Genomic DNA, 115,343 nt, shown 5'->3' with positions numbered 1-115,343 from the left:
CATTAAATATAGTTAGGTATTCTGGGCCACTCAATATAGAACCTTTATCAGTTCTGTAATCAGCATTTTTATCGCCAATAACATTACCAGTTCCATCTATAGTACCATCAGCAGTTCTAAGAACAACTTCAGCCTTTCCATCCCCATCGAAATCATATACTAGAAATGGAGAGTAATGTGCACCAGATGCTATGTTTTTACCAAGGTGTATGCGCCATAATAAAGTTCCATCAAATTTATATGCATCTAGTATAGTTTCACCTGTAAATCCAGGTACATTATCTCTAGAATTTGAAGGCATCCATTTTACTATATACTCATATTTTCCATCACCATCCAGATCTCCAACACTACCATCATTTGCACTGTATGTATATTTGATTCCATCTGGAGTTGTTCCACCTTCAGGGACTTGAAGAGGTATAGATAAATATGAATTTGATGAAGGTGTTATTGATTCACTAGCATTAAGTTCTATACCATTAACAATAGGTTTAACATAGTAGCTTGAATTAAGAGTTCCATAATTATCTAAATAGTTTGTGCTATTTGTGATAGGTTCTGAATTGATTTTAGTGCCTTCTCTGTATATATTGAATGATATATTAGGAGCATCTGTCCCTAGAAGACGCCATCCAATATATACGCCATCATTAACTTTTGTAGCAATAAGACCACGATCTAAGTATTCCATTTGTCTTGCAGTTTTGGATACATTTGAAGAAATTGTAGTAGCGTTTGCTTTTGTTTCATTCGGAATGAATGAAGTAAGAGAAGCAGAGATAACAAAAGCAGAAATAAATAAAGAAGTAATTTTCAATTTTTTCATTGTAAAAACACACCCCTTAATAGTATTTTTTAGTAATGGTTTATCAAGAAAATATATACCCCAGTTTCTTGAATATTTTCTATATGTAAAATTTTGATTACAAAGACATTATAACACAAATAAAGATTAATGCTAGATATTATGGTGAAGTTTTATTTGTTTTCCACAAAAAAGTGAAAAAACAAAGAATCAATGTTGGTTGAAGTTGCTTTTTAATGTTTGTAAAATATACTAAAAAATATATATTTGTATTGACAGGATATATTTAATGGAATATACTAGAAAACGAATAATAAATAAAAATATAGATTATAGAAATTCGAAAGGAGGTAGGATTATGTTTTTAATGGACAAACAAATAATGAGATTTATGAATCAATTTACAGTTTCAAGATTAGTACAATTTTTCAATAGCCCTACCTCTATAGTGAAGTTAAGAGAAAAATAGCTTTGCTATAATTATGCTTTGTATTTACAAGGTTATGGGCTATTGCCTATGACCTTTTTTATTATGTTAATTTCAATTTTAGATAGATTTTAATTGTAATTTTTAAGGTCATGGGATATCCATGGCCTTTTTTCTATGGGCTATGGAAATAAACAATTAGGAGGGGCGAGATGAAGAGAATATTAAGGTATATTTCAAAGTACAAAACATGGGTAGTAATAGGTAGTTTTGCAATGTTAGGAGTTATAGGTTTAGATTTATGTGTGCCTTTTCTTCAAAAAGAATTTTTAGACAGGGGGATTACTGGAGGAGATACTTCTGTAGTCATACCTATCATCTTAATGCTGCTTGGAATAACAATATTTAAGGCGATTCTTGGATATATTAAAGAATATCTTTATGATATTACAAGTAGTGAAGTACATGAGGAAGTAAAAGACGATCTATTTAATCATATACAATCATTAGAATTTAAGTATTTTGATGATATGAATACTGGAGAGTTAATGTCAAGGATTGGTGAGGATGCAGAAACAATATGGGAAACTATAGGGTTTGGACTAAGATTATTTGTAGAAAATATATTATATTTTGTACTTTCAACAGCAATTTTATTCTATCTTAATTGGAAGCTTGCATTGGCTTGTGTCGTAATTATGATTCCAATTGGTTTTATAGGTATGAAACTTGAAAATAAGTTTGGTAAAAGTTATGAAAAGATAAGTGATAAAACAGCAGAGATAAATACATCAGCTCAAGAGAATATTTCTGGAGTTAGATTAGTAAAGGCATTTACAAGAGAAAAGTATGAAATCAAAAAGTTTATGAAATTGAATAATGACTATTATGATTTAAATATGGAACAAGCTGATATTATAGGAAGATACTTTCCACCAATTGAATTTTTAACGAATATTTCTTTAGTGGTAATGATAGTTTTAGGTGGATATTTTGTATTAGACGAGGAAGTTACATTAGGTGTGTTAATGGCATTTAGTAGTTATATATGGAATTTAATATGGCCTATGAGAATGCTTGGAGATTTAATCAATCTTATTTCAAGGACAGCGGCTTCAGCTAAAAAGATTTTTAACATTATGGATAGAGAAACTGAAGTTAAAAGTAAGGAAGATGGATATTCTCCAGAAGAAGTTAATGGAGATATTGAATTTAGAAATGTTAATTTTAGGTATAAAGATGAAGAAGTGCTAAAGAATATAAACTTGAAAATACCAGCAGGTAGTACAGTGGCTGTTATGGGAGCTACAGGATCAGGGAAATCTTCTCTTCTTAGTTTGATAGGAAGACATTATGATGTTTCAAATGGTGAAGTGCTTGTAGATGGAGTTAATGTTAAGGATTATGATTTAAATAAACTAAGAAAAAATATGAGTATAGTACCTCAAGATACATTCTTGTTTTCAGATACTATCATGAGCAATATAAAATTTAGTAATGGAAGAGCAGATTACGATGAAGTAGTTAATGCTTGTAGAACAGCTTGTTGTCTTGAATTTATTGATTCATTAGATGAGGGATTTGATACAGAAATAGGAGAAAGAGGATTAGGGCTTTCAGGAGGGCAAAAACAGAGATTATCAATTGCTAGAGCTTTACTTAGACATGCACCAATATTAGTATTAGATGATGCGACTTCAGCGCTTGATATGGAAACGGAACATGAATTATTAGCGAATTTAAATAATAGAAAAAAATCTGCTACAACATTTATTATAGCTCATAGAATTTCAGCAGTTAAAAATGCAGATATAATTATCTACTTTGAAAATGGTGAAATAAAAGAACTAGGAAACCATGATGAGTTGCTTAAGAAAAGAGGAGCTTATTATGATATCTATTCTGAGCAATTTAAAGACTTTGATTCTCTAGAGAAAGAGGTGATATAATGGCTCGAAATACTATAAGAAAAGATGAGAATACAACTAGAAGAAGTAAAAAAGAACTTATATTAAGATTATCAGTTTATTTAAAACCATATAAGAAAGAATCTGCTATAGTAATAGGTCTTATGCTTTTTGTAATGCTTTGTAGTGTTTTAAACCCTTATCTTTTAGAAATAGCAATAGATGATAAGGTTGCAAACCATGATGTAATGGGGCTTTTGGAAATAGGTGGAGTTTTATTGGTTTTAAATTTAGTTGCATGGGCAGTATCTATTATTAGATGGAAAAAGATTTATTCAATCAACAATAATATACTTTTAAATATAAGGCGTGAACTATATACACATATTCAAGATCTTTCCTTTGATTTTTTTGATAGTAGACCTGTAGGAAAGATATTAGCGAGGGTGGTTGGAGATGTTAATGCATTAAAGAATTTATTTAACCAAAGTATTCAACTATTAATACCACAACTATTAAATTTAGCATTACTTTCAATCGCTATGTTAATGCTTAATGTTAAACTTGCATTAGTTTGTATTGCGCTTCTTCCTATACTTGCAATAGCTATGTTTTGCATTGAAATTTTTTCGAGAAGAAGATGGGAAATATACAGAAAGAAAAGATCAAATCTAAATGCTTTTACTCATGAGGAATTTTCAGGAGTTAAAGTTGTTCAATCTTTTGCTAAGGAAAAAGATACAAATGATGAATTTAAACATTTTGTTAAAAACCTAAAAAAATCTTGGAATTCTGCAGTAAGGTTAAATGATATGTTTTGGCCTTTAGTAGAATTGTCAGCTGGAATAGCAACTGTAATAGTATTTTCAGTTGGATATAAGTTAGTCATTAGTGGAGAGATAGCTATAGGTACTTTAATTGCATTTTCCATGTATGCAGGAATGTTCTGGAGACCTATAATGAACCTTTCAAGCTTTTATAATACTTTAGTAACAAATCTATCAGCGGCTGATAGAATCTTTGATATTTTAGATGTAAAACCTGATATAAAAGATGCTGAAGATGCAGAGAAAATGGACAAAATTAATGGGAAAGTTGAATTTAAAAATGTTGGTTTTGCCTATGAAGAAGGTGCTGATGTATTAAGAGATGTTAATTTTAATGTTGAACCAGGAGAAAGAGTAGCTTTAGTAGGAGCTACGGGAGCAGGAAAATCAACTATAGTTTCATTATTAAGTAGATTTTATGATGTTACTAGTGGAGAAATATTAGTGGATGGCAAGGATATTAGAAAAGTAAAACTAGAATCCTTTAGAAATCAAATGGGAATAATGCTTCAAGATACATTCTTATTTTCCACAACTATAATGGAGAATATAAGATATGGTAGATTAGATGCTACTGATGAAGAGGTAATTGCAGCTGCAAAGGCTGTTGATGCACATGAATTTATTATAAAACTTGAAAAAGGATATGATACAGAAGTTAATGAAAGAGGATCAAGATTATCTCTTGGTCAAAGACAATTAGTATCTTTTGCAAGGGCTCTTTTAGCTAATCCTAGGATACTTATATTAGATGAGGCAACGTCTAATATAGACACACAGACAGAAAGATTGGTTCAAAGAGGAATAGAAAAATTGCTTCAAGGCAGAACTTCTTTTGTTATAGCACATAGACTCTCTACTATAAGGGATTGTGATAAGATTATGGTGGTTGAAGGTGGAAGAATCATTGAATCAGGAAATCACGATGAGCTTATTACTAAGAGAAAAGCTTATTATGGATTATATTCAGCTCAGTATGAATTTTTAAATGAGGGAGCTTAATAAGTGGGTAAGGTATAACTTTGGCAGTTTGCTATGATTAATGAAATTCTCCATGGTGTAGAAATACATTGTGGAGATTTTTTGTTTATCTAACTCACAATTAATAGAGAAATGTAAAAGTAAATTGATTTGTAGTGTATTGGTAAATGGTGAGGTAATCAGTATATGGTGATTTGTATTTTCGTTGAATGTTAATTGTTAATAATATATAATTTAAATTAGACTTATATTATGATAATATAGGTGTCTATCAGAATTTGTAGAGGATGGTTAGATATGGAAAGGACTACTTTTAATCCAAGAGATATTATATTTTCATTAGATATAGGAACACGTTCTATTATTGGAACGGTAGGCGTTGTAAGAGATAAAAAATTCGAAGTAATATGTGAAAAATATCAAGAACACGAAGAAAGAGCAATGGTTGATGGTCAAATTCATGATATAAACCTAGTAGCTCAAGTTGTTGATAATATTAAGAAGAAACTAGAAAAAGAGTTAGAGATAAAATTAGAAGAAGTTTCAATAGCGGCTGCAGGTAGGTTTTTAAGGACTTGTGAAGCTAAAGCAAATCTTGAATTAAATGAAAATGAAGAAATAGATAAAGATATAGTTAGAACAATTGAACTTAGTGCAGTAAAAGAAGCTGAAAGTGAAGTGAATAAAAATACAGCTGGAAAACTTTATTGTGTGGGATATTCTATAAAGGAGTATTATTTAAACTCATATGTAATATCAAACCTTTTAGGACATAAGGGAGAAGAAGCAGGCGTAGACGTTATAGCTACATTTTTACCAAGATCAGTAATAGATTCATTATATACTGTAATGAATAAAGTTGGACTAAGAGTTATGAACCTAACGTTAGAACCAATTGCAGCTATAGAAGCAGCGGTACCTAAAAACTTAAGGTTATTAAATATAGCTTTAGTTGATATAGGTGCAGGAACTTCAGATATAGCTATAAGTTCAAAGGAAACTATAAGTTCATATGCTATGGTTCCAATGGCAGGTGATGAAGTTACAGAAGTAATAGCTCAAGAATATTTAGTTGATTTTAATACTGCTGAGGGAATAAAGAGAAAGATTGCTGTAGAAAAAGAAGTTTCATATATTGATGTATTAGGTCTAGAAAATACAATTCTTTCAGAAAGCGTTATGAAGCTTATTAACCCAGTTGTAAACAAGTTAGCAGAAGCTATATCAAGTAAAATATTAGAGACTAATGGAGAAAAGTCGCCATCTGCGGTATTTTTAGTTGGGGGAGGAGCTCATACTCCAGGTCTTTTAGAAGGAATTGCAGAGAAGTTAAATATTCCTACCCAAAGAATAGCTATAAAGGATAGGAATGCTGTGCCAGAATGCGTAGCTGATAATGGATTGGGATCAGCAGGTGTTACAGTTCTTGGGATAGCGTTAAGTGCTATAAGAAGTCTTGGAAATGATTTTATTGATGTAAGTTTAAATGGAGAACCAGTAAGTTTATTTAATTCTCATAAACATACAGTTATGGATGTACTTTTGCAAGCTGGTGTTAATCCTTCCTTATTAATAGGTAAAACTGGGAAAAATGTAAGATTTGTTGTCAATGGAAAGAAGAGATTAGCTTTCGGAGGTATGGGTGTAAATGCAGTTATTAAAATAAATAATAAGATTGCAGATATAGAAAGTGAAATCAATGCAGGTGATGATATTTGTGTAGTTTATGCTCAAAATGGAAAAGATGCAGAGGCTAAGGTAAGTGAATTTATTAGCAATATAAATTCTATATCTATTTTTATTGATGATAAAATAGTAAATTTAGAGCCTGTATGTCTAATAAACGGTGAAAGAAAAGATATCTCTGAAATTATAAAAAATGAAGATGAGGTTAAGGTGTTTTTGCCTAACAAATTAGAGGATTTTAAAAAGTATGTGTTAAAAAATAAAATTAAACTATATATAAATGATGAAGAATTAAATGAAGATTTTATACTAGAAGAAGGAAATAAACTATATACTAAGTATGAAGATAAAGAAGAGGAGGTTGCTACTGAATCGGAAGTTATTTATGAATTTAAAGTACCTAAAGAAACAAAGGAAAAGAATCCTATTAGCGTGATTGTTAATAAAGAAGAAGTAAAATTGAGTGGAAAAGAGTCATATATATTTGTAGATGTATTTACTCATATTAATTTTGACTTAACAATACCTAAAGGAAATATTAATTTACTTTTAAATGGAAAACAAGCAGGATACACAGATGTACTAGTTGAAGGTGACGAAGTAGAAATATTTTGGGAATAATTTATATAATTAGGAGGCAAGTTATTTGATTAATTTTTTAAATGAAGCAAATAATATCAAAGACGAACTTGTTACTATTAGAAGAGATATTCATATGCATCCTGAGTTAGGGTTTGAAGAAGAGAGAACTTCTAAGATGATAAAGAAGTTTTTATCTAATGAAAAGATTCCTTTTATATCGGTTGCAGGTACTGGAGTTTGTGCAGTTATAGAAGGTGAGAAGGTTGGAGATAATAATAAAACTATAGCACTTAGAGCTGATATGGATGCATTGCCAATTCAAGATAAAAAGGGAGTAGTCTATAGTTCTAAGGTTTCAGGAAAAATGCATGCTTGTGGACATGATGCACATACAACGATATTACTTGGGGCAGCAAAGATTTTAAATAAATACAAAAAGAAGTTCTCAGGAAATGTAAAACTTTTATTTGAACCTGCAGAGGAAACTACAGGAGGCGCACCTATTATGATTAAAGAAGGTGTTTTGGATAACCCTAATGTTGATTGTTTAGTAGGGCTGCATGTTACAGAGGATTTAGATTGTGGAAAAATAAGAGTGAAAAATGGAGTAGTTCATGCAGCATCTAATCCATTTATAGTAAATATAATTGGAAGTGGCGGACATGGAGCTTCGCCACATATTACAGTAGATCCAATAGTTATAGCATCGACAATAATATTAAATCTTCAAACTTTAGTAAGTAGAGAAATATCTCCATTAAACCCATCAGTAATAACTGTTGGAAGTATTCATGGAGGAAGTGCTCAAAATGTAATTCCAGAAGAGGTAGTTATGACTGGAATTATTAGAACTCTTACAAAAGAAGATAGAGAGTATATGGTTAAAAGATTTAAAGAGTTAATAGATAATGTATGCAAGGGTTTTAGAGCTCATGCAGAAATAATGATAGAAGAAAGCTATCCATGTTTATATAATGATGAAAAAGTATTAGATAGAGTAAGAAAGGCAGCTAAGGATATTTTAGGTGAAGACAATTTAGTAGAGCAAAAAAATCCAAGTATGGGAGTTGAAAGCTTTGCTTATTTTGCAAATGAAAGACCAGCAGCCTTTTATTTTTTAGGAACTAAAAATGTTGTTAAAAAGACAGACAAACCAGCTCATAGCAGTCTTTTTGACATAGATGAAGATGCATTATCCTTAGGTGTAGCACTTCAATGTGACATTGCGTACAAATATTTGACAACAATGTGATTTAATATTACTCTAATATAATGAGGATTTATAAACAGAAGGATAAGACTAGGAGTTGATTATACTTTGAAAATAGAAATAGGATCAAATGAAGCAGGACAAAGATTAGATAAATTTCTAAGAAAGCTTCTTAAGGATGTGCCATTAAGTGCAATATTTAAAGCCTTAAGAAAAGGTGATGTAAGAGTTAATGGTAAAAAAGAAAAAGAAAAATATTCACTACAAGAAAATGATGTAGTAGAAATACGATATATAAAAACAAAGAAGGAAACTAAGGAAAACTTTATTAAGGTTGACTCAAGTGGATTAAAGATTACATATGAAGACGATAATTTACTTATAGTAGAAAAGTGGCCAGGAGTATTAGTTCATCCAGATAGTAGTAAAAAAGAAGCAACACTAACAGATTATGTTCTTTCATATTTAAATGCTAAGGGAGATTATGTTCCTGAAAATGAGATAACTTTTACTCCAGCACCATGCAATAGGCTTGATAGAAATACGTCAGGTATAGTTATTTTTGGGAAAAATTTCGAAGCTTTAAGAGTTTTAAATGAAGCAATTAGAGAAGGAGAAGTTGAAAAATATTATAATACCTTGGTTAAAGGTAGAGTAAAAGATGGATTATATAAAGGATACATATTAAAAAATGAAGAATCAAATATTTCTAGAATATTTGAAAAGAAGGTTCCAAATTCAAAAGAAATTGCTATGGAAGTTAAGAATATTCAAAGTAATGGGCTTATATCTTTCTTAGAAATACATTTAATTACAGGAAGGAGCCACCAGATAAGAGCTCATTTGTCTCACTTAGGAAATCCACTTATTGGTGATACAAAATATGGAGATAATAAATTAAATTCATCTTTTAGAAATAAATTTGGATTAGATTATCAATACCTTTATGCGTATAAGCTTATATTTAGAGAAGTAGGCGGTAAATTAAACTACTTAAAGAATAAAACTATTGCGGAATCATTACCTCCTATATTTAAAAAGATAAAACAGGATGTTTTTAAATTTTAATTAGAGAGATAGGAGATTAGTATGAACGAAAAAGCTTCAGCGGCTAAAGGGATGTTTATTCTTTCTTTTGCTGGAATTATTGCAAAGGTAATGTCTGTATTTTATACACCGTTTTTAGTATCAATACTTGGACCTGTAGGATATGGAGCGTATGCAAAGACAACAGAAGTGTTTTTATTTGTATATGCATTAAGTTGTATGGGAGCACAACCAGCAGTAGCTAAGGTTGTAGCAGAATATACGGCTTTACAAAATCCTAAGGGCGCTGTAAAAGTACTTAAGGTTGCAAGTAGGTTCTATGCAGTACTTGGAGCTATACTTGGAGTGGCTATGATATTCTCAGCAGGGATGCTAAGTGTTGTGGCAAAATCCCCTCAGTCTAAAATTGGAATAATGGCACTAGGCCCTTGTATATTAATTACTTCTTTACTTGCTGTTTTTAGAGGGTTTATGCAAGGAAAGAATGATATGACTCCAATAGCTGTATCTCAAATTTTTGAACAATTTTTGAATGTGTTTATTAGCTTGTTATGTGCATTTATATTAGTTCAAAGCAGTATAGAATTGGGTAATGCAGGAGCACAAATAGGTACGTCAGTTGGAGCTTTATTTGCATGTTTTTATGTAATTTATTGTTATGATAAGAAAGGGTATAAGGAAGAAGCTTTAGAAAGTAGAATTCCAAATAGGAAAATTAGAAATAGAAGAATTTTATCTAAGGTAATAAAATATTCTATTCCAATTACACTTAGTGCAGGCCTTCAAAATTTTGGAGGAGTAGTGGATATGCTTAATGTATCTTCTAGATTAGGTGTTGCTGGTTTTACAGAAGAGGGAGCTAATATTTTATATGGACAGTTAAGTCAATATAAAACATTATATGGTGTTCCGTTAGTAATAATTACTGCAATAGGGACAACCGTATTGCCATCTATAGCAAAATCTATCGTGCTAAAAGAGCGGAAGGAAGCTAAAAGAAAGATAAGCTATGCTTTTAAAATGGCATTTATGATAGCTATTCCATCAGCAGTAGGATTATCTATGCTTAGTACAGAAGTATATACATCGTTATATGGTAATAGCAATGGATCAGATATTATGATGTATGGTTCTATAGTACTTGTACTTATGTCAATGACGCAGATACAAAGTACAGTGCTTCAGGGAATTAATAAGTTATACTATGTTTTAAAAACATTTTGTTTAGGAATTGTTGTGAAGATAATAGTTAACTTTCTATTAGTTGGAATTCCAGAAATAAATATATATGGAGTAATAATAGGTAACTGTTTGTGGCATCTAATACCTGCAGTATTAAATCATAAAAAGATATGTTCTACAATGATGATGAGGATGCCAATATTAAGATTAACTATCAAGCCAATAGTAGCATCAGCTGCTATGGCAATAGCTATATATATTCTTAAAATGCCACTTAGTTTTATATACAGGTTTGTGGATTTAACAAGAATTACGGCAATTCCAATAACAGTGATATTAGTATCTGTGGGAAGTTTTGTTTATATTTATTTAATTATTCTTATGGGAGGAATAACAAAGAGAGATATAGAAGGTGTTTCACCTAAAATACTTAAGGTCATTCCAAGGTTTATGAGAATAAAGTTAAGATAGAATTAGAAAAAGGGCTCATTTCGTATAGAGTAAGGCGAAATGTGCCCTTTAATATATAATAAATTAGATATTTTTTAAGAGTTTTCTTCTCCGAAGGTTCCAAGAAAAGAGAAAATACCAAAAGTTAAAATTATTATGATTATGGTTTTAAGTACACTTAATGGGCCTATTACACTTTTAATTAGAAAATTTAGTACTAAATAAAATAGTAGAGTTAATAAACAATAAATAACCGCATTTGTTATAGATAGATTTATTTCTATGGATTTTTTTACTTCATAAAGATTAATTATAAGACTAACTAAAGAAGTTAATAATAAAGTAATTGTGTAGCCGTATATGTTTATACTAGGGATAGATGTAAATATGAATAATCCTATTAATTCTAGTACAGCTACTATAAGTGAATTTCTAAGTATAATCATCTGTTTATTTATTCCATTTAATATTCCAAACATAGTTATTGAAGTGAAAAATGCAGGTGCAGATATACCTGCATATTTAATATAGTTACCTAAGTCATCTCTTTGATAAAGAATCTTTCCTAAGGAATCAGGGATTAATAAACATATTATAGTGGTAGCTAGTCCAAGTATAAAGGCTATCTTTATAACTTTTCTTATTCTTATTGAAGCGTCATAATAATTACCTTTGCTTAAGGTTTGAGAAAGATCAGGAATTAATAGAGTATTTATGGAACTAATTACCACTAAGGGTATTCCAACAATCATCATAGCCATCCCTGTAAATTTTCCAATCATAGAAAGTGCTTCAACATGAGTGAAACCAGCATGGGATAAACACCTTGGAATAATTAACGTAGATAATGTATTAAAAATATTGCTTAGAAAGCCGTTTAAAGTTAATGGCAAACAAATTATAAGTACATTAAATAGTAATTGAGATCTTCGTTCAGACTTTTCATAGGTTGGAACCATCTTCTTTACACAATGTCTATAATAAATATAGAGTAAAATTAAGCTTTGAAGTTCTCCAAGACAAAGGGCTATATAACAAAGTGTTACTAGTAAAGTCATGCTTTTAGCTTGAAATAGAAATATTAAAATGGCTACGGTAAGTATTCTTAAAGCTTTTTCTAAAATATCTATTGCTGCAGGGATAGTAATTTTGGAAGTACCCCAAAAATATCCCTTTAATATATTAGAAAGAGCGATAAATACCATAGCAGGACAAGTTACTCTAATAGCATCAATAGTTCTATTATCACTTATTCCGTATTCTCCAATTATGGGAGCGAAGGCAAAAACCATTATTCCAATAAATATTGCCCATATTATATTAAATACAGCTACAGTTTTCATTGTTCGTATTAAATTATTATTTTCATTTTTTTCAACATATACAGCAGAAATTTTTGATATAGAAGCTGATATTCCAGCAGACATCATACAAATAAATAAATTGTAAATTGGCATAACTAAATTATATAATCCCATACCTTCAGGACCTAATACATGTGAAAGATATATTGAGAAAATGAAACCTATAACTCCCGTTGTTATATTAGAAGCTGTCAGTAAAAATGAATTCTTAAAAAAATTGTCTTTATCCAAAGCTTGTTCACTCCTTTAAATTACAATAAATCATATTCAAGAAGAGGGATAAATAGACTAAAAATAATGGATTATATAATTATAGATATGTTAAAAAGGCTTAATTGAAATTTAAGTATTACCCTTAAATTTCAATTAAGCCAATATTTTATTGGAAAACTATATTAGATTCTCTGGGTTTAAACATTTTAATTCATCTAGAACAAATAGACCATCTTTTCTTATTAGTACGTCATCAAAATAAATTTCTCCACCGCCGTAGTCAGCTCTTTGAATTAGAACTAAATCCCAGTGAAGGGCTGATTTATTTCCATTAAATGCATCATCATAAGAACTGCCTGGTGTGAAATGGATCGAACCAGTTATCTTTTCGTCAAATAAAGTATCTTTCATAGGTTCTAATATAAATGGATTAACTCCTATAGCAAATTCACCTACATACCTAGCACCTTCATCTATATCAAATACATTATTAATTCTTTCAGTATCATTAGCAGTTGCTTCAATGATCTTACCATCTTTGAAAGTAAGTTTTATGTTTTCATAAGTAAATCCATCACGAAGAGATGGTGTATTGTAACTTATAGTACCATTTACAGAATCTTTAACTGGTGCAGAATATACTTCGCCATCAGGAATGTTCATTTCTCCAGCACATTTTATAGTTGGTATTCCTTTAATTGAGAAAGTAATATCTGTGTTTTCAGCAGTTAATCTAACTTTATCGGTTTTTTCCATTAATTCCACTAGATTATCCATAGCTGTAGACATCTTTGAATAATCAAGGTTACATACATTGAAATAATAATCTTCAAAAGATTCTGTACTCATATTAGCAGCTTGAGCTGTAGAGTAATTTGGATATCTTAATATAACCCATTTTGTATTTGGAACTCTAATTTTCATGTGAACAGGATTTGCAAAATATTTGCTATATAATGAAATCTTTTCTGCTGGAACATCAGCAGTTTCAGATGCGTTATTACCAGCTCTAATGCCTATGTAAGCATCCATATCTTTCATTCTTTCTACTTCATATTTAGCCATAAGTTCAAGTTGTTCTTGTGTTGCGTTCATAAGTAATTCGCGATCAATTTCTTTATCTTTTAAAGTAACTAGTGGAATTGCCTTTGCTTTGTAAGCTTCTTTAACTAGTTCCTTAATTAAAGGCTTACATTCTCCAATTCCTTCTATTAAAACTTTTTCTCCTTCTTTTAATTGACATGAATAATTTATTAGATTTTTAGCTAATGTAGCATATCTAGGGTCTTTCATATAATTTGTCCTCCTTGGATTTCTTAATTAGTTATAGTATAGCATTATGTCTAGAATTTTCAATAAGAGGGTAATAATTTAAGGCTAAATAAATATAAATTAGAGAAGGGATTAAATGGGGGAGTGCTATGAAGAGATTTTTTAAGTTTAGTATAATTATTATTTTGATAGTGACTACATCTTTTGCAGTAGTTAAGGTATCAAGAAAATATAGTTTAAATATATTAAAAGATGATATAGATTGTAAGGTAATAACTAAAAGTTGTGAAAAAGCAAAAGCTATAGCAACTGATGATAAAGGAAATATATATGTTGCATATAATGATTATATAAAGTCTATAGATAGTGAAGGGAAAGAAAAAGTTTTATATAAAAATAAGGATATGTCGATAGAGGATATAGTTTTTTATAATGATAAGATTATATTTATATCAAAGGATAGTATTCAAAGTTTTTCTTTAGATGATGGAAAAGTTAATACATTGTACAGTGGTATTCCTGAGAGTGGGAATAATATTAGTAGAAAGTTACTTTTAAGCAAAAATAATTTGCTATTATCAGTGGGGGCTGTAACTAATTCTGGAATATCAGAAGGAGATAAAGTTGACTTAAGTCCTATAGATATAACATTAACAGGTGTCAACTACGGTAACCTAAAGACAGGAGCTTTCAAAAGAGCTGGAGAAAAAAGTGAGGAAGGGGAAAAAATACAGAGGTCTTCATTTGGAAATGCTTGCTTATATTCCTTCGGGTTAAAAAAGAAAGGAAGTAGTTTATATGCAAGTGGTATTAGAGGAATAACAGGGATGGATTTAGATAGCAAGGGAAATATAATTGCAATATTTTCAGGATTTAAAAATGAAGGCTTAAGACCTGTAAATAGAGACAAAGATTACATCTACAAAATAGCAAGAGGTAAATGGTATGGGTGGCCTGATTTTAGTGGAGGGGATCCTATAACTTCACCACGGTTTAAAGGGAATGAATTAGTTAAAGCTTTACTTAAAGATCCTCCAAGTAAGGTAGTTGAATCTCCTCTATACCAGCATGAAACTGTTGATTCTTTAAGAGAATTATCTATAGATATTAATGGAAAGCTTTTAGATAAAGACAGTTATTTATTTTGGGATAGAGATGAAGAGGTTCTTTCGGCATTAAGTCCAAGTGGAGTATACTGTAAAATTTTAAAGCTAAATGAAAAAAGTAAAATTGAAGATATAATTTATAATAAGGATGGATTTTTAATACTTGATAGTGTAACAGGATGTATCTATAGTATCCATGAAAAGGAGGGTTTATTAGGGTTTAAGCTACCTTTAGAGATTTGGATATTTGTGTTTATGCTTTCATTTATTTTACTATGTATAATTGTTTTGAAGTGGATGAAAAAAGAAAATAAAAAGTATTTTTAGAAAAGTAAATTTATGAAGAAGTTAACTAATTGTAAGTTGAATATATAGAAAGTAAATATTATAGAAAAACTGCCTGCTTTATGTGATTGGGCAGTTTTTTTATGGTAGATAAATTTATTATATTTTCAGTAGTTGGTAAAATATGTTAATATAGAGGTGGAGGTGATATTATGGGAAAGAAAATATTAATCAATTTAAATAATGTTCATATTGAAGGGGATATATTAGATGTTTCAAGGGAGAACTCAGGAATAATATATAATATATCAAAGGATGCAGAAGAAGAAGTATCAGTTGATTATGTTGATCTTGATAGTAGAAAAATTTTAAATAGAAGAACATACGATGCATGTACATTCTTTTTTAATTTAAATAATATATTAGGTGGAAGAAAAAAGGAAAGCTTAATAAAGGAGATTTGTGGGTATTTAAAGGAGGAAGGGGTAATTTATATTTGGGATATTAATAAAGAGCGTGGAGGTTTTTGTGATTATAATGTAAATGCTGTTTTGCCAAATGGAAGTGTAAAGGAAGTGGTTCTTAAAAATTATAACCCTTTAATAACTTGTAAATTTGAGGAAATAAAAAAAATTCTTGAAAAATATTCTGAAATAGAAGAAACTAAACTTTGGGAAGATATTTTCTTTATTAAAGCAGTAAAGAAAAAGAAATTAACGTAGAGGAAGGATGAAAAGAGATGAAGGTATTACTTACAGCTATAAATTCTAAGTTTGTTCATAGTAACTTAGCAGTTAGATATTTAAATTCATTTACAAAAGATTTGGAATATGACTGTAAAATAAGAGAATTTTCTATAAATGACAGGGAAGAGCATATATTAAAAGAGATTATTGAAGAGGATGCTGATGTAGTAGCCATCTCTACATATATTTGGAATGTAGAGATGGCTACTCGTTTAGCAAATTTAATTAAGAGCGTAAATCCTAAAATAGAAATATTATATGGTGGACCAGAGGTATCCTATGACAGCAGAGTATTCCTAAAGGAACATATTGGGGATTATGTAATTGAAGGAGAGGGAGAGAGGACATATAGAGAGTTTATTGAATATAAATTAGCAAATAGGAAGGTAGAAGATATTAAGGGTCTTCATTACAAAAATAATGGAGAAGTTTTTTCTAATGGTACCAGACCCCTCATGACGTTCGATGAAGTAGTTTTTCCATATGAGGAAGATGAAGATCTAAATAATAAGATTGTATATTATGAAGGAAGTAGGGGATGTCCATTTAATTGCAAATATTGTTTATCTTCCACCAGTCATGGAGTTAGATTTCATTCTATAGATAGAGTACTTAAAGAACTTCAATACTTTATAGATAAGAAGGTAAGATTAGTTAAATTTGTTGATAGAACGTTTAACTGCAATCATAAATATTCTATGGCTATATGGGATTTTTTAATTAAAGCAGATACAAGTACCCAATTTCACTTTGAGATTTCTGCGGATATATTGAAACAAGAAGAAATTGATTTATTAAGAAATGCTCCAGATGGAAGATTTCAATTTGAGGTTGGAGTTCAAACAACAAATGATGAAGTTTTAAGAAATATAAATAGATTTGTAAATTTTAGTGACATTAAAGAAAAAGTAATTGAGTTATTATCTATTAGAAATATAAAACAGCATCTAGATTTAATTGCAGGACTTCCATGGGAAAACTTAGAATCTTTTATAAAATCATTCAATGATGTACATAGTATAAAACCAGAAGAAATACAATTGGGTTTTTTGAAGTTATTAAAAGGATCTTCCATGAGAGAAGAAAGTGACAAGTATGGAATGGTATACTCACCTTATCCACCTTATGAAATATTAAAAACAGATAAGATTTCATATAAAGAAATATTAATACTTAAGAAAGTAGAAGCTGTTGTAGATAAATATTATAATAGTCAGAAATTTAATAATATACTTAATTATTTCTACCCTAAGTTTGATACAGCATTTAAATTTTTCTATGAACTTGGAGAGCATTTTGAAAAGAAAGGTTACTTTAATAGAAATATAGGAAATTCAGAGTATTATAAAGTTTTTATAGATTTTAATAACGAAATTCTAAATTCCAGTGAAGAAGTATTAAAAGATATAATAAGATATGATTATCTTTCTTTTAACAAAAAGAGAGGAATTCCAGAGTTTTTAAAAGTTAAAATAGACAAGGGAGAAGAAGAAAAGATAAAAAATAAATATAGGGATAGGTATGCCTTTAGAGAATATAGCATAGAAAAGTTTTCTATCGATATAGAAGAATATATAAAAAAAGGAATAGTAATTAATAAAGATACTTATTATTTGGTAGGTAATAATGGTGAATTAATTAAAATATTATAAAAAATAAAAGTTGTTCTCATTTTCTAGGAACAACTTTTGTTTTTATATAATAATACTACTAACATATTTTTATCATGCTTAAATGTTCTTTTCTATTTTATGAGAAAATGCTAATTTAAGCAGAATAGGTGTTATAATTGTTGTTAATATTACAACTATTAAAGTAGGAAGAAATACTTCTTCAGAAATTAAACCTTTTTGAAGACCTATATTAGCTGTAATTATAGCAACTTCTCCTCTTGAAATCATTCCAATTCCAATTTGTATGGATTCGCTTCTTGGCATCTTTAGAAGTCTTGCAGCGCCACTACATCCTACTAATTTTCCTATTATTGCTACAATAAACATGACTAGAGTAATATAGATTACCTCGAGATTTATTCCTTTTAAGTTTGCTTCAATCCCAACACTTGCAAAGAATATGAGAGATAAAAATCCTGAAGAAATTGCTTTAACATTTCTTGTTAAATATTCTTTGTGTTCAAGGGATGAAAGCATAAGACCACATATATAAGCTCCAGTAATGGCTGCTATACCTAGACTTTCTGCAATATATGCTACTAGTATGGCAAAGGCTAGAGAAAATGTAAGAAGTTCTCTACCGGGTTTTATCTGTTTAGCAAATTTGTTAATAAGTTTTGGTAAATGAGCTATTCCAATTATAGAAAATAAACAGAATAGAATTATTTTTACAAAAACATATATAATCGGTAAAGAGGTTGAAGCCCCCCAATTTGAGCCAGAAGTTTGTGCAAATGCAAGAACTATAGATATAAGTATAAGGCCTAAAATATCGTCTATTACCGCTGCTCCCAGGATATTTATACCTGCTTTCGTATTAAGTTTACCAAGCTCTTTAAGAGTTTCTACTGTTATGCTTACACTTGTGGCAGTTAATATAACTCCTATAAATATATTTTCTAATAAGTTATCAAAAAATAAAGATGCACCTAAAGTTCCTAGAAAAAGAGGAAGTAGTATACCTGCTATTGCAATTATAAATGAAGATAAGCCAGCTTCTTTTAATTCTTTTACATTGGTCTCAAGTCCTGCAAGAAACATAAGGATGATAACTCCAAGGTTTGAAAGAAGTTTAATATTATTATCGTAATGTATAAGGTTTAATACAACAGGACCTAGTATTACGCCTGCAATTAAGGCACCCAAAACTTCAGGCATTTTTAATTTTTTACTTATTATACCTCCTAATTTTGTAAATATAAGAATTAAGACAATACTCAGTAAAGTTTTTTCCATAATACACCTCCATTAAAATAAAAAAAGGCAGAAAGTCCCTAAGGACTTCCCACCCTGAAAGTCAGATTATCTTGAATCAAAAAAATGTTCAACCGTAAAATAAAAATATAATGTTTTGCTACTAAAATCTTCTTTTGATATAATAACATATTTGTAGATGTTTTGCCAATATAGATGCATTTTAATATTTTTGTAATTGCTAAAAAAAGTCGATAATAGTATAATTCATATAGGACAATAAAAGAAAAAGGACAGATAAGTTTAAGGAGTAGATTTAATATGCAATATTTAATAACGCTGATAAGTACTTTCTTAATTGTTTTCTTAATTACTCCACCTATAATGAAGGTGGCTCATAAATTGGAATTTACAGATAAGCCAACTGAGCGAAAAAAGCATAGAGGACCAATACCACTTTGTGGTGGACTTGGGATTTATATAGGTTTTTTTATAGTATATTTTTTAACAATTAATGATGATAGACATGAAGAACTATGGATATTTATTTCAGCAACATTAATATTTTTAATTGGTGTAGTAGATGATTATTTTAAAACTAAAGGGAGAGAATTTCCTATATATCCAAGATTAATAATTCAGGTTTTAGCTGCAGTTTTAGTATTTAAAGCTGGTATAGTTTTTGAGGGATTTAGAAATCCATTTTCAGGGGAATATATATTGCTATCGAGAACTATACAATTTTTATTAACTATTACATGGATATTTGGCGTTACTACGGTAATAAATTGGTCAGATGGTATGGATGGATTAGCAGGAGGAATATCATTAATTTCTTCGGTTACATTCTTTTTTGCTGCAATAATACTTGGACAAGGAGTATCAGCTCAATTTTCAATTATACTGGCAGGAGCAATTTTAGGATTCTTAGTTTACAATAGGCATCCAGCAAGAATATTTATGGGGGATTCTGGTGCTAATCTTATAGGGTTTCTATTAAGTATTATAGCTATTGATGGTGCTTTTAAGCAAGCTACTGTTTTAAGTTTGTTTTTGCCAATATTGGCATTGGCAGTTCCTATATTTGACAATTTATTTGTCATATTTAAAAGATTCCGTGAAGGAAAACCTGTATATCAAGCTGATAGAAGTCAAATGCATTTTAGACTAGAGGAAAGAGGACTTAGTATAAATCAAATAGTTACACTTATACTAGCAATAAGTTTTATATGCAGTGGATTATCTATATTGCTACTGTTGATAAAAAAATAATTATATTTACAAAATTGTATAAATAGTATATTATAATAACTATAAATTAATATTTATCTTATCATGAGAGGTGGAGGGACTGGCCCAGTGAAACCCGGCAACCAATATATATGTAATATGTGTATGATGGTGCTAAATCCTGCAGCAAAGCTGAAAGATAAGGGTTATTATAGTGTAGAAATTTATTATACCTAAAGGATAACCTTTAGGTATTTTTTATTAAAGGGGGCATTTATATGAAGATAGGCGAAATATTTGAAAATAAAAAAACTGTTTTTTCTTTTGAAATATTTCCTCCTAAAACGACATCATCGGTTGAGACTATTTATAGAACATTAGAAGAGTTAAAGGGATTGAATCCAGACTATATTAGTGTTACATATGGTGCTGGAGGAAGTATAACTGATAATAAAACGATAGAATTATCTTCATTGGTAAAGAATAAATATGGTATAGAAGCTGTAGCGCATTTAACTTGTATTAATTCATCTAAAGAAGATATAGAGTACTATTTAAATTCCCTGAAGAATAATAATATCGAAAATGTACTTGCATTAAGAGGAGATATACCAGCTGATGGACAAATGAAGGGAGAATTTAAATATGCTTCAGAAATTATTAAAAACATTAACAAATACAATGATTTTAATATTGCAGCAGCTTGTTATCCAGAAGGGCATATTGAAAATAAAGGTATGCTAAAAGAAATTGAAAATATGAAGAGAAAAGAAGAAGCTGGGGCCGCTTATTTTATTTCTCAGTTATTTTTTGATAATAACTTATATTATGATTTTCTTAATAAAGTAAAAGCTGCAAATATAAAAATACCAATTGAAGCTGGAATTATGCCAGTTACAAATAAAAAGCAAATAGAGAGAATGGTTTCATTAAGTGGAGCATCACTCCCAAAGAAGTTCACTAAAATCATGGATAAATATGAATATAATCCAGAAGCTTTAAGAGAGGCTGGAATAGCATACGCAGTAGAGCAAATCGTAGATCTTATATCTACTGGAGTTGATGGAATACATCTATATGTTATGAATAATTCATATTTAGCCAAAAAGATTAGTGGAAGTATTGAAACTATTTTAGCTACAGAAAATAAAGTTTATTAAGATAGGAGAATGTAAAAATGGAAAAAGTAGAAAGTTTTGAATTAGATCACAGAAAGGTAAAAGCACCTTATATAAGAAAGTGTTGTTTATTAGATGGACCAAAAGGGGACAAAGTTACAAAATTTGATTTAAGATTCCTTCAACCTAATAAAGAAGCTTTTGGAACAGCAGCCATGCATGGACTTGAACATTTATTAGCACATGAACTTAGAGGAAGATTAGATGGAATAATTGATTTATCTCCAATGGGATGTAGAACAGGATTCTATTTAAGTATATGGGGAGATAGGGAGGCTGCTGAAATTAAAGAAGCATTAGAAAGTTCTTTAAAGGAAGTTTTAAAGGCTAAAGAGATTCCAGCAGCAAATGATATACAATGTGGAAATTACAGAGATTTATCACTATTTGGAGCTAAGGAATATGTAAAAGAAGCATTAGATAGAGGTTTTTCTTTAAACATATTTGGTGAATAAAAACTATTTAAAATTAAGAAACTATAAATACCTAAGGGCGAAGTCCTTAGGTATTTATGCTATAAAGAACAAAATATTGATAAGTTTTTTGAAAATTTAATTGATGAAACTATCGAAGAAAATAGAAAAAATTTATTTCCTGGGAAATCAGTACCTGTAATAATTAGGTTAATCATTAAAAGAAAGTATTGGTGTAAAATGGATAAGTTAAAGGTGTTTACATAAAGGGCAAGATAAAGTATACTGGTGTATATACATTAATGAGGTGATGAGTATATGAATAGTAGAACAAAAGAAATGATATATGCAGCTTTATTGACAGCGTTAGCTATAATAATTCCAGTGCAGTTTTCATTTTTAAGGGTAATAATTCCACCATTTAGCGCAACTGTGGCTTCTCATGTACCAATGTTTATTGCAATGTTAGTTTCACCTATGGTAGCAGTTGTAGTAGGTGTAGGATCAGTTGTTGGTTTTCTATTCACAGGATTACCAATGCCTATAGTTTTTAGAGCGGCGATACACATTTTGGTAGGGCTTGTTGGTGCAATAATAATAAAGAGAAGTAGAAGTTATGTTAAGGCATCAATATTTACAGCTCCGATTCATGGTATAGGGGAAGCTTTAGTAGTTATACCTTTTGTAGGGTTTAATGTTTATCAATTACTAGTAGTAGTGTGTGTAGGGACAATTATACATCATGCTGTTGATAGTACAATTGCTTATGCTATTGTAAAGGCAATTGCTAAGGCTAGAAGAAAAAGCATTTATAATACTTTTAATGAAGTTATAACAAAGCAATTAACTTAAAATATTTTTCAAGTAAAGTCATGAATAAGATTTTATACATGGCTTTATTTTTATATACAAAATATGGTATGATGACCTTGTTGTAAATTTTTTTATAGGATAGAAGCTATGATGAATGCAAAAGCAATTGCTTAGGAATATCGTAATATTCCAAATTGAATTTGCGATATTTTTATATTATAATTTTAAATTAGTTATGTTTAAAACAAATATAATAAGTATTTGTGTAAAAGTAAAAAAATTACAATATGAAACACAAAAAAATAAATATTGAGGTAAGTTATGAATAAAAATATGAAAGAGGAAAATGAAGTTCTTCTAAAAAAAAGAAAGTTAATTAAAGAAGAAATTGAAGAAAAAAAATCAAATATAAAAGATATAGAGAAGAGAGTTAAAGCTTTGAGTAAAGAAGCTAAGGGAAGTTATAGTGAGGAAAAAGAAACTACCGAAAAGATTTATGAAGTTTTAACAAGAGAAATAAACAGCTACGAAGATGCATTAGAAGAACCTTACTTTGGAAGAGTTGATTTTAGGGAATATAGAGGACTTGGGGAAAGCATATATATAGGTAAAAAAGGTATTAGTAATATAAAAAAAGGTGAAGAGGTAGTTGTAGACTGGAGAGCACCTGTTGCTGACCTTTATTATAGTGGAACAGGTGGAGAAGCTTTCTATAAAGCACCAGCTGGAATTATTGAAGGAGAGCTTAATCTAAAAAGAAAGTTTCTATTTGAAGATGGAAAAATAAAAGAACTTTTTGATGAAGGTTTAAACGAACTTATGATAAATGGGGAGGAGGGCACAGAACTTGTCGACGAGTTTCTTAAAGTTAACTTAGAAGAGAGTAGGGGGAAGAAGCTTAAGGAAGTAGTTGCAACTATACAAAAAGAACAAAATGACATTATAAGATGGCCTAAAAATCTGCCTATTATAGTTCAGGGATCAGCAGGTTCTGGTAAAACAACAATTGCACTTCATAGACTTGCATATTTAATTTATAGATATAGAGAAACTATGCAGGGAGAAGATATCTTAGTATTAGCTCCAAATAAACTTTTTTTGGATTATATTTCAGATATTTTACCAAGTTTAGGTGCTGATAAGGTTAAGCAAAATACTTTTGAAGACTTGGTACTATCTAAGCTTAAAATGAATGGGAAAATATATAACAAAGATGAAAAGTTGAAAAGTATATTAGAAGAAAAAAATGAAGAAAAACGTAAATTAATAGTTAATTCTAGTAAGGTTAAGGGAACTTTGGTTTACAAAACCATGATAGATAGATATATTGCACTTGTTGAAAGTAGAGCGCTAGATATACATGACATTACAATTGAAGGGGAAGTAATCTTTAGTAAAAAAGAGATAATTAGATTGTATCTTAAAGATTTAAAGTCATACCCAATAAATAAGAGAAAAGATGAAATAAAAAGATATCTTAATCTTAAAATAAGGGAAAGATTAGCTCAAATCTTAAATAAAATAGATACAGAATGGAATTTTAAAATTAAAGATGTAAAGGCTGAATTAGAAGATTCTGAGGAGAGAAGAAAAAAACTTATAGCAATATATGATGCAAGGGATGCTATAAAAGATAATATAAATAAAAATTTGAAAAAAGAATTTAATTTATATTTTAAAAATTGGAGAGGAATAAGTTCAAAAGATATTTATTATAATTTTTTCAATGATGAAGAATTATTTAGTATAGCAACGGATGATAAAATTCCTGAAATTTTGGCAGACTATATGAGAGGAGAGTTTAATTCAAATTATGAAAAGAATATAATTGATGAAGATGATTTAGCAGCCCTTTTATATATAAGAGTTTTATTAGAAGGTATAGAGGAAAAGGAGAAATTCAAGCATATTGTAGTTGATGAGGCACAAGACTATAGTCCGTTTCAAATTTTTCTTGTTAATAAACTTTCAAAGGGAAATTCTTTAACTTTAGTTGGAGATTTAGCTCAAGGAATATATTATTATAAGGGAGTAAAGACTTGGGAAGATATAACTAAAGGTTTATTTAATGGAGAAGCTACATATATACAATTAACACAAAGTTATAGATCTACTGTTGAAATAATTGATTTTGCTGAAAAAGCATTACTCGCGCAAAACTTAGGGCTCAAGAATGCAAAACCAGTTCTGAGACATGGAGAAAAACCTAAGACAATAAAAGTTGATTCTGAAGAAGAATATGCAAGTGTTCTAGATAGTATAATAGACGAAGTGAAAGAAAAAGGAAAAAATACAGTTGCGATTATAACTAAAAATAGCGAAGAGGCGTTAGAATTATCCCAATATCTTAAAAAGAAGAGCAAATATAAATTCCAATTAATTAAAGGTAAAGAGAAAGAAGTTTCTGAAGAATTAATAATATTACCTTCATATATAACTAAAGGGTTAGAATTTGATTGTACGATTATATTAAATCCAAGTGAAGAAAATTATGGAGAAAATCTATTAGATGAAAGATTATTGTACGTAGCTCTTACTAGAGCTCTACACTTAGAGTATATAATTGAAAATGAAAAAATTTCATATTTAATTAATAAAAGTTGTTAAAAAACAATTCAATTAGCTTGTAAGTAGAAACCAAAACTAGTATAATTTATTAAGAGAGAATTGTTATTAGGAGGTAATCATATGTCAGCAGAGAAATTGAATGATGATATTTATTGGATTGGAGTAAAAGATCCGGAATTGAAAATTTTTGATATTATAATGGAAACAAAAAGAGGAACTACTTATAATTCATATGTAATAAATGATGAAAAAGTAGTAATAATAGATAGTTGTAAAAATGGATTTTATGAAGATTATAAAAAAAGTTTAAAAGATATTATTGGAGAAAAAAAGGTAGATTATATAGTAGTGCAACATACTGAACTAGACCATAGCGGTACTGTAAAGATGTTACTTAAAGATTATCCAGAAGCTACAGTCATAGGGACTAAAATGGCTTTAAATTTCTTAAAAAATATAGTGAATGAACCCTTTAATGGGTTAGAAGCTGATGAAGATGTAAATATTGGGAATAATACATTGCAATTTATAAAAGCACCAAATCTACATTGGCCTGACACTATGTTTACTTATGTTAAAGAAAAGAAATTATTATTTACCTGTGATTTTACTGGGTGTCATTATTGTCCTGAAAAATCAATTAAAGATCTTGTAGCAGACGATTATTTAGATGAAATGAAATATTACTTTGATTGTATAATGGGACCTTTCAAGCCATATGTTTTGAAGGGACTTGAAAAGATAAAGGATTTAGAAATTGATATGATGGCTACAAGTCATGGACCAGTCCATCAAGGAGAGAATGTAGCTAAAGCGTTAGACTATTATAGAGAATGGGCTTCAGAAGAACCTATCGATCCTAAAAAAGTAGAGATATTTTATGTAACTGCTTATGGAAACACTGGAGATATAGCAATTTACATGAGGAATAAGCTAGAAGAAAAGGGATATAAGGCAGATGTTCATGAAATAACAGCTATGTCGATTGAAGAAGCTGTTAGATTAATTGAGAGAGCTAAAGGATTTATGATAGGATCACCAACAATAAATGCAGATGCGGTAAAACCTGCTTGGGATTTATTATCTCTCGTTAATGTTAATATAAATAGAAGTAAGGCTGCATTAGCCTTTGGATCCTATGGATGGAGCGGTGAAGGAGTTCCTATGCTAACAGCAAGATTAAAGTCGTTAAAGTTAAAGGTAGTGGAGGAAGGATTTAAGTTTTATTTTGTTCCATCAGAAGATGATTATAAAAAAGCAGATGAAATGGTTGAGAATTTTATTAGTTTAATGTAAAATGTATGTAATTAAAGACACTTATTTTTAAATAAGTGTCTTATTTAATTAGAATTATTATTAAGAAAGAAGTGAACTATAATTGGAAGATAAAGAAATAATGTCATTTAGAGATGAGAATGGTAATAAGGTAGATTTTGAAGCTGTAGCTAGAATATTTGTTGAAAAGAAAGAATATTTATTATTAGCACCACTTGAAGAAAAAGACAGTGAGGATGTTTTTGTCTTTAGGATAGATAATGTAGATGGAAAAGAAGAGTTAAATTTGGTGGAAGATGATAAAGAATTTTTAGCAGTTAAGAAGGAATATAAGAAACTTATTTATTAAGGAGCATAGATCAAATGGAAATCACAGAAATTATAGAATTTTTAGAAGATAATGATATATCAGAGATTAAGGAAATAAAATCCGAAGATAATTATGTTGTATTTAACTTCTTTTATGATTTTGACAAAGAAGAGATGTCTGCAGCAAGGTCATATGCTAATGAAGAAAGCGACGTAGAGGAAGAAAGTAATGAGTGGTATAGAGAGTGGTATTTTTCATATTTATATGATGTGGCTAAGGACAATATAGAGGAAATACTTGATGATATGAATGAAGAGTTTGGAACTTCAAGTCTTTCGAAAGTTATAACTAGCCATGCTAATAATATTGAATATGTTAAGTTTGCAGTTATAGTATGCAATAATACTTTTGAATGGGATATGGAAGATGCATTAAACGATTACTTATAGGCAAGAATTGCATATTGCATTGTATAAATTATATGTTATAATAGAAACATAAAGAGATCCTGAGATGTACGCCTAGCTTACTATGTTCAACCTACATATTATATACGGGATTTGCAACAGTTTTATGGATGTCGAGCTTCCGTTTTGTTAGAAGATGGCTGAAGTAAGATGAGCTTAACCCACCTGCGAGGCGCAGGTATGAATGTATAAGCAAACGGCATGTTGGGAATTGATTGTATTTAAAAACCTCAATAGTTAATATTGAGGTTTTTTTATATAGTTTTAGGCGGTGATATATAAATCTTATGCCGATAACCCTAGATAAAAAAATTGGCGCCTTTTGGAACAGTGGTTTATATATAATAATTTCTGGTATTTATAGATTAGCTTGTCCAAATTTTTAGACAAAATTATCATAAAGAAATTAGTAGGTGGAAGGAATCTAAGTAAAAAATTAATTAGCTTTTTTCTACGATTTATTTGTTTTATTAGTATTGTCCTATTCATAGTATCACCCCTTTATATAGTAAAAAAATAATTTATGGGATAATTATACCATAATGGTGAAAAATGTAAATTAAAACAGTTAGATAAGATTTTACATAAAAATACAAGTTAGTATAAAATTGGAGAGAAATATATAGGATAATGTATTATTAAAAATCTTCGTAGCATAAATGAAAAATAAATGTCAGCATTAAGGAAAGGTTGATAAAAGGAATGGTTGATAATATAGTGAATAATATGTAAAATAAGCTTAAGATATATTATAAGGAGTTGTATTAATGGATATTGATTCAATGAAGATAGAGGAAGTTATAGAGAATATAAATAGGTTATATAAGAAAAGTCAAGAAGAAGGATTGTCAGATCAAGAAAAGGAATTACAGCAGAAATTTAGACAAAGATATATTGATAATGTTAAACGTAATTTTAGAGGGCAATTAGAAGGAATTGAACCCAAAAAGAAAAAATAAGAGGTGATTAAAGTTGGCGGTAAGGGTAGAAAAGCTTATTAAGGATTTTGATTTAGAGGTTTTAGTAAAGGGGAATTTAGAACAAGAAATAAAGGTAAACGATATAAATAGACCAGGCCTTCAGTTAGCGGGGTTTTATAACTATTTCGCTCCAGAAAGAATTCAAGTTATAGGTAAAGCAGAATGGAGCTTTCTAGATGATATGCAATTTGAAGTTAGAAGGAAAAGGTTAAAAAAATATTTTACTTCAGAAATGAATTGTATAATTATATCTAGGGGATTAGAACCGCATGAAGAATTTATAGAATTGGCAGCAAAGAAAGAGATATGGATATTAAGAAGTGAGCTTGTAACAACAAAGCTTATGAGTAAGCTTACATTATATCTTGCAGACAAGCTTGCTCCAGAAACAAGATTACATGGAGTATTAGTAGACGTTTATGGTATAGGAATTCTAATTACAGGAGAAAGTGGGATTGGGAAAAGTGAAACTGCTTTAGAGCTTATTAAGAGGGGACATAGGCTTGTTACTGATGATGCTGTAGATATTAAAGAAATAGATGGTGATCTTATTGGTAGTTCACCAAATGTTACAATAGGGATGTTAGAGGTTAGAGGAATAGGAATAATAGATGTTTCAGCTCTTTATGGATTAAGTTCGGTTCAGCAGAAAAAGAAGATAACCCTTATTATGCATTTTGAACATTGGAAAGATGATAATGATTATGACAGGTTAGGAATAAATGATGAATATATGGACATACTAGGAGTTTACATAAAGAAATTGACAGTGCCAGTGAGACCAGGTAGAAACATAGCAGTTATAATTGAAGCAGCAGCAGTAAATTACCGTCAGCAGTTAATGTCAAACATTTCACCTGTTGATATAATCGAAAAGAGGATGGAGATTGAGGGGAGAAATATGAAGTAAGATAGTAAGAAAGGGATGTAGACAGATGAGTAATGAAGAAAAAAATGTTTGGGAAAAGTACGATGAAAAGGGTGTAAAGAAAGTCTTTGATTTTAGCGACGGATATAAAGAGTTCATATCAAAGTGCAAAACAGAAAGAGAATGTGTTAAGGAAACTATAAAGATAGCTGAAGCTAATGGATTTAGGAATATTGAAGATGTTATAAAAAACGGTGAAAAGCTCAAAGTTTATGATAAAATTTATGCTAATAATAAGGATAAATCAATAGCATTATTCATAATAGGAAAAAATAGATTTGAAGATGGTTTAAAGATATTAGGAGCACATATTGATTCGCCAAGATTAGATATAAAGCAAAATCCTTTATATGAAGATACGGAGCAAGTTCTTTTAGATACACATTATTATGGTGGAATAAAAAAGTATCAGTGGGTTACTTTACCTTTAGCCATTCATGGAGTAGTAGTAAAAAAAGATGGAACTATAATTGATGTTGTAATAGGAGAAGATGACAATGATCCAGTAGTAGGCGTAACTGATCTTTTAGTTCATTTAGCTCAAAATCAATTAGAGAAAAAAGCTAATAAGGTAATTGAAGGGGAAGAATTAAATGTATTAGTAGGAAGTATGCCACTAAAAGGAAAAGAGAAGAATAAAGTTAAGGCCAATATTCTTAAGATATTAAAAGAAAAGTACAATTTTGAAGAGGAAGATTTCATATCAGCAGAACTTGAAGTTGTCCCAGCTGGTAAAGCAAGAGATTATGGAATAGATAGAAGTATGGTTATGGGATATGGACATGATGACAGGGTTTGTTCTTATGCATCACTTATGTCAATAATTGATATAGAAAAGCCAGATAAAACATGTGTATGCATTTTAGTTGACAAAGAAGAAATTGGTAGTGTAGGAGCAACAGGAATGCACTCTAGATTCTTTGAGAATACAGTAGCGGAAGTAATGGATAAAGTTGAAGGTTATTCAGAAATTAAACTTAGAAGATGCTTAAATAATTCTAAGATGTTATCATCTGATGTAAGTGCAGCCTTTGATCCAAACTTTCCATCGGTAATGGAAAAGAAAAATGCTGCTTACTTGGGCAAAGGAATGGTATTTAATAAGTATACTGGAGCAAGAGGAAAATATAATTGTAATGATGCTAATGCTGAATATATGGCTGAAGTTAGAAATATAATGGATAAACATGATGTGACTATACAGACAGCTGAACTTGGAAAAGTAGATCAGGGTGGTGGAGGAACAATCGCATATATTTTAGCTCAATATAATATGGAAGTAATAGATTGCGGAGTGCCTGTTCTTAATATGCATGCGCCTTGGGAAATTGCAAGTAAAGTTGATATATACGAAACTATGAGAGGTTATTACGCATTTTTACTTGAAGCATAATTCAAAAAAATTAGAGTCTTTTATGATTAAAGGCTCTATTTTTTTGCTCAATTTTCATTATAGAATAAATTTTTGCATTAAAAAGTATAATAAAGTTAGTGAGTGATATAGTTTGTAATTACTTGGAGGAGAGATATGTATAAATTTAGAAAAATAATAGGAGTTTTTGCAATTATTATTTTTGCAACAGTGATTTTTCAAGGTAACGAAAAAAATGCTTTGTGTTTATCAAAGGTAAATGAGGAAAAAACTTTAAAGATAGGAGTTATGGAATACAAATCAAGCGATCAATATATTTTGGAAATCCATAAAAGTTTAGAACAGATTCAAAGAGATAATCTGGGCAAAGTTGAATTCCTTTTTTATGATGCAAAAGATAATCAAGAAGTTCAAAATGCAAGTATCAATAAGCTGCTTCAGGAAGGTATTGATCTTTTGGTAGTTAATATAGTAGATATTAATACAGCACAAAATGTAATCAATATGGTTAAACAAAAAAATATACCAATTATTTTCTATAATAGAGAACCACTTACAACAGATGCTATAAAATCATATAATCGAGCTGTATTTATAGGAACCGATGCGGCAGAAGCTGGAATTTTACAAGGAAAAATATTTTACAAACTATGGAGTATCAATAAGAAACTTATCGATAAAAATAGGGATAATAAACTTCAGTACGTTATGCTAAAAGGAGAACCTTATAACATTGAGACTCTTGAAAGAACAAGATACTCTGTATTAACTATTAATAGTGAAGGTATAGGTACAGAAGAATTAACATCGGTTTTTTGCTCATGGGATGGAAGTACAGCAGAAAGTGTCATGAATACTGTATATTTAAGTTATGGAAATAAAATTGAAGCCATTATTTCAAATAATGATGCAATGGCTATAGGGGCAATTAGAACTCTACAAAAATATGGATACAATACTGGAGATCCAAATAAAATGATTCCGATTGTTGGTGTGGATGCCATACCAATTGCAATTGAGTATATTGAAAAAGGATACATGACAGGTACTGTTGTTCAAGATGTTATGGAAACAGCAAAGGCTATCTATACTTGTGGTTTAAATTTAATTAATAGAAAAAGCGCTATTGATGGAACAGCATATAATTTTGATGATACAGGGGTTTCAATTCGTATACCATATAAGGAATATGTAAAATAATTTTTTAAGAAATAAATTATTAAATATAGTTATCTTTAAGGAGGAACTAAATGAAGTATTTTAATAGAATATTAGGAAGCCTTATTTTAATAATTTTAGTATCTTTAATATTTCAAAACTTTTGTAAAAGTGTCTCGAACGTATATAATACAAATGGAATAGTTCCTTTAAAAATTGGAGTTCTTGAATATAAATCTGATGACCAATATATTTTAGAAGTACATAAAAGTTTAGAACAAATTCAAAAAGAAAATGAAGGAAAGGTTGAATTTATTTTTGTAGATTGTAAAAACAGTCAAGAGATACAAAATCTTAGCATAAATAATTTTCTTCAAGGAGGCATTGATATTTTATTTGTAAATTTGGTAGATATAACAGAAGCAAAAACCGTTATAGATATGATTAAACAGAAAAATGTTCCTGTTATATTATATAATAGGGAACCTCCTATAAAAGATTCAATAAGATCCTATAATAGGGCTATATTTGTAGGAACAGACCCAAGTCAAGCAGGTATATTACAAGGTAATATAATAACTAGGCTATGGAAAAGTAACAAAGGAGATATAGATAAAAATGGGGATGGTAAAATTGGGTATATTATGTTAAAAGGAGAACCTAATAATATAGAGACAATAGAAAGGTCTAGATATTCTATTTTAACAATAAATAATGCAGGAATAGAAACAAATGAATTAGAAGCAGTATATTGTAATTGGAGTGAAGATACTGCTAAATATTTTATGCAAACTTTATATTTAAGTTACGGAAATAAAATTGAATTTATAATTTCAAATAATGATGCCATGGCTATAGGGGCTGTAAAAGCTTTACAGAAATATGGATTTAACACTGGAGATCCAAAGAAGATGATTCCAATCGTAGGTGTGGATGCTATACCAGAGGCAAGAGAATATATAGATAAAGGATATATGACAGGAACTGTTTTGCAAGATGCAAATGAAATGGCAAAGGTACTTTATATGAGTGGAGTTAATTTATTCAATGGTAGAAGTGCTATAGAAGGGATACCATATGGATTTGATGACACTGGAGTTTCAATTCGTATACCGTATAAAGAATATCCTCCTATAAATAAATAACTTAAAGATATTCTTTGTATTTGTAGTGAATATTGTGTTAATGTGGGATGAAAAATAAATTAATCTGGCCAAAATTAATTTTATTTTTTAATAAAGTTACAAATCTAATTATTTTAGTTGACAATGAACTTATATGATATATAAACTAAGGTATATGGTTTTATACTAAAAGGGAATAGGGTCGGAATCCCTAGCAGCCCTCGCTACTGTATTAAGCTACGAAATCTTAATAAACCACTGAAAAACAATTTTTGGGAAGGTAAGAAAGTAGGTATGATGCTTTAAGCCAGGAGACCTGCCATAAATCAATCATAAAATTTGCTTCGAGGAGGAAGGAAAATGAAAAAAATAATATCAAGATTTTTAGCAATTATATTTATTTTATCATTAGTTATTGCTATACCAACAAAAGAAACAGTACAAGCTGCTGTAGATAATAATACTTTGGAAAATATGATTAATACAACTGTAGATTATTTAGTTAAAAAGGATGCCTTATATGGAAATGAGTGGAGTGTTGTTGCAATAGCTCGTTCCAAGAAAAGTATACCATCTAGTTATTATGATAAATACTACAAGAGTGTAGAAGGTAAGATTATGGAGGAAGTAAAGAAAGCCGTGCCTTTTACTTCTGATGTAGCTAAGTCAGATTGGACATCAATTACTGATGCTGAAAAATTAGTGTTAGCATTAAATTCAATAGGAAAAGATCCTAAGAATGTGGTAGGATTAAATTTAGTGGATTTAATATGGAACAGAGAAGGTCTTGGAAATAATGGGGTTAGTGAACTTGCATATGCATTAATAGCTTTAGATTCTAAAAATTATGAAGCTCCAGCAAATTCAAAGAACACAAGAAGTTCTATAATTACAAAAATGTTATCACTTAGAACTGGAGATGGTGGATTTAGTTGGGATAATACAGCAGCTACTGCAGATATAGATACAACAGCTATGGTAGTTCAAGCTTTGGCAAAATATTATGATAGACCAGAAGTAAAAACTGCTGTTGATACATGTTTAAATATATTAAAAAATAATCAAACAGCAAAAGGTGACTACGTAAGTGTATATGGTTCTCAAACTTACGAAAGCCCATGTACAGCGGCACAGGTAGTTGTAGCTTTAGATAACCTAAAGAAAAATCCTACTTTAGTTCAAAGTGGATTTGTAAAAACAATGGATTTAATAGATGTTATGACTAGTTATTATGTGCAAGGTGGGGGATTTAAAAACTCTAGTACAGATGAAACTCCTGATAATATTGCATCTACACAATTATTATATGCTTTAGTATCATATGAAAGACTACTAGAAGGGAAAAATTCTTTATATGATCTTATAGATGTTAGTGTACAAGCAAAGCAACTGGAACCTCAAAAAGAAGAGCCTAAAGTTCAACAAATTGAAGTTCAAGATAGAAGTGTAGCTACTAATGTAACTGCTGGTGATACTGCAAAATCTAGTGAAGTAAATGAGATTAAAACTGGAGACAATGGAAGCTTTAATGTGTTATTAATTATTATGGCTGTTATGACAGGCGTAATGGTAGTAATTAGAAAGAAATCATTAAAAGAAGTTAGATAATTAGAGATCAATTCTTAATGGTATTATCCTTAAGAATTGATCTTATTTTGAATAGTTATAAGTATAGTTTAGAGTAATATTTGAGGTGATATTATAATGATAAGAAGATATTGGAAAGTAATAGCTATTTGTATATGTGTATTATTTGCTATAATTCTAGGAATAAGAGGTCTTAAAATACAAACACCTGAAGAGGTGGCGAGTAATAAAGTAGAAGTGATGCAAGATGAAAGTGGAAATACAGATGAGAAAAACGTAGATTCAAATTCACAAAATCAAGTAGTAAATAATGAAAGTGGTAATGATAAAGAAGAGGCTCAAAAGAGTGAATCTAATGAAACAGGGAAAGCGGTAACACCTGCTAGTAAAAATTCAAATGGATCAGAAAATACTGGTTCAGTAGAGTCAGCAAACAATAAACCTATGGATCAAGGGAATAATAATACAGGCACAAGTAATGGTACAAAGCAGGAAGCGCAACAAACTAAGTCATATGTTAACTTTTCTATTGATGCTAAAAATGTTTTGAATAATATGGAGAGTTTGACTGCGGGAAAAGAAAGTACTCTTGGAGACAATGGTAATATTTTTTTAGGAAAAATAGAAATTAATGATGGTGAAAGCGTGTTAGATGTTTTGATTAAGACAGGAATTCCTGTATCTCTGAACGGAAGTTACATTAAAGGAATAAATAATTTGTTTGAAAAAGACTGTGGTAGCAAAAGTGGATGGATGTACAAATATAATGGAAAAGTGCTGGGGAAATCAGCATCAGAGCAGAAAGTTTATAATGGAGATACTATAGCGTTTATATATACATGTGATTATGGAAATGATTTGAGGTAGTGAAGTTTATGTATAGAAAATCAATGGATAGTTTTTCAAGATTGCATCCTTTAATTAATTTTACATATTTTCTTTTTGTAATAATGTTTAGCATGTTTTTAATGGATCCTATCTTTTTAGGAATCTCATTAATAGGATCTATGCTATATTCAGTTTATTTAAAGGGAATAAAAGCCTTAAAGTTTAATGTCATATACATGATGCCAATGATTATATTTCTTACAATTTTGAACCCATTATTTAATCATGAAGGAGCTACAATAATTTTGTATATAAATAATAATCCAATAACTCTTGAAGCTATAATATATGGAGTTGCATCAGCTATTATGTTAGTTTCTGTATTGATATGGTTTAGTGCATATAATGTAGTTATGACATCTGATAAATTCATGTACTTATTCGGGAGGGTAATGCCAAAGAATTCTCTTATTGTAGCTATGGTATTAAGGTTTGTCCCAAGATTTAAGGCACAAATTAAAGTTATATCAAATGGACAGAAATCAATAGGGAAAGATATTACTAATGGAAATATCTTTGAAAGAATAAATCACGGAGTAAAGATTTTATCCATGTTAATCACATGGGCTTTAGAAAATGCTATAGAAACGGCAGATTCAATGAAGGCAAGGGGATATGGTTTAAAGGGAAGAACAAGCTTTTATTTATATAAGTTTAGCTTAAGAGATAAAATAATTTTAGGCGTATTATTGGTACTCATAGGGATAACATTATGTGGAATTAGCTTTGAGTTAGGAAGTGCAAATTATTTTCCAAAGATAAAAATAAATAATATTTCAAGTATTGGCTTGATAACATATTTAACATATTTCTTACTTAATATATTTCCTATAATTATTAATGTTTGGGAGGAGATTAAATGGAAATTATCAAAATAGAAGAGTTAACTTTTAAATATCTGCTTAAGGATAAACCAGCTTTAGTAGATATAAATTTAAGTATAAAAAGTGGAGATTTTGTATTGATTTGTGGAAAATCTGGATGTGGTAAAAGTACATTGTTAAAACATTTGAAGCCTACATTAATTCCACATGGAGATAGAAAAGGAGCTGTTTTTTATAAAGGAAAAAGAATTGAAGATATAAGTGAAAGAAAAGCAGCAGAAGAACTAGGATATGTATATCAAAATCCGGAAAATCAATTGGTTACTGATAAGGTATGGCATGAACTAGCTTTTGGGTTAGAAAATTTAGGGTATGATAATGATGCCATAAGAGTTAGAGTTTCGGAAATGGCAAGTTATTTTGGTATAGAAAAGTGGTTTTATAAGGATGTAACAGAGTTATCAGGAGGGGAAAAGCAAACATTGAATTTAGCTTCTGTTATGGCTATGAATCCAAGGGTTTTAATATTAGATGAACCGACATCACAGTTAGATCCTATAGCAGCAAATGAATTTTTAGATACTATTGAAAAGATAAATAAGGATCTTGGAGTAACTGTAATATTAACAGAGCATAGACTAGATAAAGTTTTTTCAATGGCAGATAAGGTTCTTGTTATGGAAAAAGGTAAAGTTATAACTTATGATAAACCAAAGAATATAGGTGCTTTTTTAAAGAAAAGTGAAAATGATATGTTTTTATCTCTTCCAACTGCTACAAAGATATATGCTGAGGTAGTTAATGATTTAGATTGTCCTATAACTCTTAGAGATGGTAGAAGGTGGCTTCAGAAGTTATTGAAGGATAATGAAAGAGTAATAACTGAAATAGAAGCAGAAGATAAAATTTTTGATGAAAAAATTATAGAAATTAGAGAAGTTTGGTTTAAATATGATAAACATTCAGAAAATGTAGTAAAGGATTTTTCATTAACTGTACATAAAGGTGAATTTTATTCTATATTAGGTGGAAATGGAACAGGAAAAACTACTAGTCTTAATTTAATTAGTGGGATAAATAAGCCTTATAGAGGAAAAGTTTATATTAAAGGAAAAGATGTTAAAAAATATTCATCTAATGAGCTATTTAATAAGAATTTAGGAGTGCTTCCGCAAAATCCGCAAACTATATTTGTAAAAAATACTGTTAGAGAAGATTTGATGGAGATATTATTTGATGTAAATATAAAGGAAGAGGAAAAGGAAAGAAAATTATCAAAGATTTCACAAGTAGTAGAAATAAATGATATTTTAGATATGCATCCATATGATTTAAGTGGGGGAGAAGCTCAAAAAGCAGCTTTAGCAAAGGTATTAATGCTTGAACCTGAAATACTACTTTTAGATGAGCCAACTAAAGCTTTAGATAATCACTATAAGGAAAAGTTTGGTGAAATATTAAAAAGACTTCAATGTCAGGGGAAAACTATAATTATGGTAACTCATGACTTAGAATTTGCTGCTGAGTATTCAGATACTTGTGGAATGTTTTTTGACGGAAATATTGTAACGAGCGGAGTGCCTAAGAAATTTTTTAGCGAAAATAATTTTTATACAACTTCAGCTAACAAGATAAGTAGATATGTATTTAAAGGTGCGGTGACTTGTAAGGATGTGATTAGCTTATGCAGAAAAAACTTGTAAACAAAAAAATAATTAGTCTAGTAGTAATTTTATTTTTTATCACTTTAACTATTTTTTGTGGCATATTTATTTTAGGAGATAGAAAATATTATTTTATTAGTTTGCTTATTATTATCCTCAGCATTATACCTTTTTTAATGTTATTTGAAAAAAAAAGATTACAGGCTAGAGAGATGGTATTGATAGCAGTACTTGTTGCTATAGCTGTAGTTGGAAGAATGGCTTTTTTCATGATTCCACAGTTTAAGCCAGTTATGGCAATAGTAATAGTTGCAGGTGTTTGTTTTGGAAGAGAAGCAGGATTTTTAACTGGAGCATTATCAGCTTTTGTATCTAATTTTTTCTTTGGACAAGGACCTTGGACTCCGTGGCAAATGTTCGCCTTTGGATTAGTTGGCTTTTTAGCTGGATTGATATTTAGTGAGAGTAAACTTAAGGAAAAGAGATGGCTCTTATGTTTATTTGGAGGAGTAACCACCTTAATTATTTATGGAGGATTAATTAATTTAAGCACTCTATTTATAACAATGCAGAAGGTTACTTTGGAAGCTGTTTTAGCTGTATATGTTTCAGGATTTTATTTTGATTTAGTTCATAGTGCTTCTACTGTTATATTTTTAGCCCTTATTTATAAACCCATGCTAGGAAAGATGGAACGTATTAAAATGAAGTATGGAATTTAGTAAGTCCATGAGGTTGAAATTTTTCTGTGATTATATAAAAGCCTCCAACTATTACTATTGTTGATAGTTGGAGGTTTGTTTTGTAAATTATTCACATATTAAAGCTTGTATATGTACGCCTTACTAATTGGAATTATTTAAACTCATTAATTTAAAGTAGTTGCAGTAACTGTTCCACTTTCAAAGCAAATTATACCTTCTTGATTACGAGCTTTAACACTTATATCATAAGATGTGTTTGTAGTTAATCCTTTAATAGTAAAGTTCTTGTTAGTAAGCAAAATCCATGTTGGAGTTGTTGTTAATGTACCATCTAGTGCAACGTACTGAGAGCCTACTTTTATTTGATATCTTAGTTTATTAATAGAATTAGGTTGCCAACTTATTGAAATTGAATCTTTGCCAATTTGGGTAACTTTAATATTAGTTGCACTTGGTAAGTTATCTATATAATTTTGAATAGCATCTAATCTACTTTGGAGTGTATCTCTATTACTATCTCCTTCTGGTAATAAATTGATTGCAGCTTGAGCTAAATCAACATTAGCTTGCACTTTAGTGTTTTCTGCATTTTCAACTTTAGTTGTAGCGTAATTAACATTATCAATGTAGAGTTGCACTGCTGTTAGCCTTGTTTGTAATGCAGTTTTAGGTGCTCCATCTATTAATGCTGTTACTAATGTTTGCGCTGAAGTTACATCTGCTTGTAATTTTGTTACTTCTGCTTTAGCTACTGCATTAGTTGCATTAGCTAATTGTGTTTGATAAGTAATAGAGGCTTGTACAGCATTCAATCTATTCTGTAGAGCAGTTCTAGTATTGTCACCAACTGGTAATAAGTTAATAGCAGATTGTGCTAAATCAATACTAGCTTGTGTTTTAGTAGTTTCTGCAGATGTTACCTTAGTTGTTGCAGCAGCTACATTATTAATATAATTTTGAACTGATGTTAATCTTGCTTGAAGCGCTGTTTTATCAGCTCCATTTTGTAATGCTGTTACTAGAGATTGGGCAGAAGTTACATCTGTTTGTAGTTTAGAGTTTTCTGCTTTAGCGACTGCATTTTTAGCATTTAATAATTGAGCTTGGTAAGTTAAATAAGTTTTAACTGCATCAAGTCTTTTTTGAAGAGCTATCCTATTAGAATCTCCATTTGGAAGGGAATTGATAGCAGCTTGAGCAGAAGAAATATTAGCTTGAGTTTTGGTGTTTTCAGCAGCAATTACAGCATTTGTCGCATTAGATAAATTATCTATATAATATTGTACTTTATATAGTCTATTAGTTAAATTACTATAATCATCTCCAGAATTTTCTGGTAAGTCATTTAGTAGAGTTTTAGCAGCATTTACATCAGATTGTAATTTAGAATTTTCTGCTTTTAATACAGCTTCTGTAGCACGATCTAAACTGAAAAATATATTTGATATTAATACTGGTGTGGTAGTATTATCTGATTTAAGAAGCTGGCGAAGTCCTGAAGTTTCTCCTGTAAACCAAATGGTACCATCATTTTTTACGAATATTGTATAACCATCGCCGGCAATTACTTGAGCCACATTGTCAATTGACATTTTAGCTAGCTGGCTTTGACTATTAGTATTTCCAATTCCTAGCTGACCTGACATGTTTGAGCCAACGCCCCAAACAGTACCATCATTTTTAAGAAATACAGTATGCCATTTTCCACAGCTAACTTGTTTTACACCACTTATAGGTATTTGCTTTAATGTAGTTTGGTTATAACTAAAAATGTCTCCCATACCATTATTGGATCCATATCCCCAAACAGTACCATCATTTTTAAGGTATAGTGTATTTTCATAACCACAAGAAATTTGTTTAAGATCAGAATATCTAAAGTTAGTTATAGTTGTTGGATCAGATGTTGTCTTACTTAAACCAATGGCATCAGCATTTCCTACGAACAGTAGAGTATTATCATTTCTTACTAAGATACAATTGTATCTTCCTGAAATCATTTTCTTGATGCCAGAGATTCCAGTATTAGCTGGAGTTGTAGATTTTCTATTTCCAAATGATCCAGAATACCAAAGGCTCCCATCATTCTTTAAGTAAAGTGCGTACTCAGCACCACAATTAATTTCCTTAACATCAGATATAGAGACCTTTACTGGTGAACTTTGATCTGTAGTAGAGCCTATTCCTAATTGGCCAGTAGCATTCCAACCAGATGAGTATAATGTACCATCATTTTTTAGAATAACAGAAAAGCCTCTGCCATGGGAAATTTGTTTAATATTATCTACAGACAATTTTGAAGGTTTATAATACTCAGTGCTTCCTGTACCAAGTGCTTGACCATTACCAAGACCTAAGGCAGTACCATTATTTTTAATAAATGTAACAGTATAATCCCCAGCTGAAATTTCCTTAATACCTACCTTACTAGCATTAGGCAAAGAGATGCTATCTAATGCACTAACTTTAAGAGCCTTAGAAAATAATAAGTTGCATCCGAATACAATTGCAAATAAGCTAATCGTAGGCACAATATTTGAGATCCACTTAAACTTTGATTTTTTGAGTAAAAACGACATTTTAAACATTCCTTTCTCATAATTGTATATTTATCATAATATTACAATAAAAGTATACTATAAATTCAAACTATATACAATACATGGGAGATTTTGTATTATATTGGGGTAAAATGTATGTTAGAACAAATAATTATGTGGAAAGTATTGGCGGCTAGGTTTATAATGGTAGATTCAATGAAAATGAAGTGTTGGAAGATGGAGAGTTAGTACAACGTTATTGTATTAATATATAAAATTATGCAATTAATTGCTTTATTAGAGAGAATGTAATTTATCAATTATTTCTATAGAAATAATTGTAATTATATACATTATAGTGTAAATTATTATTATATATGGAAGAAGAGGTAATGCAACGGTAAATTCTTATTTGATGTTATAGAGAGTTTTACAAGTATAGGTTGTATATCTTAATATGTAATTTATGGAGGATAGATTTATGAGAAAAAGGACAAAGATATTAGTCAGTATTTTAACAACCATAAGTACCTTAGCTATGATTGAAACTGTAGGATTTGCTGCAGATACTAAATCAGAATTAGCAATGTTAACAGATGAAGCATCAATTCCAAAAGTTATTTCTGAGATGACTCTTGATGAAAAGTGTCAGATGGTTTGTGGAATAGGGTTAATGACTCCATATGGTGGGGCTGGTGCTACTTTTGCTATTCCAAGACTAGGAATACCAAGTGTAGAACTTACAGACGGACCTCAGGGAGTTAGAATGGGAGGATTAGTAATTACACCTAACTATGCACCTACTAAATATGCTACTTGCTTTCCAAACCCTTTATTAAATGCTTCAACATGGTCACCAGAATTAATAAATAAAGTTGGAAAAGCTATGGCGGAAGAATGTAGAAGTTATGGTGCAGATGTTTTATTGGCACCTGCTATGAATATAATTAGAGATCCTTTAGGCGGAAGAACTTTTGAGTATTATTCAGAGGATCCATATGTAACAGGTGTATTAGGCACTGAAGCAGTTAAAGGGATTCAATCACAAGGGATAGGAGCATGCATTAAACATTTTGCTTGTAACAATCAAGAGAATAACAGGATAGATGGAGATGAAATAATATCAGATAGAGCTTTAAGAGAAATTTATCTTCCACAATATGAAAAAGCTACAAAGGAAGCAAATCCTTGGTCAGCTATGGCTTCATATAATAAGGTCAATGGTACAAGAATGACAGAAAATAAATATCTTATGGAAGATGTATTAAGAGGAGAATTTGGGTTTGATGGTATGATTATGTCAGATTGGGGGGCATATAATAGAGCAGAAGCTTTCAAGGCAGGATTAGACATGAATCAGCCAGGTGGATTTTATAATATGAGTGGAATTCTATTGCCAGCATGGTTAATGCAGATAAAACCTGCTGTTACATCATGGAATGCAATAAAAGAAAGTGATCTTGATAGAGCAATTACAAATATTTTGAAACTTATTATTAAGACACCTACATTTAAAGGGGAATACGGTGATAAAGAGAAGTTTAAAAATAAAACAACACTTAGTACAGAAATAGCTACTAGAAACCAGTCATTATCAAGAGAATTGGCAGCAGAAGGAATAGTGCTTCTTAAAAATCAAAATAATACTTTACCTATTAGAAATAACAAAATAATTTCTGTGGCAGGAAAAAATGCCTTTGATAATAGAGGAATTATTTATGAAGGAAATGGAAGTGCAACTGTAAATGCAGATCCAAAAGGAGTTGTTTCTCTTACTCAAGGATTGAAAAATGCAGGATTTAGTGTAATCAGTAAATTTAATAATAAAAATATAGTAGAGGGAATATCTACGGAAGGTGCTGCAAATTTAGCTGCTACTACAGATAGTTCTGTTATTTCAATAGGATTACCTGGGCATGAAGGTTCGGATTATGGTTCTATGAGTTTATCAAAAGATCAAATTAGTCTTATAAAGACTCTGGGGGATGAATATCATAAACTTCACAAAAAGGTAGTTGTAGTGTTAAATACTGGTGCACCTGTGGAAGTTTCAAGTTGGGAACAATATGCAGATTCTATCCTTTGGGTAGGGCTTCCAGGAAGTGAAGGAGCAAATGCAATAGGTGATATAATAAAAGGTGCAGTGAATCCTTCAGGAAAGCTTACTGTTACATGGCCTGTTAATTATTATGATGTGCCGGATTCTAGTTATTTTCCTAAAAACACCAACACGCCAGTTAACTATAAGGAAGGTATTTATGTTGGATACCGCTATTACGATACTAAAAATGTAGCTCCATTATATAGGTTTGGATATGGACTTTCATATACAACATTTAAGTATAGCAATATAAAATTAAGTTCAGATAAGTTCTATTTAAATGATGATAATTCAAGGTTTATTGTATCTGTTGATATAACTAATACAGGAAATGTAGCTGGTAAAGAAGTAGCTCAACTTTACATAAAAGATGTACAAGCATCTGTAGATAGGCCAGAGAAGGAATTAAAAGGCTTTGTAAAGACAAGAGTATTAAATCCAGGTGAAACACAGACAGCTGAATTTAGTATAAACAAAAGAGATCTTTCGTTTTATAGTGAAAATAATAAAGCTTGGGTTCAAGAAACAGGGGAATTTAATGTGATTGTTGGAGGAACTTCAGATGATAAAGTGCTTCAGAGTGAAGGAGAGAAAGCAAAATTTAATGCATTAAATTAGTTCAATATCTAATAAAAAGAACAGTACCCAATTTCTTTTCATATCATATAATATGAAGAAGGAGGCGGTTATGTGGTAGATAAGTCTCGTTTTAAGAATCATGGATTATGGGTTTCTATAGCAGCTTTAATTCCTGTATTATTAAAAGTTGCAGGAGTAGATATATTGCCAGATAACTATTCAAATATCACCAATCTAGTTCTTGGAATATTAGTAATGCTTGGAATACTAAACAATCCAACTACAGAGTGTAAGTGGTATTCAGATGATGATAAACAAGTACAAAGTAACACTAAAAATTAAAGATAAAGTTAGGCTGTCCAAATTAAATTTGACAGCCTATTTTTAGATTAATCATCATTATAAAGAGACAAGAACTTCTTAAGTAAGTCATCAGGCATTTTCATGCAGCCAATATCGCCATGTCGCAAATCATTTTCTATGTCTCCATGACAGTCAGAACCTGCACTTACAAGAAGATTATTTTCTCTTGCTAAAGTTAAAAGTATTTTTTCATCTTCAAAGGTGTTTTGAAAATATATGCCCTCTATTCCATCAAGACCTATATTTAAGAAATCATCTAAAGGAGAATTCTTAATTAATACAGGATGAGCTAAGAAAACCATAGCATTAAATTTTTTTAATAGTTTTACACCTTCTTTTGTAGACATTTTTGTTGTAGGGACAAAGGCAGGACAATCTTTACCTATAAAGTTGTTAAAGATATATTCATTATCATAAGGATAACCAGCACTTATTATTTCTTGCGCAATATGAGGTCTTGCTACAACATCTTTTCCTCTATGTAGTACATTTTCAAAGTTTATTTCTATATTAAATATTTCTTTAAGTTTCTCGACCATTTTTTTAGCTCGTATAAGCCTATGGTTTTGCATATTACTTAAAATCTCAATAAATTCAGGGTCTTTGTAATTGGCATCTTTAAAAAAGCCTAAAAGATGAATACTTTCATTATTATGAGTTGTTGATAATTCTATTCCAGGGATTATGGTTAAGCCTAATTTATCTGCTACAAAAGTTGCTTCTTCAATACCTCCCACTGTATCATGATCAGTTATAGCTAAAAAATTAACTCCATTAGCATAAGCTCTATTGGCCATTTGAGTTGGGGTTAAAATTCCATCAGAAAAGGTGGTATGAGTGTGAAAATCAACAGAAATCAAAAAAATCTACTCCTTCCCTATTATTAATTTTATAAAGATAAAACTGTGTTATAATTTACGTATTATTAGTATTTTACTATAGTTTATTACATCTCACAACATATATGCATGGAGGGAAAAATGTTACTTATGATAGATAACTATGATTCCTTTGTTTATAATCTTGTTAGGTATTTTAATGAGTTAAAACAGGAAATAGTAGTTTACAGAAATGACAAAATTGTATTAGATTTTATAGAAGAGCAAAATTATTCAGGAATAGTTCTTTCACCAGGGCCAAAGAATCCAAAGGAAGCTGGATTATGTTTAGATATTATAGATAGATTTAAAGGAAAAATCCCTATACTTGGTATATGTTTAGGGCATCAGTGTATAGGTCATTATTTTGGTGGAGAAATTATAAAAGGAAAGGAGCCAGTTCATGGTAAATTAAGCTATGTGGAGCATAATGGAAGAGGGATATTTACAGGCATTAAAAATCCATTAAAGGTTACTAGATACCATTCCTTAGTAGTTTTGGATAAAAACTTACCAGAGGAACTTTTAGTAACAGCCAGAACTAAAGATGGTGTTATCATGGGGCTAACTCATAAATTTTATCCTATATATGGAGTTCAATTTCATCCAGAAGCAGAACTTACGGAAGATGGGCATAAAATATTAAAAAATTTTATTATGGAATGTAAGAGGTTTAATAATGAGGATAAAGGAACTAGAAAACTATTATAATCCACTTGATGTATATAGAATTTTTAAAGATGAAAAGGATAGTGTGTTTCTTGACAGCTCTAAGGAAGGGAGCCCTTTTTCATTATTTTCCTTTATAGGAATTAATCCATTATGGAAATTTGAATCTATAGGGAAAAGTTCTTATTTAGATGGAGAAAAGTTAAAGGGAGAAGATCCTTTTAAAAATCTTGAAAAGCTATTGGGAGATAGAAAGATTAAAGAAAAATCTAATCTACCTTTTATAGGGGGAGTAATAGGTTATTTTTCCTATGATATAGGAAGAGATTTAGAAGATTTACCTAGTATAGCTATAGAAGATTTTTATGTGCCAGATAGCAAATTCTTGTTATACGAAAATATAATTATTTTTGATTTGATTGAGAAAAAAACATATATATCAGCATTAAGTGGGGATAAAAGCATAAGAGCTGTTGAAGAAAAACTCAAGTGTTATAAAGAGCAAGAAGAGATTGGTTTTAAAGAAAAGAATACTAGATTCTATTCTAATTTTACAAAAGAAGAGTATAAAAAGCGTATCACTAGGCTTAAAGAATATATAAGGAGCGGAGATGTATATATAGCTAATATGACAAGAAGAATATGGTGTGAGACTAGTGAACCAGCTTTTGAAATGTATGAAAAGCTTAGGAGTATAAATAAAGCTCCATTTTCTGCATTTATGAATTTTGAGGATTTTCAGGTAGTAAGTTCTTCACCAGAAAGATTTTTATCCATAAAAGATAGAAAAGTTACTACAAGACCAATTAAAGGGACAAGACCTCGTGGAAGAAATGAAGAAGAGGATAATTATTATAGAGAAGAATTAATTAATTCAGAGAAGGATAAATCAGAACTTCTTATGATAGTGGATTTAGAACGTAATGATTTAAGTAAGACATGTAAGCCTAATACAGTTAAAGTTACTGAATTATTTAAGATAGAAAAATATTCTACAGTATTTCATTTAGTATCAACGGTGGAAGGGATACTTAAGAATGGGATATCATCGATTGAATGTTTAAAAGAATGTTTTCCAGGTGGCTCTATAACAGGGGCTCCTAAAATTCGGGCTATGGAAATTATAGAAGAGCTTGAAGAATTAAAAAGAAATTTGTATACTGGGGCAATTGGTTACTTTGATTTAAGAGGAAATTGTGATTTTAACATAATTATACGAACAATAATCAAGAAAGGTGATAAGGCATACTTTGGAGTAGGTGGAGGCATAACATGGGATTCAATAGAAGAAGATGAATGGTGTGAAACTTGTGACAAAGCAAAAGCCTTAATGAAGGTACTTTAAAATGAGAAAGATAATTTATGAAGAAGAGAATATCTTACTTGATGAAGGAAGTGTTTTTGGAAAGGGTGTTTTTGAAACTATTTTGTGGCTTGATAAACCTGTATTCCTAAAAGAACATATAGAGAGGCTAAGGGCTTCAATGGAGGTAATTGGGCTAAATGAGTTAGAAGAAGATATGCTTATGGATTTTCTAAAAAAGTTAAAAATTCAAAATAAAGCATTAAAGGTTATGGTAACTCCTTTGAACATAGTTATAAGTAAGAGAGATATTTTGTATAAAAGTCAAGATTATAAAAGAGGTATGACTCTAGGTTTATCAACAGTTAGAAAAAATAGCTCATCTAGGTTAACATATATAAAATCTATATGTTATATAGAAAATATATTAGAAAAAGAAAAGGCGAAAAAGGATGGGTTTGATGATGCTTTATTTTTGAATGAAAGGGGCTATTTAACGGAAACTAGTTGCAGTAATATATTTTTGATAAAAAGTGGCAAAATTATTACTCCAAAGGTGGAGAATGGGCTATTAAGTGGTATAATAAGAAAATGGGTTATTGAGAATTATAAAGTTTATGAAAAAGATATTTTATTTGATGATCTAAAAGAGGCAGATGAAGTTTTTATAACCAATAGCCTAATGGGAATAATGAAGGTAAATAAAATAGATAGATTCATATATAATAAAGAAACATTTATAAGTGCGATTAAAGATAAGTATGATAAATGTATTTTTATATAAAAGTATCTAAGAAAAAGGAGAACTACCTTGGATAAAGTCAATGAAATATTAAATGATTTAAGATATAGGTCTTATTTAAAGAGATTAGAATTACTTGAAGAAGATAGGAAGTTCTGTAGGCATACAATGGAACATTTTCTTGATGTGGCTAGAATAGCATATATAAAAGTTCTTGAGAGTAAGTTAAACTATTCCAAGGAAGTTATATATGGGGTAGCTTTACTTCATGATATAGGAAGGGTTCTAGAATATGAAGAATGTGTGCCACATCATGAAGGTAGCGTTATAATTGCAGAAGAAATATTGGATGATACTAGTTTTTCACAAGAAGATAAAGATAGCATACTAAGGGCTATTGAAGCACATCGAAAAGATGATAGCAAAGATGAATTATCTAAAATTATATATGCCAGTGATAAAGTATCGAGAAATTGTTTTAATTGTAAAGCCATAGATGAGTGTTATTGGAGCGATAATAAGAAAAACTTTTATATAAGTTATTAGAAATAAAACGGGGGTAGGAAAAATGAAAATAGGTAATAAAGATTTTGTTATGGGAGAAAGAACTTATGTTATGGGAATTTTAAATGTAACTCCTGATTCTTTTTCTGATGGAGGAAAATATAATGAAATTGATTTAGCCTTAAGAAGAACAGAAGAATTAATAAAAAATGGAGCAGATATAATAGATATAGGTGGAGAGTCTACAAGGCCTAATTTTGAAGTTGTAAGTGTGGAAGAAGAGATACATAGAGTTGTACCTATAATTAAAGCAATAAAAGAAAAGTTTAATATAGCTGTTTCGGTAGATACTTATAAGGCAAGAACTGCAGAAGAAGCCATAAAGGCAGGTGCTGATATAATAAACGATATTTGGGGATTTAAAATGGATAAGGATATGGCGAAGGTTGCAGCAAAGTATGATGTTCCATGTATTCTTATGCATAATAGAGAAAGTATTCCTTATAAAAATTTAATGACTGATGTAATGATGGATTTAGTGGATAGTGTTAATATAGCGCTTGAGGCAGGTGTTAAAAGAGAAAATATTATTTTAGATCCAGGCATAGGATTTGCAAAGACTTACGAAGAAAATTTAATAGTAATGAACAATCTTGAAATGATTAGAAATTTAGGATTCCCAGTACTTTTAGGAACTTCAAGAAAATCTATGATAGGATTAACTCTTGATTTGCCTGTAAATGATAGAGTTGAAGGTACTTTAGCAACTACAGTTATAGGAATAATTAAGGGATGCGAATTTATAAGAGTTCATGATGTTCTTGAAAATAAAAGAGTTTGTCTTATGACGGATAAGATATTAAATGCTAGGTAGTGATATTTATGGATAAGATTTATATAAAGAACTTTGAGATATTTGCCAATCATGGCGTATTTAGTGAAGAAAAAAATTTAGGACAGAAATTCATTTTGGATATAGAATTAAGTTTGCCTTTGGAGGAAGCGGGAAAAACTGAAAATTTGAAAAAGTCAGTTCATTATGGAGAGCTTTGTTTAGGCATTGAAAGGGTATTTACTGAAAAGAGCTATGATCTTATTGAATCTGCAGCTGAAAAGATAGCAGAATTTACTTTGACTACCTATCCTATTATAAAGAGTGTTAAGGTAAAGTTAAAAAAACCATGGGCGCCAATAGGAAGACATGTAGACTATGCAGCTGTTGAAATAGAAAGAGGATGGCATGAAGCCTATCTTTCTGTTGGAAGTAATATTGGAAATAAAGAAGATAACTTAAATATAGCAATCAAGATGTTAAAAGAAACTAAAGAAGTAATGGTTGAAAAGGTATCCTCATTTATAGTAACAGAGCCATGGGGAAATGTTGATCAGGATGAGTTCCTAAATGGAGCTTTAATGATAAGAACAACTTTATCTCCGAAGTACCTTTTAGATAAACTTTTAGAAATTGAAGAGAAAATGCATAGAGTGCGTGAAGTTAAATGGGGACCAAGAATAATAGATTTAGATGTAATTTTTTATGATGATTTGGTTTTAGAGGACGACTACATAACAATCCCCCATCCAAGGATGGAGGAAAGGGAATTTGTATTAAAACCATTAAGTGAGATTGCACCAAATAAAGTACATCCTTTACTTAACAAAAGAATATTTAAAATGCTAGAAGAACTTAAGTAATGATAAAGTTGTTATTTCAAAGCCTTGGCGCGATTTTCTACATGTTTGCAGAAGTCATAAAGATTATAATGTTTAGGTATATCTTTCATAGAGAGAATATCTTCTTTGTAATTTCCATCCCAAGGGTATATAGCAACTAAATTTTCATTGTAAACTTTAATAATATATTTACTATCCTGAAATTTTATTCTTAATTGGTAGGGCTCCTTTTCTTTAGGGAGCTCTTCATCTTTATAATTTTCATCTGATAAAGAACCTATAAAATTTTCTATGATTTGATTTTCATCCTCGGGGACGGAAATATCTTTATATAAATTAGTGTCAAAAAATTCAATGGAGAAATGTTCATCTTTAAGAAGTTTGGTATAAATTTCTTTTGTGTATATGGCAATGTCACTTTTTTCTTTTAGATGTATGTATTTGGGATCATCAAAAGCACAACCTTGCAAAATGAATATTAATAAAAAAATACATAATAATCTTATCTTTTTCAAAATAATACCTCCTAGCATAGTAACTACCCTAATAATGTATTCATCTATATTATTTTTAGAACAAGTTATGGAAAGTACTTGTTTAAAAGCTTATGGAGTGGAGATAATCTTTAATAGAAAATATTTATTGGAGGTTAGGATGATTAGTATTGTAAAAAGAGGAGTTTCTTTTTTGTATGCATTTATAACTGTATATTTTATTTATTCTCTATCTATTGTGCTTTTAAAGGTAGGCTTTGATGGAGCTTCTAGGGAAATATTCTTTTCAACTTTAGCTATATATTTATCGATTCCAATAGTAAACTACAATAAAGCTAAGGGGAATATAGTAAGTGGTCTTATAGAAGAGAATTATAAGATCACTAAAGAAGTTGAAAAACTTAAGGAAAAAGCAAACATTATGGAAGGAGTAATTTTAAAAGATAGGAAAAGTGATTTTAAAATAGAAAATATAGTGGTGACTAATAGAGGTGTTTTTAACATAGTAAAATGCAATTATAAAGGTGACCTTGAGATTAAGAAAAATAATAGATGGTATAAGCATAGTAGGAATGGAATTAACGAAGTCATATCCCCTATAACAGAGGTTAGGAAAAATAGAAATTATCTCGCAAAGATATTGGATGAGGAATTTATTATAGATTTAATAGTAATAGTAAATGATAGAGCCTTTCTTATAGGTGAAGAAAATTCTGATGTTCCTGTAGTTAGATCTGATGAATTATATAACTATATTAGTGAATATCTAGTAGAAGAAGAGATTAATGAAGATAAAATTTATGATAAAATCTATGAAAAGGTGATAAAGGTAAATAATATTCAAGAGGAGAAAGAATTATATAATAAATTTGTGGATAATATATGGACATTTAGGGGCAGATTGATTTTTATTTCAGTTTTCTTTGTTCTTTATTTATTCAATGTAGCTTATATGCAAAAAGTGTGAGAGAATTATATTAAAATTTTTAAAGATTATACTAGGGGGAAAAATGAGAAATATATTTTATTGTGATACGAAAATAGGAAAGATAGGAATCGAAGAAAACGGTGAAGCAATTACAAAAGTGTATCTAGTGAATAAAGATTTGCAAGATGATATAGGTGAGAAAACAGAAACAATATTGCTAAAAAAAGCTGTAAAAGAGCTTAATGAATATTTTGAAGGAAAACGGAGTTCTTTTGATTTACCTTTAGAACCAGGAGGAACTGAATTTCAAAAAAAGGTATGGGAGGCTCTAATAGAAATTCCTTGTGGAGAAACAAGGAGTTATGGAGAAATTGCAAAAGTAATTGGAAATGAAAAAGCAGCAAGAGCTGTTGGAATGGCTAATAATAAAAACCCAATTATGATAATAATTCCTTGCCATAGGGTAATAGGAGCTAATGGGAGTTTAGTTGGATATGCTGGAGGGCTGAATATAAAGGAAAAACTTCTTGAATTAGAAAAGAATTGTATGAATAGATGAGACTAAATAAACACACAGAATTTTTTGTGTGTTTATTTTGGTCTCATTTGTCTAATAATAGATTTTGTTTCTTTATCTATACTTAAAGATTAGTTTTCATCTCCAAGTTCTTCCCAAGATTCATAAAGTTCTTCGATTAGAACTTCTGTTTGTTTGATAGATTTATTAACTCTTTCACTTTCTGTTGGGTTTGAGTAAACTTCTTCTAAACATAAAGATTCTTGAAGTTTAACAAGTTCAGATTCAGCAGAGCTTATATCTTCTTCTAATTTTTTGATTTTCAATTTTTTAGCCTTTTCTTCTTTTTCAGCTTCACGTTTTTTCTTTTTATCTTCTTTTATTTGGGTTTTTGTTTTTCCACCTGCTATCGCTTCCAAGGTATCAAACCTATGAGGATTTTTCTTTTTTTCAACATAGTAATTATAGTTACCTAGATATTCAGATAAGCCACCTTCTTTTAATTCAATAATTCTACTTATAACTTTATTTAAGAAATACCTATCATGAGATATAACAATTAATGTACCATCATAACTTAATATAGCATCTTCTAAAGCTTCTCTAGACATAATATCGAGGTGGTTAGTAGGTTCATCGAGGAGTAGAAGGTTTGCTTTAGAAAGCATTAATTTTAACAAATTAATTCTACATTTCTCTCCACCACTTAGTTTATCAATAGTTTTAAAAACATCATCTCCGGTAAACAAAAATGATCCTAAGACTCCACGCAATTTTGAAGTAGTTAATTCAGGAAAGTCATCCCATACCTCATCAATTATAGTTTTGGTTTGAGATAGGTTAGATTGTTCCTGATCATAGTAACCTACATTTACATTTACTCCTAAAGATTTTGTACCAGTATCAGGTTTTATTTTATTCATTATAATATTGAATAATGTAGTTTTACCTCTTCCGTTTTCTCCTATTAATGCTATTTTTTCTCCTCTTTTTAGATCCAAAGAAACATTAGAAAATAAGTGTTTATTTTCAAAACTTTTGCTAAGGTTTTCTAGGTGCAAAACATCAAATCCGCTTTTTACAGATGTTTCAAAGTTAATTTTTGACGCAGCTTTTTCTTTATCAGGAGTATCTACTTTTTCAATCTTTTCTAGTGCTTTTTCTCTGCTTTCAGCGGCTCTAATACTTTTTTCTCTATTGAAAGATCTGAATTTTTCAATTATAGCTTCTTGCCTTTTAATTTCAGCTTGTTGTAAGTTGTAAGCTTTTAATTGGCTTTCATAATCTTTTTTCCTTAGTTCAAGATATTTTGTATAAGGTGCATTATATGTATTAACATGACCATTTATAACTTGAAAGGTTCTATTAGTTACTGAGTCAAGAAAAAATCTATCATGAGATATGACTAGTACAGAACCTTTATAGGATTTTAAATACTCTTCAAGCCACTCTATGGCTTCAAGATCTAGGTGATTGGTAGGCTCGTCTAAAAGTAGTATATCTGGAGATAAAAGCAGTAATTTACATAATGCAACTCTGGTTTTTTGCCCACCACTTAAATTGATGATTTTTTTTTCAAAATCTTCTTCGAGAAAACCTAACCCTTTAAGCACTCGACTTATTTCACCTTTATAAGTGTAGCCACCTCTATTTGTATAAAGTTCTTGAGCTGTAGTATAATCTTTAATTAATTTATTATGATAATCTGCATTATCTTCATCATAAGGTTCATTCATTTTACTTTCTAGAGTTATAAGCTTATTTTCGATACCTGTGAGATCAGAGAATACTGTTAACATTTCGTTATATATTGTATTTTCGGTTTCAAGATCAAGGTGTTGAGCAAGATATCCTATTGTTTTATTTTTATCTATAAAGATTTCTCCGTTATCATAACTAATTTGTTTAGAAATTATTTTGAAAAGAGTAGATTTACCTTCTCCATTAGCTCCAATAATACCTACTTTATCATTTTCATTGATGGATATGGTTACATCTTTAAGAATTTCATCTATACCATAACTTTTACTAATATTTTTACAACTTAAAACAATCATTTACTTTTCCTCCGGCTAAATTTTGGGTAAACTATAGATAATAATAAAAAGATTACCCAAGTATCTTAGATAATTATACTATTTAACTGATTTCATAGCAATTTATAAGAATAAGATATATTTTGTGTCATTGACTAAATGATAAGTTGAGGTATAATTATAAATGACCATTAGTCATATAGGAGGAAGAAATGCCTAAAGAAAAAAAAATTATTAGCAAGATAATAGAGAATAAAAAAAAGAAGGAAGAGGAACTATATACAGCTGCTTATGAGCTATTTACAACAAAAGGAGCTAATAATACAGCAATAGATGAAATAGTAAAAAAGGCAGGGGTAGCAAAAGGGACCTTTTATCTATACTTTAAGGATAAATATGATATAGTTAATAAATTGATACTTAAGAAGAGTAGTCAAGTTATAAGAGAAGCTATGGATAAAACCGCAGAACAGGGAATCGAAGCATTTCAGGACAGAACATTATTTTTTATTGACTATGTAATTAACTATTTAAAAGATAATAAGTTGATTTTAAAACTTATTAATAAAAACTTATCTTCAGGGTTATTTAAGAGAGCATTAAGGAAGTCAGAAGAAAATACAGAAGTTGAGGAAATTGTTAGTTTCTTTATTGAAAACTTAATAAAAAAAGGGATGACTAGTTTAGAAGCTGAACTAACTTTATTTATGATATTTGAATTGGTAGGAAGTGTTTGTTATAGTTCTATAATTTTAGAAGAGCCAGAAGATATAGAGGTAATAAAACCTATTTTATTTGATAAAATTCTTTCTATGATTGAATAATATAAAAAGTAGTCCTAAATTAAGATAAAAACTTAGTTAAGGACTACTTTTAAGTTAGATGTAATAACATTTTATGTTATGAAAGATATAATCAAATATAAAAAAAGTTATTCATCTGTTCTTTTACCATGAATTAGTGAAAGTTTTATTATTCTTCTTATAACAAGCTTAATTATAGGAAATGGAATATTATAAGCTTTTAGCAAAGAAATAACTTCTGGATGTTTTTTTGATATATTTAAAAATATATTATCTATTCTTTTATCTGAATTAACCCTACTCAAATCTAAATCTTCATCTAAATCGAGATCAAAGTTTCTGAGAATTTCTGTTATATCATTATCTATTCTTGGAGAAGAATAACTAGTTGGTTGGATATTATAAGGAATAAGCCCATCAGTAAGATCTTCACTTGGGGGTACTATGGAATTTGAACCTGCATTTATAGGTTCATTTTCAAAACTTAGGTTTGTTGGAGCAGATGAATTTCCATTAAAGTTATTAAAAGATGGAATAGGAGGTTGATTTGTTTTAGCAGTACTACCCATAGTGCCAGTACCGCCAGTCATACCACCAGTGGTGCTACCCATAGTGCCAGTACCGCCAGTCATACTACCAGTGGTGCTACCCATAGTGCCAGTACCGCCAGTCATACCACCAGTGGTGCTACCCATAGTGCCAGTACCACCAGTCATACCACCAGTGGTACTACCCATAGTGCCAGTACCGCCAATCATACCACCAATGGTGCCACCCATAGTACCAGTACCGCTAGTCATACCACCGGTAGTACCAGTGTTGCCATGATGCATCCAACTAGGCATCCAGCTACTACCCATGGTGCTGGTGCCGCCAGTCATGCCACCGGTAGTGCCGCCCATAGTAAAAGGTTTATTAGGCATTCCTCCTATATTATCAGTCGTAGCTTTAATGGTATTTGGAGTATTCAAATTGGAAAGTGGATAATATGGATTGGTAAATTGTTCCGAAGGAGTAGGTGCTCCCATAGGAGAAGTTGTGTAATTAAAAGGTGGAGTGCCAAAGTTACTTCCACTTATGCTAGGAGTATTCGGTGTAATAAATTGTAATCCGAAAGGGCTTTGAAATCCCATAGGAGTACTAGGCATAGTAGTAGATAAATTAGTTGGAATATTATTAGGCCCTCCAACATTATCAAAAATAAAAACTGGTATCCAGCCAGTAGGTAGAACATTATATGGTAGTTGTGTTTTAAATGGAACTAGGTTAATATCATCATTCTCATTATTTTCATGATTATTGTCGAAGTCAATGATATTATCAATAGCATTATAGGTATCATCATCTTGTCTAACTTTACTTGGCATATATTTCTCATCTGGTTTCATGATATTCCTCCAAAAAATACTTTATTATAAATATATGAACTAAGCATATAGTTGTTACATTAAATAATATGTGAGAATGATGATTACTAGAACCTTAATAGACTACATGAATACTATATAAGTGGAGGAGATTGATATGGATAAAAAAATAGATTTAAATGATTTATTTTTAGGAACAAATTCCAAGGTGAATGTTGTTGAAGGAAAAAAGATAAGAGCTATTAATTTCGATAATGCAGCTACAGCTCCACTTTTAAAAAGTGTTGTTGAATCCGTTATAGGGTTGAGTGATTATTATGGTTCTATAGGGAGAGGGGTTGGACATAAAGCTGAGATAACGACAAGGTTATATTATGAATCAAAAAATTATATTATGGATTTTTTCAATATAAAGGATAAAGATAAATATACTGTAATATATGTTAACAATACAACGGATGGAATTAATAGATTATCTAGAACGTTTTGCAAAAAGAAAGATGATATTGTACTGTTAACAAGGATGGAACATCATTCAAATGATTTACCATGGAGAAGAAGATGGAACGTGGACTATATAGAAGTAGATGAACAAGGAAGATTAAAATTTGATGATATTGAGAATAAGTTAATTTCCCATAAAGGAAAAGTTAGATATATTACTGTAACAGGTGCTTCGAATGTAACTGGATATATAAATGATATTCATGGTATAGCTAGAATAGCTCATAAATATGGAGCGAAGATAGTTGTAGATGGTGCTCAACTAATCCCACATGCAAAAGTAGATATTATGGGGAAAAGTGATGAAGAGAGGATAGATTTTTTAATTTTTTCAGGACATAAAGTATATGCTCCATTAGGATGTGGAGTAATTATAGGTTTAAGAGAAGACTTTAATAAAAGTTTACCAGATAATGAAGGTGGTGGCACTGTAAAATTTGTAATGGATAACAATGTTGAATATTTGGATACACCTGAAAAAGATGAAGCTGGGACACCTAACTTTTTTGGAGCTATTGCAATATCTACGGCTCTAAGTGAATTAAATAAAATAGGCTTTGAAAACATTCGTAAAAATGAAATAAAATTGAGGGATAGGATGTTTGATGGATTAAAGTCAATACCTGAAGTAATTAATTATGGAGATATTGAAAATAGAGAAGATAGGTTAGGGATTGGAGTGTTTAATATTAAATCAATATATCATGAAGATGTTGCAGAAACCTTAGCAAAATATTATGGGATTTCGGTAAGACAAGGCTGGTTTTGTGCTCATCCATATTGTAGAAGGCTTATGCATATAAGTGAAAAGTCTGCAAGTGCATTTATTCATGATGATAACGAAAGAATGCCAGGAATGGTAAGGATAAGCTTTGGAATTTATAATGAAGAAAATGAAATTGATTATTTCCTAGAATGCATAGAGAGAATAATAAAAAAGAGCAAATAATCTTTGGGGGATGCTATAAATTTGGGAAAGATATGTGAAAGGTGTAAATATGAAATCAGTATAGCATATATATTACGACAGAAATCAATGGAAAAAGTTATTTGTCCTAATTGCGGCAGAACATTGATAGCTACCATGATAAGTAAAATATTAATGATATCAATTTTTCTTATGTTCTTCTTGTTATTTTTGCTTGTTCCGGTTGATATTATAAATAAGTTAATAATAGAAACAATTTGGGTTATGCTGTGTTATAGTGTTTTACCGGCTTTTATATATGAATATATAGAGGATAATAAAGATGAGACAGGATAAAGTACCTGTCTCATCTTTATTTGGTAATTATTATTTAGTAAACACTTTATACTGTGGAATATTGTTAAGTGTGTATAAAGTAGGAACACCTTGAAGTAATGGCTCAAAATATTTATAAGCTTCTTTTGTTATTTGATTTCCATTTTCGTTAATCCAATCTACAGGAAAATATTTAACATTGTTTGCTACTTTATCAGCAGCAACTAACTCATATGAAGTTTTATATGGAGAGTTTGATTCCCTTTTTATAGAGATCATATAGCCATTATTTTCTGGAGAAGCAAGTTTTAAGCTTTCGGCACCTGCATTAAAAGCTTCATTTATGTCAATTTGTGATGCTGAATGCATTGCACATCTTTGTAAGATACCAAGTTCAAGAGCCTTTACTCTTGTCGTTATTCCAGAATCTAAAATAACTTGTCTTAAAAAGTTACTTACCCCACCTAATTGTGTATGTCCAAAGGTATCTTGAGAAACACAGTCAAATTCTGCAACAAATTTTCCATCAGCAGTTCTTAAACCTTCTGATACAACTATGAAGACTTGATTTTGTTCTTCAAATTTTCTTCTTACATCTTCAATGAAATTTATTTTATCAAAAGGTTTTTCTGGTAAATATATAAAATCCGCAACAGGCTTGTCGTTATATTGCGCCATACATGCAGATGCAGCTAACCAGCCAGTATCTCTTCCCATAGTTTCAAGAATAAAAATTCCATTATTAATATAAACTGAAGAATCAAAATATGCTTCCAAAGTAGAGGTTGCAATAAACTTTGCCGCACTTCCGAAACCAGGAGTATGATCAGTATACATTAAGTCATTATCAATTGTTTTAGGAATTCCGATAAATGTTATGTCTAAGGAATTTTCTCTTGCATATCTTCCAAGCTTTGCTGTAGTATCCATTGAATCATTACCACCAATATAGAAGAAAGTTGTAATGTCTAATTTTTTTAATATATCCAAAAGCTTGTCATATTCTTCTGTAGATGTTTCAATGTTTTTCATCTTATATCTACAAGACCCAAGCCCTGAAGAAGGAGTATATTGGAATTTGTTAATATCTTCATCTGGTATTGCTGATAAATCAATGATATTTCCTTTTAAAATTCCTTCTATTCCGTTTAGACCACCGTAAACTTTTTCGAATTTATTTAATTTTTGATTTTCTCTAAGTAGTCCTACTACGCTTGAATTAATTACGGCAGTAGGGCCACCAGATTGTGCAATTATACAATTTGGCATAATAGACTCCTTTTATATGTAATATTTATATTATATGCGGCTAATGTGCTATACAATATAGTGTAAATAGCTACTCTATTTAATACTATACAATAAAAATGACTATTAATAAAGAGTTTTAAAAAAAAGCATAATAATTTTAAATTAAAACTATTATTAATAGAATATATATTTATGTTTAGGGGGTAAGTATGGAAGTAGTAGATGTAATTATTGTTAGTGTAGCGCTAGCTATGGATGCTTTTGGAGTTACTTTGGGAATTGGTGTAAATGATAAGGTGAAAAGGCTAGAGAAGTTGCTATATATTTTCTCTTTTGGATTTTTTCAATTTCTTCTATCTTTTATAGGAGGTATATCAGGTTATTTGTTTAATAATTATTTAATTCCTATATCCAGTACTATAGGAGGAATAGTAGTAGGTAGTGTCGGAATACTTATGATAGTAGATGGTTTGAAAAATAATGATGATTCTATACTAACGAAAAAAACTATGATTATAATATTAGGTATTTCTGTAAGTATAGATGCTCTAGTTATTGGTTTTACTATTTTTAATAATATAGAAAGAATTTCTGTTTTGTTTTTATATACCATATTAATTGGGTTGATAACTTTGCTAATTTGTACAATAGGGTTTTCTATTTGTAGGTTTATCAGGAAAATCAGTTTTGTAAAACAATATGCAAATTTATTTGGTGGTCTTGCACTTATACTATTTTCCATAAAAATAATATTTTTTTAGAAGTAGAAGTACTCAAAAATATTATGCTATAATAAAAACATAATTATACAATTTGAATTGTAGGTGGAATTGTGATGTTTAATGATCTTTTAAAAAGATACAATCTTAAAATAACTAAAGGTAGAGTGGCCATTTTACAAATACTAACTAAGGCTCATAAAAGTATGGGTGCAGATGCTATATTGGAAGAATGTAAGAAAACTGGAGTAGATATTAATTTGAGTACAGTTTATAGAGCATTAGAATTATTTGAGGAAAAGGGAATAATAGATAAGTTTCCATTAAAAGAGGGAATGTGTTCATATAAACTTAAAGGTGAAGAACATAAACATTTATTGAAATGCAACATTTGCCATAAGGAAGTTGAAGTCCCTTGTCCCATGAAGCAAATTGAAGAAATAGTTCAAAATGAAACAGGATTTACTTTAACTAAACATAATTTGGTCATGACAGGGGTATGTAAGGAATGCAGTAAACATTCGAAAAAGGAATAAAATCTAAATGCAATCATTTAGATTTTATTCCTTTTTCGAATGTTTTTAATAATTAAAATTAATATTAGAATAATTACTGATGCAACAGCTATAGTTCCTCCAGGAGCACTATCAGCATAGTAAGATAGAATTAACCCAAGCATTATATCAATAAAACCAAATAAAACTGAAAATAATAATGTTTTGCTAAAATTCTTTTTAAGTTGCATTGCAGTTGCCACTGGTACAATCATCATTGAAGATATAACGAGTATACCCATTATTTGAATTGATAAAGAAATTGTAGCTCCAACTAGGATTGTAAATAAATAATTGATAAGCTTGACACTTATTCCAGCTGTTTTGGCTCCTTCTTCATCAAATATTACATAAATTAATTTATTATAAATGATAGCTAGGACAATTAAGCAAATTATTCCTACAATAGATATAATTAATAAGTCTTGGGATGAAATAGTTAAAATGCTACCAAAGAGTATTGAATTTACTTTTGCAGTAGTTTTTCCAGAACTTATTAATATGATAGCTATGCCAAGACTTAGTGTAAGAACAATAGACATTACAAGTTCAGCATACTTTTTAAAATATCCTCTTAAGCTTTCAATAACAATAGCACATAATGACGTGAAAATGAAAGAAGATAAAATTGGATTTATTCCCATTACTAAACCAATAGCTACTCCTGCAAAGGAGGAGTGGGATAGTGTATCACCTAGCATGGAATTACGTCTAAGTACTATAAATAAGCCGATTATAGGGCAAAGAATTGAAACTATAGCCCCTGCAATAACAGCATTTGTCATAAAATCATATTGAAACATTCTAAGCACCTCTTAAAGGCATTTCATCCATGAATTCTTCGCATGTTTTAAGAGATACCTTTCCTTCTTTAATTTTTAATATATGAGAAGAGTATTTTGCTGCAATATCCATATTGTGCTCTATAGAGATAATAGTGGTACCCAATTCCTTATTTATATAGTTCAATATAGAATAAATTTCTTGTTGGCTTTTAAAATCAACTCCTGTTGAAGGTTCATCTAATATTATTAAATCTGGATTTCCCATTAGTGCTCTAGCTATAAATATTCTTTGTTGTTGTCCACCAGAAAGATTACCTATAAGGCTATCTTTAAATGATTCCATGTTAACTTTTGCTAGTACATCGTTTATAGCTCTATCTGAGTTAAGATGTAATGCTTTAGAGTGTGTTTTTAATATTTCAAATACTGAAATAGGAAAATCAGAGTTAAAACCATCCACTCTTTGAGGAACATAGGAAATCTTTGAAGCATTAACTTCTATAGATCCTGAATTAGGAGTAAGTAATCCTAAAATAAGTTTTATTAATGTGGTTTTACAGCTACCATTTTCGCCTACTATTGAAAGATATATACCTTTAGGTATATGTAAATTTATATTATTCAATAGCAATTGGGATTTATCATAGCTAAAATTCATGTTGGTAATTTTTATCACAAAATCAGCTCCCATAATAATCTAACTTATATTATATACTTATCTGCAAATAATTTGCAACTACTAAGTTTCATTTTGAATTATTTTTGATTCTTCTAAATTCCAAGAGTTTAATGCACCTCTTTTAAAGGTGCCTCTAATTTTAGTTGAAGCGTGAGGCTCATTTTTGCTAAGACCATAAACTTCTACTATTGCGTTTTTATTATCATTAAATATTAAAGATATATTTTGAACTCTTAGTAATTGATTTTTCGAATTACCAGAAGTTAATGAGTATTCAATGGCATATTGTAAGTTTTTACTTTTATTTTTTATATATAATTTTCGTAATAGGTAAATAGATAAAAGAGTAATAATAGTTAATAATATAAGTGATCGTATTCTTCTTATTTTTTTTCTCCTTCTTAAACGTATAATTCTGCTATTTGGATTTTTGTTACTTACTTTACTTCTTCTCTGCATTTTAATACCTCCTTATTCTTTTAAGAAAATATTACCATATTTTTACATAATCATAAACCCAAATGGGTGGAAATTAATTTATAAAATATTAATTAAAGCATCTATTGATTAAAATAGCCAATAAATTCTATAATAAGAGGAGACATTAATAAAGAGAGTACTGAAAGGATGAGAAAGATGGATTTTTCAAGTTTAGTTTTAATGGAGAAAGATAAAGAGACAGGATATATAACAAAGGAATTAGGAAGTTTTGAAGTTAATGAAGGGGCTTTATACGTTACAAAATTATTTGTGCTAGATAATGAAGTGAATTTATACTTTGATACAAATAAAGATGTGGAGGAATGGGAATACTCAGCTATATATGATTTATTTAATAAAACTTCTTTCGAAGAAGAGGGATTTAGAATAGAAGAAGATTTAGATGAATATAATCCAACATTTATTGTGAAATTTGAATATAGTGATAATCATGCAGAGATGAATGATTCTATAAATAAGGTTGTAGAAATTATAGAAAAGGAGATGAAGAATGCATTTACAGCAATAAGTGATAAAGAAGATGAGTATAAAGATTAGAAGGGAGGTAGCCATTTGGCGCCAAAATGAATGATAAAGTAATTAAAAAGAGAGAAGAAATATCTGAAGAGTTTAAATGGAAACTTAATAAGATTTATAAAGATCAAGAGGATTGGGAAAAGGATTTTGAAAGTTTAAAGAATGAGAGTACGAAAATTAAAGAGTTTGAAGGAAAGCTAGGAAATAAGGAAGAGATATTAAATTATCTTGAATTTAATGAGAAAATCTCAAGAAAAGCTGAAAAGCTTTATGTATATGCACATATGAAATGTGATGAAGATACTACAAATCAAAATGCACAAGGTGATATGAATAAAATTGATGCATATATGGCTGAACTTGGAAGTTATAGTGCGTTCTTCGTTCCAGAGATACTTGCATTAAATGATGGATTCGTAGAAGATTTAATTAAGAATGATGAAAGATTTAAGTTGTATGAATTCATGTTGAAAAATATTTTAAAAGAAAAGAAGCATGTCCTTACAAAGGATATGGAAGAACTTTTAGCATTAGCTTCAGATTGTTTAGATGCTCCATCAAGTATTCATAATATGTTAACAAATGCTGATATGACTTTCGAAAAGATTAAAGATGAAGATGGGGATGAAGTAGAGCTAACAGAAGGAAATTATTCAACATTTATAAAGAGCAAAAATAGAGAAGTTCGTTGTGAAGCTTTAAAAAAATTATTTAAGGAGTATAAAAAACTTGAAAATACTCTTGCAACATCCCTTACGGCTTCAGTAAAAACTTTTAATTTTGATGCAAAAGTTAGAAAATATAATTCACCACTTGAAGCATCACTTGAGCCAAACGACATTCCTTTATCTGTTTATGAAAAGGCTATAGAAACTATAAACAATAATATTTCATCTCTTCATAGATATGTAAAAATTAAAAAGAAGCTTCTTGGATTAGATGAGATGCATATGTATGATCTTTATGTGCCTATCATTGAGGTGAAAAAGGAACATGTAACGTTTGAAGAGGCAGTAAAAATAGCTCATGAAGGACTAAATCCATTAGGAGAAGAATATCTAGATATATTTAATAAAGGTATAAAAAGTGGATGGATAGATATATATCAGAACAAAGGGAAGAGAGGAGGAGCTTATTCTTGGGGCAGCTATGATACAATGCCATATGTTTTACTAAATTATAATTATGAATTAAATGATGTATCGACTTTAGTTCATGAGATGGGGCATTCTATACATTCGTATTATTCAAGAAAGACACAGCCATATTATTATGCAGGTTATACTTTGTTCTGTGCAGAAGTAGCATCTACTACTAATGAAGCATTATTAATTCATTATTTAATTGAAAAAGAACAAGATAAAAATAAAAAGTTGTTCCTAATAAATCAAGAGTTAGAACAAATAAGAACAACAGTATTTAGGCAATTAATGTTTGCTGAGTTTGAGTTGTTTAGTCATAATACCTTGAATGAAGGGACTTCACTTACGGCTGAAGATTATAATACTAAATGGCATGAGCTTAATGTAAAATATTTTGGAGAAGATATGATAGTAGATGAAGATATGGATATAGAATGGGCAAGAATTCCACATTTTTATTCAGATTTCTATGTGTATCAATATGCTACAGGTTATTCTGCAGCATCAGCTTTTGCAAAGTCTATAATTAATAAGGAGCCAGATGCAGTTAGAAAATATTTAGGATTTTTAAGCATGGGTGGAAGTAAGTATCCAATAGATATACTAAAGGATGCAGGAGTTGATATGACTACACCAAAACCAATAGAAGCCACTTTAGATAGATTTAATGAACTTTTGGATATGTTAGAAGAATTATAAAAAAATAAGTGTTAGTTATATTGGATTGATTGAACTTTCCATAGTAGTTTAATTAATCCAATATTTTAATTTTGTGAGGTCGGTGAGATAAATGAATAAAATGATGAAGAATATTTTTAGCTATCTAACTAAAAATGAAGGGTTTTATATGGACCAGTGCAAAAATCTTTATACTAAAAGAGAGATATGGATAGCTGTAAAAAAGTTTCCACAAGGAATATTTGCAATAGCTATTACAGATGATAAGAATGCTGATATAGATGAACGTGAGGTAAGAGAACATCTTTTAAAAAGCGGAATGAATTTCTCTTTAAATCTTATTGTTTTAACTAATAGTGAATATATAGGAGAGTTTCATGGTAGTTATCCTAGAGTAGTTATAAATATAAATAGTCATAGAATAATGTATTGCGATCAATCTTTGGAGGGTATTGGTAATGCTGCTGTAGAAATCATCAGAAGAAGTGAAAATCCGCATAAGAAAAATAAAAGTAATTATGTGATTACGATAGCGCTAATAAGTATTAATATAATTTTATATGTAATAAGTGGAATACTATCAGATAACTTTTTGGATATAGATGGCGCAGTATTATTGCTGTTAGGAGGAAAATTCGGGCCATTAATTAACAATGGAGAATGGTGGAGAATAATAACTTGTAATTTTTTACACGGAGGACTTATACATATAGTCACAAATATGTATTCATTGTATATTATAGGATCTCAGATAGAAATTATTTTTGGAAAATTAAAATATATAATTATTTATACTATTGCAGGTATAACTTCTAGTCTGTTTAGCTATTATTTAGCTCCGAATACATTATCAATTGGTGCATCGGGAGCAATTTTTGGGTTATTAGGAGCATTACTTTCGTTTGCAATAAAAGAAAAGGATAGGATAAATAAAGGGGTTATAACAAATATTCTTATTGTAGTAGCGCTTAATATATATATAGGAACAACTATACCTAATATAGATAATTATGCTCATTTTGGAGGACTTATAGGTGGAATGATAATTTCTGTTATATTTTTACTTACTAGTAAAAAAAGTTTTTACTAGTATTTTCTAATATACAGTGAGTTCTAATGAATATATAATAAAAATTATGTATATATTATAGTGAGATATTTTTGAAAAATATTTTACATAAAAAACTGAAATATGATTTAAATAGCTAGGTTGCCATAAACAAAATTAATATGAAAACCAATATTAGATAAACTAATATCAAAAGGAAAGTTTAATTTAAAATTAAGATTTAGCTACTTGATTTTTCAAAGTAATTGAACTATATTAATAAGGATGTACAATGACATAAATAGGATAAAATAATAAATGAGATTACAATCTTATTAGAGCATTAGGAGTGAAAAAAAATGGGAGATATTATATATACAATTACAGCGGTGTTCCAAATTTTTGTATTTGTAATTACATGTTACTACGCCATATTAGGCTTGTTTGGATTGCATAGAAAAAAAGAAGTGAAAGATTATACACCTAATAACAAATTTGCAATGATAGTGGCAGCTCACAATGAAGAAGTAGTAATAGGTCAGCTGATAGAAAGTATGCAAAAACAAGATTATCCGAAGGAATTATTTGATATTTATATTATTGCTGATAACTGCACAGACAAGACAGCTGAAATAGCAAGAAAATATGATGGCGTTACTGTATGTGAGAGAGTTAATAAGGATAATAGAGGTAAAGGTTATGCTTTAGAATGGATGTTCGATAAGTTATTTAAGATGGATAAAGAATATGATGCAATTTCCATATTTGATGCTGATAATTTAGTTCATACAGATTTTTTAAAAGAAATTAATTCGAAAATGAATCAGGGATATAAAGTTGTACAAGGCTATATAGATAGTAAGAATCCAGATGATTCATGGATTGCAACATCATATTCAATAGCATTTTGGTCTCAAAATAGAATGTTCCAACTTGCTAGAAATAATGTTGGATTATCAAATCAAATTGGAGGAACAGGATTTGCAATTGCAACTGAAACTCTTAAAGAGTTAGGGTGGGGTGCAACTTGTTTAACAGAAGATTTAGAGTTCACTTGTAAATTGGTATTAAATGGAGAAAAAGTGGGTTGGGCACATGATGCTAAAATCTATGATGAGAAGCCACTAGGGTTAAAGCAATCATGGGTTCAAAGAAGAAGATGGATGCAAGGATTTACAGATGTAGCATCAAGATATTGCGTTAAACTTTTTAAGAAATCAATAAAAGAGAGAAAGTGGTACATATTTGATGCTGGATTGTATGTATTACAACCTTTTGCAACATTACTTATAGGTGTAGCTGCTGTTCTAACTTTTATACAAAGTAATTTTGGAGCAAATATTTTCGTAATAAATGATTTATTTAATAATATAGGTTTTCAAGTGTTTGCATTAATACAGTTTATAATAACACCATTAGTGCTTATATTAGATAAGAAAATAACAAAAGGTTTTTTTGCTATGTTTGTGTTATTTTCATCAAATATTTTCATATTTCCATTAGTAGCTAAGGGTGGGGATGAATTATTTGTTTTAGGAGTAAATGTAGCCTTTTATGGAGGATTCCTTTTAGCAACATTTTTCCTTTTAGGAAAGAAAGCTTTATTCTTTTTCTTTAGATTTTTACTATATGGAATATATACATTGACATGGATACCTATTACAATACAAGGTATACTAAGAAAGAATAATAAAGAGTGGAATCCAACAAAACACGTAAGAAATGTAGAAATATATGATGTATAATTGTATATAATATTAAGGCGAGGCACTGATAATTCAGATTGCTTCGCCTTAATTGTTTTGACAGAATGTTTAAAAAAAAGTATATTTTAAGTTAGAGATTATACAAATAGACTATAAATAATTCACATTAGATAAATTGGAGGACAGTTATGGTGAAGGATATTAATACGACATATGATGTAACGGACTTAACTTCTTTAGAAAAACTAGAACCTGTTAGGGTTAGACCAGGTATGTATATTGGGTCTACAGGGACAAAGGGATTGCATCATTGTGTGTGGGAAATATTGGATAATTCCATTGATGAGATAACTAATGGTTATGGAGATACTGCAGAAGTTATTTTAAATAAAGATAAAAGTGTTACCATAGTAGATAATGGAAGAGGTATACCAACAGGAATACATCCAGTAAAGAAAAAAAGTGGTGTAGAGATGGTATTTACAGAACTTCATACAGGAGGAAAGTTTGATAATAAGAATTATAAGACTTCAGGAGGACTCCATGGAGTAGGAGCTGCTGTTGTAAATGCGCTTTCTAAATGGGTAGAGGTTGAAGTTCATCAAAATGGCAATATATATCGCCAAAGATTTGAATATGCATACGATAAAAGTTTAAAGAAAGATATGCCAGGGACTCCTGTGACAAAGTTGGAGGTCGTTGGTAAATCAAAAAAAACTGGTTCGAGAATAACATTTATGCCAGATCGAGATGTTTTTTCAACAACAGAATTTAAATTTGATGTAATTGATGAGAGATTACAAGAATTGGCGTTTCAAAATAAAGGGATTAAACTTAAATTAATAGATAGAAGAAAAGAAGAGGAAGTAAATAAAGAATATTATTCTGAAAGGGGACTTTTAGATTTTATAGATTATTTAAATGAGAGTAAGACACCCATTCACGAAACTCCAATACTTTTTGAAGGAGATAGAACCGTAAATAATCTTCAGATGTATGGAGAAGTGTGTATACAGTTTACAGATTCAACTACAGATAATATTGCAAGTTACGTAAATAATATACCTACAACAGAAGCAGGAACTCATGAAACTGGGTTTAAAACCGGAATGACTAGAGCTTTTAAGGAAGGTGCAAGAAAACTTGGCCTTGTAAAGGAGAAAGACAAGGAATTTGAAGGTGATGATTTAAGAGAAGGAATGACTGCAATTGTCAGAATTAAAATAACTAATCCAGTTTTTGAAGGGCAAACTAAAACAAAGCTTGGAAACAATGAAGCTTATACTATGATGAATGATTTAGCATATACAAAACTTTTAGAATGGATTGAAGATAATAAAGAGTTAGCTACTAGTATAATTAATAATGCTCTTCAAGCTGCTCAAAGAAGAGAAAAAATTAAAAAGATAAATGATGCTGAAAAGAAAAAGATAGGTAAAGGTACAGCACCTCTAGCTGGGAAGGTTGCAGTTTGTACATATAAGGACAATACTATTAATGAATTTATAGTAGTTGAGGGAGATTCAGCTGGAGGATCAGCAAAACAGGCTCGAGATAGAAGATTCCAAACTATAATGCCATCAAAGGGAAAAATAATGAACACTGAAAAACAAAAACTTGAAAATGTTCTTGCTTCAGAAGAACTAAGAATTTTTAATGCAGCGGTAGGCACAGGTACTTTAGATAACTATAAAGAAGAAGATTTAAAGTATGATAAGATAATAATAATGAGTGATGCTGATGTAGATGGATACCATATAAGGACCTTATGGATGACTTATATATATAGATATATGAGGCCATTAATTGCAAATGGTCATTTGTATTTAGCGCAGCCACCATTGTATAAAGTGTATAAAAAAGTCAAAGGTGAAGATATTCATGAGTATGCATATAGTGATGACGAACTTGAAAAAGTGAAGAAGAAGATAGGTAAGGGAGCATTAATACAAAGATATAAGGGTCTTGGAGAGATGAATCCTGATCAGTTATGGGATACTACTTTGAATCCAGAAAGTAGAACTTTATTTCAGGTAACTATAGAAGATGCAGCAAAAGCAGAAAGAATGGTATCACTGCTTATGGGTGATATTGTTGAACCTAGAAAAAATTATATGTACAAGTATGGTGAATTCTAGGAGGAAAGGAGTAAAATATGGCTAAAAAAGTTACGAAGATTCCTAAGGATAACAATATTATTAGGATACCACTTGAAGAGGCGATGCCGGACAATTATTTACCTTATGCAATAGAAGTTGCAAAAGAAAGGGCCTTGCCAGATGTTAGAGATGGACTTAAACCAGTTCATAGAAGAATATTATATGGAGCTTATTTGCTCAAAGCTTATCCGGATAGACCTTACTACAAGTCAGCAAGAATAGTTGGAGATATTTTAGGTAAATTTCATCCACATGGAGATTCCTCAGTTTATGATGCTATGGCAATATTAGCACAGGATTTTTCAACTAGGGAGCCTTTGATGGATGGACATGGAAACTGGGGATCTATCGATGGTGACAGTGCAGCTGCTATGAGATATACAGAAGCTAGACTTTCAAATATAGCTATGGAAATGATAAGAGATATAGACAAGGATACAGTAGATATGGTTCCAAACTATTCAGATAGTGAATTAGAACCTAAAGTATTACCTAGTAGATATCCTAACCTCTTAGTAAATGGAACCTTTGGTATTGCAGTAGGTCTTGCAACCAATATACCACCTCACAACCTAGGAGAAGTTACAGATGGTGTTTTGGCATATATAGATAATCAAGAAATAAGTACTAGAGAGTTAATGAAATATATAAAAGGACCAGATTTACCTACAGGAGGAATTTTGATAGGAAAGAATTCTTTACTATCAGCTTATGAAACAGGTGAGGGTAAGGTAACTTGTAGAGCAAAAACATCTATTGAGAGATTAGAAAATGGCAGAGTAGGAATCGTAATTACTGAATTTCCATACAAAAGAAATAAAGCTAAGTTACTTCAGACAATTTCAGAAATGACTGGTGATAAAAGACATGCAAAAGCTCTAGAATCAATAACAGATATTAGAGATGAATCAGATAGAAGTGGAATTCGTGCAGTTATTGAATTTAGAAAATCAGCTGATGAAGGCGTAGCAGATAAAGTATTAAAATATTTGTTTAAGAAGACAGATCTTCAATGTAATGTAAGTTTTAATATGGTAGCTTTAGCAGATGGAAAGCCAGAAACTATGGGACTTAAGACTATTATTACTCATTATGTCAATCATCAAAGAGAAATAATTAAAAGAAGAAGTGAGAGAGAACTTGAAATTGCAGAGAAAAGATTTCATATAGTTGAAGGTTTTATTAAAGCTATTAGTATTTTGGATGATGTTATTAAGACTATAAGAGAGTCTAAATCCAAAAAGGATGCTGGAGAAAATCTAATTAGTAAATTTGATTTTACAGAAGCACAGGCAACAGCAATTTTAGAGTTAATGCTTTATAGGTTAACAGGACTTGAAATAACTACATTTCAAAAAGAATACAAGGAATTGGAAAAGACCATTAAAAGACTTAAAAAGATATTATCAGATGACAGAGAGTTATTAAAAGTAATAAAACATGAGCTTAAGGAATTAGCTGAAAAATATGAAAATCCAAGAAGAACTGAGATAATAGAAGATGACAGTGAAGCTAAAATAAATGTTGAAGAGTTATTGGTCGTTGAAGATGTAATGATAACTTTATCAAAAGATGGATTCATTAAAAGAATACCTCAAAAGAATTATGTAAGATCTAATTCAAATCCAGAGGATATAGAGTATAGAGAAGGAGATGAATTAAAATATCTTATTAAATCAAATACAAAAGATAACTTGCTTCTGTTTACAGATAAAGGTAATATGTATAAGATTAGAGGAATAAATATTCCGGAATGTAAGTGGAAAGAAAAAGGAGAGAGAATAGATACCCTTATAAAATCATTCAATTCTGAAGAAGAATCAGTAGTAGGGATAGTTTCAGTAGATAATCTTGATCCAAATAAATTTGTTAAGGTTATTACAAATAAAGGAAGTATAAAAAAGAGTTCTCTAGATAAATTTGAAACTAGCTATTCAAAAATTCAAGCAAGTAAATTAAGAACTAATGAGAGGGTAATAAAGGCTGAGATAGAAGCAGAAGAGAAAGAATTCTTGAAAGTTAATACTAGATTGGGATTAGAATTTACATTGAAAGTTCCTACTCTAGAAGATTCTCCAAGGAATATTCTTGGACTTCAATTATTTAATCTTTCAGAAAAGGATGAAGTAATAAGTGCTGAATATGTTGATAGTATGAAATTTGTTGAATATACAGTTGGTATTACAGCGAAAGGTAATTTAAAAGGTTTTGCAAGAGCTAATAAAAATGATTTACTAAAAGTTAATACAGATTCAGAAAGTAATCTTATACTGTTTACAAATAAAGGACATGTAATAAACTTGAAAGCATTTTTGATACAAGAAGCTATTAAAGATGAAATTCCATTGAATAATTTGGTTGATGGACTTGAAGCAGGAGAAAAAGTAGTTGCTATATATTCTTTAAAAGAATTTAATGAGAATTTTGCAGTATACACTATTACTAAGAGAGGTCTTGTTAAAAAGACAAATTTAAAAGAATTAAGTGGAGATTATTTAATTCAACAAGTTTATAAATTTAAATATAAAGATGATGAAGTGGTATCTGTAGATATATCAAATCAAAACTTAGGGCATTTAGTTATAATAACTAAAAAGGGTATGGCTATTAGGTTCCCGGTTAATAATGTAAGTCTTATGGGAAAGGTTGCTTCTGGAGTTACTGGGATAAGCCTAAAAGAAGATGATGAAATAGTATATGCAAAATCATTTGTCAACATGGAGCAGATGAGTACAGGAGAAATTGCCGTAACATCAATAGATAAGTATAAATTACAGTTATTAACGAAAAATAAAGAAGTTAGAGAAGTATTGTTACAAGATATAAAACTTCAAAATCGAGCTGGAAGAGGAAGTAGTATAATGATTGTTCAGTTAGATGATGAAATAAAAAATGTAAGCTTGATATAATTTATAGGAGGTATGGAAATGGGAAAAGTTGCTGTGTTATTAGCAGAAGGCTTTGAAGAAATTGAAGCATTAACTGTGGTGGATATTATGAGAAGAGCGGAAGTTACTTGTCATATGGTATCCTTAGAAAAAATTAATGTTTTAGGTGCACATGGTATTGAAGTCAAAAGTGATAAAATATTAGATGAAGAAATAAAATCATATGATTTAATAGTTCTTCCGGGAGGAATGCCTGGAGCTAGAAATTTACAGGAAAATAGAAAAGTACTTGAAATAGTTAAATACTTTCATGAAAATAAAAAGTTAGTTTCAGCTATATGTGCAGCACCAATAGTTCTTGGATCTGCAAATATTATTAAGGGTAAAAGTATAACTTCATACCCAGGTTTCGAAGATGAATTACAAGGATGTAATTATAAAGAAGAGAAAGTTGTTGTGGATGGAAACATTATAACAAGTAGAGGGCCTGCTACAGCTATGGAATTTGCATATAAACTATTAGAAATTTTAGGAAATGATAAATACAAAGCGATAAGTGATGGAATGTTATATAGCTAATTTATAAAGTTGCGGGGATGAGTGAATTGAAAGAAAAATGGATGGTTATTAATAAGAAAAAAGAATTTGAAATGCTAAAAAGTGAGATAGAGTTGCATCCATTAATATTAAGATTACTTGCTAATAGAGGGATATATTCTAAGGAGGATGCATCCCTTTTCCTTTATGGCGATCTAAAAAAATTATTAGATGGAAATTCTATGAAAGGAATGGAAGAAGGAGTAAACTTAATAAAAGAAGCTATTCTAGCAGGAGAAAAAATTGTAATATATGGAGATTATGATTGTGATGGAGTATGTAGTACTACTATATTGAATAAAACTTTAGAAAGTCTTGGAGCAAATTTTGTGTATTATATTCCAAACAGAGAAGAAGAAGGATATGGAATAAATAGTGATAGGATTAGAATATTAAAAGAAGAAGGTGCTGAAGTAATTTTAACTTGTGATAATGGTATTTCGGCAATAGAGCAAGTTAAGGTAGCTAAGGAAATAGGGCTTAAAGTGGTAATAACTGATCATCATGATATTCCATATATTGAAGAGGGGGAGGAGCGGGTATTTAAAATACCAGATGCTGATGTGGTAATAAACCCAAAACAAGAAGATTGTCCCTATGAATTTAAAGAGCTTTGTGGAGCAGGAATAGCGTTGAAATTTTCACTATGTTTACTTTCAGCTATGGGTAAAAACTTAGATGAATTCAAGGAATTATTTCAATATGCTGCGATAGCTACAGTTTGTGATGTAGTAGAGATTCTTGGGGAAAATAGAATAATCCTTAAAGAAGGATTAAAACAGATAAACAATACAGAAAATAAAGGACTTAAAGCGTTGATAAAGGAAACTTCTCTTGAAAATAAAGAAATTACTGAATATCATTTTGGATTTGTTTTAGGACCAACAATCAATGCTACTGGAAGACTTGAAACAGCAGATTTATCAGTAGAATTACTAATTACAAATAATGAGGAAAGAGCAGCAGAGTTAGCAAAAAAACTTTATGAGTTAAATAAGATAAGGCAAGACTTAACATCAGAAAGTGTGGAAAGAGTAATAGAAGAAATAGACAAGAATTTTAATCCGGAAGAAAGAGTTATATTAGTTTATGATGAAAATATACATGAAAGTATAGCTGGGATAGTAGCAGGTAGGGTGAGAGAAAAATTTAATCTTCCTACAATAGTTATGACCAAAGGTAAAGATATGCCAAAAGGATCTGCTAGAAGTATAGAAGGATATAACATGTTTGAAGAATTAAATAAGTGTAAGGAGTATATAGAAAAATTTGGAGGACATCCAATGGCTGCTGGACTTTCAGTAAAAGAAGAAAATATACCTTTATTAAAAAAAGCTCTTATTGAAAAATGTCCTTTAAGTGAGGAAGATATAGTGCCTGTAACTAGAATAGATTCTCCTCTTGCATTAAGTAATATAGATGAAGAATTGATAAATAATATAGAGAAGTTAAAACCTTTTGGAAAAGGTAATAATAGCCCTCTGTTTGCTGTTAGAAATTTACAAGTAACTAGAGTGTTTTTTATGGGAAAAGAAAAGAATTTTATGAAGTTCAGGTTTCTCTTGCCTGGAGGAAATAGTTATATAGAAGGAGTAAATTTTGATAAATATGACTACTTTAAGGAAGAGTTCACGGATAAGTTTGGAGAAGATAAATTTTTAAAGCTTAAAGATGATGGATATTGTAGCTTTAAAATGGATATAGTTTATTTTCCAAATGTAAATGAGTATATGGGAAAGAGAAATATTCAACTAAATATAAAAAATATAAGAATATAATATTGGAAAAGAGATATTTTCATTAGTGAAAATATCTTTTTTGTTTTCTTTGTTAGAGTTTTGTCATTCAGCTGTATTCTGATAAAAAATAATTTGTTAGACAATTGTAGTATTTGGTTTCGTGATTAATATCACGGTGTTTGGTTTGCATTTTAATTATTCTATTATTGTATATAAATTATATAAAATGAAAATATAATACATAAACCTACAAGTGAAAAATTTGTCAAGAAGAAGAGGTGGTAAAAAGAGAATCATAATAAAACACTTTTTTAAGAAAGAGGGATACTATGAAAAAGGTTCAATCAACTTGTAATTATTGTGCATTAGCCTGTAACTTGGATTTTTATGTTGATGATGACAGAATAATAAAAGTGTTACCAACAAAAAATTATCCAGTTAATAATGGATTTGCATGTATTAAAGGATTGTCTCTAGACAAACAACAAACAATAGAAAAAGAATCAACATTGCCAAGAATTAAGCAAAAAGATGGTTCCTTTAAAAGAATTTCTTGGAATGATGCATACAAAGTAGTAGCAGACAAATTTTTAGAGTTACAAGAAAATTATGGAGAAGAAAGTGTTGCAGCTATTAGTACTGGTCAATTAACTCTAGAGGAATTTGCTTTGTTTGGACATGTAATGAGGAACTATTTAAAGACCAATGTTGATGGAAACACAAGGTTATGTATGGCTACATCAGTAGTTGCTCATAAACAAAGTTTTGGATTCGATGCACCTCCGTACACATTAGAAGATGCGGAATTATCTGATACCATAATATTAATTGGTGCTAATCCTGTTATAGCACATCCTGTGTTTTGGGATAGAATTAAAAATAATAAAAATAAAAAATTAATAGTTATCGATCCGAGAAAATCAGAGACAGCCCAAAATGCTGATTATTGGTACGGCATAAAAGGAAAAACAGATCTAATATTACTTTATTCTATAGCTAATAATCTTATAAGTAAAGGGTATATAGATAATGAATATATAAGTAATTATACAGAAAGATTTGATGAGTTTAAGGAATTTGTTAAACAATATACTATAGAAAGAGCAAGTAAAGAAACTGGAATTAGTGAAGAATCAATTCTAGAACTTGTAGAATTAATTCATAATGGAAAAAGAGTTTCTTTTTGGTGGACAATGGGGGTTAATCAAGGTTATGAAGCTGTTAGAACTGCACAAGCTATAATTAATTTAGCCTTAATGACAGGAAATATTGGGAAACCAGGGACAGGGGCTAATTCTCTTACAGGACAATGCAATGCAATGGGTTCAAGAGCATATAGTAATACAGCATCCCTTTATGGTGGAGGAGATTTTGATAATATAGCTAGACGTGAAAGAATTGCTGAGGTTCTTGGAGTTAATGAATCTTTACTTGCAACCAAGCCTACATTAACCTATAACGCGATTGTTGAGAAGATTATAGCAGGAGAGATAAAAGGTTTATGGGTTATCTGTACAAATCCACGCCATTCATGGACAAATAATAAAAAATTTAAAGAAGCTATGGATAAATTAGAATTTTTTGTCGTTCAAGATATCTATGGTAACACTGATAGTTCTAAAGATTGTGATATGTATCTTCCTGTAGTTCCAGGAACTAAGAAAGAAGGAACTTTAATAAATACAGAAAGACGTATATCTGCTTTGCGCCCAGCAATTGAAAAATCTTTAGATGAGAGAAGTGACTATGAAGTTATTTATGGCATTGGACAAGCACTAGGAATGGGAGAAATTCTTGATAATTGGAGAACTCCAAGAGATGCATTTAATTTAATGAAAGAATGTTCTAGAAATATGCCTTGTGATATGACAGGTGTTACCTATGAGGGGTTGGAAAATTCAAATGGAATTCAGTGGCCTTTTAGAGAAGGGGATATTCTCAAAGAAGATCAGAGAAGATTATATGAGGACAATAAATACTACACTCCTTCAAAAAAAGCTAAGTTTATGTTCGAAGAAGTACAAGAAAATCCATTGCCAACTACAAAGGAATTTCCTTATATATTAAATACGGGCAGGGGAAGTATTGGACAATGGCACACACAAACTCGTACAAGAGAAATAGCTGTTGTTGAAGATGTTAATATTAAGGATGCATATATTTATATAAATACTAAACTTGCAGAAGAAATTGATGTTAAAGAAAATGAAAATATTAGAGTTTATTCTATTAATGGAAATTTTTCTGATTTTAAGGTAAAGGTTACAGACGATGTTAAGTATGATGAACTTTATGCACCTATCCATTACTTGGAGTGCAATAATTTAACCCCATCTTTATATGATTCTTATTCTAAAGAACCTTCATATAAGACAACTCCAATTAATATTTGTAAAATTCAAGTTGGAGGAGATAAGTTATGAAAAGAATAAAAGCGGATAGAAGTAAATGTGTAGGATGTTTAACTTGTGTCTCAGCTTGTATGGTTAGTCATGAGAGTTGTGATTCAAGAAACCGTATAGTTAGAGATAGTAAAAACAATATTAAGCTTATTTTCTGTCACCAGTGTGATAAGCCAAAATGCGTTGAAGCGTGCAGTAATGGAGCTATGTCAAAAAACGAGGAAAATGGATTGGTTGAATACAACAAGGAACTTTGTATAAGCTGTAATAAATGCATAGAGGCCTGTCCTTTTGACGCGCTGAAAAGTGATTCGATTGAACACAAAGAAATTATGAAATGCAACATGTGTACTCATAGAACAGAAAATAATGAACCAAATCCTATGTGTGTAGAGAAATGCCCCATGGGAGCAATAAACTTTATATAAGCATAAATATAGGATTAGAAGACAAGGAGATATTATATGGAAAAAAGATCGCTTTTTCAAAGACTGGAAAATTTACCGGTTCCAATTCTTCCAACAATATTAGGTACTGCATCAATATCAAATGTATATTCTAATTTAGGATATACTTGGATAAGGCATATTTCAATGTGGGCAGCAACAATTGTTTTAATAACGTACATAATAAAAATTATATTTTATTTTGATACATGCAAAAAAGAATATTCTAATACTGTACCAGCTAGTTTGTATGCTGCTTTTAGTATGATTTTAATGATTTTAGGAAGTTACTATTTTGATTATAATCAAGCTATAGGAAAGATTATGTGGTTTAGCGGAATTGGTATTCATGCTATACATATTTTAGTGTTTACATATAAAAATGTTATTAAAGGTATAAATAAAGATACTTTCGTTCCTAGTTGGTTTGTCACTTATAATGGAATAATGGTGTCTACATCTATTGGAGTACCTATGAACGAGCCGATAATAGGAAAGATGATTGTATATTATGGAATTACTATTTTTGTACTGATAATTCCATTTATGATATACAGGTTAATAACTACAACTATTAAAGATATGTTTTATCATACCCAAGCAATTTTAGTTGCACCATCAAGTTTATGCGTAATTGGATATTTGAATTATTTTAAAGAACCTAATCCAATAATAGTATATTTGCTATATGCCTGTGTAATTTCAGCAGTAATATTTGTATTTATAAAAATACCAAAATTCTTTTCTTATGCATTTTATCCAGGGTTTGCAGGTATTACATTCTCAATGGCAATAGGAACAGTAGCTTCAACTAAGATGGCAGCCTTTTTAACTACTCAAGGTCAAACAATGATTGGTGATATGGTTAAAGAGATGTCTGGTATTCAACTTTATATAACTACAACATTTATTGCATTTGTACTTTATAATTTTTTGAAAATGCTTTTTAGTGGTTGTAAGGAGGCATAATAGAATAAAAAGGATGGTTTTATGAAAATTGCTGCTTTGGTTCTTGTTGGGGGAAAAAGTAGAAGAATGAATGGGAACAATAAAGCATTTCTTAAATTTAAGAATAAGAGCTTTATTGAAAAAATAACTGATGAGTTAAAGGTCTTTGACACAATTTATATATCAGTAGATGATAAAGAAAAGTACAAAGATTTGAATTACACCTTATTAGAAGATATTTATAAAGATATTGGACCAATAGGGGGGATATATTCAGCATTAAAAACAATTGACGAAAGATATATTTTTGTAACTGCTTGTGATATGCCTAAAATTACAAAAGATTTTATAGAATTTATTTGTAATTCAATTACGGAAGGTATTCAGTGTGTAGTAGTTCAAGATGAAAAAGGAAGAATCTATCCTTTAGGAGCAATTTATTCTAAAGATATGATTTATAACATTGAAAATATGATAGAAGAAAAAGATTATAAACTTTTAAATTTAATAAGCAGAGTTAAAACTAAAATTATACCTTTATCTGAGACTAAGTTTGATAAATGTATTTTAGAAAATATAAATAATTTGGAACAATATAATAAACTTGAAGATTAAAACAACAATTAAATAGTCTCCGTGCAAAAATATCTAAGGAATAATATCTATGATATTGCGCCAAAGTGAAAATAATCACTTTCAGGGTTATATGGGAAACTGTTTAGCCTTCCATGTTTGAAAAGGAGTATTATTTAATTTTTAAATAATGAATAATATTAATTGCATATTACTTTTGAATATACAGCTATATTGTTCATGCCTTGTTATTTAGGTAGGATGATATGGTTTTTTATAGATTATAATTTTTAAATTTTTACACTAACAGAAACTTAAAGATAAATTGAAGCTTATTAGGAGGCAGAATTATGAAGAAAATTGCTACAGTTGATGCAATAGGGCATGTAATATGTCATGATATTACGAGGATTATTAAAGATGTAGTAAAGGATGTTGCTTTTAAAAAAGGGCACGTAGTTAAGAAAGAGGATATCCCTGTATTATTATCAATAGGGAAAGAACATCTGTATGTTTGGGAAAAAAAAGAGGGGATGCTCCATGAAAATGAAGCAGCAGAAATATTATATGAAATTTGCAACAATGAAAATGTTAAACCTTCAGAAGTTAAGGAAGGAAAGATTGAAGTAATTGCTGATATAGATGGTTTATTTAGAGTTGATGTGAAAAAGTTAGATATGATTAACGAATTAGATGAAATTATGATTGCTACAAGGCACACTAATTATCCAGTTAAAAAGGGAGAAATATTAGCAGGCACAAGGGTTATACCTCTTATTATAGAAAAAGAGAAGTTAGAAAAAGCACAAAAGATTGCGGGAGATATGCCAATTATGGAGTTATTACCATATAAGAAGATGAAAGCTGGAATAGTCACAACAGGAAGTGAGGTTTATCATGGAAGAATTAAGGATACATTTACCCCAGTTGTTATAAATAAACTTAATCAATATGAGATTAGTGTTTGTGATCATAAAATAGTAAATGATGAAACTGAAATGATAATAAATGCTATTAGTGAATTAAAGAAAAATGGTGCAGATCTTATTGTTTGTACAGGAGGCATGAGTGTAGACCCTGATGATTTAACACCAAGTTCAATTAGAAAAAGTGGAGCAAAGATTATTTGTTATGGAGCACCAGTACTACCAGGAGCTATGTTCTTACTTGGATATTTTGAAGATGGGACACCTATTATGGGATTGCCAGGTTGTGTGATGTACTCAAACGCAACTATATTCGACTTGGTATTACCAAGGATAGCTGCTGGAATTTCGGTTACAAAGAGTGATATTTCAAAAATGGGACATGGAGGATTATGCCTTCGTTGTACAAAATGTACATATCCTAGATGCGGATTTGGAAAGGGAGTATAAGTTTTGCTTAATATTGAATTAGAAGAAGCTATTAAGTTGATGAATAAAAGCATAAAAGAAAATGGAGAAGCAGAAGAAATTGAATTAATAGATGCTAGTGGGAGAGTAGCATGTGAAGATATTTATGCACCTATAAATAACCCACCATTTGATCGTTCGCCTCTTGATGGATATGCGCTTATAGCAAAAGATACTAAAGGTGCAAGCAAAGAAAATGTAAAAAAGTTAAAAGTTGTAGATTGTATATTTGCTGGAGGATATAGTGAAAAAGTACTTGAGAGAGGTCAAGCGATTAGAATTATGACAGGTGCAAAAATTCCAAAAGGCGCAAATTGTGTAGTAAGACAGGAAAATACTAACTATGGTGAAAATGATGTTGAAATTTATGAAGAACTTTCAGAATATGATAATTATTGTTTTGCTGGTGAAGATATAGAAAAAGGGGAATTATTGATAAAGAGTGGGGAATTGCTCACTTACGTGCATATTGGAATTCTCTCCAGTATGGGAATTTCAAATGTTAAAGTAAAATCTAAGCTAAAGATTGCTTTGCTTGTTACTGGTGATGAAGTTGGAATCTCGGGATATCCATTAATGGAAGGAAAAATTTATGATAGCAATCTTAATTTAATTAATTCAAGGTTGAGAGAGTTTGGATTGAGAACAGTTATTTCAGAAATTATTGAGGATGATGGAGAAAAGGTTGGAAAAAGAATAGATGAGATTATAGATAAAGTAGATCTAGTGATCACAACAGGTGGTGTTTCTGTTGGGGAAAAAGATATATTACATGATGCATTACCTCGTATAGGAGCAAAAAGAGTTTTTTGGAAGGTTAATTTAAAGCCAGGAACTCCAGCGATGTATTCTTTATATAAAGATAAGCCTATATTATCTCTATCTGGAAATCCTTTTGCGGCACTTACAACTTTTGAACTTTTGGCAAGACCGGTTTTAGCTAAGTTAACTGGGGATAAAAATTTAAGTCCTAAAAAAGTTGAAGGAATTATGGAAGATGAATTTAATAAGCCAAGCATGAGAAGAAGGTTTATACGTGCTTATTTTAATAGTGGTAAAGTTAAATTTAAAGGAAATAAACATTCTTCAGGAGTGCTTTCATCGATGATAGAATGTAACTGTTTGATAGATGTACCTAAAGGGACTAAGAAATTGAGTAAGGGTGACAAGATAGATATTTTTTTACTTTAAGTAATAATCAGAGAATTTAAAGGAAGTGCAATATATGGAAAATAAATTTAGTCATTTCGATTTAGATGGAAATGCAGTTATGGTTGATATTTCAGAAAAAAATATAACATCAAGAACAGCAATTGCTAAGGGAAAAATTTTTGTTAATGGTAGTGTTATGGAATCAATTTTAAATAAAACTGTTAAAAAGGGAGATGTTCTTGGAGTAGCGAGAATTGCTGGAATAATGGGAGTAAAGAAGACTTCAGAGTTAATTCCAATGTGTCATCCATTAATGATTAGTAAATGTAAAGTTGATTTTCAAGTAAATAAGGAGCAGAGTTACATAGAAGCGATATGCACAGTTAAAGTAGAAGGTAAAACAGGTGTGGAAATGGAAGCTTTGACGGGAGTAAATATAACACTTCTTACTATTTATGATATGTGCAAAGCTATAGATAAAACTATGGAAATTTCGGAAATCTATTTAGAGAAGAAAACTGGTGGAAAAAGTGGAGAGTTTTTAAATGAAAAACAAAGATAAACCTACATTGATTGCTATAAGTGGAGTGAAGAATTCTGGAAAGACAACACTTATAACAAAGATAATACCTAAGTTAGTTAATCTAGGATATAAGGTTGCTACAATTAAACATGATGGACATGAATTTCAAAGCGATATAGAAGGAACTGATTCATATAGGCATAAAGAATCAGGGGCATATGGAAGTGCTATATTTTCTAAAACAAAATTAATGGTAGTTAAAGAGATGAGTGAAATTTCTGAAAAGGAGTTAATAAGGTATTTTCCGGAGGCAAATATTGTTCTGTTAGAAGGTTTTAAGAATTCTGACTACCCCAAAATTGAAGTTGTAAGAAAAGAAATTTCAAGAGATTATGTTTGTAGGAAAGAAACACTGATAGCTTTAGCAACAAATTTAAATTGTCATTTTGAAAATGTAAAAACTATTGATATAAATAGTATCGATGAAATCGTAAAAGAGTTGCTTAAGGTGTGTGAAGAGGTGTAGAAATGGTTGATATTTACGAAAGAGAAATTGATTATATAAGAATTTCAATTACTGATAGATGTAATCTTAGATGTGTCTATTGTATGCCAGAAGAGAAAATAGAATGTTTGAGCGATAATGAAGTATTATCGTATGAAGAAATAATTTATTTATGTGAAGTTTTTTCAAAGTTAGGTATTAGTAAAGTTAAAATAACTGGGGGGGAACCTTTAGTCAGAAATGATTTGTCGTACCTTGTTAAAAATATAAAAGAAATAGACAATATTAATAATGTTACTTTGACTACAAATGGAATATTGTTAGAGGAACAAATTGATTCCTTAGTTAGATCAGGATTAGATGCAGTTAATATTAGTATTGATACTTTAGATGAATTTACATACAAAAACATTACTCGTATTGGAGATATAAAGAAAGTTATTAGAGGAATTGATAAAGCTTTAGAATACGAGAATCTTCTTGTTAAATTGAATTGTGTAATGATAAATGAAATAAACGACAAGCAAATACTAGAATTAGTTGAAATGATACGAAATAAGGATTTAAGCATTCGATTTATTGAACTTATGCCAATAGGAGTTGGAAAACAGAGAAAAGGTGTGAGTGAAAATGAAATAAGAAAAGTTATTGAAAAAAAGTTTGGAAAACTTAATCAATTTAATGAGTCTTTAGGTAATGGACCAAGTTGTTATTATAGTTTAGATAAATTTAAAGGAAAAATAGGTTTTATAAGTGCAGTTAGTCATAAGTTTTGTGATAAATGTAATAGGATTAGACTTACTTCTAGTGGATTTTTAAAAACTTGTCTACAATATGATAAAGGTATAGATTTGAAAAAACTTATAAGTGAGGGAAAAAGTCAAGAGGAGTTAATAGAATCTATTAAAAATGCTATCTATAATAAACCGATAGAAAATAAGTTTTTTGAAATTTATTCTCATGAGAATTTTGAACAACATATAATGTCAGAAATAGGTGGCTGACATATATTAAATAATAAAGATATTATTTAAATTTGATTTAGAGAGGAAGGCCATGTAATGGGTAGAATTATTGCTATTTGTATAAGTGAAAAGAGAGGTACAGCAAAGAAAAATATAGGTGAATGCAATATTATTGAAGGATATGGATTAGAGAATGATGCACATGGTGGTAATTGGCATAGACAAGTAAGTTTACTATCTTATAATAAAGTGCTTGATTTTAATTCCAAGGGTGGAGCAGTGGAGGATGGAGCTTTTGGTGAAAATATTCTTGTAGAAGGCATTGATTTTAGAACTTTGCCTATAGGAATAAAATTTAAATGCAATGACGTCATTCTAGAACTTACTCAAGTTGGAAAAGAGTGCCATGCTCATTGTGAAATATACAAAAGAGTTGGAGATTGTATTATGCCTAGAGAAGGGGTCTTTGCCAAGGTTATACATGGCGGTAAAATTAAAGTAGGGGATGATTTGGTATGTTTGAAGTAGCGATAATTACTTCAAGTGATAGTGGATACAGAGGAGAGAGAGAAGATAAAAGTGGTTTAGCTATTAGAAAAATAGTTGAAGAAAATGGATTTAAAGTTGTACATAAAATATTATTACCGGATGAAAAGAATATGTTAAGTGCCGAAATGAAGAGGATCTGTGATGAGAATATTGCAGACCTCATTCTTACAACGGGAGGAACAGGTTTTTCACCAAGGGATTGTATGCCAGAAGCGACTTTAGAAGCAGGGGAGAGAGTGGTTCCAGGAATACCGGAAGCTATGCGTGCGTATAGTTTGCAATTTACTAAAAGAGCGATGTTAAGTCGTGCTGTTGCCGTAATACGGAAGAAAACATTAATAATAAATTTACCAGGAAGTCCGAAGGCGGTTACAGAATACTTAGAATATATTATAACAGAACTTGATCATGCATTAGGAATACTAAAAGGTGAAGTATCTAATTGTGCAAGGAAATAGAGTAATTTAGCTGGAATATATAATTCCAGCTAAACTACTTTAAAAAAATATGTTTTTAAAAATAAAATAAATTGTCTTTTGGGAAAGTTAAAGAAAGTATATCATTTATAGAGAAATGCATATCCTTTTTTTTGATCTTATATTCAATTGCATTTAGATAAGGAATAGTATTGTTTTTTATATATAAAGTAAAGTCAAAAGGATTTTCGATAATACTATCAATTTTGTAATAAAATGTATTTTCGGTTTTTTCATCAACAGAAATCTCAAGATCATGTGCACGTATGCAGATGTATTGAACATTTTCAGGTACTTCACTATTAACTATAAATTCATATCCCCAATTCTCAGCAAAAATAGTATATTTACCGGTTTTTCTAGCTTTTGAAATATTTTTGCAACCTGTTAAAGTTGCTTCTGACAGTGATTTTGGATGTTTAAATAAATCTTTTTTGTCTCTTTTTTTTAAGGCGTTACCATTTTCATACACAACAATGTCATCACAGATTCTATATGCTTCATTTATGTTATGTGTTACGAAGATGATATTTCCGCTATAAATTTTTAATATAGACATCAATTCTTTTTCTAAATTATTTTTTAAATGTTGGTCTAAGGCAGAAAAAGGTTCATCTAAAAGCAAGATATCAGGAGAAGTTATAAGCGCTCTAGCAATAGCAACTCTTTGTTGCTGTCCACCAGATAATTGCCAAGGATAATGTTTTTCTAGTCCTGATAATCCTAATCTTTCTATATAATCATTGCTTAATAGTTTTTTTTGTTTATCATTCAAATTGGAAATTCCGAGTTCAATATTATCAATTACATTCATGTTAGGGAATAAAGCATAGTTTTGAAATAAGTATCCTACTTTTCTTTTTTGAGGACTTAAGTTTATTTTTTCTTGCGAATCAAAAAAAGTTCTATTGTTTACAATTATTTGCCCTTTAGATGGGTTAAGCAAACCTGAAATGCATTTTAAAGTCATACTTTTGCCAGAACCAGAAGCACCTAAAAATCCTAGAATCCCTCTTTCGTGTTGGAAGTTAACTTTTAAATCAAAAGAAGAAAAATTATTTTCTATATTTATGTATAATGACATAATTAGTGCCTCCTTCCTAGCAATTTAAGTTGAATGTCTGACCAGTAATTTAGAAGTAAAATTAATAATAATGTTATTAAAAATATTACAATAACCCAAAGCATTGCCCTTTTCATATCGCCACTTTCTGCTGCAAAAAAAATGGCAAGAGGCATTGTTTGTGTCTTTCCAGGAATATTTCCAGCAAGCATTAGAGTTGCACCAAACTCGCCTATGGCTCGAGCAAATGATAAAACTAATCCTGCGATAATGCCAGGCATAGCCAATGGAATAGCAATCTTATAAAATATTTTAAACTCACTAAGTCCTAGAGTTCTAGCTGCAAAGATAATATTAATGTCTATTTGCTCAAAGGCTGCACGTGAAGTCCTGTACATCATCGGGAATGATACTACTGTAGCGGCAAGTATAGTAGCGCTCCAACTGAAAATTAAAGATGTATTAAAAAGCTCTAATATCTTGCCTATGGGACCATTTTTGCCACAAATAAGTAATAAGAAGAAACCTACAACAGTTGGGGGTAAAATTAAGGGCAAAGTTAATATTCCATCCAATATTCCTTTGAGTTTTCCTTTGAAATTTGCCATCCAGTAAGAAATTATAATGCCAAAGATAAATGTTATTGCAGTTGAAATAAAAGCTGTTTTAATGGAAATCCATAAGGGAGTAATATCCATCGTTAAATCCTCCTATAAAGTAAAATTAAATTAGCAAATTAAGTTAAGTGATAACCATATTTTTTGAAAATTTTCTTACAGGTATCAGTAAATAAAAAGTCTTCAAAGGATTTAGATGCATCTATATTTTTACTAGCTTTAAGTATTCCAATTGGATATATGATAGCTGAATGCTTGTCATCTGGTATCGCTTCAATAATTTTTGAGTTGCTATCATTTAGTACGTCACTTTTATATACAAATCCAACATCAGCATTGCCTGAAGTTGACCATGCAAGTACTTCTTTTACATCTTTAGCAAAAACAAGTTTTGATGAAATTTCATTTTTAATGTTAAGGTTTTGGAAAGTTTCATCAGCATATTTTCCAGCAGGAACACTATGTGGTTCGCCAATTGCAATTTTTTTAACTTTATCGGTATTTAAATCAGAGATGCTATTTATTTCACTGTTTTTTGGGCCAACTAAAACTAAATCATTCTTAATCAAGTCTTTATCACTGTTCTCCAATAAGAAAGATTTATCATTTAAAAATTTCATTTGGTCTTGACCAGCGGAAATGAATATATCACAAGGGGCACCTTGTTCTATTTGTTGTTCAAGAGAACCAGAAGAGCCATAATTAATAGTTAAATTAATGTTAGAATTAATCTTTTTAAATTCAGTTTGTATTTCTTCCATTGCTTCTTTTAGATTTGCAGCAGCGGAAATGTTCAATTCTATTGCTCCTGATGAGTTGTTAAAAGTGCTACAAGAAGAAAGTAGTATAGTTGAAATTAGTATTATTAAAAAAGTAGAAAGTGTTAATCTTTTTTTCATAAATAAATCCTCCTATGTTAACATGCTTTTAATTATAGAGAGTATGAGCAAATAAGAACGTGATATTAGTCACGAAAAAAAGCAGGTTGTTACGGTTTTTAGATTGTGTTTTTCATATTAGATTGTGTTTTTAATATATGAAATGAAGTGAATAGAAAATAAAATTTTATAATAATTAATTAAAATTTGAAATTTTATTTTTTACTCATATAATATTATATGGTAGTTAAAAATTAAAAGATAAAAACATATAAACAATAAAATTGAAGTCTTTTGAAAAAGATAATCTAGTATAATTGAATATATGAAAAGAAAAATTGTTATAGATACGAGTTTGTTTTAAGGAGTGATATTTTTGAATAAATATAAAATAATTATGACTGGTGGGGGTACAGCTGGACATGTAACGCCTAACTTAGCGCTAATACCAAGTTTGATGAAAAATGGATTTGAGGTTAAATATATTGGTAGTAAGGATGGTATAGAGAAAGAAATTATTAGTGAAAATTCAATACCTTATTTCGGAATATCATCTGGGAAATTAAGAAGATATTTTGACCTAAAAAACATATCAGATCCTTTTAAAGTTATAAAAGGTATTTTTGAGGCTAAAAAAATATTAACAAAAGAAAAACCAGATGTTATATTTTCAAAAGGTGGATTTGTTGCTGTTCCAGTAGTTATAGCAGCGTCTATGAAAGGAATTCCAGTTGTTGCACATGAATCAGATATTACTCCAGGACTTGCTAATAAATTATCCTCACCATTTTGCAATAAACTTTGTGTCACTTTTAGAGAAAGTTTGAAATATGTAAAAGGTGATAAAGGTGTATTGACAGGAAGCCCAATAAGGGACGAAATATTCAATGGGGTGAAGTTGAAAGGTTTAGAAATCTGCGATTTTCAAGGTAATAAAGAAATAATATTCATTATGGGAGGAAGCCTAGGGTCTAAGGTTGTCAATAATGTGGTTAGAGAAAATTTAAGAGAGTTGCTAAATGTGTATGATATTATACATATCTGCGGTAAAGGAAATATAGATGAGAATTTGAAGAACTTAAATGGTTATGTTCAATTTGAATATGTAAATGAGGAACTTCCTCATTTAATGAAATCAGCAGACTATATAATATCCAGAGCTGGTGCTAATTCCATATTTGAGTTTTTAGCTTTAAAAAAGCCAACCTTATTGATTCCACTTTCTAAAAAAGCTAGTAGGGGAGATCAAATTTTAAATGCAAGATCTTTTGAAAGGGAAGGTTATTCATTAGTGATAGAAGAGGAAGAAATAAATAAAGATACATTTTTAGAAAAAATAAATGAACTTAAAGATAATAAAAAGGAACTAGTAAGAAACATGAATAAGGGAAAAGATAAAGTCGGAAATGATGCTGTAATTCAAGTTATTATGTCAGTTATAGGGAGGAAGAAGTAAAAAGACTGAAAATTTACATTATTCCTAATTTGTCTTTCATTAGGAAATTACCTTGCAAAATTAAATTAGTGATATATAATGTAATTGGTAGGTTTATAATATCAAAAAAAGTAAAAGTTAATATTTTCACAATGTTTTATAGTCAATATATTTAATTATACTTAATTAAATATTTCTATGTTGTGAATTAATTCTAAATTTTGAAAGAGGGGTCTACGCGATGAGAAAAATGAAAACTATGGATGGAAATACTGCAGCAGCTCACATTTCTTATGCATTTACAGAAGCTACAGCAATCTATCCTATAACACCATCTTCACCAATGGCTGAACATGTTGATGAATGGGTAGCTCAAGGAAGAAAAAATATTTTTGGACAACCAGTAAGAGTTATGGAAATGCAATCAGAAGCAGGAGCAGCTGGTGCAGTACATGGTTCATTACAAGCAGGAGCATTAACAACAACTTATACTGCTTCACAAGGATTATTATTAATGATTCCTAACATGTATAAGATAGCAGGAGAAATGCTTCCAGCAGTATTCCACGTATCAGCAAGAGCACTTGCTACTTCAGCACTTAACATATTTGGTGATCACCAAGACGTTATGGCTGCAAGACAAACTGGTTTTGCAATGCTTGCAGAAGGATCAGTTCAAGAAGTTATGGATTTATCAGCAGTTGCACATTTAACTGCAATTAAATCAAGAATACCTTTCTGTAATTTCTTTGATGGATTTAGAACATCTCATGAAATTCAAAAAATCGAAGTTCTAGAATATGATGAATTAGCTAAGCTAGTTGATTATGATGCAGTAGAAGCATTCAGAAATAGAGCATTAAATCCAAATCATCCAGTAACAAAGGGTACAGCACAAAATGCTGATATATATTTCCAAGAAAGAGAATCTGTTAATAAGTTCTACGATGCAGTTCCTGAAATTGTTGAAGGATACATGGCTGAAATTACAAAGTTAACAGGAAGAGAATATCACTGTTTCGATTACTATGGAGCACCAGATGCTGATAGAGTAATAATCGCTATGGGTTCTGCTACGGATGTATGTGAAGAAACAATTGATTATTTAAATGCTAATGGACAAAAAGTTGGTGTTGTTAAGGTAAGACTTTTCAGACCATTCTCAAATGAAAGATTATTAAAGGCTATTCCAAGTACAGCTAATAAAATTGCTGTTTTAGATAGAACTAAAGAACCAGGTTCTGCTGGAGAACCATTATACCTAGATGTTAAAAATGCATTCTATGGAAAAGAAAATGCTCCAGTAATCGTTGGTGGTAGATTCGGATTAGGTTCTAAGGATCCAAATCCAGGACATATTGCTGCAGTTTATGAAAACTTAGCAAAAGATGAACCAAAGAATGGATTTACAATTGGTATAGTTGATGATGTTACAAATACATCATTAGAAGTACATGAAGATATAGATGCTACACCAGAAGGAACTACAGCTTGTAAGTTCTGGGGATTAGGATCAGATGGTACTGTTGGAGCTAACAAGAGTGCTATAAAGATTATTGGAGATCATACAGATATGTATGCTCAAGGATATTTCTTCTATGATTCAAAGAAATCAGGAGGAATTACAGTATCTCACTTAAGATTTGGTAAGAAGGCAATTAAGTCACCATATTTAATAAATAAGGCAGACTTCGTTTCATGCTCTAACCAATCATATATCCACAAATACAATGTACTTGATGGATTAAAGGCAGGATCTACATTCTTATTAAATACTATCTGGACTCCAGAAGATTTAGAAGAAAAATTACCTGCTTCATATAAGAGATTTATAGCAAACAATAACATTAAGTTCTATACTTTAAATGCTGTTGCTATAGCTCAAGAAATTGGTCTTGGTGGAAGAATTAACATGATAATGCAATCAGCATTCTTCAAGTTAGCTAAGATTATTCCATTAGAAGATGCAATAAAATATTTAAAAGACGCTGTTGTTACTTCTTATGGTAAGAAGGGACAAAAAGTTGTAGATATGAATAATGCAGCTATTGATAAGGGCGTTGAGGCAATAGTTGAAATTAAGATACCAGAAGCTTGGAAGACAGCTGTAGATAAAGAAGTTGCTGATACTAAGAAGAAGTCAGACTTCGTTAAGAATATAGTAATTCCAATGAATAGACAAGAAGGAGATTCTCTTCCAGTTTCTACATTCGTAGGTATGGAAGATGGTACTTTCGAAGCAGGTACTGCAGCTTTCGAAAAGAGAGGAATAGCTGTTAATGTACCAGCATGGCAATCAGATAAGTGTATACAATGTAATCAATGTTCATTTGTATGTCCACATGCTGCAATTAGACCTGTACTATTAACTGATGAAGAAGCTAAGAATGCTCCAGAATCATTAAAGGCAGTTCCAGCTAAGGCATTAAAGACAGAAGAACCATTACAATACTTTATGGCAGTTACTCCATTAGACTGTTCAGGTTGTGGAAACTGTGCTCAAGTATGTCCAGCTCCAGGAAAAGCATTAGTAATGCAACCACAAGATACATTAGCTGATCAAATGGAAGCTTGGGATTACAGCATGGACAAGGTATCACCTAAGGAAAACCCAATGAGTAAGACTACAGTAAAGGGAAGCCAATTTGAGCAACCATTACTTGAGTTCTCAGGTGCTTGTGCAGGTTGTGGAGAAACTCCATATGCTAAGCTTATAACTCAATTATTTGGTGACAGAATGATGATAGCAAATGCAACAGGATGTTCATCAATTTGGGGAGGATCTGCTCCTTCAACTCCATATACAAAGAATCATAATGGACATGGTCCAGCTTGGGCTAACTCATTATTCGAAGATAATGCTGAATATGGATTAGGAATGCACTTAGGAGTTAAATCAATTAGAGCTAGAATAGCTGAAAATTGTGAAAAAGCATTAGCTGCTGGTTTAGATGGTGAAGCTAAGGCTGCTGTTGAAGATTGGTTAGCTAACATCGACAACGGTGAAGGAACTAGAACTAGAGCAGAAAGATTAGAAGCTGCTTTAGAAGCTGTTAATACTCCAGAAGCTAAGGCAATATTAAAAGAAAAAGACTTCTTCGTTAAGAGATCTCAATGGATCTTCGGAGGAGACGGATGGGCTTACGATATCGGATTCGGTGGAGTAGACCACGTATTAGCATCAGGAGAAGATGTAAATATATTTGTATTTGACACAGAAGTTTATTCAAATACTGGTGGACAATCTTCAAAATCTACTCCAACTGCTGCAATAGCTAAGTTTGCTGCAAGTGGTAAGAAAACAAAGAAGAAAGACCTTGGTATGATGGCAATGAGCTATGGTTATGTGTATGTTGCTCAAGTTAATATTGGAGCAGACAAGAACCAAGCACTTAAGGCTATAGCTGAAGCTGAAGCTTATAAGGGGCCATCACTAATCATTGGTTATGCACCATGTATCAACCATGGAATTAAAATTGGTATGGGTAACAGCCAATTAGAAGCTAAGAGAGCTACTGATTGTGGATACTGGCAAATGTACAGATTCAATCCACAATTAAAGGGAACTAAGAATCCATTTACATTAGATTCTAAGGAACCAACAGCAGACTTCAAGGAATTCTTAATGGGTGAAGTTAGATATGCTTCATTAGCTAAAGCATTCCCAGAAGCAGCTGATGCATTATTTGAAAAGACTTATCAAGATGCACAAGAAAGATTAGCAAGCTACAAGAAATTAGCTGCTGAATAATATAAATTAAAATAGAAACGGGCGTTAAGCCCGTTTTTATTTTATATAACTATAAAATTAGTTATATAATTGGAAAAATTGTAGTTTGAAAATTAAAAGTAAATATTACTTTTAATTTTGGTTAAATAAGGGTACAATGAGAATGATACTAAAATTTTAGGAGGTAAGAAGATGGATAAGGACGAAAAGAAGTGTGGATGCGGACATAATCATGAACATGAGCACGAAGGTTGTGGATGCGGACATAATCATGAACATAGTCATGAAGGGTGTGGATGTGGACACGATCATGATGAAGAAAACTTTGTTATTGATTTAGAAGATGACAATGGGAATGTTGTATCATGCCCTATAATAGATGCTTTTGAATATGAAGGTAATGAATATGTATTAGCTCAACATCCAGAGGATGATTCAGTATATATGTTTAAATCTGAGAATGATGAATTAGTAGTACCGGATGAAGAAGAATTTAATAGAGTTGCTACTTATTATAACGAAGAATTAGTAGAGAAATAATAAAAGAGTGGTTTTGCCACTCTTTTTTTGTAAAAAATAGATAGAAAAATGAACATGTAAGATTTACATTATACCATAATAATGCTATATTCTTTATATATGGCAAGGAAGGTGTAAAAAATGAAATATGCTGATTTACATATTCATTCTTCGTATTCAGATGGATGCTTATGCCCTGAGGAAATAGTTAAAATGGCTAAAGAAAGAGGGGTGAAATGCATTTCGATAACAGACCATGATACCATAGCTTCACAATATATAGTTAAAGAAAGAAAATCGGAATTAATTGTTATACCAGGTATAGAATTTAGTACTGAGTACAATGATTTGGAAATACACATTTTAGGATATCGTATAGATATAGAAAATCCAAAATTATCTGAGGCTATATATAAATTAAGAGATGCAAGGATAGAAAGAGCAAAAGATATTATAAATATATTAAAGGATAAAGATATATTTATAGATATTGATGATTTGATAAAAGATGGCGACTTCTCATTGGGAAGAGGAAACATAGCAAAAGAGATGGTGAAGAAAGGTTATGTTAGCAACTTTAAAGAAGCTTTTACGAAGTATCTTATGCAAGGTAAAATTGCATATGTACAAGGCAAGAAACAAAGTTATAAAGAGATTATAAAATTGATAGAAGAATGTGGTGGCATAGCAGTTCTTGCACATCCAGGGAAGATTTATAGAAGTATTGAAGTTGAAAAGATAATAAAAGAATTAAAGTGTTATGGATTGAAAGGATTAGAAGTATATCATCCAAGCCATTCTAAGGAGCAGATAAATTATTTTTATAATTTAAGCAAAAAATATAAATTACTGATTACAGGTGGAAGTGATTTTCATGGGGTTAAGAATGGTGATTGTTCACTTGGGAGTCAGGGAATATCTGAGTTATTATTAGATAAGATAATAAATATAAAACAAAAGTGATAATGGAGGAATAAAAATGGGATATTCAAAGAAGGCGGAAAATATAACTCCGTCAATTACTTTAGGAATTACAACAAAAGCAAAGGAGTTATCTGATGCAGGAGTTGATGTAGTAAGCTTTGGAGTTGGGGAACCCGATTTTAATACACCTAAGCATATAATTGAGGCTGCAATAAAAGCAATGGAGGAAGGAAAGACAAAATATACTCCTACACCAGGAATACTTGAATTAAGAAAAGCAATATGCAATAAATTTAAAGTGGATAATGATTTAAGCTATACTCCTGAACAAATTGTTGTATCAACAGGGGCGAAACAATGCTTAGCTAATGCGTTTATGGCAATTTTGAATCCAGGAGATGAGGTGTTAGTTTCATCTCCATATTGGGTTAGTTATCCTGAATTAATCAAATTAGCTGATGGTATTCCTGTTATTGTAGAAACTGATAGGGAAAGCAATTATAAATTTAATTTAGAGTTGTTAGATAAATATGTGACAAATAAAACAAAAGCAATAATTATAAATAGTCCTAATAATCCTACAGGAACAGTATACTCTAAAAAGGAGTTAGAAGTAATTGCAAAGTTTGCAGAGGATAAAGGCCTAATAATTATATCTGATGAAATATATGAAAAATTAATATATGGTAAAGAAAAACATGTAAGTATTGCGAGTATTTCAGAGGATAGTTATAAAAGAACTATAGTTATAAATGGATTATCAAAGGCTTATGCTATGACTGGTTGGAGACTAGGGTATGTTGCCGCAGATAAAAAAATTTCAAAGTTAATGGCAAGTATACAAAGTCATATATCATCAAATGCTAATTCTATAACTCAGTATGCAGCTGTTGCAGCCTTAAACGGTCCTGAAGATGATCAAAAAAATATGGTATTAGAATTTGAAAAAAGGAGAAACTATATGTTGGAAAGGATATCTAAAATGAAAGATATTTCATGTATAGAACCTTCAGGAGCATTTTATGTAATGATGAATATAGAGAAATTCTTTGGTAGGTCAATAAATGGTAAGGTCATTAATGGCTCTGTAGAATTTTCTGATTTGCTTCTAGATCAAGAAAAAGTAGCAGTAGTCCCAGGAGCTGGATTTGGGGCTGATAGTTATGTAAGGCTTTCTTATGCAACTTCAATGGACATAATAAAAAAAGGATTAGATAGAATTGAGAAGTTTATAGAAAAAATTAAAAAGTAATGAAGAAAGCGAAGAGTGTAAAATACATCTTCGCTTTATTATATTATGATTTATTTATTGTTATAATTGTAATATAATAATCTTATATAATAGTGGGAGGAAGACTGTGAAAAAACTAGCAATATTTGATGTGGATTATACAATAACAAAAAAAGAAACTTTAATGGAGTTATATATATATAGTATTAAAGAAAATAAGAAAAATATTAAATATTTACCAAGAGCTCTGTTTAGTGGATTTATGTATTTGGGAAAAATATATGATGAAAAAAGAGTAAAAGAAAGTTTTCTTAAATTTTTGGAAAACTTTGATGAGGAAGAATTTAAAAAGTTAATGAAAAGATTTTACAAGAATAGATTAAGTAAAATAATATATGAAGATTCATTAACTATGATGAAAAAATTGAAAAGTGAAGGATATGACATATATTTAATCTCAGCTTCTCCAGAGTTTTATTTAAACGAATTATATGCTATTAAAGAGGTAGATAAGATAATAGGAACTAGGTTTGGTTTTAGTAAAGGAAAGTTTGTACGAAGTATGGATGGAGAAAACTGCAAGGGAGAAGAAAAAGTTAAGAGGTTGATGGAAGTCTTAAAAAAGGAAAATACAAAGGTTGACTTTAAAGAATCATATATGTTTTCGGATTCATTATCAGATAAACCGCTATTTGATTTAGTTGGTCATCCATATTTAATAAACTATAAAAAGAAACATGATATTGAAGTATTAAACTGGAAGTAAGGAGGGGAATATAGGGGTATGGAAGTTACAAAAGAATTTTTTATTGAAGGAAAACAAATTAAAACCGTAGATGAATGGATAGATGAGGAAAGTAAGGGATTAATTTATGAAGTAATACGTATCATAAATTGTAAACCTTTATTTTATGAGGAACATTATAGGCGAATGGTTAACTCATGTCGTTTGGCAGAAGGAAATTTATATGTGGAGGAATTAGAGTTAAGAGAGTTAATTAGGAAATTAGTAGATGTAAATAAGGCTCAAGAAGGAAATGTGAAAGTAACATATAATATGAAAAGTGGAAATGTTAGGTTGTTTTTTATACCACATTCATATCCGACTAACAAGATGTACAGAATTGGAGTTGAAACTATATTATATTATGGAGAAAGGGATAATCCGAATGCGAAGATTATAAATAATAGTTTTAGAGAAAAAGTCAATACAGAAATTAAAAAGAAAAATGCATATGAAGCTATATTAGTAGATAGAAATAATTTAATAACTGAGGGAAGTAGGTCAAATATATTTTTAATAAAAAATAGTTGCCTATATACATCTAAGGTGGAATCTGTTTTGCCTGGAGTTACCAGAACAGAGATTATTAAAGTAGCGAAGAAAAATGGAATAGAAGTGTTTGAAGAAAATATAAATGCAGAAAAAATAGGGGAATTCGATGCTATGTTTATTTCAGGGACATCACCTAATGTATTGCCTATAAATATGGTAGATGATACAAAATTTAATGTGAACAATGAGTTGATGAGAGCGATTATGGCGTTATTTTTAGAAGAAATAGAAAGTTGTGTAAAATGATATAATAAAAAACTAATATAAATGATATAATATTGATTTTCTATATATTACAATAGTATATCATATATGATATACTTAAGGGGTAAGGAGAGAAGTTTAAATGGATTATAATTATTCTGAAAAAAGTTTAGAAGAATGTCTAAAAAAGGCTGAAAAAGAATTATCCATACTAAGAGACAAACTTGATTATGAAGTAATAAAAGAAGAAAAAGGCTTTTTCAAAAAGAAATGTATAATAAAAGTACATGTTGATGAAGAAAATGAAGAAGATGTAGTAAATGATACTGAAAATTTTGCAGTTACTAATGAGAAGGCTAATAATATTATTGTAAAAGAAGATAAAATTTTATTAGACATAGAAGAAGGTTCTACAATTGAAATAGAATTTGAAAATGGAATAAAGTTGTTTGTTAATGGTAAAGAAGTAAGTTCTCCTGTTGAAGTAGCATATAATGATGAACTTAGATATGAAGGCGAAAAAGTAAACGCTAGAAGAAGCTTGAATATTCATTTAGATAATGATAGAACAATGGCTACTGTTGATATTGAATATATTCCAGAAGAAGTAAAAGAAGCATACTGCAAAATAATAGGGAATAAGGTGAAAATATCAGGAGTTATTGCTGATGGGAAAATGCCACCTTTATATACTAAAGATGAAATAAAAGAAGCTCTTAGAAGTAAAGGTGTTATTTATGGAATAATTGATGAAAAAATCAATGAAATATCTATGAAGGCTATTGTTAAGGATGAAGTTGTAGCTAAAGGACTCCCTGTTGTTCATGACGAGGAAGACAGAATAGATATTAAGTTTGATAACACAAAGAGAAATGTAGATGAGAGCTCCAAAGAAAAAATTGATTATAGAAATCTTTATTCTATGGCTAATGTAGGAATTAACCAAGTTATTGCAGAACTGGTTGAAGGAAAAGTAGGTCATAATGGAATGAATATATTTGGAGTGGAGATAAAAAAGAAAAGTAAAAAAACTTTGCAAATTGTTGCAGGAGATGGATGCAAACTTGAAGATAACAAAATAATATCTACAATGGAAGGACGTCCAACTGTAAAGAGCGGAGTGTTTTATGTAAATAAAATGTTTGAAACAGCAAAAGATGTTGATATGGCAAGTGGAAATATAACTTTTGTTGGAGATGTAAAGATTGCAGGAAGCATTAAAGATGGAATGAAAGTAGAAGCAGGAAATAGCGTTGAAGTAGGAAAAAATGTTGAAGCGGCAAAAATAATATCTCAGGGGGAAATTCATGTAAAGGGAAGTGCACTTGGTTCAGAGATAATTGCAGGAGTTAAGGACTTGAATCTTCAAAGTTCAATATCAATGCTTGAGGAATTTAAAAAGGATATAGAGCTACTAGTAGCATCTCTTGAAGAAGTGAAGAGGCGTCATATAGTAAGTGATGATAAGCCTGATGGAGAAATAATAAAACTTTTATTAGAAACAAAATTTAAAGATATACCTAAAAAAGCCTCTGAATTATTGAAAAACACTGTGCTTGAGGGCAATTGGATAGATAAAATTAAAAGGATATTGAGAGAAAAGATTATAGGTTCTGGACCTTTAGGTATAAAGTATTTTGGTGAATTGTACGAATTAATAGAGTGTATAGATAAGGAATTAAAACCTCTTAAAATGAAAATATCTCATCCTGTGGATATTTATTTAAATTATAGTCAAGATACTAAGGTTAAAGCATCAGGAACTATATATATTACAGGAAAGGGTCAATATGTCTCAGAATTAGTTGCAGAAGGAAATATTGAATTCTTATCTGATGGTGCTATAGCAAGAGGTGGAGTTTTAAGTGCTGGAAAAGAAATTAAAGCAAAAGTAGTTGGAAGTACTGCAGGAGTTACTACTACATTAAAGGTGGGAAAAGGTGGAGTTATAACTGCAGATATAGCATATCCAAATACTGTGTTTGTTTTTGGAGAAAGAAAATATACTTTAGAAACAGCATCGAAACAAATAAAAGCATATCTTGATGAACAAGGTGAAGTAGTAGTAGATAAATTTGTACTTTAGGAGGACAAACTATGGAAGGAAAAGAAATGAAAATACTTATCTTTAGTTTAAATGGAGAACATTATGCTACTGATATTGGCGATGTAGAGAGAATATTAGGATATATTGAGTCTACAGAGATGCCAGATGTGCCTGATTTTGTTGAGGGTGTAATAAATTATGAAAATAATATACTGCCAATACTTAATCTTAGCAAAAAATTTAATTTCCCAATAATTAAAAATCAATCAGAACAAGATCAAAAAAAGATTATTGTTGTCAAACGAAATGATAAGAAATTTGGGGTTATTGTAGATACAGTTTACGAGGTATCCGATGTAAGCAATAGTTTATTTGAAGAACCACCTGCAATAACAGCATCTGCTTCGAAAAATTATATTGAGGGATTAATAAAACTGAACGATAAAATAGTAATTCTTTTAAATCTAGATAAGATTTTATCGGATGAAGAAGAAGAATTGATTTTTTAGGGGGAACATAATACATGGGTGAAATAAAAGTTGGGATAGCAGATTTGAATCTGGTGATGCCTCCTGGTAAAATTATGACGATAGGCCTAGGGTCTTGTATAGGTATAGCATTATATGATAGAATGCTTAAAATAGCAGGACTAGCACACATAATGTTGCCAGATAGTACTCAGTTTAAAAATGTTCCTCAACCACTAAAGTTTGCAGACTTAGCAATTCCAATTTTGGTAAAAAAGATGGAGGAGAAAGGATGTAATAAGAGAAATTTAGTGGCAAAAATAGCTGGAGGAGCATCGATGTTTAACTTTTCAGATAAAAGTATGGTAAGCGATATAGGTAAACGAAACGCTGAATCAGTAAAAGTAGCACTAGATAAAGAAGCTATACCAATAATTGCAGAAGACACAGGGGGAAATAAAGGTAGGACTATGATTGTGGATTCGAATGATGGTATTGTAACATTAAAGATAGTAGGACAAGGTGTAGTTACCCTATAAGGAGTGGTTGACGTGGCGAAAGTTAAGGTAGCAATAGTTGATGATTCTGCTTTTATGAGAAAAATAATATCAGATTGTTTGAATTCTCATATAGAGATAGAAGTTATAGCAAAGTTTAGAAATGGAAAAGATCTTGTTGAGCAGTTTGATAGATATAAACCAGATATAATTACTTTAGATGTGGAGATGCCTGTGATGAATGGGGTAGAGACATTAAAGGCGTTAAAACAATATAAAATTAAGTGCCCGGTTATTATGTTAAGCAGTTTAACAAGACAAAATTCTGTACATACACTAGAATGTTTAGAATTGGGTGCCACTGATTTTATAGAAAAGCCCTCTACCAGTCTTACAAATGATATTAAATTTAATAAGACTTTGATTGAAAAGGTACTAACAATAGCTAAACAAGGAGAAAAGAATACTTATATTAGAAAATCGATTGAGTCTGTTGTACCACTTATTAGAAATACTAGAAGTTCAATTAAGGCCATAGTAGTTGGAGCATCAACTGGAGGACCAAAAGCACTTCAGAAGGTGTTGACAGAAATAAATTCCGATATTGGAGTGCCAATTTTTGTTGTTCAGCATATGCCAAGGGGGTTTACAAAAGCTTTTGCAGATAGGCTAAATGGCATATGTAAATTAAGAACTTTAGAAGCATCTCATGGTATGTTAGTTGAAAATAATACAATTTATATAGCTCAAGGTGGATATCATATGACCATAGGTAAAGATAACAGAATATGGTTAAATGAAGAACCAGCTATATGGGGAGTTAGACCTGCTGTTGACAAGTTGTTTGAATCAGCAGTAAAAGTATATGGTGGTAATTTGCTTTCTGTTATTTTAACTGGTATGGGAAGAGATGGAGCAAGTGGAACTGAGATTATAAAAGATAATGGTGGAATAACAATTTCTGAAGACGAGTCTACATGTACCATATATGGAATGCCACGAGCTGCATATGAAACAGGAAAGGTAGATATGGTTTTAGAATTACAAGAAATAGCAAATAAAATAAATAGTTTAGTAAAAGGGAGATAATTGAGAACATGAATTTTGACGAGTTTCATAAATGGGTACATCGAGAGCTTGGAATTGATCTTTCAGCATATAAACCAGAGCAGTTACATAGAAGGATAAATAGTTTGATGGGTCGAGTTGGAGTTCATTCTCTAGATGAGTATACCTCCTTAATAAAAAAAGATGTAGAACAAAAACAAAGGTTTTTGGATTTTATTACGATAAATGTAACAGAGTTCTTTAGAAATCCAGAATTATTTCAGGAGCTAGAGAAGACTTTAGTAAGAGAAATTTTACCAAAAGGAAATCAACTTAGAATATGGAGTGCGGCATGTTCTATAGGATGTGAGCCATATACATTAGGTATTATATTAGATAAGATAAGTAAAAATAAACGGCACAACATCATAGCTACAGATATAGATAGCACAATATTAAATAAAGCTAAGATTGGAGAATATGTGCAAGCAGAAGTTAAAAATGTTACTCCAAAAGACTTAGATGATTATTTTACTAAGATTGATGATAAGTACAAAATTAACGATAATATTAAATCTATGGTTACATTTAAAAAACATGATTTGATACTAGGAAATTACGAAAAAGATTTTGACTTAATTGTATGTAGAAATGTTGTTATTTATTTTAATAATGATATAAAAAATCAAATTTATAGAAAATTTAGTGAATCTTTAAAAAAAGGTGGTTTGCTATTTGTGGGAGCAACAGAGAGTATTTATAATTATAAAGAATATGGATTTGAAAAAGCTTCTACTTTTATTTATAGAAAACTTTAAGGAGGAATTTTAATGGACACATCTCAATATATGACTATGTTTTTAGAAGAATCGATGGAAAATTTACAAACATTGAATGAATCACTTCTTGATTTAGAGCAAGATCCAAATGATGTTGATAAATTAAATGAAATATTTAGGGTGGCACATACCATTAAAGGTATGGCAGCTACAATGGGATTTAGTGATATAGCAGAATTAACTCACAAAATGGAAGATGTATTATCAAAATTTAGAGAAGGTGAGTTAAAGGTAACACAAGAAGTTGTTACAGTGTTATTTGATTGCTTAGATACTCTTGAAAAAATGGTAACAAATGTAGAAGAAGGTATTGATGAGCAAGTAGACATAGAGCCAATAATAAAAGCATTAAACAGTATATCTCAAAATGAAGAGAGTAATGAAATTAAGGAAGCTGAAATAGTTGAGAATACAGAAGTTAAATCAGAAAACTCAAGTATTATTGAATTGAATGAATATGATATATCAATAATTAAACAAGCGCAAGAAAAAGGATATAATGCTATAAAGCTTAAAATAAGTTTAAGTGAAAATACCCTATTAAAATCAGCAAGAGCATTTTTAATAGTTAAAGATCTTGAGGAAATTGGAGAGATTGTTAAGTCAATACCAGAAACACAAGACATAGAAAATGAAGAGTTTGATTTAGAATTAGCGTTTGTTTTAATTACTAATAATACTGAAGAGGAAGTTAAAACATTAGTAGAAGGCATTTCAGAAGTGAGGCAAGTAGCTGTTGAAACTGTACCTTTCCAAGAAGAAGTTAAGGCAGAAGTTGTTGAAGAAGAAAAGACTGTAGAGCCAAAAAACATTGAACAAAAACCAAAAGAAAATAAACCTGTTAAGAAAGCTGCATCAAAAAAGGAAGGTCATAAGAAAGCACATCAATCAGTAAGGGTTGATTTGGAAAGAATAGACAAGCTTATGAATATGGTATCAGAACTTGTTATTTACAGAACTAGGTTAGAGCAAATTGTTCTAAACTATAAATCTCCTGAGTTGTCAGAAACTTTAGAACAAGTAGGAAGAACTACAACAGATCTTCAAGATCTTGTAATGAAAATTAGAATGCTTCCTCTAGATACTGTATTTAATAGATTCCCAAGAATGATCAGAGATGTTTCGGTTGAACTAAATAAAGAGATTAACTTTATAATTGAAGGTGCTGATACTGAACTTGATAGAACAGTTATTGATGAGATTGGAGAACCATTAATACATTTATTGAGAAATGCAGCTGACCATGGAGTTGAATCTAAGGAAGAAAGAATTGCTGCAGGTAAAAATCCTGTTGGAACTGTTAAACTAGTTGCTTATCAAGAAGGTACAAAGGCGTTAATTAAGGTTATTGATGATGGTGCTGGCATTAATGTTGCTAAAGTAAAAGCTAAGGCAGAGAAGGTTGGTATTAATACTGAAGGACTAAGCGATAATGATATTAAAAATTTAATATTTGCACAAGGCTTTAGTACAAATGAAGTAGTTACAGATATTTCTGGTAGAGGAGTAGGAATGGATGTTGTTAAGACAAAAATTTCTGCACTTGGGGGTACTGTAGAATTAATAAGCGAAGAAGGTAAAGGATCAACATTCGTTATTCAATTGCCATTAACTCTTCAAATTATACAAGCATTACTTGTTAATGTAGGAGAGGAAACTTTAGCAATTTCTCTTGGTTTTATAGATAGAGTAATTGATTATAAGGAAGATAAAATAAAGAGAACTAATGGAAAAGAAGTAATAGTGTATAGAGATGACGTAATTCCTCTAGTTAGATTAAATGAAAGACTTGATATACAAGCTGAAGAAAGTGATAAAAAGTTTGTAATAATAGTTAATGTAGGAGATAAAACTGTTGGATTATTGGTAGATTCTTTACTTGGACAACAAGAAATAGTAATAAAACCATTAGGAAAAACATTGAAATCTCTTAATGAATATATTGGTGCTACAATATTAGGTAATGGATTAGTTACATTAATACTTGATGTAGGAGCACTTATATAGGTATAATATAATTTGTGTAGGAGGAATTTATGGAACAAAGTCAATTTACTAGTATGCAAATGGATGCTTTGAGGGAAGTGTCGAATATTGGAACTGGAAATGCGGCGACTGCTCTTTCGATGATGCTAGGCAAGAAAATTGATATGACAGTACCAGCAGTAAATATGATCGAATTTACTCAGTTATTAGATAGTGTTGGCGAGCAAGAAGTAGCAGGTATAGTTGTAAGAGTTCTTGGAGATATACCTGGTAGTATATTGATTATTTTTGAAAAAGAGGTTGCATTAAATGTTATTGAGTTATTAACAGGAATGGCAGAAAAAGAATTTTCAGAACTTGGAAATTCGGTTTTATGTGAGATTGGAAATATTCTTTCAGGAGCATATATGAATGCTATATCTCAGTTCACTGGGTTAAGTGCAATAGCTTCAGTTCCAGCAGTAACATATGATATGTTAAGTGCAATACTGGCAACAACATTTGTAGAATCTGGACAATACGATGAGTATATCCTTGATATAGAAACAATATTTTTGAATGAGAATAGTGACAATATAGGAGCACATTTTTTCTATATTCCTGTTCCAGGTTCAATTGATAAAATTTTAAAAACTATAGGCTTAAATTAATTTTGGAGGTAGTAGAAAATGGCAAAGGTATTAATAGTTGATGACGCAGCGTTTATGAGAATGATGATTAAAGATATTCTTGAAAAGAACAATTTTGAAATCGTAGGAGAAGCAAGTAATGGGTTAATTGCTGTTGACCTATACAAGAAAGAAAAACCAGATGTAGTAACAATGGATATTACAATGCCTGATATGGATGGTATTGAAGCTGTAAAGGCAATAAAAGAATTTGACCCAAGTGCAAAAGTTGTAATGTGTTCAGCTATGGGACAACAATCTATGGTAATGGATGCTATTAAAGCAGGGGCTAAAGATTTTATAGTAAAGCCTTTCCAAGCTGATAGAGTTCTTGAAGCGATAAATAAGGTACTTGGTGCATAAGAGGTAATGTGGTATAGGAGGCGTGCTAAATGCAAATTGTAGTATTTAAGCTAGGAGATGAACATTTTGCAGTGGAAACTGACAAAGTTCAAAGTATTAATGATATGATGGGGATTACATCAGTTCCTAAAGCTCCAAGTTATATAAAAGGTTTAATTAACTTAAGAGGAAGTATAAAGTCATTAGTTGATATAAACCTGTTATTGGATGTAAATTCAACTGAAGAGCAACAAAGTATAATAATTTTAACAGTAGAAGATGAAGAAATAGGTATTTCAGTTGATGAGGTTGAAGAAGTACTAGATATTGATGAAAAAACAATACAAAAGATGGATACTGACCAAGTTAGTTCTTATATAAGAGGAATAATTAACTATGAGGGTAAGCTATTAACAATTATAGATATAGACAAACTTTTAAATTAAATATAGAAAAGAGGGAGAAGTATGGCAGATGTTTTGTCCCAGAGTGAAATAGATGCATTGTTATCTGCCTTATCTACAGGAGAATTAGAGCCTGAACAAGTGCCCAAAGAAGAAGAAAGACACAAGGTTAAAGTCTATGATTTTAGAAGCCCACAAAAGTTTTCCAAAGATCATATAAGAACACTTGAGTTAATTCATGATAATTTTGCGAGAATTATTTCAAATTATCTTACAGCACAAGTAAGGGTTAATGTTAAGGCTAAAATTGAGACTGTAGAACAGATAACTTATGAGGAATTTATACACTCTGTGCCAAATCCAACAATAATGACAATGTTCAAGATGCCACCTTTAACAGGAACTATACAATTTGAAACAAATCCGCAATTTTCATTTCAGATTATAGATATTCTTTTAGGTGGAACTGGTGATAGACCAACAGTAAGCAAAGAGTTTTCTGACATTGATAAAAATATAATGTTACAAGTTACAACAGGACTTATTAATAATTTAAAGTTAGCATGGGAAGGGATTTTAGATGTTGAACCAGAAGTTGAAGGCATTGAAACTAATCCTGCTATTAATCAGACATTAGCACCCAATGAACCTGTAGCGTTAATAACTTTTTCTGTAGAACTGGGTAAAAGTAATACGTTTATAAATTTATGTATACCATATTTGTCGCTAGAAAAAGTATTAGATAAGTTAGTAGTACAATATTGGTTCCAAAATGAAGATGTTGAATTGATGGAAGAATCAAAACAAAAGTTAGAAAAAGGATTAAACCCTGTAGAAATAGGTGTAGCTGCTGAACTTGGGAAAACAAGTATCAGCATTGATGATTTCTTAAAACTAGGTAGTGGAGATATAATAAAATTAGATACTAAGTATAAAAATCCAATTAAAGTATATATTGAAGATGAAGAATATTATTATGCTAAACCTGGTGTTATAGGGAAGAATGTTGGAGTTGCTATATTAGATATGATAGATAAGGATGTGAACGAGTATGAGTAATGGATTTTTATCTCAAGATGAGATTGATTCACTACTAGGTGGTGGAGACAATAATAATGGGTCAGCAAACGAAGATAAGAGTGCAAATGAAGAAGGATTAACAGATATAGAAAAAGATTTGTTGGGGGAGATAGGGAACATTTCAATGGGCTCTGCTTCAACAGCTCTTTATCAAATAATTAATCAAAAGGTTAATATAACAACTCCCGTTGTAACTGTTACTACGTTAAATGAAATGAAGGATGCTTTCGAGATCCCTAACATAGTATTAGATGTAGAGTATAGAGAAGGGATTGTAGGTAGGAATATTCTAGTCATTAGAACTGATGATGCAGCTGTAATTGCAAATCTTATGATGGGTGGAGATGGAAAACCAGAGAGTCATGAATTAACTGAGTTGGAGATTAGTGCTGTTTCGGAAGCTATGAACCAAATGATAGGTTCGGCAGCTACTTCAATGGCTACAATGTTTTCAAGGAAAGTAGATATTTCACCACCAGTTTCAAGAGTTTGGAGCGATAAAACAGAAGAATTATCAGATGAGATTCCTGGAGATGATAAAATTGTAAGGGTTAATTTTAACTTAACAATTGGAGATCTTGTTGATAGTAATATTATGCAAATTTTACCTGTTGAGACTGCAAAGAAGATTGTATCAATTATGATGGGTAAAGAAGAAGCTAATGAAGCACCTGCAAGCAGTTCTGAGTCTAGGGCTCAAGAAAGGCCAGCACAGGCTGAGCCAGTGCAACAAGTAGTTGAAAGTAAGCCAATAGTTGAAAGACCGGCTGCACCAGTAGAAGTGCATCAGGCAAGTTTTGAACCTCTTGGTCATGAAGGTGCTTCAGGATCACATCAAAATATAGATTTAATTTTAGATGTTCCATTAGATATATCTGTTGTGCTTGGAAGAACAAGAAAGAGCATTAAAGATATTTTAAGTCTTGGAACAGGATCTTTAATTGAACTTGACAGATTGGCAGAAGAACCAGTAGAAATACTTGTTAATGGAAAGAGGATAGCCTTTGGAGAAGTTGTTGTTGTAGATGAAAACTTCGGAGTTAGAATTACAAGTATAGTAAGTAGTAGTGATAGAATAAAATCACTAAAATAATTAGAAAATAGAAATGCTGTCTCAAAATGATGAGATAGCATTTTTATTTTTAATCAATGTTAATTTCTATATTATTTCAAATAACTATTTGTTGTTTTAAGTGTTAAGGAAATATAGTAATATATAACGATGACTTTTGTTAAAAGAATTTAAAAAATTTACTAAACTAAAGTCTTTTATATACGATAATAAATTATAGTCATAAAATATGGAGGAAAAAAAATGAATGTTAAGGGAATTGGATCTCATAATGTTATAAACATATATAACAAGAACAGCAATAGAATAGTTGAAAAAGAAAAACCAATTAATAGAAAAGATACTATTGAGATATCTAAAATTGGAAAGAGCTTAAATAACTATGCTTTTGATGATGTAGATGTTGATAATAGAAAAAAGGTTGCTGAACTAAAAAGTAAGATAGAAAAAGGCACATATAATGTAGATGCTAAATTAACTGCTCAAAGTATTATAGACGTAATTAAAGGGAGAAGAGTTTAATGGTAAAAGAGTTAACAGAAATAATGTTAATGGAAAAGAAAACATTAGAAGATTTATTAGTCTTATTAGAAGAGCAATATAATTATATTATGAAAAAAGATGTTTTTGCATTAGAGGATATTGTAGAGAAGATAAAATTAAGTAATAAAGAGATAGCCAAACAAGAAGTAAATAGGAGACAACTTGTTGGAAATGAAAAAATGCAAGATATTATTAATAATAGTAATGATAAAGATTTAAGTTTAGCTTATAGAGAAACAAAGAAAATTATTGAATCTGTAAGACAGCAAAAAGATACAAATGAGTTGTTAATAAAGCAACAAATTAGTTTTAATGCACAAATTTTAAATATAATAAATCCAAAGAGAGAAATAAAAACTTATAACTCATATGGAAGTTTGTCAAAGTAGGAGGGTGAATAATGTCAGGATTATTTTCTACATTCAATGTAGGTAAAAGTGGTTTATCAGTCAGTCAGAAGACTATTGATGTAACATCACATAATATTTCAAATTCAAATACTGTTGGGTATTCAAGACAAAGAGCTGATATAGTAACTAATAGACCTATGGGTGGAAATTCAAGAGGGGATATAGTTCAAGCAGGTCAAATAGGAACAGGAGCCCAAGTTAAGGCGATTGAGAGAGTAAGAGATACATTTTTGGACTATCAAGTTAGAGGAGAAAAAAGTGTTCTTGGTAATGCTAATATAAGAAGTCAAGTCTTATCTCAAGTTGAAGGTGTATTTAATGAACCATCAGATACAGGAATTTCAACTTTAATAGGTAAGTTCTTTGATTCCTTTCAAGAATTATCAAAGCAACCACAAAGCTCGAATGCTAGAACTGTTGTTGGACAACAAACTCAAGCATTAACTGATGCCCTAAATCATGCATATACGCAGTTAGAACAATTAGAAGGTAATGCTCAACAACAACTAAAAACTTCTGTCACTGATGTTAATAGTTTGTTAAATCAAATTGATAAATTAAATACAGAGATAATAAGTGTACGAACAACAGGTCAAGCGCCTAATGATCTTATGGATAGTAGAGACAAGCTTTTAGATGAATTAAGTAGCAAGTTTGGTGTAACAGTAGAACAAAAAGCTTTTGATGGTATAGATGTAAAACCTTCTGAATCAGGAGCTATGGTGAATTCTAAGCTTATAAATGCTTCTCCAAATTCAGATTCAGCAAGATTCTCATATATTACATCAATTGAAGAAGATCCAGCACAACCTAATACCCATATTATTACTTATTATAAAATGGGTGATACAACATCAGAGGATAATAAACAAACAATTAAGGTAACAGGCTTAACGGGAGATCAAGTTAAGGATATAAAGGCTACTAGAATATTATGGGGAGATGCACATGGACAAGCTACAAAATCCGACGGTTTCCCAATTAAAGATGGAGAAATAATTAATGCTGGGCAATTGATGACATTTAAACCAGAGTCTGGAGAAGTATCAGGTAATATATCAGTACAAAAGGATTTAACTGATTATATGGATCAGTTGGATAAGCTAGCTATGTCAATTGCGTTTTCAGTAAATGCAATTCATAGTGGTATGCCAGATCCTTTAAACGGTGAAAATCCAGATAAGGATAGGGTACCTTTCTTTGTTAATAAAAATGTAGCTAAGTATGACAGCGATGGCAATATTATAAATATTGATTCAACTTTAGAAGGGGAAAGCAAGATATCAGCAAAGAACATAACTGTAAACCAAGAGGTAATTAAAGATGTTATGAAAATTAAAACAAAGACACATGATAGTGCTTTTGGATATACTTCAGATAATACAGTAGACGGAGAAGGAGATGGGGCAAGAGCGTTAGCTATTGCACAGCTTAGAGATTCTCTAATAAGAATACAAGATTTTGGAGTAACAATTAAATCTAGAAGTGATATGTTTGATTACTCAAAAAGTGGAGTGTTATTTACAAATTACGGAATGACTATAAAAAATGATACAAGTGGTACAAAATTTGCATCATATTTTCATGACACATTAGATAGACTAGGGGTTAGTGCTCAAGAAGCAAACAGAAATGTTACCAATAAAGAACAATCAGTTGGTGAGCTTGAAAATAGAAGAGATGAAGTGTCAGGAGTATCGTTAGATGAAGAAATGACTAATCTGATACAATATCAACATGCTTATAGTGCAAATGCAAAGGTAATATCTACAATTAGCGAATTGTTAGATGTTGTAATAAATGGTCTTATGAAATAGAGAAAGTTAAGAAGGAAGTGAAAACATGAGAGTTACAAATAGAATGATGGCAAATAATTACTTAAGAGATATGGGAAAAAATCTTAAGAATTTAGATACTATAAATAATCAGTTGGCGACAGGTAAAGCAATAAATAAAGTTTCTGATGATCCTTTTAGAGCTGCTAGAAGTATGCAATTAACATCTGATATGAATACAAATGAACAATATAATGCCAATATTAAAGATACAATAAATTGGCTAGATACTACAGATGATTCACTATTTCAGGTAACAAACGTCTTGCAAAGGGTTAGAGAACTAATGGTTTCTTCAGGGAATGCTGCTTATGGAAGTGATCAAAGTAAGGCCATTAATGAAGAAATAAAGGAAAGAGTGTCTGAATTAACTCAAGTTCTTAATACTAATTTTGATGGGAAATATATATTTGGAGGAACTAAGGTTTCGTCTAAGCCTGTAGATGCAAAAAAGAATGATGTTACAGGTAACTACGATATTTCAATTGTGGATCAAGAAGGAACTAAGTTGGATTTAAATAGTAGTGATTTATATACTCAGAATAAGCTAGATAATATCAATGGTACACTATCTGTTGAAATTTCTCAATCAGTAACTATGAAGTATAATGTTAATGCTATGGAAGTGTTAAACTTTAAAAATGAGAAAGGGCAGAATGTTAATGTAATGAACCTTTTATCAGATATTCAAAATAATTTAGTATCTAATAATTCATTTGATAGGTCAAAGGTAATCGGTGAAAATTTGGCATCAATAGATGATGTGTTAACAAATGTACTTAAACTAAGATCTGAGGTTGGAGCAAAACAAAATAGAATGGAGTCTGCTCAAACTAAAAATGAAGATGAAAACTTTAATATGACAAATATATTATCAAAAACAGAAGATATAGATGTAACAGAAAAAACTATTCAATTTAGTATGGCGCAAACAACGTACCAAGCAGCATTACAAGTTAGTGCACAAGTATTACCAAAAACTATCCTAGATTATCTATAAAGAGAGGCTAAAAAATGAAAATAGTTTTTAAAAATGGGCTTTTGGGGCTTGAGGAATATAAGAATTATGAATTGCAAGATATAGAAGGAATGGAACCATATAAGTTACTTCAATCCGCTGATAATAAAGATTTGGGATTAGTGGTTGTTTCACCTTTTGAATTTTGTACTGATTATGAAGTTAATATAGCAGAAGAACAAATAAAAGAATTAGAGGCAGAATCAGAAAATGAAATAGCACTATACACAACAGTTAATATTAATTCTGATGTTAGAAAAATGACTACTAATTTAAGAGCTCCTATCGTTCTGAACATTAAGAAAAAAATAGGGCAGCAGATAATTTTAGAGAATGAAGTTTATAAAATAAAGCATCCTATTATTAAGGGGTGATTGAAGTGTTAGTTATAACAAGAAAAGAAGGAGAATCAATAGTAATTGGAGATGGTATTGAAATATCTGTATCTAAAGTTTCGGATGGAAGTGTGAAGCTTGCAATAAATGCACCAAAGGAAATGACCATATTAAGAAAAGAATTATATGATGAAATAGGAAAAGAAAATATTGAGTCAGCTAAAATAGATTTGAATTTCTTAAGAAGTTTAAAGAAATAGAGGTGAATTTAAATGGATATAAAGGTTATAGGTCATGGAGGACAAACTAACCTTAATGGCGAAGCTAATAGTGTAGAAGAATTCCAAGGAAACAAGGATGTTGCAATGGATAAAACTCAGGGGGATGAAAAAAAAATTCATGATGAAGAAGAGGTAAAAGATGCTGTTAATAAATTAAATAAATTTCTTCAGCATGATAATACACACGCCGAATACTCAGTTCATAAAAAGTTTAAAACAATTATGATAAAGATTATTGACGATAGAACAGATGAAGTAGTAATGGAAGTGCCACCTGAAAAGATCCTTAATATGGTTGCGAAGATGTGCGAGCTTAACGGTATTGTTTTTGATAAAACTGTTTAGGTAAGTTTTATGCCATATAAATTAAATTTATTTGATATAAGTGTTAGAAAAGAAATGGTGGAAGCCGTTAAAGCAAATAAAGTGCATCGCAAAAAAGATAATGTTATTGATACAAGAGTAAGAAAATCAGTCAAAGAAGATGGCCAAGAAAAAAATAATAAGCAAAACAAAAGTAAAACTAAAAAATATATTACAGTAGATGGAGTAAAATACAAAGGAGAAAAAATAGAAATAAGTGCTGATAAATCTCAAGATAGTTTTAGTGAAGATTCAGTTGGAATTTTTATTAACAAGGTAAAATAGGAGGGTGCATATGTATTCCAATGGGTATAATGTTTATAAAAATAATAGTGTAAATTACGCATCAAAAGATCAATTGCTTTTAATGATATTGGATGGAGCTGTAAAGTTTTCTAAAAGGGCAGAACTTGCTTTAGTAGAGAATAACGTAAAAAAAACTCATGAAAGTTTAATAAAGACACAAGATATATTTGTTGAATTAATGGCAAGTTTAGATGTTGATGCAGGGGATTGGGCTAAGCAACTTTTTAAAGTATATAGATTTATTAATGAAAAGTTAGTAGAAGTTAATATTAAGAAAGATATTAATTTATTAAGAGAAATAATTCCATTAATCCAAGAGATAAGGGATTTATGGTATGAAGTTTATGAAAAGGCAAAAGCGTCAGGTCAATAAAATTTAAATAAAATATAAATAAGATGTAAGGAGAGGATTATATGACGACAAGAGTTACAGGATTAGCAAGTGGATTAAATGTAGATGAGTTAGTAACTAATTCTATGAAACCATATAAAGCTAAAGTTGATAACGTGAAACAAAATAAAGAGATTTTGGAGATAAGGCAAAAATTATATAGAGATATTATTTCTCAAGGGTCAGATCTTTATGATAAATATCTTAATATTGCAAAATCAGACACATTACTTTCAACTAAGAATTACATTACAACAACTTTTGATTCAACTAACAGTACTGTAGCTACTGCAAAGGCTTTAGATAGTACTGCTATTAAGGATAATTATAAGATAGATGTTACAAAACTTGCGACAACTGCGAATACAACAATTAAGGTAGGGGATTTTGATACCACTACGACTAAATCATTAACATTTTCTTATAATGGAAAAGATGTAACAGTTGATTTATCATCTATTTTAGATAATACAACATATGTAGCTGAAGATAAAAATAGACTTATAGCATCAACTTTAAATGATCAGCTAAGTTCTCTTGGGCTAAAGGCTACATATTCAGATATTGCTGGTGGGGTTTATATTGAATCTACTAGTGCTGGTAGCAAAATTGGGACAAATACAAATCAGTTTACAATAGCAGGAAGTATATCTAAAACATCATCAAAAGGGTCTAATTTAGAAGCAACCATAACAAGTTCTAAAGGAACGATAAAATATGGTGATCCATCTATAGATCCAACTGCTCAAGTAGCTAATGGAAATACAGCAACAGTTGAAGGAATCAAGTTTACTTTTACTGATACTACGGCTGCAAGTGGAACTGTAACGCTAGTAGGTAAAACAGATGTTACTGCAGCAAAAGAAAAGATAATAAAATTCTTTAATGACTATAATACTATGGTTCAGAATATGAATAAGTTAGTTAATGAAAAGCGAAATAGGGATTACTTACCTTTAACAGACGATCAAAAGAAAGAAATGAAAGAAAATGAAATAACACTTTGGAATAAAAAAGTTGAACAAGGTCAATTAAGTAGAGATAGTGATGTTTCAAAACTTGTTAATGATATGAAAAATGCTATTGGTAATTCGGTTATAGATAGTGGAACTACTCTTGAAAAAATTGGAATTAAACCTATTAAAGATTATACTACAAAGAATGGTATGTTTGAAGTTAATGAAGAAGAATTAACAAAAGCATTAGAGGAAAATCCTGATAAAGTTATGAATTTATTTATTCAAACTCCACCAGATGGAACTCCAGATTCTGAAAAAACAAGCAAAACAGGGATTATTAATAGGCTAAAGAATATTGTTTATGATCAAACTGTTTCTATAACTAAATCAGCTTTGATAAAAAAAGCAGGGAAAAGCGATTCTGACTTTTCTCAAAATACTTTGAGCAAAAGTATATCGGATTATGAAAAGAAAATAAAAACAATGACAAAAGATTTAGCAGAGAGAGAACAAAAATTCTATAGCAAGTATGCATCTTTGGAAAAAGCAATGAATAGTTATAATGCTCAAATGGCTCAATTATCTTCTGCATTTGGAACATCTGCATGATAGAAGAGTTGTTTGAAAGTTATAAAGAAGTAACTTTTAAAATTATAAATGATATTAAAGCTGATAATGATGTTGAAAAACTTATGGAAGAACGTGCATCTATAGTAAATGAAATTGAGAAGCTTAATATATCTAAGGAAGAAAAAAAAAGAGTTTATGATAGTTTGGCATTGAAAGAAATGGATACTGAACTTGAGAAGACTATTAAGCTAGAGATGATGCAAGTTAAGGAAAGTATACAAAAACTTAAAAATACGAGAGCGGCACATACTAGTTATACGTCTAGTATGAGGCGTGAAAATTTATTTGTAAGAAAAGTTTAAATATGTAAGACAAGTATAAGAACAACTTTCTATAATATAAAAATATTATAGAAAGTTGTTTTATTTTAAGAATTTTTATTTAAAATCTTAACACTTTAAGATGAGATCATTAAAGAAATGTACTAGAAAAATTTACCCATAATATAATTTTAAAGTATAAAAAATAAAATTTTCTAAAAAAGGTATAAAGTATTGGAGAAACTAGACGAGTAATATATTGTAAGGTTAACCAATATCTCTTAAGAGAAAATAAAATTATGACAGGGATGTCAAGTTTCTAAAATCAAGGAGGAATTTAAAATGATAATTAATCACAATATGAATGCTATGAATGCTCATAGAAATATGGCAGCAAACAATACTAATGCTGGGAAATCAATGGAAAAATTAAGCTCAGGTTTAAGAATTAATAGAGCTGGAGATGACGCTGCAGGTCTTTCAATTTCTGAAAAGATGAGATCTCAAATAAGAGGATTAGATCAAGCTTCAAGAAACTCTCAAGATGGTGTTTCAATGGTTCAAACTGCAGAAGGTGCTTTGAATGAGACTCATAACATTCTTCAAAGAATGAGAGAATTATCAGTACAAGCATCAAATGATACTAATGTTACTAAAGATAGAGATTCTATCGCAGCTGAAGTTGATGCTTTACAACAAGAAATATCAAGAATAGCTACTCAAACAGAATTTAATACTAAGACTTTATTTAGTGCTGATTCTACTCAAGTAACATTACAAGTTGGTGCAAATAGCGGACAAACTATATCAGTAACATTCTCAAGCATGACTGCTTCTTCATTAGGAGTAAGTGCAATGAGCGTGCAAATGTCTACTCAGGAAGCTGCTACAGCTGCAATTTCTACAATTGATATAGCTATAGAAAAAGTATCAACAGAAAGATCTAAGTTAGGAGCAGTTCAAAACAGATTAGAACATACAATAGCTAACGTTGACAATGCTTCAGAAAACTTACAAGCTGCTGAAAGTAGAGTAAGAGACGT

The 115,343-nt window shown here is 30.2% G+C and carries 107 protein-coding genes, 1 other RNA gene, 3 riboswitches and 1 other annotated feature (1 of these 112 running past the window's edge); of the genes, 92 read left to right on the top strand and 16 right to left on the bottom strand.

Annotated elements, in window-relative coordinates:
- Window positions 1-829, bottom strand: partial view of a rhamnogalacturonan lyase family protein gene (locus tag H9661_RS01200; protein WP_191767491.1) — the beginning only. The gene continues 1,496 nt to the left of window position 1, outside the view; the window shows 829 of its 2,325 coding nt (coding positions 1-829); it begins with the start codon at window positions 827-829; the stop codon falls past the left edge of the window.
- A 618-nt stretch (window positions 830-1,447) separates the two neighbouring features.
- Here H9661_RS01200 and H9661_RS01195 point away from each other — a divergent pair.
- The 6 genes from H9661_RS01195 to H9661_RS01170 all read left to right on the top strand — a co-directional run bounded on the left by H9661_RS01195 (window position 1,448) and on the right by H9661_RS01170 (window position 11,128).
- On the top strand, window positions 1,448-3,184 hold the full coding sequence (locus H9661_RS01195) for an ABC transporter ATP-binding protein (RefSeq protein WP_191767490.1): 1,737 nt from the start codon (window positions 1,448-1,450) through the stop codon (window positions 3,182-3,184).
- Window positions 3,184-4,971, top strand: a complete 1,788-nt coding sequence (locus H9661_RS01190; protein WP_191767489.1) for an ABC transporter ATP-binding protein — start codon at window positions 3,184-3,186, stop codon at window positions 4,969-4,971. Before H9661_RS01195 ends, H9661_RS01190 begins: the two co-directional genes overlap by 1 nt.
- A 276-nt stretch (window positions 4,972-5,247) precedes the next feature.
- A complete protein-coding gene (locus tag H9661_RS01185) occupies window positions 5,248-7,257 on the top strand; it encodes a cell division protein FtsA (protein WP_143316313.1) in 2,010 nt (669 codons plus the stop codon).
- A gap of 25 nt (window positions 7,258-7,282) precedes the next feature.
- Window positions 7,283-8,470 carry a M20 metallopeptidase family protein gene (locus H9661_RS01180; RefSeq protein ID WP_143316314.1) on the top strand — a complete coding sequence of 396 codons (1,188 nt, stop codon included), beginning with the start codon at window positions 7,283-7,285 and terminating at the stop codon, window positions 8,468-8,470.
- 66 nt (window positions 8,471-8,536) lie between these two features.
- Complete coding sequence (locus tag H9661_RS01175) at window positions 8,537-9,496, top strand: RluA family pseudouridine synthase (protein WP_143316315.1); 960 nt, start codon at window positions 8,537-8,539, stop codon at window positions 9,494-9,496.
- A gap of 21 nt (window positions 9,497-9,517) precedes the next feature.
- Window positions 9,518-11,128: a putative polysaccharide biosynthesis protein gene (locus H9661_RS01170; protein WP_191767488.1), complete on the top strand. Its 1,611-nt coding sequence runs from the start codon at window positions 9,518-9,520 to the stop codon at window positions 11,126-11,128.
- A 74-nt stretch (window positions 11,129-11,202) separates the two neighbouring features.
- On the opposite strand, the gene spoVB is transcribed toward H9661_RS01170, so the two are convergent.
- Together spoVB and H9661_RS01160 are read right to left on the bottom strand one after the other, a co-directional pair.
- A complete protein-coding gene (gene spoVB, locus H9661_RS01165) occupies window positions 11,203-12,702 on the bottom strand; it encodes a stage V sporulation protein B (protein ID WP_143316317.1) in 1,500 nt (499 codons plus the stop codon).
- A 159-nt stretch (window positions 12,703-12,861) separates the two neighbouring features.
- Complete coding sequence (locus tag H9661_RS01160) at window positions 12,862-13,977, bottom strand: aminopeptidase (RefSeq protein WP_143316318.1); 1,116 nt, start codon at window positions 13,975-13,977, stop codon at window positions 12,862-12,864.
- 128 nt (window positions 13,978-14,105) lie between these two features.
- On the opposite strand from H9661_RS01160, the gene H9661_RS01155 reads away from it, so the two are divergent.
- The 3 genes from H9661_RS01155 to H9661_RS01145 all read left to right on the top strand — a co-directional run bounded on the left by H9661_RS01155 (window position 14,106) and on the right by H9661_RS01145 (window position 17,745).
- Window positions 14,106-15,389 carry a hypothetical protein gene (locus H9661_RS01155; RefSeq protein ID WP_143316319.1) on the top strand — a complete coding sequence of 428 codons (1,284 nt, stop codon included), beginning with the start codon at window positions 14,106-14,108 and terminating at the stop codon, window positions 15,387-15,389.
- Between the two features lie 170 nt (window positions 15,390-15,559).
- On the top strand, window positions 15,560-16,069 hold the full coding sequence (locus H9661_RS01150) for a hypothetical protein (protein WP_143316320.1): 510 nt from the start codon (window positions 15,560-15,562) through the stop codon (window positions 16,067-16,069).
- A 17-nt stretch (window positions 16,070-16,086) separates the two neighbouring features.
- A complete protein-coding gene (locus H9661_RS01145; RefSeq protein WP_191767487.1) occupies window positions 16,087-17,745 on the top strand; it encodes a B12-binding domain-containing radical SAM protein in 1,659 nt (552 codons plus the stop codon).
- A gap of 78 nt (window positions 17,746-17,823) precedes the next feature.
- On the opposite strand, the gene H9661_RS01140 is transcribed toward H9661_RS01145, so the two are convergent.
- Window positions 17,824-19,002, bottom strand: a complete 1,179-nt coding sequence (locus H9661_RS01140; RefSeq protein WP_191767486.1) for a cation:proton antiporter — start codon at window positions 19,000-19,002, stop codon at window positions 17,824-17,826.
- 43 nt (window positions 19,003-19,045) lie between these two features.
- Window positions 19,046-19,096 (bottom strand) — a sequence feature (sodium ion sensor (DUF1646 type); this cis-regulatory element may regulate processes involved in with the transportation of sodium ions).
- A gap of 185 nt (window positions 19,097-19,281) precedes the next feature.
- Between H9661_RS01140 and H9661_RS01135 the strand changes: the two genes are divergently transcribed.
- The 19 genes from H9661_RS01135 (at window position 19,282) to H9661_RS01045 (ending at window position 38,461) form a co-directional block, all read left to right on the top strand.
- Window positions 19,282-20,232 (top strand): MraY family glycosyltransferase, encoded by a 951-nt coding sequence (locus H9661_RS01135; RefSeq protein ID WP_143316323.1) that lies wholly within the window; start codon window positions 19,282-19,284, stop codon window positions 20,230-20,232.
- 55 nt (window positions 20,233-20,287) lie between these two features.
- A riboswitch (SAM riboswitch) is annotated at window positions 20,288-20,396 on the top strand.
- Window positions 20,397-20,468: 72 nt separating this feature from the next.
- Entirely contained in the window at window positions 20,469-21,350 is an 882-nt protein-coding gene (gene metF / locus H9661_RS01130) for a methylenetetrahydrofolate reductase [NAD(P)H] (RefSeq protein WP_143316324.1), read from the top strand.
- Between the two features lie 17 nt (window positions 21,351-21,367).
- Window positions 21,368-21,823: an S-ribosylhomocysteine lyase gene (locus H9661_RS01125; RefSeq protein WP_143316325.1), complete on the top strand. Its 456-nt coding sequence runs from the start codon at window positions 21,368-21,370 to the stop codon at window positions 21,821-21,823.
- A gap of 276 nt (window positions 21,824-22,099) precedes the next feature.
- Window positions 22,100-22,633: an ECF transporter S component gene (locus tag H9661_RS01120; protein ID WP_143316326.1), complete on the top strand. Its 534-nt coding sequence runs from the start codon at window positions 22,100-22,102 to the stop codon at window positions 22,631-22,633.
- 282 nt (window positions 22,634-22,915) lie between these two features.
- Window positions 22,916-25,201, top strand: coding sequence for an RNA polymerase recycling motor HelD (gene helD, locus H9661_RS01115; protein ID WP_143316327.1), 2,286 nt, complete (start codon window positions 22,916-22,918; stop codon window positions 25,199-25,201).
- 81 nt (window positions 25,202-25,282) lie between these two features.
- Complete coding sequence (locus H9661_RS01110; protein WP_191767485.1) at window positions 25,283-26,458, top strand: FprA family A-type flavoprotein; 1,176 nt, start codon at window positions 25,283-25,285, stop codon at window positions 26,456-26,458.
- A gap of 82 nt (window positions 26,459-26,540) precedes the next feature.
- On the top strand, window positions 26,541-26,786 hold the full coding sequence (locus tag H9661_RS01105) for a DUF1292 domain-containing protein (protein ID WP_143316329.1): 246 nt from the start codon (window positions 26,541-26,543) through the stop codon (window positions 26,784-26,786).
- Window positions 26,787-26,800: 14 nt separating this feature from the next.
- Window positions 26,801-27,196, top strand: a complete 396-nt coding sequence (locus tag H9661_RS01100; RefSeq protein ID WP_143316330.1) for a hypothetical protein — start codon at window positions 26,801-26,803, stop codon at window positions 27,194-27,196.
- A gap of 53 nt (window positions 27,197-27,249) precedes the next feature.
- A non-coding RNA gene (ssrS, locus tag H9661_RS01095) (6S RNA) lies at window positions 27,250-27,429 on the top strand.
- Between the two features lie 552 nt (window positions 27,430-27,981).
- The gene (locus tag H9661_RS01090) at window positions 27,982-28,173 is read left to right on the top strand and encodes a DUF896 domain-containing protein (RefSeq protein ID WP_143316332.1); all 192 of its coding nucleotides are present in this window, start codon (window positions 27,982-27,984) and stop codon (window positions 28,171-28,173) included.
- A 13-nt stretch (window positions 28,174-28,186) separates the two neighbouring features.
- The gene (gene hprK, locus H9661_RS01085; protein ID WP_143316333.1) at window positions 28,187-29,104 is read left to right on the top strand and encodes an HPr(Ser) kinase/phosphatase; all 918 of its coding nucleotides are present in this window, start codon (window positions 28,187-28,189) and stop codon (window positions 29,102-29,104) included.
- Window positions 29,105-29,129: 25 nt separating this feature from the next.
- A complete protein-coding gene (locus H9661_RS01080) occupies window positions 29,130-30,515 on the top strand; it encodes an aminopeptidase (RefSeq protein ID WP_143316334.1) in 1,386 nt (461 codons plus the stop codon).
- A gap of 135 nt (window positions 30,516-30,650) precedes the next feature.
- Complete coding sequence (locus tag H9661_RS01075; RefSeq protein WP_143316335.1) at window positions 30,651-31,694, top strand: galactose ABC transporter substrate-binding protein; 1,044 nt, start codon at window positions 30,651-30,653, stop codon at window positions 31,692-31,694.
- 50 nt (window positions 31,695-31,744) lie between these two features.
- Window positions 31,745-32,797 carry a galactose ABC transporter substrate-binding protein gene (locus tag H9661_RS01070; protein ID WP_191767484.1) on the top strand — a complete coding sequence of 351 codons (1,053 nt, stop codon included), beginning with the start codon at window positions 31,745-31,747 and terminating at the stop codon, window positions 32,795-32,797.
- A 138-nt stretch (window positions 32,798-32,935) separates the two neighbouring features.
- A riboswitch (cobalamin riboswitch) is annotated at window positions 32,936-33,114 on the top strand.
- A gap of 22 nt (window positions 33,115-33,136) precedes the next feature.
- On the top strand, window positions 33,137-34,384 hold the full coding sequence (locus tag H9661_RS01065) for a prenyltransferase/squalene oxidase repeat-containing protein (RefSeq protein ID WP_143316337.1): 1,248 nt from the start codon (window positions 33,137-33,139) through the stop codon (window positions 34,382-34,384).
- Between the two features lie 96 nt (window positions 34,385-34,480).
- Complete coding sequence (locus H9661_RS01060; RefSeq protein WP_143316338.1) at window positions 34,481-35,230, top strand: DUF4430 domain-containing protein; 750 nt, start codon at window positions 34,481-34,483, stop codon at window positions 35,228-35,230.
- An 8-nt stretch (window positions 35,231-35,238) separates the two neighbouring features.
- The gene (locus H9661_RS01055) at window positions 35,239-36,129 is read left to right on the top strand and encodes an energy-coupling factor transporter transmembrane component T (protein ID WP_243129581.1); all 891 of its coding nucleotides are present in this window, start codon (window positions 35,239-35,241) and stop codon (window positions 36,127-36,129) included.
- Window positions 36,111-37,778, top strand: a complete 1,668-nt coding sequence (locus H9661_RS01050) for an ABC transporter ATP-binding protein (RefSeq protein ID WP_191767483.1) — start codon at window positions 36,111-36,113, stop codon at window positions 37,776-37,778. Before H9661_RS01055 ends, H9661_RS01050 begins: the two co-directional genes overlap by 19 nt.
- Complete coding sequence (locus H9661_RS01045) at window positions 37,760-38,461, top strand: ECF transporter S component (RefSeq protein ID WP_143316340.1); 702 nt, start codon at window positions 37,760-37,762, stop codon at window positions 38,459-38,461. The genes H9661_RS01050 and H9661_RS01045 overlap by 19 nt, the downstream gene beginning before the upstream one ends.
- Window positions 38,462-38,607: 146 nt before the next feature.
- Here the strand turns inward: H9661_RS01045 and H9661_RS01040 are convergent, their stop codons facing one another.
- Complete coding sequence (locus tag H9661_RS01040; RefSeq protein WP_207729605.1) at window positions 38,608-41,022, bottom strand: GA-like domain-containing protein; 2,415 nt, start codon at window positions 41,020-41,022, stop codon at window positions 38,608-38,610.
- Window positions 41,023-41,464: 442 nt separating this feature from the next.
- Between H9661_RS01040 and H9661_RS01035 the strand changes: the two genes are divergently transcribed.
- Entirely contained in the window at window positions 41,465-43,702 is a 2,238-nt protein-coding gene (locus H9661_RS01035; RefSeq protein WP_185966775.1) for a beta-glucosidase family protein, read from the top strand.
- 72 nt (window positions 43,703-43,774) lie between these two features.
- Window positions 43,775-44,005, top strand: coding sequence for a phage holin (locus tag H9661_RS01030; protein ID WP_143316343.1), 231 nt, complete (start codon window positions 43,775-43,777; stop codon window positions 44,003-44,005).
- 47 nt (window positions 44,006-44,052) lie between these two features.
- Here H9661_RS01030 and H9661_RS01025 read toward each other — a convergent pair whose 3' ends face one another.
- Complete coding sequence (locus H9661_RS01025; RefSeq protein WP_191767481.1) at window positions 44,053-44,886, bottom strand: PHP domain-containing protein; 834 nt, start codon at window positions 44,884-44,886, stop codon at window positions 44,053-44,055.
- Between the two features lie 120 nt (window positions 44,887-45,006).
- On the opposite strand from H9661_RS01025, the gene H9661_RS01020 reads away from it, so the two are divergent.
- From H9661_RS01020 to folK, 6 genes are read left to right on the top strand one after another with little or no spacing between them, the layout of a single operon-like run.
- The gene (locus H9661_RS01020; protein ID WP_143316345.1) at window positions 45,007-45,615 is read left to right on the top strand and encodes an anthranilate synthase component II; all 609 of its coding nucleotides are present in this window, start codon (window positions 45,007-45,009) and stop codon (window positions 45,613-45,615) included.
- On the top strand, window positions 45,584-46,918 hold the full coding sequence (gene pabB, locus H9661_RS01015) for an aminodeoxychorismate synthase component I (RefSeq protein WP_191767480.1): 1,335 nt from the start codon (window positions 45,584-45,586) through the stop codon (window positions 46,916-46,918). Before H9661_RS01020 ends, pabB begins: the two co-directional genes overlap by 32 nt.
- A 1-nt stretch (window position 46,919) precedes the next feature.
- A complete protein-coding gene (locus tag H9661_RS01010; protein WP_143316347.1) occupies window positions 46,920-47,660 on the top strand; it encodes an aminotransferase class IV in 741 nt (246 codons plus the stop codon).
- 27 nt (window positions 47,661-47,687) lie between these two features.
- A complete protein-coding gene (locus tag H9661_RS01005) occupies window positions 47,688-48,164 on the top strand; it encodes an HD domain-containing protein (RefSeq protein WP_143316348.1) in 477 nt (158 codons plus the stop codon).
- Window positions 48,165-48,186: 22 nt separating this feature from the next.
- Window positions 48,187-48,996 carry a dihydropteroate synthase gene (gene folP / locus H9661_RS01000; protein ID WP_143316349.1) on the top strand — a complete coding sequence of 270 codons (810 nt, stop codon included), beginning with the start codon at window positions 48,187-48,189 and terminating at the stop codon, window positions 48,994-48,996.
- An 8-nt stretch (window positions 48,997-49,004) separates the two neighbouring features.
- Window positions 49,005-49,817 carry a 2-amino-4-hydroxy-6-hydroxymethyldihydropteridine diphosphokinase gene (folK, locus tag H9661_RS00995; protein ID WP_143316350.1) on the top strand — a complete coding sequence of 271 codons (813 nt, stop codon included), beginning with the start codon at window positions 49,005-49,007 and terminating at the stop codon, window positions 49,815-49,817.
- An 11-nt stretch (window positions 49,818-49,828) separates the two neighbouring features.
- On the opposite strand, the gene H9661_RS00990 is transcribed toward folK, so the two are convergent.
- The gene (locus tag H9661_RS00990) at window positions 49,829-50,311 is read right to left on the bottom strand and encodes a DUF4883 family protein (protein ID WP_143316351.1); all 483 of its coding nucleotides are present in this window, start codon (window positions 50,309-50,311) and stop codon (window positions 49,829-49,831) included.
- Between the two features lie 139 nt (window positions 50,312-50,450).
- On the opposite strand from H9661_RS00990, the gene H9661_RS00985 reads away from it, so the two are divergent.
- Both H9661_RS00985 and H9661_RS00980 read left to right on the top strand, forming a co-directional pair.
- Complete coding sequence (locus H9661_RS00985; protein WP_191767479.1) at window positions 50,451-51,257, top strand: nuclease-related domain-containing protein; 807 nt, start codon at window positions 50,451-50,453, stop codon at window positions 51,255-51,257.
- Between the two features lie 43 nt (window positions 51,258-51,300).
- Window positions 51,301-51,777, top strand: coding sequence for a methylated-DNA--[protein]-cysteine S-methyltransferase (locus H9661_RS00980; protein ID WP_191767478.1), 477 nt, complete (start codon window positions 51,301-51,303; stop codon window positions 51,775-51,777).
- A gap of 89 nt (window positions 51,778-51,866) precedes the next feature.
- Here H9661_RS00980 and abc-f read toward each other — a convergent pair whose 3' ends face one another.
- Complete coding sequence (gene abc-f, locus H9661_RS00975; RefSeq protein ID WP_191767477.1) at window positions 51,867-53,792, bottom strand: ribosomal protection-like ABC-F family protein; 1,926 nt, start codon at window positions 53,790-53,792, stop codon at window positions 51,867-51,869.
- A 191-nt stretch (window positions 53,793-53,983) separates the two neighbouring features.
- On the opposite strand from abc-f, the gene H9661_RS00970 reads away from it, so the two are divergent.
- The gene (locus H9661_RS00970; protein WP_143316355.1) at window positions 53,984-54,595 is read left to right on the top strand and encodes a TetR/AcrR family transcriptional regulator; all 612 of its coding nucleotides are present in this window, start codon (window positions 53,984-53,986) and stop codon (window positions 54,593-54,595) included.
- Window positions 54,596-54,702: 107 nt separating this feature from the next.
- Here the strand turns inward: H9661_RS00970 and H9661_RS00965 are convergent, their stop codons facing one another.
- Complete coding sequence (locus tag H9661_RS00965; RefSeq protein ID WP_191767476.1) at window positions 54,703-55,962, bottom strand: hypothetical protein; 1,260 nt, start codon at window positions 55,960-55,962, stop codon at window positions 54,703-54,705.
- Between the two features lie 130 nt (window positions 55,963-56,092).
- On the opposite strand from H9661_RS00965, the gene H9661_RS00960 reads away from it, so the two are divergent.
- Window positions 56,093-57,394, top strand: coding sequence for an aminotransferase class V-fold PLP-dependent enzyme (locus H9661_RS00960; protein ID WP_191767507.1), 1,302 nt, complete (start codon window positions 56,093-56,095; stop codon window positions 57,392-57,394).
- Between the two features lie 21 nt (window positions 57,395-57,415).
- Window positions 57,416-57,709: a hypothetical protein gene (locus H9661_RS00955; RefSeq protein ID WP_143316357.1), complete on the top strand. Its 294-nt coding sequence runs from the start codon at window positions 57,416-57,418 to the stop codon at window positions 57,707-57,709.
- Between the two features lie 30 nt (window positions 57,710-57,739).
- On the opposite strand, the gene H9661_RS00950 is transcribed toward H9661_RS00955, so the two are convergent.
- Entirely contained in the window at window positions 57,740-58,957 is a 1,218-nt protein-coding gene (locus H9661_RS00950) for a 6-phosphofructokinase (protein ID WP_143316358.1), read from the bottom strand.
- A 191-nt stretch (window positions 58,958-59,148) separates the two neighbouring features.
- Here H9661_RS00950 and H9661_RS00945 point away from each other — a divergent pair, with 191 nt between their 5' ends.
- Together H9661_RS00945 and H9661_RS00940 are read left to right on the top strand one after the other, a co-directional pair.
- On the top strand, window positions 59,149-59,700 hold the full coding sequence (locus tag H9661_RS00945; RefSeq protein WP_191767475.1) for a manganese efflux pump MntP: 552 nt from the start codon (window positions 59,149-59,151) through the stop codon (window positions 59,698-59,700).
- Window positions 59,701-59,771: 71 nt separating this feature from the next.
- Window positions 59,772-60,194 (top strand): Fur family transcriptional regulator, encoded by a 423-nt coding sequence (locus H9661_RS00940; RefSeq protein WP_143316360.1) that lies wholly within the window; start codon window positions 59,772-59,774, stop codon window positions 60,192-60,194.
- 17 nt (window positions 60,195-60,211) lie between these two features.
- Here the strand turns inward: H9661_RS00940 and H9661_RS00935 are convergent, their stop codons facing one another.
- The 3 genes from H9661_RS00935 to H9661_RS00925 all read right to left on the bottom strand — a co-directional run bounded on the left by H9661_RS00935 (window position 60,212) and on the right by H9661_RS00925 (window position 62,135).
- Window positions 60,212-61,015, bottom strand: a complete 804-nt coding sequence (locus H9661_RS00935; protein ID WP_191767474.1) for a metal ABC transporter permease — start codon at window positions 61,013-61,015, stop codon at window positions 60,212-60,214.
- A 1-nt stretch (window position 61,016) separates the two neighbouring features.
- A complete protein-coding gene (locus H9661_RS00930) occupies window positions 61,017-61,673 on the bottom strand; it encodes a metal ABC transporter ATP-binding protein (protein ID WP_143316362.1) in 657 nt (218 codons plus the stop codon).
- 63 nt (window positions 61,674-61,736) lie between these two features.
- On the bottom strand, window positions 61,737-62,135 hold the full coding sequence (locus H9661_RS00925) for a hypothetical protein (RefSeq protein WP_191767473.1): 399 nt from the start codon (window positions 62,133-62,135) through the stop codon (window positions 61,737-61,739).
- A gap of 177 nt (window positions 62,136-62,312) precedes the next feature.
- Between H9661_RS00925 and H9661_RS00920 the strand changes: the two genes are divergently transcribed.
- The 19 genes from H9661_RS00920 to H9661_RS00830 all read left to right on the top strand — a co-directional run bounded on the left by H9661_RS00920 (window position 62,313) and on the right by H9661_RS00830 (window position 84,565).
- Window positions 62,313-62,714: a DUF6762 family protein gene (locus H9661_RS00920; RefSeq protein ID WP_143316364.1), complete on the top strand. Its 402-nt coding sequence runs from the start codon at window positions 62,313-62,315 to the stop codon at window positions 62,712-62,714.
- 26 nt (window positions 62,715-62,740) lie between these two features.
- Complete coding sequence (gene pepF / locus H9661_RS00915; protein ID WP_191767472.1) at window positions 62,741-64,534, top strand: oligoendopeptidase F; 1,794 nt, start codon at window positions 62,741-62,743, stop codon at window positions 64,532-64,534.
- Window positions 64,535-64,625: 91 nt separating this feature from the next.
- Window positions 64,626-65,603: a rhomboid family intramembrane serine protease gene (locus H9661_RS00910; protein ID WP_143316366.1), complete on the top strand. Its 978-nt coding sequence runs from the start codon at window positions 64,626-64,628 to the stop codon at window positions 65,601-65,603.
- Between the two features lie 317 nt (window positions 65,604-65,920).
- Window positions 65,921-67,306, top strand: a complete 1,386-nt coding sequence (locus tag H9661_RS00905; RefSeq protein WP_143316367.1) for a glycosyltransferase family 2 protein — start codon at window positions 65,921-65,923, stop codon at window positions 67,304-67,306.
- A 149-nt stretch (window positions 67,307-67,455) separates the two neighbouring features.
- Entirely contained in the window at window positions 67,456-69,405 is a 1,950-nt protein-coding gene (locus H9661_RS00900; RefSeq protein WP_143316368.1) for a DNA gyrase/topoisomerase IV subunit B, read from the top strand.
- Between the two features lie 17 nt (window positions 69,406-69,422).
- Window positions 69,423-72,335: a DNA topoisomerase IV subunit A gene (locus H9661_RS00895; RefSeq protein WP_143316369.1), complete on the top strand. Its 2,913-nt coding sequence runs from the start codon at window positions 69,423-69,425 to the stop codon at window positions 72,333-72,335.
- 18 nt (window positions 72,336-72,353) lie between these two features.
- On the top strand, window positions 72,354-72,893 hold the full coding sequence (locus H9661_RS00890; protein WP_143316370.1) for a DJ-1 family glyoxalase III: 540 nt from the start codon (window positions 72,354-72,356) through the stop codon (window positions 72,891-72,893).
- A gap of 26 nt (window positions 72,894-72,919) precedes the next feature.
- Entirely contained in the window at window positions 72,920-74,689 is a 1,770-nt protein-coding gene (gene recJ / locus H9661_RS00885; protein WP_143316371.1) for a single-stranded-DNA-specific exonuclease RecJ, read from the top strand.
- Between the two features lie 290 nt (window positions 74,690-74,979).
- Window positions 74,980-77,073 (top strand): molybdopterin oxidoreductase family protein, encoded by a 2,094-nt coding sequence (locus tag H9661_RS00880; protein WP_191767471.1) that lies wholly within the window; start codon window positions 74,980-74,982, stop codon window positions 77,071-77,073.
- On the top strand, window positions 77,070-77,480 hold the full coding sequence (locus H9661_RS00875) for a 4Fe-4S dicluster domain-containing protein (RefSeq protein ID WP_143316373.1): 411 nt from the start codon (window positions 77,070-77,072) through the stop codon (window positions 77,478-77,480). The genes H9661_RS00880 and H9661_RS00875 overlap by 4 nt, the downstream gene beginning before the upstream one ends.
- 36 nt (window positions 77,481-77,516) lie before the next feature.
- Window positions 77,517-78,467, top strand: a complete 951-nt coding sequence (locus H9661_RS00870) for a TDT family transporter (RefSeq protein ID WP_143316374.1) — start codon at window positions 77,517-77,519, stop codon at window positions 78,465-78,467.
- A gap of 21 nt (window positions 78,468-78,488) precedes the next feature.
- On the top strand, window positions 78,489-79,061 hold the full coding sequence (gene mobA / locus H9661_RS00865; protein ID WP_143316375.1) for a molybdenum cofactor guanylyltransferase: 573 nt from the start codon (window positions 78,489-78,491) through the stop codon (window positions 79,059-79,061).
- 5 nt (window positions 79,062-79,066) lie between these two features.
- Window positions 79,067-79,206, top strand: a riboswitch (molybdenum cofactor riboswitch).
- A 163-nt stretch (window positions 79,207-79,369) separates the two neighbouring features.
- The gene (locus H9661_RS00860; RefSeq protein WP_143316376.1) at window positions 79,370-80,395 is read left to right on the top strand and encodes a molybdopterin-binding protein; all 1,026 of its coding nucleotides are present in this window, start codon (window positions 79,370-79,372) and stop codon (window positions 80,393-80,395) included.
- 3 nt (window positions 80,396-80,398) lie between these two features.
- On the top strand, window positions 80,399-81,604 hold the full coding sequence (locus tag H9661_RS00855) for a molybdopterin molybdotransferase MoeA (RefSeq protein WP_143316377.1): 1,206 nt from the start codon (window positions 80,399-80,401) through the stop codon (window positions 81,602-81,604).
- 34 nt (window positions 81,605-81,638) lie between these two features.
- Window positions 81,639-82,127, top strand: a complete 489-nt coding sequence (moaC, locus tag H9661_RS00850; RefSeq protein ID WP_143316378.1) for a cyclic pyranopterin monophosphate synthase MoaC — start codon at window positions 81,639-81,641, stop codon at window positions 82,125-82,127.
- Complete coding sequence (gene mobB / locus H9661_RS00845; RefSeq protein ID WP_143316379.1) at window positions 82,111-82,614, top strand: molybdopterin-guanine dinucleotide biosynthesis protein B; 504 nt, start codon at window positions 82,111-82,113, stop codon at window positions 82,612-82,614. Before moaC ends, mobB begins: the two co-directional genes overlap by 17 nt.
- Window positions 82,615-82,616: 2 nt before the next feature.
- Window positions 82,617-83,597 carry a GTP 3',8-cyclase MoaA gene (gene moaA / locus H9661_RS00840; RefSeq protein ID WP_191767470.1) on the top strand — a complete coding sequence of 327 codons (981 nt, stop codon included), beginning with the start codon at window positions 82,617-82,619 and terminating at the stop codon, window positions 83,595-83,597.
- A 57-nt stretch (window positions 83,598-83,654) separates the two neighbouring features.
- Window positions 83,655-84,086, top strand: coding sequence for an MOSC domain-containing protein (locus tag H9661_RS00835; protein ID WP_143316381.1), 432 nt, complete (start codon window positions 83,655-83,657; stop codon window positions 84,084-84,086).
- Window positions 84,074-84,565 (top strand): MogA/MoaB family molybdenum cofactor biosynthesis protein, encoded by a 492-nt coding sequence (locus H9661_RS00830; protein ID WP_191767469.1) that lies wholly within the window; start codon window positions 84,074-84,076, stop codon window positions 84,563-84,565. Before H9661_RS00835 ends, H9661_RS00830 begins: the two co-directional genes overlap by 13 nt.
- Window positions 84,566-84,620: 55 nt before the next feature.
- Here the strand turns inward: H9661_RS00830 and H9661_RS00825 are convergent, their stop codons facing one another.
- Genes H9661_RS00825 through modA form a run of 3 tightly spaced genes read right to left on the bottom strand, consistent with a single transcriptional unit; the run spans window position 84,621 to window position 87,162 of the window.
- Window positions 84,621-85,667: a sulfate/molybdate ABC transporter ATP-binding protein gene (locus tag H9661_RS00825; RefSeq protein WP_191767468.1), complete on the bottom strand. Its 1,047-nt coding sequence runs from the start codon at window positions 85,665-85,667 to the stop codon at window positions 84,621-84,623.
- A gap of 2 nt (window positions 85,668-85,669) precedes the next feature.
- Window positions 85,670-86,344 carry a molybdate ABC transporter permease subunit gene (gene modB, locus H9661_RS00820; RefSeq protein ID WP_143316384.1) on the bottom strand — a complete coding sequence of 225 codons (675 nt, stop codon included), beginning with the start codon at window positions 86,342-86,344 and terminating at the stop codon, window positions 85,670-85,672.
- Between the two features lie 38 nt (window positions 86,345-86,382).
- Window positions 86,383-87,162: a molybdate ABC transporter substrate-binding protein gene (gene modA / locus H9661_RS00815; protein WP_191767467.1), complete on the bottom strand. Its 780-nt coding sequence runs from the start codon at window positions 87,160-87,162 to the stop codon at window positions 86,383-86,385.
- Window positions 87,163-87,538: 376 nt separating this feature from the next.
- Here modA and H9661_RS00810 point away from each other — a divergent pair, with 376 nt between their 5' ends.
- The 30 genes from H9661_RS00810 to H9661_RS00665 all read left to right on the top strand — a co-directional run.
- Window positions 87,539-88,597 carry an undecaprenyldiphospho-muramoylpentapeptide beta-N-acetylglucosaminyltransferase gene (locus H9661_RS00810; RefSeq protein WP_423738974.1) on the top strand — a complete coding sequence of 353 codons (1,059 nt, stop codon included), beginning with the start codon at window positions 87,539-87,541 and terminating at the stop codon, window positions 88,595-88,597.
- A 220-nt stretch (window positions 88,598-88,817) separates the two neighbouring features.
- On the top strand, window positions 88,818-92,327 hold the full coding sequence (gene nifJ / locus H9661_RS00805; protein ID WP_143316387.1) for a pyruvate:ferredoxin (flavodoxin) oxidoreductase: 3,510 nt from the start codon (window positions 88,818-88,820) through the stop codon (window positions 92,325-92,327).
- A gap of 171 nt (window positions 92,328-92,498) precedes the next feature.
- Complete coding sequence (locus H9661_RS00800; RefSeq protein WP_143316388.1) at window positions 92,499-92,846, top strand: DUF1292 domain-containing protein; 348 nt, start codon at window positions 92,499-92,501, stop codon at window positions 92,844-92,846.
- Between the two features lie 120 nt (window positions 92,847-92,966).
- Complete coding sequence (locus tag H9661_RS00795; RefSeq protein WP_143316389.1) at window positions 92,967-93,788, top strand: PHP domain-containing protein; 822 nt, start codon at window positions 92,967-92,969, stop codon at window positions 93,786-93,788.
- A 16-nt stretch (window positions 93,789-93,804) separates the two neighbouring features.
- On the top strand, window positions 93,805-95,001 hold the full coding sequence (locus H9661_RS00790) for a pyridoxal phosphate-dependent aminotransferase (protein WP_143316390.1): 1,197 nt from the start codon (window positions 93,805-93,807) through the stop codon (window positions 94,999-95,001).
- 106 nt (window positions 95,002-95,107) lie between these two features.
- The gene (locus H9661_RS00785; protein ID WP_143316391.1) at window positions 95,108-95,746 is read left to right on the top strand and encodes an HAD-IB family hydrolase; all 639 of its coding nucleotides are present in this window, start codon (window positions 95,108-95,110) and stop codon (window positions 95,744-95,746) included.
- 18 nt (window positions 95,747-95,764) lie between these two features.
- Window positions 95,765-96,562 (top strand): aminotransferase class IV, encoded by a 798-nt coding sequence (locus H9661_RS00780; protein ID WP_143316392.1) that lies wholly within the window; start codon window positions 95,765-95,767, stop codon window positions 96,560-96,562.
- Window positions 96,563-96,662: 100 nt separating this feature from the next.
- Window positions 96,663-98,606, top strand: coding sequence for a DUF342 domain-containing protein (locus tag H9661_RS00775; RefSeq protein WP_143316393.1), 1,944 nt, complete (start codon window positions 96,663-96,665; stop codon window positions 98,604-98,606).
- 11 nt (window positions 98,607-98,617) lie between these two features.
- Window positions 98,618-99,076, top strand: coding sequence for a chemotaxis protein CheW (locus H9661_RS00770; RefSeq protein WP_143316394.1), 459 nt, complete (start codon window positions 98,618-98,620; stop codon window positions 99,074-99,076).
- A gap of 14 nt (window positions 99,077-99,090) precedes the next feature.
- On the top strand, window positions 99,091-99,573 hold the full coding sequence (locus H9661_RS00765; protein WP_143316395.1) for a chemotaxis protein CheD: 483 nt from the start codon (window positions 99,091-99,093) through the stop codon (window positions 99,571-99,573).
- Window positions 99,574-99,585: 12 nt separating this feature from the next.
- Entirely contained in the window at window positions 99,586-100,620 is a 1,035-nt protein-coding gene (locus H9661_RS00760) for a protein-glutamate methylesterase/protein-glutamine glutaminase (protein ID WP_143316396.1), read from the top strand.
- An 8-nt stretch (window positions 100,621-100,628) separates the two neighbouring features.
- Window positions 100,629-101,396, top strand: coding sequence for a CheR family methyltransferase (locus H9661_RS00755; protein WP_191767465.1), 768 nt, complete (start codon window positions 100,629-100,631; stop codon window positions 101,394-101,396).
- A gap of 12 nt (window positions 101,397-101,408) precedes the next feature.
- Window positions 101,409-103,424 carry a chemotaxis protein CheA gene (locus H9661_RS00750; RefSeq protein ID WP_143316398.1) on the top strand — a complete coding sequence of 672 codons (2,016 nt, stop codon included), beginning with the start codon at window positions 101,409-101,411 and terminating at the stop codon, window positions 103,422-103,424.
- A gap of 29 nt (window positions 103,425-103,453) precedes the next feature.
- Window positions 103,454-104,053 (top strand): chemotaxis protein CheC, encoded by a 600-nt coding sequence (locus H9661_RS00745; RefSeq protein ID WP_143316399.1) that lies wholly within the window; start codon window positions 103,454-103,456, stop codon window positions 104,051-104,053.
- A gap of 18 nt (window positions 104,054-104,071) precedes the next feature.
- On the top strand, window positions 104,072-104,434 hold the full coding sequence (locus tag H9661_RS00740) for a response regulator (protein WP_143316400.1): 363 nt from the start codon (window positions 104,072-104,074) through the stop codon (window positions 104,432-104,434).
- Between the two features lie 29 nt (window positions 104,435-104,463).
- Window positions 104,464-104,859 (top strand): chemotaxis protein CheW, encoded by a 396-nt coding sequence (locus tag H9661_RS00735; RefSeq protein ID WP_143316401.1) that lies wholly within the window; start codon window positions 104,464-104,466, stop codon window positions 104,857-104,859.
- 21 nt (window positions 104,860-104,880) lie between these two features.
- Window positions 104,881-105,876: a flagellar motor switch protein FliM gene (gene fliM, locus H9661_RS00730; protein WP_143316402.1), complete on the top strand. Its 996-nt coding sequence runs from the start codon at window positions 104,881-104,883 to the stop codon at window positions 105,874-105,876.
- Window positions 105,869-106,990, top strand: a complete 1,122-nt coding sequence (gene fliY / locus H9661_RS00725; protein ID WP_143316403.1) for a flagellar motor switch phosphatase FliY — start codon at window positions 105,869-105,871, stop codon at window positions 106,988-106,990. The genes fliM and fliY overlap by 8 nt, the downstream gene beginning before the upstream one ends.
- Window positions 106,991-107,212: 222 nt before the next feature.
- Window positions 107,213-107,491 carry a flagellar biosynthesis anti-sigma factor FlgM gene (locus H9661_RS00720; protein WP_191767464.1) on the top strand — a complete coding sequence of 93 codons (279 nt, stop codon included), beginning with the start codon at window positions 107,213-107,215 and terminating at the stop codon, window positions 107,489-107,491.
- A complete protein-coding gene (gene flgN, locus H9661_RS00715) occupies window positions 107,491-107,901 on the top strand; it encodes a flagellar export chaperone FlgN (RefSeq protein ID WP_143316405.1) in 411 nt (136 codons plus the stop codon). Before H9661_RS00720 ends, flgN begins: the two co-directional genes overlap by 1 nt.
- 11 nt (window positions 107,902-107,912) lie before the next feature.
- On the top strand, window positions 107,913-109,739 hold the full coding sequence (flgK, locus tag H9661_RS00710; protein ID WP_191767463.1) for a flagellar hook-associated protein FlgK: 1,827 nt from the start codon (window positions 107,913-107,915) through the stop codon (window positions 109,737-109,739).
- Between the two features lie 25 nt (window positions 109,740-109,764).
- Window positions 109,765-110,757, top strand: a complete 993-nt coding sequence (gene flgL / locus H9661_RS00705) for a flagellar hook-associated protein FlgL (RefSeq protein WP_191767462.1) — start codon at window positions 109,765-109,767, stop codon at window positions 110,755-110,757.
- A gap of 14 nt (window positions 110,758-110,771) precedes the next feature.
- Window positions 110,772-111,149 (top strand): flagellar assembly protein FliW, encoded by a 378-nt coding sequence (fliW, locus tag H9661_RS00700; RefSeq protein ID WP_191767461.1) that lies wholly within the window; start codon window positions 110,772-110,774, stop codon window positions 111,147-111,149.
- Between the two features lie 5 nt (window positions 111,150-111,154).
- The gene (gene csrA / locus H9661_RS00695; RefSeq protein WP_143316409.1) at window positions 111,155-111,370 is read left to right on the top strand and encodes a carbon storage regulator CsrA; all 216 of its coding nucleotides are present in this window, start codon (window positions 111,155-111,157) and stop codon (window positions 111,368-111,370) included.
- 12 nt (window positions 111,371-111,382) lie between these two features.
- The gene (locus H9661_RS00690; protein WP_191767460.1) at window positions 111,383-111,736 is read left to right on the top strand and encodes a flagellar protein FlaG; all 354 of its coding nucleotides are present in this window, start codon (window positions 111,383-111,385) and stop codon (window positions 111,734-111,736) included.
- Window positions 111,737-111,745: 9 nt separating this feature from the next.
- Window positions 111,746-112,039, top strand: coding sequence for a hypothetical protein (locus H9661_RS00685; RefSeq protein WP_143316411.1), 294 nt, complete (start codon window positions 111,746-111,748; stop codon window positions 112,037-112,039).
- A 10-nt stretch (window positions 112,040-112,049) separates the two neighbouring features.
- A complete protein-coding gene (gene fliS / locus H9661_RS00680) occupies window positions 112,050-112,433 on the top strand; it encodes a flagellar export chaperone FliS (RefSeq protein ID WP_191767459.1) in 384 nt (127 codons plus the stop codon).
- Window positions 112,434-112,474: 41 nt separating this feature from the next.
- Window positions 112,475-114,019: a flagellar filament capping protein FliD gene (gene fliD / locus H9661_RS00675; RefSeq protein WP_191767458.1), complete on the top strand. Its 1,545-nt coding sequence runs from the start codon at window positions 112,475-112,477 to the stop codon at window positions 114,017-114,019.
- The gene (gene fliT, locus H9661_RS00670) at window positions 114,016-114,342 is read left to right on the top strand and encodes a flagellar protein FliT (protein ID WP_191767457.1); all 327 of its coding nucleotides are present in this window, start codon (window positions 114,016-114,018) and stop codon (window positions 114,340-114,342) included. Before fliD ends, fliT begins: the two co-directional genes overlap by 4 nt.
- Before the next feature lie 300 nt (window positions 114,343-114,642).
- Window positions 114,643-115,343, top strand: a 701-nt coding sequence (locus tag H9661_RS00665; RefSeq protein WP_243240308.1) for a flagellin N-terminal helical domain-containing protein, incomplete at its 3' end; no start/stop codon positions are given.

The sequence above is a fragment of the Clostridium cibarium genome (assembly GCF_014836335.1).
GTDB lineage: Bacteria > Bacillota > Clostridia > Clostridiales > Clostridiaceae > Clostridium > Clostridium cibarium.
This window is presented reverse-complemented; position numbering and strand designations above follow the sequence as displayed.

Coding starts and splice junctions, on each gene's coding strand:
- nifJ (WP_143316387.1), top strand. CDS start 88,818: ATGAGAAAAATGAAAACTATGGATGGAAATACTGCAGCAGCTCACATT.
- flgK (WP_191767463.1), top strand. CDS start 107,913: ATGTCAGGATTATTTTCTACATTCAATGTAGGTAAAAGTGGTTTATCA.
- helD (WP_143316327.1), top strand. CDS start 22,916: ATGAATAAAAATATGAAAGAGGAAAATGAAGTTCTTCTAAAAAAAAGA.
- H9661_RS00910 (WP_143316366.1), top strand. CDS start 64,626: ATGAATAAAATGATGAAGAATATTTTTAGCTATCTAACTAAAAATGAA.
- H9661_RS01045 (WP_143316340.1), top strand. CDS start 37,760: ATGCAGAAAAAACTTGTAAACAAAAAAATAATTAGTCTAGTAGTAATT.
- fliY (WP_143316403.1), top strand. CDS start 105,869: ATGAGTAATGGATTTTTATCTCAAGATGAGATTGATTCACTACTAGGT.
- H9661_RS00750 (WP_143316398.1), top strand. CDS start 101,409: ATGGACACATCTCAATATATGACTATGTTTTTAGAAGAATCGATGGAA.
- H9661_RS01150 (WP_143316320.1), top strand. CDS start 15,560: ATGGGAAAGAAAATATTAATCAATTTAAATAATGTTCATATTGAAGGG.
- H9661_RS00895 (WP_143316369.1), top strand. CDS start 69,423: ATGGCTAAAAAAGTTACGAAGATTCCTAAGGATAACAATATTATTAGG.
- H9661_RS00765 (WP_143316395.1), top strand. CDS start 99,091: ATGGGTGAAATAAAAGTTGGGATAGCAGATTTGAATCTGGTGATGCCT.
- H9661_RS00965 (WP_191767476.1), bottom strand. CDS start 55,962: ATGAAACCAGATGAGAAATATATGCCAAGTAAAGTTAGACAAGATGAT.
- fliM (WP_143316402.1), top strand. CDS start 104,881: ATGGCAGATGTTTTGTCCCAGAGTGAAATAGATGCATTGTTATCTGCC.
- H9661_RS00780 (WP_143316392.1), top strand. CDS start 95,765: ATGGAAGTTACAAAAGAATTTTTTATTGAAGGAAAACAAATTAAAACC.
- H9661_RS01070 (WP_191767484.1), top strand. CDS start 31,745: ATGAAGTATTTTAATAGAATATTAGGAAGCCTTATTTTAATAATTTTA.
- H9661_RS00980 (WP_191767478.1), top strand. CDS start 51,301: ATGAGAAATATATTTTATTGTGATACGAAAATAGGAAAGATAGGAATC.
- moaA (WP_191767470.1), top strand. CDS start 82,617: ATGGTTGATATTTACGAAAGAGAAATTGATTATATAAGAATTTCAATT.
- H9661_RS01010 (WP_143316347.1), top strand. CDS start 46,920: ATGAGAAAGATAATTTATGAAGAAGAGAATATCTTACTTGATGAAGGA.
- H9661_RS01090 (WP_143316332.1), top strand. CDS start 27,982: ATGGATATTGATTCAATGAAGATAGAGGAAGTTATAGAGAATATAAAT.
- modB (WP_143316384.1), bottom strand. CDS start 86,344: ATGGATATTACTCCCTTATGGATTTCCATTAAAACAGCTTTTATTTCA.
- H9661_RS01140 (WP_191767486.1), bottom strand. CDS start 19,002: ATGGAAAAAACTTTACTGAGTATTGTCTTAATTCTTATATTTACAAAA.
- H9661_RS01040 (WP_207729605.1), bottom strand. CDS start 41,022: ATGTCGTTTTTACTCAAAAAATCAAAGTTTAAGTGGATCTCAAATATT.
- H9661_RS00690 (WP_191767460.1), top strand. CDS start 111,383: ATGGATATAAAGGTTATAGGTCATGGAGGACAAACTAACCTTAATGGC.
- H9661_RS00985 (WP_191767479.1), top strand. CDS start 50,451: ATGATTAGTATTGTAAAAAGAGGAGTTTCTTTTTTGTATGCATTTATA.
- H9661_RS01100 (WP_143316330.1), top strand. CDS start 26,801: ATGGAAATCACAGAAATTATAGAATTTTTAGAAGATAATGATATATCA.
- H9661_RS00890 (WP_143316370.1), top strand. CDS start 72,354: ATGGGAAAAGTTGCTGTGTTATTAGCAGAAGGCTTTGAAGAAATTGAA.
- H9661_RS00800 (WP_143316388.1), top strand. CDS start 92,499: ATGGATAAGGACGAAAAGAAGTGTGGATGCGGACATAATCATGAACAT.
- H9661_RS01155 (WP_143316319.1), top strand. CDS start 14,106: ATGAAGAGATTTTTTAAGTTTAGTATAATTATTATTTTGATAGTGACT.
- H9661_RS00825 (WP_191767468.1), bottom strand. CDS start 85,667: ATGTCATTATACATAAATATAGAAAATAATTTTTCTTCTTTTGATTTA.
- H9661_RS00900 (WP_143316368.1), top strand. CDS start 67,456: ATGGTGAAGGATATTAATACGACATATGATGTAACGGACTTAACTTCT.
- fliT (WP_191767457.1), top strand. CDS start 114,016: ATGATAGAAGAGTTGTTTGAAAGTTATAAAGAAGTAACTTTTAAAATT.
- H9661_RS01185 (WP_143316313.1), top strand. CDS start 5,248: ATGGAAAGGACTACTTTTAATCCAAGAGATATTATATTTTCATTAGAT.
- H9661_RS01075 (WP_143316335.1), top strand. CDS start 30,651: ATGTATAAATTTAGAAAAATAATAGGAGTTTTTGCAATTATTATTTTT.
- H9661_RS01050 (WP_191767483.1), top strand. CDS start 36,111: ATGGAAATTATCAAAATAGAAGAGTTAACTTTTAAATATCTGCTTAAG.
- H9661_RS00880 (WP_191767471.1), top strand. CDS start 74,980: ATGAAAAAGGTTCAATCAACTTGTAATTATTGTGCATTAGCCTGTAAC.
- pabB (WP_191767480.1), top strand. CDS start 45,584: ATGAGGATAAAGGAACTAGAAAACTATTATAATCCACTTGATGTATAT.
- mobB (WP_143316379.1), top strand. CDS start 82,111: ATGAAAAACAAAGATAAACCTACATTGATTGCTATAAGTGGAGTGAAG.
- modA (WP_191767467.1), bottom strand. CDS start 87,162: ATGAAAAAAAGATTAACACTTTCTACTTTTTTAATAATACTAATTTCA.
- H9661_RS01170 (WP_191767488.1), top strand. CDS start 9,518: ATGAACGAAAAAGCTTCAGCGGCTAAAGGGATGTTTATTCTTTCTTTT.
- metF (WP_143316324.1), top strand. CDS start 20,469: ATGAAGATAGGCGAAATATTTGAAAATAAAAAAACTGTTTTTTCTTTT.
- H9661_RS01020 (WP_143316345.1), top strand. CDS start 45,007: ATGTTACTTATGATAGATAACTATGATTCCTTTGTTTATAATCTTGTT.
- mobA (WP_143316375.1), top strand. CDS start 78,489: ATGAAAATTGCTGCTTTGGTTCTTGTTGGGGGAAAAAGTAGAAGAATG.
- moaC (WP_143316378.1), top strand. CDS start 81,639: ATGGAAAATAAATTTAGTCATTTCGATTTAGATGGAAATGCAGTTATG.
- H9661_RS00790 (WP_143316390.1), top strand. CDS start 93,805: ATGGGATATTCAAAGAAGGCGGAAAATATAACTCCGTCAATTACTTTA.
- H9661_RS00835 (WP_143316381.1), top strand. CDS start 83,655: ATGGGTAGAATTATTGCTATTTGTATAAGTGAAAAGAGAGGTACAGCA.
- H9661_RS00860 (WP_143316376.1), top strand. CDS start 79,370: ATGAAGAAAATTGCTACAGTTGATGCAATAGGGCATGTAATATGTCAT.
- H9661_RS00970 (WP_143316355.1), top strand. CDS start 53,984: ATGCCTAAAGAAAAAAAAATTATTAGCAAGATAATAGAGAATAAAAAA.
- H9661_RS00740 (WP_143316400.1), top strand. CDS start 104,072: ATGGCAAAGGTATTAATAGTTGATGACGCAGCGTTTATGAGAATGATG.
- H9661_RS00875 (WP_143316373.1), top strand. CDS start 77,070: ATGAAAAGAATAAAAGCGGATAGAAGTAAATGTGTAGGATGTTTAACT.
- H9661_RS01125 (WP_143316325.1), top strand. CDS start 21,368: ATGGAAAAAGTAGAAAGTTTTGAATTAGATCACAGAAAGGTAAAAGCA.
- H9661_RS00830 (WP_191767469.1), top strand. CDS start 84,074: ATGTTTGAAGTAGCGATAATTACTTCAAGTGATAGTGGATACAGAGGA.
- H9661_RS00745 (WP_143316399.1), top strand. CDS start 103,454: ATGGAACAAAGTCAATTTACTAGTATGCAAATGGATGCTTTGAGGGAA.
- H9661_RS01055 (WP_243129581.1), top strand. CDS start 35,239: ATGTATAGAAAATCAATGGATAGTTTTTCAAGATTGCATCCTTTAATT.
- H9661_RS00945 (WP_191767475.1), top strand. CDS start 59,149: ATGGAAGTAGTAGATGTAATTATTGTTAGTGTAGCGCTAGCTATGGAT.
- H9661_RS00950 (WP_143316358.1), bottom strand. CDS start 58,957: ATGCCAAATTGTATAATTGCACAATCTGGTGGCCCTACTGCCGTAATT.
- flgL (WP_191767462.1), top strand. CDS start 109,765: ATGAGAGTTACAAATAGAATGATGGCAAATAATTACTTAAGAGATATG.
- abc-f (WP_191767477.1), bottom strand. CDS start 53,792: ATGATTGTTTTAAGTTGTAAAAATATTAGTAAAAGTTATGGTATAGAT.
- H9661_RS01135 (WP_143316323.1), top strand. CDS start 19,282: ATGCAATATTTAATAACGCTGATAAGTACTTTCTTAATTGTTTTCTTA.
- H9661_RS01065 (WP_143316337.1), top strand. CDS start 33,137: ATGAAAAAAATAATATCAAGATTTTTAGCAATTATATTTATTTTATCA.
- fliD (WP_191767458.1), top strand. CDS start 112,475: ATGACGACAAGAGTTACAGGATTAGCAAGTGGATTAAATGTAGATGAG.
- H9661_RS01080 (WP_143316334.1), top strand. CDS start 29,130: ATGAGTAATGAAGAAAAAAATGTTTGGGAAAAGTACGATGAAAAGGGT.
- H9661_RS00870 (WP_143316374.1), top strand. CDS start 77,517: ATGGAAAAAAGATCGCTTTTTCAAAGACTGGAAAATTTACCGGTTCCA.
- H9661_RS00925 (WP_191767473.1), bottom strand. CDS start 62,135: ATGCAGAGAAGAAGTAAAGTAAGTAACAAAAATCCAAATAGCAGAATT.
- H9661_RS01160 (WP_143316318.1), bottom strand. CDS start 13,977: ATGAAAGACCCTAGATATGCTACATTAGCTAAAAATCTAATAAATTAT.
- H9661_RS00735 (WP_143316401.1), top strand. CDS start 104,464: ATGCAAATTGTAGTATTTAAGCTAGGAGATGAACATTTTGCAGTGGAA.
- H9661_RS00770 (WP_143316394.1), top strand. CDS start 98,618: ATGGAAGGAAAAGAAATGAAAATACTTATCTTTAGTTTAAATGGAGAA.
- H9661_RS00920 (WP_143316364.1), top strand. CDS start 62,313: ATGGATTTTTCAAGTTTAGTTTTAATGGAGAAAGATAAAGAGACAGGA.
- H9661_RS01145 (WP_191767487.1), top strand. CDS start 16,087: ATGAAGGTATTACTTACAGCTATAAATTCTAAGTTTGTTCATAGTAAC.
- H9661_RS00905 (WP_143316367.1), top strand. CDS start 65,921: ATGGGAGATATTATATATACAATTACAGCGGTGTTCCAAATTTTTGTA.
- H9661_RS00755 (WP_191767465.1), top strand. CDS start 100,629: ATGAATTTTGACGAGTTTCATAAATGGGTACATCGAGAGCTTGGAATT.
- H9661_RS01120 (WP_143316326.1), top strand. CDS start 22,100: ATGAATAGTAGAACAAAAGAAATGATATATGCAGCTTTATTGACAGCG.
- H9661_RS00775 (WP_143316393.1), top strand. CDS start 96,663: ATGGATTATAATTATTCTGAAAAAAGTTTAGAAGAATGTCTAAAAAAG.
- H9661_RS01035 (WP_185966775.1), top strand. CDS start 41,465: ATGAGAAAAAGGACAAAGATATTAGTCAGTATTTTAACAACCATAAGT.
- flgN (WP_143316405.1), top strand. CDS start 107,491: ATGGTAAAAGAGTTAACAGAAATAATGTTAATGGAAAAGAAAACATTA.
- H9661_RS00720 (WP_191767464.1), top strand. CDS start 107,213: ATGAATGTTAAGGGAATTGGATCTCATAATGTTATAAACATATATAAC.
- folP (WP_143316349.1), top strand. CDS start 48,187: ATGAAAATAGGTAATAAAGATTTTGTTATGGGAGAAAGAACTTATGTT.
- pepF (WP_191767472.1), top strand. CDS start 62,741: ATGAATGATAAAGTAATTAAAAAGAGAGAAGAAATATCTGAAGAGTTT.
- fliW (WP_191767461.1), top strand. CDS start 110,772: ATGAAAATAGTTTTTAAAAATGGGCTTTTGGGGCTTGAGGAATATAAG.
- H9661_RS01190 (WP_191767489.1), top strand. CDS start 3,184: ATGGCTCGAAATACTATAAGAAAAGATGAGAATACAACTAGAAGAAGT.
- H9661_RS01110 (WP_191767485.1), top strand. CDS start 25,283: ATGTCAGCAGAGAAATTGAATGATGATATTTATTGGATTGGAGTAAAA.
- folK (WP_143316350.1), top strand. CDS start 49,005: ATGGATAAGATTTATATAAAGAACTTTGAGATATTTGCCAATCATGGC.
- H9661_RS00810 (WP_423738974.1), top strand. CDS start 87,539: ATGACTGGTGGGGGTACAGCTGGACATGTAACGCCTAACTTAGCGCTA.
- H9661_RS00935 (WP_191767474.1), bottom strand. CDS start 61,015: ATGTTTCAATATGATTTTATGACAAATGCTGTTATTGCAGGGGCTATA.
- H9661_RS01195 (WP_191767490.1), top strand. CDS start 1,448: ATGAAGAGAATATTAAGGTATATTTCAAAGTACAAAACATGGGTAGTA.
- fliS (WP_191767459.1), top strand. CDS start 112,050: ATGTATTCCAATGGGTATAATGTTTATAAAAATAATAGTGTAAATTAC.
- H9661_RS01060 (WP_143316338.1), top strand. CDS start 34,481: ATGATAAGAAGATATTGGAAAGTAATAGCTATTTGTATATGTGTATTA.
- H9661_RS00685 (WP_143316411.1), top strand. CDS start 111,746: ATGCCATATAAATTAAATTTATTTGATATAAGTGTTAGAAAAGAAATG.
- H9661_RS00795 (WP_143316389.1), top strand. CDS start 92,967: ATGAAATATGCTGATTTACATATTCATTCTTCGTATTCAGATGGATGC.